Consider the following 115,343-nt stretch of genomic DNA (forward strand, 5'->3'; position numbering starts at 1 on the left):
CAAGGCCTGGCAGCAAGGCCGCACCGGTCTGCCAATCATCGACGCCGCCATGCGCCAGTTGCTGGAAACCGGTTGGATGCACAACCGCCTGCGCATGGTGGTAGCAATGTTCCTGACCAAGAACCTGCTGATCGACTGGCGTGAAGGTGAGCGTTTCTTCATGCGGCATCTGATTGATGGCGACCTGGCGGCGAACAATGGTGGCTGGCAATGGAGTTCGTCCACCGGCACCGACTCAGCGCCCTACTTCCGGATTTTCAACCCACTGAGCCAGTCGGAAAAATTCGATGCCGAAGGGGTGTTCATCAAGCACTGGTTGCCGGAGCTCAGCGGGCTGCACAAAAAAGACCTGCACAACCCGGCAAGTCTCGACGGCCTGTTCGGCGTGAGGGATTATCCATCCCCCATCGTCAACCTGAACGCCTCCCGCGAGCGGGCCTTGGCCGCGTTCAAGAACCTGCCATCGCAACAGGGTTTATCGCCACCGTAATTAAATTGATGCCGCGGCGTTGCATTATGAACACGCAATTGAGCCAGGAAAATATTGGGTCAAAAAGGGAATCGGGATGAGTCGTACACCTCCAAGGCGATATTGGTTGACCGGCGCGAGCAATGGTATCGGCGCTGCGCTAGCCGAAGAAATACTGAAAACCGGTGCCCATCTGGCGGTCAGCTCGCGCTCGGCGGAGTCATTGACATCCCTGTCTGAGCGCTATCCTGGTCAAGTGCTGGTAGTCGCGGGCGATTTGACCAACGGGCAAAGAGTGCGCGAAATCGGTGGGCAGATTGCGCAGCAATGGGGCTCTCTGGACACCATGATCCTTAACGCCGGCACTTGCGAATACGTCGACGCCAATCAGTTCGACTCGTCGATCATCGAGCACATCGTGCGCACCAACTTGCTTGCCAGCAGCTTTTGCATCGCAGCAGCCCGGCCCCTGCTACAGGCCGGCACGGCACCGCATCTGGTGGGCATGGCCAGTTCGGTGACCTGGCTCCCCCTGCCATGGGCCGAATCCTATAGCGATTCAAAGGCCGGGTTGCGTCATCTATTCGAGTCCTTACGCATCGACATGACACCGGAAAACATCGAAATGACCGTGGTCAGCCCAGGACTTATCGATACGCCTCTGAACGACGGCGTCCCGATACATCTCAACTGGTCGGCAGGCCAAGCCGCGCGATACCTCCTCGACATGATCAAGCATCGGCCACTGGAATTCTCCTTGCCGGAGCTGCTCATGCCTGTTCTTTGGCCCCTGCCGCAACAACCCGACCGGACGGGACTGGCAATCGACGAACAAGCGCGAAACAAGCCACCGATCGAGGATTTGCCGTGAAGCCTGAGCGTCTGTCAGGCCTTTTACACAGCGTGGGCCCACTGCCTTACACTGCGCGCCATGAAAATCATTCCCCACACGCAAGTCGCCGAGCCTGCGGTCACCTGCTCGACCTGCGCAGCCTGCTGCTGCCAGCTTGAAGTGATGCTGATCACTGACACCGGCGTGCCCGAACGTTTTATCGATACCGATGATTGGGGTGGCGAAGTCATGCTGCGACTGGATGACGGCTGGTGCGCCGCGCTGGATCGCAACAGCATGATGTGCACCATCTATGAAAAGCGTCCGCTGATCTGCCGGGAGTTCGAAATGGGCGCACCGGAATGCATCACCGAACGCCAGGGGATTGCGACGGCGTATCGGTGAGATCGAAGTCACCCGATGCCATGTGAGAGCCCCCGCCACAGGTAGCTCCCACATCCAAACATTGCAGGCTTACAACGGCATTGTGTAATGCAATGCGTAACTTTCTACACCGTCATTCGGGTTGCTGAGCCCGGCATTGGAGTAGTGGGTGGCGCGAATCCCGACTTCATGTCCACCGGCAAAACGCAGACCAAAGCCGAAACGGTCTTCGAACTGAAAGGCACTGCCGAGCTTGTTATCTTCGTATTCGGTGTTGGCAAACACCGCGATACCGATGCCCGCTTCGACGTAGGGTTTGATGGTCTGACCGGCAAACTCGTACACCAGTACCGGCGAGAACGACAAACTTTGATTGCTGGCTGTTTTGTCGCCCTCCCAGTAGGTGTAAGCGCCGCTCCAGTAGCCGGTCAAGCGACCAATATCACTCTGCAACCAGCTCTTGTCCCAATCGAACTGCATACCCAGTCGGTAGGTCATGGTCGAATCGCTGGTCTGGCCGACCCCGAACTCCACCCCTGCCGCCTGCGCGGTAAAACTGTGCCCCATCAATGCGGTCGCAATCGCGGCCAAACAGAATAGTCGCTTCATTAGAAACATCCTTTTCCGAACAATTTGGTTTGGTTTTTATACTGCTCAACAAACAAAGCTATAAAGGTCCCCGTTTAATCAGAAGCTCACCCCAATTATTCGTTTGCTACGCATCTCTACCCTTCGAAGCTTCGCACAACCCCAGACATATTCCACAGTATCGGCAAGATATTTCTGAAGTGCACAGGATCGGCGCTTGACCAGAACTGTGCAGCACGAGGAGGCCCCTCAGCCAGTAAATCACGCTCGGCCAACAGACGCTGAAGTTGCCGCGCCACGGCAGCACCGGTATCGATCAGAGTGATGCTCCGCGGGAGCATCTGCTTAAGCAGTGGCTTTAAAAAGGGATAATGCGTGCAGCCCAGAATGATTGTATCTGCACCTGCTGCCAGCAGCGGCTCGACATAACCTTGCAGCAACTGACGCAATGTCTCGCTGTGCAGATCGCCATTTTCAATCAGCTCCACCAGCCCGGGGCACGGCTGTGTAATCACCCGTACATCGGTGGCGAAACGATCGAGCAAGGCAGCAAACTTGGCACTCTGCAAAGTACCCGTGGTGGCGAGCACACCGACCACACCGCTGCGCGTCGCCGCAGCGGCTGGTTTGACCGCGGGCTCCATGCCGACGATGGGCCACTCGGGGAAATCGCGCCGCAAGTCCGCAACACCAGCCACCGTCGCGGTGTTGCAAGCCAGCACCAGAGCCTTGGCGCCCTGCTGCTGAAAGAATTGCGCCATGACACTGCAGCGCTGGCGGATGAATGCCGGGGTTTTCTCGCCGTAGGGAATATTCCCGCAATCGCCGAAGTACAACAGAGACTCGTTGGGCAGCAGGCGCTGGATCTCGGCCAGCACCGACAGCCCGCCGACACCGGAGTCGAATACGCCAATCGGCGCTTCACGCATGGCGCGCCCCGCAGACACTGCAGCCCGGATCACGCTTGACCCGCAATTCACGGAAGCGTGAGCCCAAGGCATCGATCAATAACAGGCGTCCCACCAGCGGCTCGCCGAACCCCACCAGCAGTTTCAGCGCTTCCAGTGCCTGGAGGCTGCCGACCAACCCGACCAAAGGACCGACGACGCCTGCTTCGCTGCAGGTCAACTCGGCTTCGCTGCCGTGCCCGTATAAACAGCGGTAGCACGGGCTCTCTGGACGACGCGGGTCGAATACCGACAATTGCCCTTCCAGCCGAATTGCCGCACCGCTGACCAGCGGCTTGCGCGCGGCCACACACGCGACATTGACCGCCTCGCGGGTGGAAAAATTGTCGGAACAGTCCAGCACCAGATCCACCGCAGCAACGGCGGCGGCCAGTGAATCCTCATCCAACGCGGTGCGATGGGCGATCAGTTGAATCTCTGGATTGATCGCGGTCAGGCGACGGATCGCCGAATCGACCTTGCTCAGGCCGACGCTGTCGGTGTCGTGAACGATCTGGCGTTGCAGATTGGTCAGGTCGACCGTGTCGAAGTCCGCCAGATGCAACTCACCGACCCCGGCCGCGGCCAGATACAGCGCAACCGGTGAGCCAAGGCCGCCGAGGCCGACAATCAATACCCGGCTTTCCTTGAGTCGCAACTGGCCGTCAATGTCGACGTGTTGCAGCAGAATCTGCCGGCTGTAACGCAGCAACTCCTGATCATTCAGCACGGCAAGCGCCCCAGACTGATGCGTTGGTGACCGCCCAGATCGGTGCGGCTGTGGACTTCTTCAAAGCCGCGGCTCAGCAGCAAATCGCGCACCGCACAGGCTTGATCGTAACCGTGTTCGAGCATCAACCAACCACCCGCTTCAAGATAATCCGGTGCCTGGGCGACGATCAGACGCAGATCGTCGAGCCCATCGACACCCGCCACCAGGGCACTGGCCGGCTCAAAGCGCACATCGCCCTCCACCAGATGCGGATCGGTCGAAGCGATGTAAGGCGGATTGCTGATGATCAGTTGAAAACGCTGGCCTTCCAGGGCGCTGAACCAATGGCTGCTCAACACCGTGGCATTGTCCAGGTTCAAGCGCTGACGATTGCGCTCGGCCAGGGCCACGGCTTCCAGCACGCGATCCACGGCGGTGACCTTCCAGGCCGGACGCTCGCTGGCCAGCGCCAGGGCGATGGCACCACTGCCGGTGCCCAGATCGAGCACCTTGGCCGGGGTGGCCGGCAACAGCTCCAACGCAGCTTCCACCAGCAATTCAGTGTCGGGACGTGGAATCAGCGTGTGGGGCGCGACTTCCAGGTCAAGCTTCCAGAAGCCTTGCTGCCCCAGAATATAGGCCACTGGCTCACCGCTGCGGCGGCGCTGCAAATACTCGGCAAATTTCAGTGCTGCTTCGCTCGGGACGATACGCTCAGGCCAGGTGTGCAGAAAGCTGCGGGACTTGCCCAAGGCCGCCGCCAGCAGCAATTCGGCATCCAGACGCGCAGTGGGCGAATCCGGCAAATCGGCGGCGCGCAGCAAACTGGCAATGATCGTCATTTACTCACCTATCGCTGCCAATTGATCGGCCTGGTACTCGGCCAGCAGCGGTTCGATCACCGCATCCACGCCGCCCGCGAGAATTTCGTCGAGCGAATACAGCGTCAGGTTGACCCGATGGTCGGTGACCCGGCCTTGGGCGAAGTTGTAGGTACGGATCCGCTCGGAGCGGTCACCGGAACCGACCAGCAATTTACGCTCGCTGGCGATGGCATTGGCCGCGGCGCTGGTCTGCTGGTCGTTGAGCTTGGCTGACAGCCAGGACATCGCCCGGGCGCGGTTCTTGTGTTGAGAACGTTCTTCCTGGCACTCGACGACAATACCGGACGGCAAGTGCGTGATACGGATCGCCGAATCGGTCTTGTTGACGTGTTGACCACCGGCACCGGAGGAGCGATAGGTGTCGACCCGCAGATCCGCCGGGTTGATCTCGATGGCTTCCTGTTCGTCCGGCTCGGGCAACACCGCCACGGTGCAGGCCGAAGTATGGATACGGCCTTGAGATTCAGTGGCCGGAACCCGCTGCACACGGTGCGCGCCGGATTCGAACTTCAGTTTGCCGTAGACGTTCTCGCCTTCGACACGGGCGATAACTTCTTTATAGCCACCATGTTCGCCTTCGTTCTCCGAGAGAATCTCTACCCGCCAGCCACGCCGCTCGGCGTAACGCGAATACATGCGGAACAGGTCGCCGGAGAAAATCGCCGCTTCGTCACCGCCGGTGCCCGCGCGGATTTCCAGGAACACGTTGCGACCGTCGTTCGGATCCTTGGGCAGCAGCATGCGCTGCAGGCTGGCTTCGAGCTCGATCAATCGCTCCTTGGCTTCGCGGACTTCTTCCACGGCCATTTCACGCATGTCCGGATCGCTGTCCTTGAGCAGTGCCTGCGCGCCCTCGAGGTCGCCCTGCACTTTGAGCAACTGTTTATAGGTGTCGACGATCGGCTCGACTTCCGCGTATTCCTTGGAATAGGTGCGAAATTTGTTCTGATCGGAAATGACTTCGCCATCGCCAAGCAGGGCGGTCAATTCCTCGAAACGGTCCTGGAGGATGTCCAGCTTATTGAGCAGTGACGCTTTCATTGCGGTTTCTTATCCGAAAAGCTATCCGATGAGCCCTCACCGAGGGCAAAGAGTTCCTGGGCCATGGCCAGCGCATCGAGGCGGCCTTCGGCAGAGAGCTTTTTCAATTGCACGCTTGGAGCATGCAAGAGTTTGTTGGTCAGGCCACGGGCCAGTTGCACCAGCACGTCCTCGGCACTGCTGCCGTTGGCGAGCATACGCTGGGCCTTCTGCAATTCTTCGTCGCGCAAGCGCTCGCTTTGTTGACGATAAGCCTTGAGCACATCCACCGCCGCCAGTTCGCGCAGGCGAACCATGAAATCTTCGGCACCGACCGATACCATCTCTTCGGCCGCCTGGGCGGCGCCCTGACGGCTTTTGAGGTTTTCGGCGACCACTTCGTGGAGATCGTCGACGCTATACAGGTAAACGTCATCCAACTCGCCGACTTCCGGCTCGATATCCCGAGGGACTGCGATATCCACCATGAAAATCGGCTTGTGCTTACGCAATTTCAAGGCGCTTTCCACCGCGCCTTTACCGAGAATAGGCAACTGGCTGGCGGTGGAACTGATGACGATGTCGCTGCGCACCAGTTCTGTCGGGATGTCCGAGAGCAACACCGCGTGGGCGCCAAACTGCTCGGCCAGGGTGCTTGCGCGCTCCAGGGTGCGGTTGGCGACCACGATTCGCTTCACGCCCAGCTCATGCAGATGGCGGGCGACCAGGGTGATGGTCTCGCCGGCGCCGATCAACAAGGCCTGGCTGCGTTGCAAATCACTGAAAATCTGTTTCGCCAGGCTGACCGCGGCAAACGCCACCGACACCGGGTTTTCACCGATAGCGGTGTCGGTTCGCACCTGTTTGGCCGCATTGAACGTAGCCTGGAACAAACGCCCGAGCAGCGGACCGATGGTGCCCGCCTCGCGAGCCACGGCGTAGGCCGATTTCATCTGGCCGAGAATCTGTGGTTCACCCAACACCAGCGAATCGAGCCCGGAGGCGACCCGCATCATGTGACGAACTGCCGCATCATCTTCGTGCACATAAGCGCTTGCGCGCAGCTCATCGAGACTCAAATGATGATAATCGGCCAGCCAGCGCAGCACGATGTCAGCCGAAAGGTGATCCTGTTCTATATACAGTTCACTGCGATTGCAGGTGGAGAGGATCGCAGCTTCGCGGCTGTCGGTGAGTCGGCAGAGCTGCTGCAAGGCCTCAACCAGCTGCTCAGGGGTAAAGGCCACGCGCTCGCGGACGTCTACTGAAGCAGTCTTGTGGTTAATACCGAGTGCAAGGAAGGCCATTCAAGGTCGCTGATGGTGACGTGAAGCCGACAATTGTCCTACTTCGACAGAGCCAGAACAACCACTCGATATCTATCGTCCCGGTTAACGCTGACGAAGATGCGATACGTTCTCGCTTACCTCGGCGCCGGGCTTGCCGGGATTGCGTGCGCGGGTAAATTGGCCGGGCGGTTATGTTTGGCCGAAGGCTTGTGTCATGATGATCCGACCGCAGGTTAGTCGTCCTCTTCCCTATATGAATAGATCTTCCGCGTTGCTCCTTGCTTTTGTCTTCCTCAGCGGCTGCCAGGCCTTGGCACCCGTTTCGTCGGACGGTACGCCGCCGGTCGAAGACAGCACTCCGGCGCCTGAAAAGCCCAAGGTTTACAGCTCGTTCAGTGAAGGAACCATCTTCAGCCTGTTGAGCGCAGAACTGGCTGGCCAGCGCAATCGTTACGACATTGCCCTGGACAACTACGTGACCCAGGCCATCAATACCCAGGATCCGGGCATCTCCGAGCGGGCATTTCGCATTGCCGAATACCTGGGCGCCGATCAAGCGGCCCTCGACACCTCGCTGATCTGGGCAAAAAACGCCCCGAACGATCTCGAGGCACAACGGGCGGCAGCCGTGCAACTCGCCCGCGCCGGGCGTTACGACGACTCCATGGTCTATATGGAGAAAGTCCTGCAAGGCAAAGGCGACACGCATTTTGACTTCCTCGCCCTGTCCGCGGCCGATACCGACCAGGAAACCCGCAACGGCCTGATGAAAGGTTTTGACCGTTTGTTGCAGCGCCACCCGCACAACAACCAGCTGATTTTCGGCAAGGCCTTGCTGTTGCAGCAGGATGGCGACGCCAAAGGTGCGCTGACCCTGCTCGAAGACAACCCGCCGGACGAAGGTGAAATAGCGCCGATTCTGCTGCGCGCGCGCCTGCTGCAAGGGCTCAGCCGTGGCGATGAAGCCTTGCCGTTGCTGCAAAAAAACATCAAGAAATACCCGGACGACAAACGCCTGCGCCTGACCTACGCGCGCATGCTGGTCGAACAGAACCGCATGGACGACGCCAAGGTCGAGTTCTCGAGCCTGGTGCAGCAATACCCGGAAGACGACGAACTGCGCTATTCGTTGGCCCTGGTCTGCCTGGAAGCCAAGGCCTGGAACGAGGCCAAGGGTTATCTGGAAGACTTGATCGCCCGGGAAAGCCATGTCGACTCGGCACACCTGAACCTTGGGCGTATCGCTGAAGAGCGCAACGATCCCCAGGGCGCGCTGATCGAGTACGCCCAGGTCGGGCCGGGCAACGATTACCTGCCAGCGCAATTGCGTCAGGCCGATATTCTGATGAACAACGGCAGGACCGCCGAAGCCCAAAACCGTCTGGCGGCCCAGCGCGACGAGCAACCCGATTACGCGATCCAGTTGTACCTGATCGAAGTCGAAACCTTGTCGGCCAACAAACAGGGCGACAAGGCCTGGAACGTCTTGCAGCAAGCCCTGCAGAAATCCCCGGATGATTTGAATCTGCTGTATACCCGAGCCATGCAGGCGGAAAAACGCAATGATCTGGCGCAGATGGAAAAAGACCTGCGACTGATCATCAAGCGCGACCCGGACAATGCGATGGCGTTGAACGCCCTCGGCTACACCCTGTCCGACCGCACCACGCGTTACGCCGAAGCCAAGGCCCTGATCGAACAGGCGCACCAACTGAACCCGGAAGACCCGGCCGTTCTCGACAGCCTCGGCTGGGTGAATTTCCGCCTGGGCAACCTCGACGAAGCCGAGCGTTATTTGCGCCAGGCGCTGGAACGCTTCCCCGATCAGGAAGTCGCCGCTCACCTGGGCGAAGTCCTGTGGGCCAATGGCAAACAACGCGAAGCCAAACAAGTCTGGAGCAAGTTCCTCAAGGAACAGCCCGACAGCCCTACCCTGCGCGGCACCATCAAGCGCCTGACCGGATCAGAGACTCTTTAAGATTATGTTTTTGCGCCACATCATCGTTTTCAGCTTCATCGCTCTGCTCGCCGGTTGCGCGGGCTTCGGCGCCCGTGAATCGGTCGGGGGGCACGGCAACCCAGCCCAATGGCGCGAGCACAAACAACAACTGAGCAGCCTCGACGGCTGGCAGATCAACGGCAAGATCGGCATTCGCGCACCGAAAGATTCGGGCAGCGGCACCTTGTTCTGGCTGCAGCGCCAGGATTACTACGACATCCGCCTCTCCGGCCCACTGGGTCGTGGCGCGGCCCGCTTGACCGGACGCCCCGGCAAAGTCTCGCTGGAAGTGGCCAATCAGGGCCGTTATGACGCGTCGACTCCGGAAGCCCTGGTCGAAGAACAACTGGGCTGGAAATTGCCGGTGTCCCATCTGGCGTGGTGGGTTCGCGGTCTCCCGGCCCCGGACAGCAAAAGTCGCCTGACCCTGGACGTCGACAGTCGCCTGGCCAATCTCGAACAGGATGGCTGGCAGGTCGAGTACCTCAGTTATGCCGAGCAAAATGGCTATTGGCTGCCCGAGCGGATCAAACTGCACGGCACCGACCTTGATGTCACACTGGTGATCAAGGACTGGCAACCGCGCAAACTGGGGCAATGAAGATGACTGCCCCGCGCCTGACATTGCCCTCGCCCGCCAAACTCAACCTGATGCTGCACATCCTCGGTCGCCGTGAAGACGGTTACCACGAGTTGCAGACGATTTTTCAGTTTCTCGATTACGGCGATGAAATCACTTTCGCCGTTCGCGACGATGGCGTGATTCGGTTGCACACCGAATTCGCCGACGTCCCTCACGACAGCAACCTGATTGTCAAAGCCGCGAAAAAACTCCAGGAGCAATCCGGTTGTTCGCTGGGCATCGACATCTGGATCGAAAAAATCCTGCCCATGGGCGGCGGAATCGGTGGCGGCAGTTCGAATGCGGCAACCACATTGCTGGGTCTCAATCATCTTTGGCGACTGGGTTGGGATGACGACAGGCTGGCCGCGCTGGGCCTGACGCTTGGTGCCGACGTCCCGGTTTTCGTGCGTGGCCACGCAGCTTTCGCCGAGGGCGTGGGGGAGAAACTCACGCCTGTAGAACCCGAGGAACCGTGGTATCTGGTGCTGGTGCCGCAAGTATCTGTAAGTACAGCAGAAATTTTTTCAGATCCGCTGTTGACACGTAACTCTCCGCCCATTAAAGTGCGCCCCGTTCCCAAGGGAAACAGTCGAAATGACTGCTTACCGGTGGTGGCAAGGCGTTATCCAGAGGTACGTAACGCATTGAATTTGTTAGGTAATTTTACCGAGGCAAAACTCACCGGAACTGGAAGTTGTGTGTTTGGGGGCTTCCCAAGCAAAGCTGAAGCTGATAAAGTCTCGGCCCTTCTTACAGAGACCCTTACAGGGTTTGTGGCAAAAGGAAGCAACGTTTCGATGTTGCATCGCAAGCTGCAAAGTCTGCTCTAAAAGGAATCGGGTACTGGGTACTCGTTGCAACAGATACAGGGGCGTCGCCAAGCGGTAAGGCAGCAGGTTTTGATCCTGCCATGCGTTGGTTCGAATCCAGCCGCCCCTGCCATTTTCCTATACTCATCCAGGTTACCCTCAGCCTTCAGGTACTGCGCGTGTCCAAGATGATGGTCTTTACGGGGAACGCTAACCCCGATCTGGCTCGGCGTGTCGTACGTCAGCTGCATATCCCTCTCGGTGACATCTCTGTCGGTAAGTTCTCCGACGGCGAAATTACTGCAGAGATCAATGAAAACGTCCGCGGTAAAGATGTTTTCATTATTCAGCCGACTTGCGCTCCGACCAACGATAACCTGATGGAACTGGTAGTGATGGCTGATGCCTTCCGCCGCTCCTCGGCTACTCGTATCACTGCTGTTATTCCTTACTTTGGTTATGCCCGTCAGGATCGCCGTCCGCGTTCCGCACGTGTGGCTATCAGCGCGAAAGTCGTTGCTGACATGCTTACCGTAGTCGGCATCGACCGTGTTCTCACGGTTGATTTGCATGCTGACCAAATCCAGGGTTTCTTCGATATTCCGGTAGATAACATCTACGGCTCCCCGGTACTGGTGGATGACATTGAAGATCAGCGCTTCGAAAACCTGATGATCGTGTCCCCGGACATTGGCGGCGTCGTGCGTGCACGGGCTGTTGCCAAATCCCTGGGCGTGGATCTCGGGATCATCGACAAACGCCGTGAGAAAGCCAATCACTCTGAAGTGATGCATATCATCGGTGATGTCGAAGGGCGTACCTGTATTCTGGTCGATGACATGGTCGATACCGCCGGCACTCTGTGCCACGCGGCCAAGGCCTTGAAAGAGCATGGCGCTGCCAAGGTTTTCGCCTACTGCACGCACCCTGTGCTGTCGGGTCGGGCGATCGAAAACATTGAAAATTCCGTGCTGGACGAGCTGGTGGTGACGAACACCATTCCGCTGTCCGCTGCAGCACAAGCCTGTGCGCGTATCCGCCAACTGGATATCGCACCGGTAGTTGCCGAGGCGGTCCGCCGCATCAGCAATGAAGAATCGATCAGCGCGATGTTCCGTTAAGGGCCCTGCCCTTTTCATTACATCCTGTTGACGAAAAGCGCCCCGCCCCGGCATTCCTGTCGGGGCGGGGCTTTTTTGCCCATATCGCCTTTAGCGCTGGTCGCAAACGCTGGGGCGAATGTGGTTATTTTGGAGATACAACATGAACGATTTTACTCTGAATGCTGAAGTGCGTTCCGACCTGGGGAAAGGTGCGAGCCGCCGCCTGCGTCGTCTCGCAAGCCTGGTTCCAGCTGTAGTTTACGGTGGCGAAAAAGCCCCTGAATCCATCAGCATGCTGGCTAAAGAAGTTGCCAAACTGCTCGAAAACGAAGCGGCTTACAGCCACATCATCGAGCTGAACGTTGGTGGCACCAAGCAAAACGTAATCATCAAGGCTCTGCAGCGTCACCCGGCCAAAGGCCACGTGATGCACGCTGACTTCGTACGCGTAGTTGCTGGCCAAAAGCTGACCGCTATCGTTCCTGTGCACTTCATCAACGAAGCTGCTCCGGTGAAGAAAGGCGGCGAGATTTCGCACGTTGTTGCTGAAATCGAAGTGTCCTGCCTGCCAAAAGACCTGCCTGAATTCATCGAAGTTGACCTGGCTAACGCCGAAGTCGGCTCGATCATTCACCTGTCCGACATCAGCGCTCCTAAAGGCGTTGAATTTGTTGCTCTGGCTCACGGTAACGACCTGGCTGTTGCCAACGTTCACGCTCCACGTGTTGCTCCAGAAGCTGCAGAAGGCGCTGCAGAGTAATTTCACTCTGTACGCCGGAGTGAACGGAAACATCGCGGACTAGAGCGTAGCGAGAAAGCGGGCGAGAACGCGGAGTTTACATAATGGTAAATGAGCACTTGTCGTCCACTTTCGCCGCACTCCCTGATGGCGGCGATGTTATCCACCACTTCAAGGAAGGGCCCCTATCGTGACTGCCATCAAACTGATCGTTGGCCTGGGAAATCCAGGCGCTGAATACGAACAGACCCGGCATAACGCAGGGGCCCTTTTTGTTGAGCGCATCGCGCAAGCACAGGGTGTCAACCTTGTGGCCGATCGCAAATATTTCGGCCTGACCGGGCGCTTTTCGCATCAGGGTCAGGATGTTCGTCTACTGATTCCCACCACCTACATGAACCGCAGCGGCCAGGCCGTAGCGGCACTTGCCGGCTTCTTTCGCATAACGCCGGAAGAGATTCTGGTGGCGCATGACGAACTCGACCTGCCTCCGGGCGTTGCCAAGCTCAAACAGGGCGGCGGCCATGGCGGTCATAACGGGTTGCGCGACATCATTGCGCAACTGGGCAATCAGAATACCTTTCACCGCCTGCGGCTTGGCATCGGCCACCCGGGCGTTGCCAGTATGGTTTCAAACTTCGTCCTGGGTCGTGCGCCACGCGCCGAACAGGAAAAACTCGATGCCAGCATCGACTTTGCCCTCGGCGTGCTGCCGGATATCCTCGCCGGGGAATGGAACCGCGCGATGAAAAACCTGCACAGCCAGAAGGCCTGACTCTTACCCGAGGGGAAACACCATGGGATTCAATTGCGGCATCGTCGGCCTGCCTAACGTCGGCAAGTCCACCCTGTTCAACGCCCTGACCAAGTCCGGGATCGCGGCCGAGAACTTCCCCTTCTGCACCATCGAGCCCAACAGCGGTATCGTGCCAATGCCGGATCCGCGTCTGGAAGCCCTGGCGGCCATCGTCAAGCCCAAGCGTATCCTGCCGACCACCATGGAATTCGTCGACATCGCAGGCCTGGTGGCCGGCGCCTCGAAAGGTGAAGGCCTGGGCAACAAGTTCCTCGCCAACATCCGCGAGACTGATGCCATCGCCCACGTGGTCCGCTGCTTCGAAGACGAGAACGTGATTCACGTCTCCAACAGCGTCGACCCGAAACGCGACATCGAAATCATCGACCTGGAACTGATCTTCGCCGACCTCGACAGCTGCGAGAAGCAACTGCAGAAAGTCGCTCGTAACGCCAAAGGCGGTGACAAGGACGCAGTGGTCCAGAAAGGCCTGCTGGAGCAGTTGATCGCTCACTTCACCCTGGGCAAGCCTGCGCGTAGCCTGATGAAAAACATGAGCACCGATGAGAAGCAGGTGATTCGCGGTTTCCACCTGCTGACCACCAAGCCAGTCATGTACATCGCCAACGTCGCTGAAGACGGTTTCGAGAACAACCCGCTGCTGGATGTGGTCAAGGCCATCGCCGAAGAAGAAGGCGCCATGGTGGTTCCGGTCTGCAACAAGATCGAAGCCGAAATCGCCGAACTGGAAGACGGTGAAGAGAAAGACATGTTCCTCGAAGCCCTGGGCCTCGAAGAGCCCGGCCTGAACCGCGTAATCCGCGCCGGCTACGAAATGCTGCACCTGCAGACCTACTTCACCGCCGGTGTCGAAGAAGTCCGCGCCTGGACCGTCCGCGTCGGCGCTACCGCACCGCAAGCCGCCGGCGTGATCCACACCGACTTCGAAAAAGGCTTCATCCGCGCCGAAGTCATCGCCTATGACGACTTCATCCAGTACAAGGGCGAAGCCGGCACCAAAGAAGCCGGTAAATGGCGCCTGGAAGGCAAGGACTACATCGTTAAAGACGGCGACGTGATGCACTTCCGTTTCAACGTGTAGCGTTGTTGGCATCGAAGAAGCCGCGTTGATTCGCGGCTTTTTTTTGGGCGTTATATCGACCTGCTATGCGCGACTAGAACAGATAGCCCATGTAGATCGCGGCGCCTCCACCGGCCTGCACACCAGCGTTCATGCCGGCCATGACCACCGCCCCCTTGGCCGACTGCAGCAACTGCCGGTTGACCGTGGAGGAGGCAATGAGCGAGGTCGCCGGGTTGGAGCTCAGAACCGCCGCCAACGCCAGCAGCTTGGGATCAAGCCCGAACAACAGGGCCGTGGCCGAACCGCCGACCACCAGCCCCGCCCCCACTTCGGTATACAGACAAGGCCCGGTGATGTCGTCACTGGTCAGGTCACGACTGACCAGGGCGTCGCTGACAAACACCTTGCCAGTGCTGGGAAAAGCCTCCGCCGCACCGGCTGCCCCTACGCTCTTACCCTTGAGCTGGATATTGATCTTGCCGAAACGCGGCAGGCGCGCGCCAAATCCGACCCCCAACCCGACGCCGCCGTAGCGGTAGCTGACGTTCTCGCCCTGGGGCGAACGCAGAATGATTGAACCGCCACTGCCCGCCACCAGGGCTACGGTCAGACCGCCACCGCTGGCGGTCTGATACTGCCAGCGACTCTCATTGAGCGGGATCGGGATGTTGTAGCTCATCGTTCAAAGTCCTTTATGTGAATGAACTGCGCCGCGACCGCACTGGCGGATAACCCTTAACAGGCCGGCAAGGGTGAACAGCAGACCAATACAACCCAGAACCCCGGGAGTGGCCCACAGTGCGGCAGGGGTATCGACCACGGCGCTACTGGCCGGCTGCTCGGGCAGGTAATACACCCGCACCGGCTGATCCTGCCGATAGCCAAAAATAAAGCCGCCCTGGGGGTATGAAATCTTTTCACCACTGCTGGTGGTGAAGGCGATCTCGGGATGCGAACCACCGGCATTCAAGTGGCTGACGATGCCATCGGCGGTCTGTGCGTGGGCGAGGAATTCGCGTCGTTCAAGCGTGAGATTGACGGCAATGCCCAACAAGCCGATACCAATCAGGGCAAAGAGCAGCCCCTGAAGCATCTTCCCGAGGCGTGACGGGGTGAAGTTAGCCATGGCTTGTCTCGGTATTCGTCCATGAAAGAAGGCGGTCAGGATAACAAGAAACCACCTATTTGAATGCCTTGAGGAAGCGCGGTTCACCGTTCCTGAAGAACCTCGATTTAGGTTGACTGACTTCCTCGGGGCGTGAATCTGCCGGTCGCGATGGTTCTGAATCAGGTTCGCAAGTCACCCGCCCTGATGAATTCGATGAACGCTTTCAAGGCGGGTGGCACATGGTGCCGACTGGAGTAATAAAGAAAGAAAATTCGGCCGTTTCTGCCGTCGAGCATGGGAACAAATGTCCCTGGCGCCGCCTGACACCCTGCTGAACTATTACGGAGTCCCGTTTCTTCCATGCAGGAGGTAGCCAGGTCGACGACTCAACCGTTCGTAATAGGCACTTACAGCAGGAAAGTCTGGATGATCGAGCGGTGTTTCAAACCACCGGTTAACCGACAGGCCTATCGGTATGTCTGCGAGAGAAAACCCGTCTTCACTGACGTAGGCTCCTGTTGATTCGAGTTGTCGATTCAGGATCTCCATGTGCCTTGACCACAGGCTGCAAGCGGCTGCCAAGGCTCTGCTGTCCTGATGGTCAGGCGAATGCCTGACCAACGACATGAAGGCATACGTCCACGATTTGTTGAGGTCCGACGCTTGCCAGTCTATCCATTGGTCCACCCGCGCTCTTGCTCTCGGTTGGACCGGGTAAAAATGACCTCCGTTATAGCGAGACGCCAAATACCGAATGATCGAGTTTGACTCCCAGAGCACGAAGTCATCGTCCAGGATCACCGGCACCGTTGCGTTGGGGTTCAGCGAAATGAATTTGGGCGTGCGCGTCGACTTGAAGCCAGACCCCCAATCCTCTCGCTCAAAGGGGATTTCGATCTCGGCGCATGCCCAAAGTACCTTTCGTACATTGATCGACGATGCCTTACCCAATATGCGCAACATTTCATGTCCTTATCGTTCAGGGTGGTTGGTCAGGGGCTTTCGATAACCCGCTCGGATCTTTTTCTAGTGCGCCTGGCGCGATGCACAGGGGCCGCTCTCAAATCCGGATGACGCAGGTTTACCGCGCCGCGCCAACCGCAAACAGCCCGGTTCAGCGCCGCCCTTCTACGGCCATGCGCACGGCCAGCCCGCGAGGACCGTCCCCATCAGCCAGCGTTGCACGATCTGCCACACGAGCCTGCTGGCGAGAAATGTCGCGATGGGGCCAGCCATGACGGCAATCAGCGCGTTGACGCTCACGCTAATGACGATCTGCGTAAAACCAAGCACGATGGATTGCGCCAGCATGCTGCCGTGGTCGGCGTGTTGGACTCGACCGCTTGCCAGGCAAGGTAGAGCAGATAGCGCGCGCAGCCGAGTCGCAGCGCGTCATACGCATAGGGAACCGCCAAGACCAAGGCTGCGATAGTAGGGTGGTCAAAGGGGGAACGTTAGATACAGATTGACTGACAAAACGTCATACAGCGGTCGCAGCACTGGGTATCCGCTCCCTGGGAATACGTTCGACTTCAACGTGAGCAATGGCTTGCCCCAATAGCGCATCCAAACACTCTGACGCAGTCAGCCGCGTGCATTATGGATGAGGGCTTTCGGTCAGGAACCCCCTGTTGTGACAGGCCGGAATCGACCGACTCTGTTGAAAACAGTTGGTCATGGTTTCGCATCAAAAAAGTACGCGTCCGGGATTGAAATCTTTACTTTTGGCAGAGGCTTCTCCGGAGTCGGATTTTACGTAGCAGCGTGCAAAAAAGGCGTTTTCACCAGTCAATGATCGGGCAGTTTGGGCAGATCGACTTTTTCAACAGAATCGGCCAAAAGCAGACTCTCCAGCTCGAGGTATTAAGCAGGCTCGTTTATTGGTTAAGCCGAAATCTTTTTCTGGGATTGGGTTCAGCCTGGGTCAGCCAGAATCGGCCACCCGGGTCAAAATTTAGTCGGCGTCTACAACCACGCCCAACAACACCCTGTCGCGGCAGCGGGGGGCTTGGGCCTTGTCGCGCTACAGTTCTGCTGCGAAGGTCTTGGCTTTCTTCGGCGTGACACCGTACCGTTGCTTGTAGACCTTGATGAAGTGGGAGGTATTTTCATATCCCACCTCCGCAGCCGCGTCGGTGACGGAATAATTTTTAGCCGTCAACAGCTGATGCGCGATGTCGACTTTTTTTTCGATGATCCAGCGGTTCGGGGTGGTGTTGTAGCTGCGCCTGAAGTCGCGGATAAAGGTCGACACGCTGCGTCCCGTCAGCAGGGCATAATCTTCAATCTTCAGCTTGTGCGAATAGTACTGCTCCATGAAGTCGGTGATGAGGCGGCGTTTGCGGCTGCCGCCGCAGGACAGCTCGCGCAGGAAACGGAAGGACTTGTCCTGGATGGCGATCAGGTGCAGTAGTTCGAGCAGTTTCAATTCCAGCAGCGCGTCGGAGCCCTCCGCGCCCTTGTAGACATAATTCAGCGAATCGATATAGCGCTGAATCTGTTCATTGGCGTGCAGGGTATAAGTGCCGTGCATGTTTTTCTGCAGGCCGTCCGTATGCGAATTACCTGTGCCGGCCGCGCGCGACAGGTATTTGGCGATCAGCTTGTCGTCGAAAAACAGCAGCACCGCCTCGAAGATATCGCTGCCAGTGACGTAGTCCGATACCGTGTAAACGCCTTTGGAGAGGAAAATCAAATGATTCTCGTCGACGACATTGGCCATGGCGTCATAGTCGCGAATAATCTGCTTGCCCTGCTTGATGTAGACGATCAACGGCGTGGCGATATAGATCGCCTTGTTTTCCAGGTTCGTTTCAAGCGTTTTATGGAGGATGGACGAGCTACCGTCAGCGAGGATAGGCTTTACGTTGCGCATCGAATAAAGCGCCGCCGGTACTACTTCGAGTGTCATTGCTATGGCTTCTCAACAAATTGGCCGCCCCATTTGGACAGGACGGTATCCAGCAGCGCGACATGCTACTGCCCAAGCGTGTAGGACGTTCGGGACGGAAGAGGGTATCCAGGAAAATAGCAGAAAATACATAACAGCAAATAGCGCGTGTATGCCCGAGATGGCGCCGGAGGCGCGGCCGGACTCGCCGCACGCGCCCTGCCGCTGACGTTACGGCATCAAACTTCGCTGAAGTAGCCGCTGACCGGCGCACTGCTCAGATGCTCGACGATGACGCTCCACTGACCGCTCGAGATCATCTGGTCGACGTGGGTGCCGTGCATTTCACGCGAATTCCAGGCTTCCACTAGCGTGAACGCGAGAGGATCCTCCAAGTGGTTGAGGATCTTGACCGTTTGGCAACCGTCCACCTTCGGCAGATTGATCTTCACGTCGTTCATGATGTCCTTGAACGATTGCAGCTTTTCTTCTTTTACATTAAAGCTGATGACGAGATTGACGGACATATTACTTCTCCAGTTGGATTTGACTACAAAAAACATCGTCGATTGCAGGAACCGTAATTTGACGAGGCGGCCAAACAAAATGCGCAGAATACGAAAAGAATGTTCAGGCTTTCATTTGCTGTTCCGCTCCCGTATCTAACATGGCCAAGCCGAGCAGCGAAACCACTAAGTTCTTGATCCATTGTTTGACCTGGACTGCATCAATAAAATCTTTTCCTTTCACATGACGCGCAGCGCTAGCCCAAAACCCTCTTTCGTTAGAGATCATTATGTAAATTCCTTTTTGGTGTAGATTCGATATGGCGCAAAGAATTCGCTATGGAAGCAACTACTATATATATAGTTAAAAAATGAAAATGATTAAAAATGATTAAAAATGCACGATTCCAGTCACTCTTGCGTTTTTCTTGCGCGACGGCCGATGGCATGCGCCGCCTGCGGGAACGGGTCCGTGATTCACTCTCTGGATGACTTATCTACAGGAAGCGGGACAAACTGCGCATCAAGACCTGAAAAAAGAGTAGCCAACATTAAAGTGTATACGGGGGTGACTATATTTCTGATTCCAGCGCAAACATCCCTTCAGCCACGGCCCCTGCAGCCTCGACTTCCGGTTTAACGTGTAAGTTGTAGCTGGCATGCAGGTGATTGCTTAGGGTTGCGAGACAGTCCTTTAAGCATCCCGAAAGCCCCCATACATGGGGGCTTTCGCGTTTCTATGGCATGCATGAGTGAGGGTCAGCCTCTCGACACACTGCTCGGAGCCACGCATGAAAGCGGATAAAACCCCTAGTGACAGGGCCTTTATCCGCGGATGAATTCACCCGAATGTGTCCGCTTTGGTTCGTGGACTCAACCGATAGATGAAGGGGGTTCGAACAGAATATTAATAAGAACACGTGCCTTTCGCTCTTCTCGATTTAATACAACCTTACGCTTTCAGGAATGCCGCTCTCATGCTGAGTGAGGTGTCCATATCCTGCCGCTCGGGTGAAGTCGGCCAAATGCCAAACATCACCATTCGCCCCCCACGTTCCATCAATAACATCCTGAATCTGTATTGAGCTCAACAACTGGCGCAGATCGTCCGTTGCAAGGCTCGATTTTATTGCAGCATGCAATTCACGTACGTAGCGCTGACGCATCGGTGCATCAAGTACACCGGCAGGCACCTTGACGATGACAATGCATGGGACAACCCGCGCATGGGGATCCTGGCCTCCGCACAACCATTCAGCGGCCTGAACTTCCTCGATGAGCACCCAGCACAAAGCACGCTGCTGAGGGGCATCGCCCAGATGTTCATTAGCCATCGCTACGTCGCTCACGCTTCGAAGTAGTTGTTGGCGCTGGGTCTGATTGAAAGCTCCGGTAGGCACCTTGATCAGGATATTAGGCATGACGAAACCTCGTTGTTAACTGGAGGTACCATTTGGCCAGTTATCACGCCCCTCGAAAAGCGACCGATCCACCCTCTTTCGGGCATAATCGGACAATGCATGACTTCACTGTTCTAGTCGTTCCCGGAGCGTTCGCCTCAAGTGTCGCGGCCACTCTGGATATCCTCTCCACCGCTGCAACACTTGCGCAGCGGCGAGGCCTTGCCGTGCCACGCTGGCGAGTGTGTGGACCACAGTCAGGACTGATTGCGCTTGGGCAAGGCATGCTACTGCAGGTCGACGAACTGACGACAGACGCAGAGGACCACTCCTGCTGGGTGATTCCGGGACTTGGTATCAGCGATGTCGAGTCGCTGCTCAATCGTCTTGAGGAAGACTGGGTACTTCAGACGCTGCCAGCGCTGACGGCACATGTGAGCCAAGGCAAGGACATTGCAGCCTCATGCTCGGCGGTCTTTCTTCTACATGCCGCTGGATTGCTGGATGGTCGACAGGTTACGACCTCCTGGTGGCTCGCACCTCAGTTGTCAAGCATTGCACCTAAATGCCTTGTCGATCCAAATGTCATGGTTCTCTGCGACCCACCCTTTACGACTGCTGGCGCAGCCTTCGCGCAAACCGACCTGATGCTTCATCTGCTGCGCAGGCGCCTATCACCTGAACTTGCCGATTATGTGGGCAAGGCCCTTCTACTCGATGGCCGACAGTTGCAGTCCCCGTTCATCAACCCCGCGATCATGGCCCAAGGCAATACGCTGGTAGCCAACCTCACCGCATATATAGAAGCACGGCTGCCCCATCCACCCAGCGTCCCGAGTCTTGCGGCGTACGTCGGCATGTCCGAGCGAACGTTGTCCCGACATGTTCGAAAAGCGACCGGCCTTCCAACCCGACATTTGATCCAACGCGTACAGTTGAACAGGGCCCGCGTCCTACTGGAAACCAGCAGGTTCTCCGTCGAATCTATCGCCGAGCAGGTGGGATACCAGGACGCCACGGCCCTACGGCGACTTATGCGCCGCCTGATGAATACATCCCCAAAACAGCTGCGTCAGTAAGTTCTATTCCTGAAGATCTCGCCCGCAGACAGCTCGTAGTAGAAGGATCACCATCGCCAAGGCGCTGAACCCGTGCTTATTCTCGTGTGCCTGTCGACGCCATGAACGATGGCGATTCATAGGCTTGTAGCCCCTACAGCTGGGCGCCTGTTCAGCCAAGCACACTGCATTGAAATCCCGTATCGGAGCGACTGTTCGACTCAATCAGGTCCCAAGGCGCGTTACGCCATCGCTCAACAAGAAAATCGCTGAATACCGTCAGTCGCCGAGGCACCGGGTCGCGGCGTGCCCGGATCATGCTGATCTTCAAGGGTTGCGCCTCCCAATCCGGCAAAACCCGCAGCAACCGCCCATCGCGTAGTTCCTCGTGAATATCCCAAGTCTCGCGCAGCGAAATACCTGACCCAGCTAAGCACCACTCATGCAGCGCATCGCCACTGTCGCTGCAAAGGGTGCCACTGACCACAGTTGCTGCTTCTTGCTGCCCGTTGCGCAGCGGCCAAGTATTTTGCAACAACCCCGGATAGGCGAACACCAGGCAGTTGTGTTGCTCAAGATCAGCCGGCTGGTGCAAGATCTATACAGCGGTGATCTGGATTTAGCGATCCGCATGGGCGAACTGGCCGATTCACGATTGGTAGCGCGGCGAGTGGCTGATAACCGACGTCAAGCGAATGGTGCCGCTGAGTTCCTGGCTGCCCCCGGTTGCCAGTTCCTGTATTTCTTCTAACACCGTCAGGGCGACCCGTGCCCGCTCAGCGATGGCACAGCCTTCGTCCGTAATCCGGAAATTGCGGGTGTTACGCTCGAACAAGGTGGTACCCAACGCGTGTTCAAGACGGGCGATCTGCTTGCTCACCGTCTTGGGCGCGAGGTGCAGATCACGTGCGGCGGCGGAGAAGCTCACACGGTCTACTACCTGCATTCGTTCGTACCGGAAAAATGGGAAAAAATGTCCATTGCAGCATTGCTATGCAGCAATGGTGCGTGAAGTCCGGCTCGTGCGAAACTTCACCGACTTACGAATCACGTACGGTGTTGAAATGGTGCGTTTGCTTGCTATCTCGGGAAGTCTGCGTCAGGCCTCCTCCAACTCAATTTTGCTACGAGCAACTGAGCGTCTATGCCCCGAAGGGATATCGGTCGCGCATTACGAGGGCATCGGTGAATTGCCTCACTTCAACCCGGACCTACTCGAGGATCCCCCCGAGGCAGTCATAGAGTTATGCTCAATTATCGGGCAGGCGGATGGGCTGTTGTTTTCATGCCCCGAGTACGCTCGAGGTATTCCCGGCTCATTCAAAAACATGCTCGATTGGCTCGTGAGCAATGAAGAGTTCCCAGGCAAGCCTGTCGCGCTTTTCAACGCTTCCCCCAGAGCCAGTCACGCACAAGCCGCATTGCGGCTGGTCTTAGAGACGATGTCAGCTCGCATCATCGAGGAAGCGTCAATTACTGTTAACCTCCTGTCCAACCGATCGAGCGCCGAGAGTATTGCCACCGACCCGGTGATGGGCCCACTGATTGGTACTGCGCTCGGCGCTTTTAAACGACGCCTCGAAAATCAAAGCCTTTGATGCTCCAACACGGGTTTAACCCGATGGGTTGACTGAGTAAAACGACGCGATAAGCACTTGCCGAGCTTACTGGCTTATACATAGTCACTACCCTTTCCATTTCATAAACTCCGACTAAGAGGTCCGAATCGTCAGTGCCAGACAAAGCAGAGCTTATGCATCGGTTTCTCGGTGCCAATCCCTAAAGCAGTGCATGCACTGACGTGCTAGGCAGAGTCGCAACGGCCCAGTGGTTCCATAGCTGCGCTGCTGGATGCTCGGAAGATTAACTAAACTGGCTCGCAAGCATTTCCCGTACGGCACCGACCAAGTGAGACTCGCCAGGACGAGGGGGCAACAGACTGAACTCAACATCCGGCAATACCGGTAAATGTTGCGCCGACCGGCAGACCTCCGCCCCCATCGGTACAGCGGATGCATTCAGACAAGCGACACCCAACCCTGCCAATAACGCTGATTGCAGCCCCGCGACTCCGGACGCCGAATGCGCAACCACATAAGGCACCTCATGGGCCTCCAAGGTCTCTCTGGCAAGGCGCTGTAGACTGCATCCCTGCGGCAGAACCAAAAGTGGCAACGGAGTATTTTCCTCTAGCTCAGCCTCGAACCCCTCGACCGACACCCAACGCAACGCCTCTCGTCGAACCGGCAAGCCCTCAGGAAGGCTGCGCCCGTCGAGAATTCGCATTGAAAGGCCGATATCGAATTCACCCGAATCCGCCCCGCTCTCGATTTGCATGCTCTTGCGTACCGACACATGCAGGCGAAGGTGCGGATAGCGTACTCGCAGTTTCTTCAGTAGGTCGGCGATCGAGCTGGGCAGAAAGTAATCGGTGATGGCGAGCCGCAACTCGCCGACAAAAGTCACACCACGCACGCTTTCAAGGGCACGATCACTCAAGGCAAGCATGTCTCGTGTATGTACCAATAAACGTTCGCCAGCCGGTGTCGGCCTTACGCCTTTTTTACCCCGCTCCAGCAACGTAACCCCGGTGAAGGCCTCGAGCTTGCGCAATTGCTCGCTTAACGCCGATTGCGACCGACACAACTTAGGCGCGGCCTCCGAGAGGCTGCCTGACTCCATCGCAACCGCGAAGGCTCGCAAAAGTTCTAGGTCAAAGGGGCGCATGCTCATCCTGCTGTTTTTCCGAAGGATATGATCATATCTTCCGGCTTTTCAGCACTCAACTCACTCCTTACTCTGAGCCAGACATTAGCTTCCTACGAGGACTCCAACATGCCCGGCATCACACTCAAAATCTCTGGCCAACCTGACCTTGCACTAGTCCAGGGGATCGTCTCCCAGCTCACCGCGCTAACCTGTGATGTGCTGGAGAAACGCCCGGAGCAGACACTTGTGATCGTGCATTTCGTGCCTCATGAGCAGTGGTTCATCAACAGTTGCTCGCTGGCCGAACTTGGATACAACTCATTCCGCCTGGAGGTCACTATCACGGATGAGACGAACACCAAAGCGCAGAAAGCGCGCTTTCAACATGAGGCTTACGCGCTATTGGCCGGGGAAATCGGCAACCTGCACCCACACTCCAATATCCATGTCATCGATTGCAGGGCCAGTGCGTATGGATATGGCGGCCTGAGCCAAGAATATAAGCATCACCACCCCTGATACCAAAGCCACCAACACAGGGAATGACGCGTGACCGAAGGGTAGCCGGCATCGTCGAGGGTCTTGAACAGCCAGCACAGCATCTAAATTTGTAGCTGGCATTGCAGGTGATTGCTTAGGGTTGCGAGACAGTCCTTTAATCATCCCGAAAGCCCCATATATGGGTGCTTTCGCGTTTCTATGGCATGCATGAGATTGCAGCAGCATGCAGAAAAAACGACTACACCGGTGTATACGGTTCTTGGACAGCCCTCGATTAGGTGGATACGATGGCAATTTTCCGGAAGGAGACAGTGCCTGGATGCTTACGGACGCTCACTGCCGGGCTGCCAAGCCCAAAGCCAAGCTGTACCGCATCAACAATGCTAGAGGGCTTTACCTAGAGGTAATAGGAACCGTGGATTTCCACGGACCTCGATAGACACAAAATCCCCGTAATCACTCGCTGATACGGGGATTTTGCATATTGGGACCACCCCCCTCCTCCCTCCGCAGCCTGTCCGGCAACGCGGGAACGCTGCCCAGTTATGCAAGAATAGTTTTATTGGCAATCACTACAGGGATGAAGAGCATGCCATTTCCTTTCGAACGTCGTCTGGTTTTGCTTGATGTTATTGCCATCAGATCCCAGATCATCGCTGGACTTGAACACCTGGAAAAACATACCTCAGGCTTGCCGCTCCAGGTCGCCAGCGTTTTCGTGCAGTGGGCACACAGGAATTTCAGCAAGTGAGCCTGCTTACAATCAAAGACGCCTCTTTCGCCTATCAGGCGGTGTACCGCTATCTGGTCGAGCTGATCGAAACCGCCAATTCGGAACGTGAACAGAAATTGCCGTCCTTGCGGCAACTGGCCCGGCGCCTGAATGTGTCGGTGTCGACGACCAAGTACGCCTATTCGCTTCTCGAAGACGAGGGACGGATCTATGCCAAACCCAAGTTCGGTTATTTCACCAAGGCGATGCCGGCCCCCTTATTGAACGAGGGCTCGCCCAATCTGCTGGACAACGTATTCTCCAACGCGCGCCAGCCGGGGATGCTGGCCCTTAGCAGTGACGCGCCGGCGATGTTGTTGTCGCTGGAAAACCCGTTGTTGATGATGGAGCGCGAATTGGCCCGGCAATACCCGCGTTCCCATGCGCCACTCTATCAGCCGTTCGGCGAGCCTGAGTTACGCGGCGCCCTGGCCGACCGCTACACCCGTTCCACCCACAGCTACTGGCAGGCCGAGCACGTGTTTATCGGCTCGGACCTGCGCAGTGTGCTGGAGTTGTCCCTCAGTGCCTTGAATCTGGGTGGCACTGTGGCGCTGGTGGAGTCGCCTTGCTCATGGGCGATCCTGCGTCAGTTGCAGGCAGCCAAGATTCGCGTGATCGAAGTCCCGCTCGGCGAGGATGGACGCTTCGATCTGTCCACGCTCAGTGAGTTGCTCAGGCGTGAGCCCATCCGGCTGGCGGTGCTGTCGTCGACCGTGAATATTCCCCAAGGCAAGCTGATGCCGGCGCAGGATAAACAGCAAATCTGTCGCTGGCTGGCGGAGCGGGATGTCTGGCTGTTCGAAAACGACAGCTACGGCGAGTTCTATTTCTCTCCCAAACCCGCGCGCTATCGCGATTTTGCCGATCCGGAAAAGCTGCTGGTGTTCTCAACCTTCGACAAGATCATCGGCTCGGAAGCGCCCTATGGTTATGTACTGTGTCGCCGACACGGGCCTCAGTTGCATCGGCTATTTCTGGAACGGGCATTTCGTCTGTCGCCGATCCGTCAGAAAGCGATCGCCAAACTCTTCAGCTCCAAGCGCATCGACCAGCATCTAATGGTGCTGCGGGCCATGCTGCTGGACCGGATGAAACGGATGGAGGCCTTGCTGGAGGCGCACGGCGATGGCCAGCTACGGGTTGTCGCCCCGCAAGGCGGAGCGACCTTCTGGCTCGAGGCCAGGCACTCGGTGGACATGCGGCGGGTGTTCGAGCGCTTGCTGGCCCAGCGCATCGTTATCGCCCCCGGGGAAATATTCAGCCAGCAGGGGGCCTGGCGGCATCACGTGCGCCTGAGCTACACCCTCGACTGGAGCAAGGATATTCCCCAGGCCCTGAAGAAACTGGCCCAGGCTATCAGCGAAGAGTCATAGCCATGCCTAGAGCCCATAGCAATGCCGCGATTCAGGGAAGCGGCCATCGCGCACCTCTTCGGCAAAACGCTCACAAGCGCCGCGAATCACCGCGCCGACATCAGCGTACTGCTTGACGAAGCGCGGCACCTGTTCACCGCCCAGACCCAGCACGTCCTCGGTCACCAGCACCTGGCCGTCGCAGGCCGGTGAGGCGCCAATGCCGATGGTGGGCATTTTCGAATCCAGGGTAATTTGCCGGGCCACGCCTTCAGCCACCCCCTCGAGCAGCAGACTGAAGGCCCCGGCTTCGAGGTTGGCCCGAGCGTCCTCGGCAATCATCGCACCGGCTTCGGCGGTCAGGCCCTGGGCCTTGAACCCTCCCATGACATTGACGAACTGCGGCATCAGCCCGACGTGGGCCATGACCGGAATGCCGCGTGCCACCAGAAACTCGACGGTACCCGCCAGGGCCTTGTTGGCTTCCAGTTTGACGGCATCGCAACCGGTGCGCGCCAGGACCTGCGCGCAATTGCGAAAGGCCTGTTCGTTAGATTCCTGATAGCTGCCGAAAGGCATGTCGGCGATGACGCAAGACAGGCGCGTGCTGTCGACCACGGCCCGGGTGTGTCCGATGATTTCTTCGAGCTGCATACTCAGCGTCGAGGCCCGACCGTAGCCGACCATAGCAGTAGAGTCACCGACCAGAATGAAATCGACGATTGGGTCTATCAACCTGGCAATAGAGCTGGAGTACGCCGTCAGGGATACGATTTTCTGTTGGCCCTTCATCGCGACCAGTTGCGGAACCGTCAATCGTTTAGTACGGGTATGAGCGCTCATAAGTGTCTTCCTGTGATGATTGAAAACCCCGGGGAGGGGGCGTCTGTCACTACAACCAGTCTTTCTCCCATTCACGCCAGGTTTCATGGTCCTGGCGGATTCTGTCGGCGCTCGGGTGCACCAGAAATACGGCACCCGGCGAGCTGTTGAGGTCGATGGTCGGCGTTTTTGGGCGACCGTCGGTGAAACGAAAGCGCGCGTTATAAAAGCTCGGCAGAGCCTCCAGGCGCTTGCGTACATCGAGTTGGGCGAAGACGCCGCTATGGCGGGCGATCAGGTTTAGTCCGCGGGCGTGCTGCTGCAAGCGATAGCGCTTGGGAAACGATGCCAGTCGGGCCGGCTCCAGATAGCTGGTGCAAGTCAGCGCGACCTGGTCGTTGCCGGTAGCCGCTTGCAGCGCCGGTGGGTTGGCCAGCCCGGAAAGACGGGCACCGGTTTCCAGCAGGCGCGGGCCGCAAGCCGTGAGGATCACTTCGGTATGGGCCGGACCGTGGGTGATGGCCAAGGCATCGAGCACGCCTTCGACGTAATCGATCAGCCCATCAAGCTCCGGCGCATCGGCGGGCAGCAGGTCTTCACGGTCATAGATCTTGCGACCGTCGACGCTCAGCGTCTTGGTGCATTTCCAGACATCAGTGATCCAGTGCTCACCCTGATGGCTGACACTGTTGATAACGTACTCGTCGCCTTCCAGGTATTCCTGCAACAACAGCGCCCGGTTGCTGCGCATCATCAGGTTAGTAGCGCCGAGAATGCAGTCGATGGCCGCGTGCAGTTGCCCGGCATCGTGGCAGATGAACACATTATCGGAGCCCGCACTGTCCAGTGGCTTGACCACCACCGTCGATTCGCCACGAGCCTGGAACCAGGCCAAAGCCTCTGCGCTGGAGGCGGTGCGCAGTTGCGCAGCCACCGGTAATCCGGCAGCAGCGACCTGTTCGGCCATCAGCGATTTGTCACGACGGGCGGCAGAGTATTCGGGATCATTACCGGGCAGGCCGAGACGGGCGGCCAGCAAATCCGCCAATTCGACACCGAATTCGCTGCCGGTCAACACCGCTGCTGGCGCCTGGGCCGCGAGCTTTTCCAGCAACGGTTCAAGGCCTTCCTCATGCACGCCGTAGTGCGCGCGGAACAGGGTCTGCGGGCAACTCGCGGCAAAGGCCGGTGGCATGTCGTTGCGTGAACGCACATGCAGCAGTGGGCGATGCTCCGCCAAAGCCTGGGCCAGCAGAGCGCCGGTGGAATAGGCGTCGACCAGAATCAGCGGCGCCAAAGTGTAGTCAGTGCAAGGGTTGGTCATAACGGTTCACCGTGTAATGCAACATCTGGAACAATTCGGACGAGGTAATACCCGGTCCGATCGAAGAAAGACCGCAACTCTGGGGCAGCGGCAGGCCACCGACATTGCCCCAACGCAAGGCACCGTGGTCGTCAATGCGGGTCGTGGCGCAGCCAGGGTTATCGGGGTGCAGGCAGTAGGGAATGTCGAGCCGCCCACGGGCGAAAGCCTGGAGTAACGCGACGCCAATATCGGTGTGCAGGTCCAGCGTGCTTTCCACCAGTTGCCGCGCCTCGAACAACACTTCCTGGCGATAGCCTTCACTGACCGGATCGATCTCCAGTGCGTCGCCCGCGGCGGCTTCGGCCGCCATCGCCAGGGCTTCGAGGTTGTCCGCAACCGATGGAATCTGCCGGGATTCGGCAACGGTCTTGACGATCAATCGCTCGCAGCCGGCAGCCTGGGTCAGGCGCGCACTGTCATAGATCAGGCGGCGAGCACCATGACCGGTGGTGGGAAAGACCCCCATGTAGGAATACACCACGACATGCCAATGGACGCCGTCCAGATAGTCGGCGGCCAGTTCGCGCAGGGCCTGCAAAGCTCCGAAATCCTGGGCCATGGACGTGCCCTGGGCGTAGCTTAACGAGACGCTGCGAATGCCTTGCTGGCGAAAGAACAAAGCCTCAAGCAAGGTCATCGCGATCAGCATTGACGGCGGGCACAGCTGACCCAGCAAACAACCGCCGAAGCTCTCTATATGACCATGCGCAGTGGCATCGGCCAGCAACTGACAACTTTGCGCCCAAGCCTCGATTGCCCGCGCCAGAGGCAAACGGCTGTAAGGCATGCAGTAGGACACCGGGCCGCCTTCGGTGGCGTCGAGCCCGAGGGCCGCCAATCGCTTGAAAACATTCTGCGGTTGGGCGGTGCCATGGCGGACCTGGATCGGGAACGACGGGCCGTAGAGCCCATCGAGCATGCCACGCACCGCTTCCAGCGGATGGCTGATGATCGGGAAACCGTTCAGCGGGCTGTCGCTGTTCAGGCACTGCAGCGCGCTCTGGTAGTCACCGACCCGGGTGTAGCTGTCCAGGGTGATGGTTCCGATGGTGGCGCAGGGTAACCCGGCCACCGCGGCCAACCCGGCGCGCATCGGCGCCAATCCGCCGAAGCCCATGCGCGGTTGCACCACCAGTTCGCGCCGTTCCCGAGCCTGCTCGATGAAACGCTGGAAATGACCTCCTGTCATGTCCATCACTCAGCGCCCCGACACCAGTTCAACCACGTTTTCACCCGTGGCCGGGTCGAAACGGGTTATCCGGCCCTTATGCGGATCACCGGCGCGAACCCGGGCAATCAGGCTGCTGTCGCTATCAAAATCGATCTGCTGATGGGCGTACAGACTGCGTAGCGCTGGCAACGGCAAGCCGCTGACCTGGTTCAGCCACAGGCTCAGAGCGCTGTCCTGGCGACTACCGGCCAGGACACCGTGAAGGTCCTCCAGATCTGCCAGACGCTCAGGGTGACAGGTCGTGATGAAGCTCGACAGCTCGCGGCCACGCTCGACGAAGGGCGCGAACTGCAGACAAGTCAGTTGTATCTCGTCGAGCCCGAACGCCTCGTTGGCGAAACGATTCGCCAGCGCCCGACGAGCGTCCTTGCCTTCGGCCCCGGCGTAGGCCGACAGTGCCAGGTCGATCAGGCGCTGGGGCATTTCCTTTTTGCGCATCAAGCCCTGGGCCAGCTCCAGGTATTCGCTGATACCGTCATGGTAGTGACGACCCTGTACGTACTGCGCCTTGAGCCCGCGAAAGTGCGCCATCAGCATTGGGTTGGCGCAGTCTGATTCGGTGAAACTGAACGCCAGTTCTTCGAAGCGGAAATCGAGAAACTCGGTAATCAACTCCCAGTGGTCTTCCACCCGGTAGCTCACCAGGTCGTAGATGCTGATGAAGTCCGGGTCGGCGCTTTCGCTGCCGCTGGCCACCCTACGTTCAGCCCGCTGTTCGTCGAAGCCCTCACCGAACAGTTCGACGAAATACACCTGGGCCACCCCATCAAGGGCCTGGAGCAGGCCGCGAAATCCCTGGCGCCGACACTCGTCGACGTTCAGCCCCAAACGTTGGGCCAGGCGCATGATCCAAGTGAAGTAATGCTTCTGTTCCTTGCGCGAATCACCAGTGACCACCGCGTCGACACCGCCTTGCCACCAGGCCGCACGCCCGTAGAAGTCGGCGACCGCCAGGTTGCAACTGTTACAGAACGTCGGGCGGCCGTCGCCAGCGGTACGATGGCCGTTCATCAGCACATCGAAGCGGTTCATCGCGCGCACCTGCCCGGGGAATGGCAAGTGACGTTCGAACGGGCGAATCTGCTGGTGATCGACCACCAGCATCTCGACCCGAGGATCGTCATACAAGTGCAGGGCCCGATAGACCCGGTCGATGTTCGCCATGACCGCATCCGGGACCCCGGCGTGACGCATGTTGGCAATGCGCAGGAAGAAGGTACGGCCATGCAGTACGTTCAGGTGCAGTTGCACGGCGCGGATCAGCGACACGGTGTAGGAACTGTCCTTGCCGCCGCCATAGGCCACCATCAGCTTGTAGTCCGCGAGCCCGTCAACACCGCCGGCGGCATCGATCAACCGTTCCCCCAAGGTGGCGACGGCACGTCGGTCCACCGCACTGAGGTAGCGATTCAACTCGCCGAGCAAGGGGGCGTCGGCCATTTCAGAGGTAATGGCAATGTTCATATCGGTTCGGCCTGGAAGTGAAAGTTCTTGATCGCGTGGTGGATGTCGCTCTCGATATCCATTTCGCTCGCGTCGGTGAAAATGAAGCGACCGCTGTGCAGGGCGTCGTAGCTGCCGCCGGCTTCAAGTATCTGTCCGGGCCGGGGCAGCAGTTCTCGCCAGAGCGAGTTCAGGTGCGGGCGCAGCGTTTGCGCCTCGATTACCCGGCATGGCAGTTGTGCCGGTTTGGGGACGACCAGCCAGCCACCGCTGGGATCCGCCTGGATCGTCGGCAAGGGCACGCGCTCACCGGCCAGGCCTTTGAGCCAATGCTCATAGAGGTTCACACCGAAGACTTTGTTGATCAGATGTGGCACTTCGCTGCCGCCCACCCGGGCTCCCACTTCAAGGAACACAAGCGATTCATCCGCCTCGACGAATATCTCCAGGTGAAAGGCGCTGTTGCGCAGGTCCAATGCCCGCAGGCAGGACTCGCTGAAGACTTCGATCCGGGTGCGCAACTCCGAAGACTGGAGGATCACTGAACCCAGCGGTTTGGCGTTGGTGAAATCCAGGCAGCTGTTGATGTAGCGCGACACCACCTGGAAAGGCACCCCGGCGCTGTCATCGGTGAAACCGTCGATGTGATAAGTCTGGCCCTGGATGAAGGCCTCGACCTCATAGCGCCTCAGGTCCACTTCGCTGAGTATCACGCGCAGGGCCTGGGCGTCCTCGACCTTGGCGACGCCGATGCTGGCGGCGCCATCCACCGGTTTGACGATCACCGGATAGCCGACGGCATCGGCGAACTCCAGCGCCTGTTCCACGTCACTGCAGCGAATGAACGGTGGCACCGCCAGGCCGTGTTCCCGGAGGACTTCTTTCATTCGTGCCTTGTCGCGGTAAACCGCCACCTGCTCCAGGCCGTGACCAGGAATGTTCAGGGTCTGTCGTACCCACGCCGCGATCTCCAGAGTGAACTCCGACAGCGCGATCAATTGGTCCACGGGACCGACGCGATCGATGATTTCCTGAACGCCTGCCAACAACTGAGGGTACTGATTGACGTCATCGACCTGTACCAGATGGGCGATGTGCTCCCGGGGGGCCAGTACGCCCTCGGCGCCAAGGCCGTCGACCACATAGCTGATCCGATGTCGCTGATGATCGAAGAACTCTTCGTAGCGGGTCAGTTCATTGTCCCAGCGACTTGAGTCCTGGAAACGCGGCCAGCGATTGACGATAACGATATGCATCGATTCGATCCTGTGAAAAAAAAGAAGGCTGGACTCAGGTCCAGCACGGCGCCGTGCCGGTACCCAGGACGAGTGCAGGTTTCGAGCGCTCAAGGGTGTTCAGGTAGTTTTCGAAGTCCTCGATGGCGTCGGGACCGATGAACACCTCGTTGAAACCGGCGGCCAGCAGCTCCTGGCGAACCGCCCGCGTCTGGTCTTCCGAGGTGGTCAACTTGCCACCGATGACACAATGCAGATCCGGGTGGTGTTGACGCACCTGACGAATCAGCTCCAGCCCCTGGAAATGTCCATGCCCGTTGACGCTGCTGACCACCAACAATTGCGTGCGCCGCAGCTCAAGGGTGGCGAGAACCACCTCCACCGGGGTGCAACTGCCGAGGTTCTTGACGTTGAAACCGTGCTCCGCCAACCACAGCTGCAGATAAACCAGATTCCACATGTGCGAATCCGATTCGACGGTTGCAATCAGGCAGTCTTGCGATCCTTTCATTGCGTTGCCTCCATGGCTGAGGGGGAAAAGTCCAGGGCGGTGCGAAAGCGCCGGGTGGTCAGGTTGAACAGCAAGGCGCCGGGGATGATGAGCAGCAGCGCGAGGGCCAGGATCAATGTCTGGACCCCGTACTCATGGCCGATACTGGCGGTCAGCAGGCCGCCCAATGGGTAGGACAGCAGGTTGACCAGGTAGAACGGGCCCATCACCTTGCCCAAGTGGTCGGCGGCAATCGCCTTGATACGCTGAGTCCGATTGAACACGTTGAACAAGGCACAGCCGGCCATCGCCAGGAGAAAACTGATGGCATAGAGCGCTACACCGCTGGCCGCTCCCATACAGATCAGGCCCAGGCAGAGCAAGGCAAAACCCAATGTACCGAGGCGGTAGATCGACATCCGCGCCAGCAGCCGCGGCACCAGAATGAAATTGAGCAAGCCCAGTGCACCGGCACCGGCGTTCATCAGGCCGAACACCCCGTCGGCGGCACCGAACACGCCACTGATGACAAAGGCATTGGCACTCAGAACGCAGGCAAAGGCCAGGTTGATGGTGAAATTGAGCAGCGCCAGGGATAAGACCGGCGGATTGTTCGATAACAGACTCCAGCCCAGGACCAGGTCCTTGCGGATGCTCTTCGGCGGGCTGGCCGACTGGGTATTGGGCAGGCCTTTCCAACACACACCCGCCACGGCGAATGCCAGCGCCGCCAGCCCCAGAAGCAGGCGCTTGTCGGCGTACATCGCCAGCAGTGCCGCCAGCGCCGGGCCCAGCGCCATGGCCAGCAGCTCCATGTTCTGCACCAGGGATTGGCAGTGGGCCAGGCGTTCGGGACCGGCGATCAGCGGTACGCTCTTTTCCACCGCCATACGCACCGGCGCCATCAGCAGCGAGAGCACGATGCCGTTGCCGATCAGGGCCCAGACCGTAAGCATTGGCGCATACCAGCAGACCCCGGCAGTCAACCCCAGGCTCACCGCTCGCGCGGTATTGGCGTGGCGAAACAGCAGACGCCCGCCGAAGCGGTCCGCCAGCAGTCCGGCAAACGGATAGGCCAGCAGTGCCGGTAGCCACTCCAGAGCGAACGCCACTCCGGAGTAACGGACATTGCCGGTGAGCTGGAAGATCATCAACGGCACTGCGAACAGCACCGTTTGTTCCGCCAACAGAGCGAACAGCAGGCCGGCACCGAAACGCCGCAGCCGGGCTGTGTCATGCATGCTGGCTTTCCAGTTCGGCCTCGAGCTTGCGCAGGCGTGGCAACACATGGCGACAGAAACCGCGCATTTCGTCACGGGTCGGCCAGCCGGAAAAGATGAACTCGCTGACCCCTACTTTCTTGTATTCCAGCAGATATTCAGCCACTTCCTGATAGCTGCCGACCACGCACAGCGCCGGGCCGCCACGGTAGGCCACGGCTCCGGACCAGAGCATTGGCGACAGCCAGTCATGCTCAGCCTTGTCGGCCAGACGGAACGAAGTCTTGACGGCCTCGGAGTCGCAACGCCCGACGAACTGACGTACCCATTCGCGATGCTGCTCATCCGGGTTTTCCATCATGCTTTCAACGGCCGACAGGGCTTGCGCACGGGTTTCCCGAGCCAGCACATGCATGCGAATCCCCACCGAACAACCCGCCTCGAGCACTGCCCGGCTGGCCTCGGCGATACCCTGCGGCGTGTCGCCGTAGCGTAACCAGCAATCGCTGTGTTTCACGGCGATCTGCTGGGCGATTTCCGAAGCGCCGCTCAGATAGATGTGTGGACGTTCGTTGTCCTTGAAAGGCAGTCCCAATTGCGCTTGCTCGATACGGTAATGAGCGCCGTGATGGGTCAGGGGCGTTTCGCCTTTCCAGAAACGATGCAAGATCTCGAGGAATTCGCTGGTGCGTTCATAACGTCCGTCGTGGGCCACGAAGTCGCCATAAAAGGCTTGTTCATCGGGGGAAATACCGGCGACCAGGTTCAATGCAATACGCTTGTCGGACATCCACGACACGGTATTGACGATCTGCGTGAACAGCGTCGGCGGCAGCAGGCCGGGGCGATACGCCAGGATGAATTTGACTCGGCTGGTCTCTCGGACCAGGGCGCCGATCATTGGCAGCGGGTCAGGCATGTGGTAGCTGATACCCATCAGCAACGAGTCGATCCCCAACTCATCGGCTTCCTGAGCGAAGTCGACAATACCGGCAAAGTCCAGGGCACCAGTGTTGTATTTCTCGGAAGCCTTTTGTTGACCGCTGTCGAGCGGTGAGCACCAGTGGATACGCAACGCGGGCATGGTTTTTCTCCAGAGCAGCGCCTGCCGCCGCCTGAAAGCGGGGCAGCGCAAAAGTGACGGTGGGTCAGAACAGGAAGCTGGTACCGACGGTGCGGTCGAACAGCGCAACATCGCGGATGCGACGTTTGCCGCAGATAAACTTCAGCAGTCGCTCGATCCCCAGCCCGCCGCCGGCGCTCGGATGAAGCAGGCCGCGCTTGGCGACTTGGAGATAATTGGCGAAGGGCGCAAGGTCCATCGACAACTCTTCCATGCGGTAGATGATCTGTTCGTACTCGAACTCTCGTTCGGCACCCGACAGGGCTTCGCCATAGCTGTCGGGATAGATCAGGTCGTAGTTGTTGTACTGGCCGCGCTTGCCGGGTGTTTCGCGATCATAGAATTCCCGGCGGTAGTTGGTGACGAAGAACGGCGTGTGGGCCTTGGCCGACATGATCTTCTCGAAGTCGTCGCCATACTCGGCGCGCAACTCGTCCGAGCTGTACATCGGAAAGTGCGTCTCGTAGTGCGGCAGCTGGCGATTGAGGTGGGCCAGCTGGGCCGAGCAGTGTTGCCTGACCTCGGCGAAGGTGTGCTTGATCAAGCCTTCGATCAGCGCCATGACCTGGTGCATGTTGCCGCCACGTATTTCGAAGTCGAACTGGGAGAATTCCAGCAAGTGGTTTTCCGAATCCTTGATCTCGGCTTTTTCCAGACGAATGTTCGGCGCCACGATAAAGATCTTGTCATGACCTCGGGCAGTCAATGCCAGCTGTTTATGGAAGATCATGCTGGCGGTCAGTTTCAGGCGCCGCGTTTCATACTGGAGTTCAGCGGGGTAGACCGCATGGTTCAAGGGGTCAGTGATGGGCGACATGAGAATGGGCATCAGCTGCTTGAAGTCGCGCTCCAGCAAATATTGTTGCAATGCCTGCAGCACGCGACCGCGGATAATCGCGATCGCTTCAACGTCCGGGTGATTAAAATCGTCGAAATTACGCTGAATTTCTTCCATGTTGCGCTCAATATCCAGGGTTAGGAAGTGCCCGATTATTGGTTAAACACGCAAAAACTCAATGTACAGATTTGCCCTAAAAAGCAACCCAGATGCATTGTCTGGTTGTCCCGCCCGGTAATTGGATGGACCATTACCGGCTATGTACCTGATGGCTTCATTCGAACGGCACTGCCTGTTCAAGGGCGTGGTTTCGAATGCTGTTTCAGTCGCGAGTTTTCATGAGTTCCTGTTTAGAGTCCCTTTATGACGGCCCACATTGATCCACAACCCGGTCGCTTTTCCCGGTCTGACTACAAGACCCTGGGCCTGGCGGCGCTGGGTGGTGCGCTGGAAATCTACGACTTCATCATCTTTGTGTTCTTCGCCCTGACCCTCAGCCAGTTGTTCTTTCCGCCAGAGATGCCTGAGTGGCTGCGCTTGCTGCAAAGTTTCGGAATTTTCGTCACCGGCTATCTGGCACGTCCGCTGGGCGGCATCCTGATGGCGCATTTCGCAGACCGGGTGGGGCGCAAGCGGGTGTTCAGCCTGAGCATCCTGATGATGGCTTTGCCCTGCCTGTTGATCGGAATCATGCCGACCTACGAACAGATCGGTTACTGGGCACCCTTGACGCTGCTGCTGTTGCGGGTGCTGCAAGGTGCCGCGGTGGGCGGCGAAGTGCCTAGCGCCTGGGTGTTCGTGGCCGAGCATGCCCCGGTCGGGCATCGTGGCTATGCCCTGGGTGTGCTGCAGGCCGGATTAACGTTTGGCTATCTGCTGGGGGCACTGACCGCAACCCTCCTGGCGCGGCTCTATAGCCCCGCCGAGATCCTCGACTTCGCCTGGCGCCTCCCCTTCCTGCTGGGTGGTGTATTCGGGGTGATCGGGGTCTGGCTGCGGCGCTGGCTGAGTGAAACCCCGGTGTTCATGGCCTTGCAGGCGCGACGTAAATTGGATGCGGAGTTGCCATTACGGACAGTATTGCGCGATCACCGCAAATCCATCCTGCCGGCGATGCTTTTGACCTGTGTGCTGACATCGGCGGTGGTGGTGCTGGTGGTGATCACCCCGACTGTCATGCAGAAAAGCTTCGGCATGAGTGCCAGCCATACGTTCGCGCTGAGCAGCCTGGGCATTGTGTTCCTGAATATCGGCTGTGTACTGGCTGGATTACTGGTGGACCGGATCGGCGCCTGGCGCGCGGTACTGGTTTATAGCCTGCTGCTGCCGGTGGGGACCGCGGTGCTTTACGCCAGCCTGATCAGTGGTGGCTACTTGATCAGCGTGGCCTATGCGCTGGCCGGCCTGACCTGCGGCGTAGTGGGTGCGGTGCCCTCGGTAATGGTGGGGTTGTTTCCGACCCGGATCCGGGTGTCCGGTATCTCCTTTACCTACAATATTGCCTACGCACTCTGGGCCAGTACCACGCCGCTTCTGCTGATCGGACTGATGCCGTGGAGCCCTTGGGTCTGCGTAGGCTATTGCGTGGTCATGGGGGCCGTCGGGGCACTCATGGCGTTGTTCTTCGGCTTTCGCTCCTCGTCGGTGGCTGACGTTTCGGTGGTTCCAGGCGCCTGAGCCTGACCTTTTCGCGCCGCCGGTCGCGGCGCTTGCCCCTGAATACCAAAGGACGGCAATCGGCATGAGCTGCGTCAACGATTTGCATGATCTATCGGCGGTGCAACTGTTGGTGTTGTTCGCCAGCAAGGAGCTGTCACCGCTGGAGTACTACGACCATTTGCTGGCCCACATCGAGCACTGGGAACCCCATCTTAATGCCTTGTACGCCTTTGACCCGCAACGGGTCCGGGAACAGGCGGCCGCCGCCAGCGAGCGCTGGAGCCGGGGCCAACCCCGTGGTCTGCTCGATGGTTTACCCGTGACGCTCAAGGAGTTGATAGCGACGCAAGGCGACTGCATTCCCCTGGGCTGCGCCGCGACCGAGTTGATCCCGGCCACAGCCGACGCACCACCGGCGGCGCGGATGCGTGAGGCCGGAGCGATAGTCCTGGGCAAGACAACGGTTCCGGACTACGGGATGTTGTCGTCGGGGCTGTCGAGTTTCCACGGCGTGACACGCAATCCCTGGAACCTGGCGAACAATCCCGGTGGTTCCAGTGCCGGCGCGGCGGCGGCAGCAGCGGCCGGCTATGGGCCGCTGCATGTCGGCACCGACATCGGCGGGTCGGTCCGTTTGCCCGCAGCCTGGTGCGCCCTGGTGGGGTTCAAGCCGACACTCGGGCGCATCCCCATCGACCCGTATTACACCGGCCGTTGTGCCGGCCCCATGACCCGCAGCATGGATGACTGTGCACTGATGATGCGCTACCTGTCCCGCCCCGATGCGCGGGATGCCACCAGCCTGCTACCGGAACAAGGCGATTGGGCCCTGGAACAGTTGTCGATCCAAGGGCTGAAAATCGGTCTGATGCTCGATCCCGGCTGTGGCATTCAACCAGACGAACAGGTGTGCTCGGCGGTTCGGGAAGCGGCTCGCCTATTCGAAAGCCAGGGCGCCCAGGTACGTCAGATCAAGCCACTGATGGACCGAGCCGTGCTCCAGGGCCTGGATCAATTCTGGCAGGCGCGACAGTGGAGTCAGTTGCAGGCCCTGAGCCCCGAGCGGTTCGATCAGGTCTTGCCCTACATTCGCGACTGGGCGGCAGCGGCCGAGAACCTGAGCGCCGTGCAGGCGGTTGAGGGGTTCAACCAGACGTTCGAAATCCGGCGCCGGGCAGCCGAGGTCTTTCATGATGTCGACCTGGTGTTGTCGCCGACCAACCAGGTCAGTGCCTTTGCGGCTGAATGGGCCTCGCCCACCAATGACCCGCGCCTGCCGTTCGAGCACATCGTCTTCACTGTGCCGTGGAACATGGGCGAGCAGCCAGCCCTGTCAATCAACTGCGGCTTTACCGACCAAGGCATGCCAATCGGCCTGCAGATGATCGCTCCGCGCTTCGCAGACCAGTGGTTGCTTCGGCTCGGCAAGGCCTATGAAAACTGGCGCGGCACGATTCGGCACTGGCCCAGCCCGCCGTCTCGCCAAAGCATTTTATAGCCCTGTGGGATCGCCGCACCGCACGCTCCCACAGGATTTTCGTTGCTCAAATTTCTTAACTGACAGGCATTAGCAGCGTGTGCCTGTTTTTTTGTCTAGAGACTTATCGAAATGGATTTTCGTGTACTTCTGATGGCCGGTATTGCCGTCGGCAGCCCTTTGATTGTGACTGCGGATGAAACGCCGACCACTCAAGCCCAGGCCCCGGGTTTTGTCGACGGCAGCCATTTGGGGCTGAACTTGCGCCATTACTATGCCAACCAACACACCCGACATTCTACCTACCTGGGGATCAAGAAAGAAGATGGCCTGGAGCGGACCCGCATCCGTGAAACCTGGGTGCAAACCGCGATGCTCAACTACAGCTCCGGATATACCCAAGGGGCGGTCGGCTTCGGGCTGGACGCTTCATTGTTCAGCGCCATCAACCTGGAGCGTGGACATGGGCGTGTCGCCAATGGTGGCGATCGGGTGCTGGTGGACAGCGATGGCGATGCGCTACCGACCTGGAGCCGTTTGGGTGTCGGTGATCTGCGGCTGCGTTTTTCCAGCACAGAAATCAAGGCCGGTCGCTTGCTCACCGACAACCCGATTCTGCGTTACAAGGACAATCGCGCCCTGCCCTCGAGCTTTCAGGGCGTAGGCCTGTTCAGCAACGAACTCGATTGGCTGTCATTGCAGGCCGGCAGCTTCGAACGGGCGATTCCACGTACCGGTACCGGCAGCGAAAAACTCACCACCACCTTCGGTAACCGGGCGTATTCGGGGTCGCGTATTTCCTACCTCGGAGGAATGGCCAAAACCCCTTACGGTCTGGACGTCAGCCTCTACGCCTCACGCTTCGAGGACATGTGGCAGCAGACCTATCTGGGATTGACCCAGTTGATCGGGGATCGACGCGAGATTGCGCTCAAGACTGCACTGAATTACTACCACACCGAGGATCAGGGCGAGCAGCGCCTGGGCTACATCGACAATGACGCCTTCAGCCTGGCGTTCACCGCATCGCACCGGGCCCACAGCCTGACTCTGGCCTGGCAGCAGGTGTTTGGCGACGAGTATTTTGATTACGTCTGGGAGTCCACGGGCAATTACATGGCCAACTCGTTGTACTCGGACTACAACGGCCCGAACGAGAAGTCCTGGCAACTGCGCTACGACCTGGATCTGGCGTCTTTAGGGGTACCGGGCCTGACGACCAGTCTGTGGCACGCAAAGGGTTGGGACATCGATGGCACCCATTACAGCGGCGACCGTAACGGGCGCAATACCGGTTACAACGTGCGGGGGCTGGACAATGCCAAACACGATGAAAACGGTTTAATGGTGGCGTACGTGGTGCAATCCGGCACACTGAAAAACGCGGTGTTTCGCACCATCGTCTACAACCATCGGGCCACGGGCGGGCAGATCGACGGAAGCTACGACGAGGTCCGCCTGGTGGCGAATCTGCCGATGTGGATTTTTTGAGGCGGACTTTTTGGGCCGAACAGAATCAGCGGCCCCACTTGCGTAACACTGTGGGAGCTTAGCGAGCTCGCCGGCTCCCACAGTCGAGGGGTGTTGGTTCAGACTTTTTTGGTTCTTGGCAGAAAGATCGCCAACACCCCAAACAGCGGTAAGAACGAACACAGGAAGTACACATACTCGATGCCGCGAATATCCGCCAAATGCCCGAGCAACGCCGCGCCAATTCCGCCGAAACCGAACATCAGGCCGAAGAACACCCCGGCAATCATCCCGACATTTCCCGGCACCAGTTCTTGCGCATACACCACGATGGCGGAGAACGCCGAGGCCAGAATGAAACCGATCACCACGCTCAACACACTGGTCCAGAACAGGTCCACATGGGGCAGCAGCAGCGTGAACGGCGCCACGCCGAGGATCGAGAACCAGATCACCGCCTTGCGCCCGATCCTGTCGCCGATCGGCCCGCCGAAGAAGGTCCCCGCCGCTACCGCACCGAGAAACAGGAACAGATGCAGCTGAGAGCTGGCCACCGACAGGTCAAATTTCTCGATCAGGTAGAACGTGAAGTAACTGGTGAGACTGGCCATGTAGAAATACTTGGAGAACACCAGCAACCCCAGTACCACCAATGCACTGATCACCCGGCCTTTTGATAAGCCATGCGTCGCTGCCTGACCTTGTTTGAGTTTGAACAGGTTCAAGTGATTGGCGTACCAGCGGCTGATCCGGTACAGCACGAACAACGCAAACAGTGCGAACACGCCGAACCAGGCCACATTGCCCTGACCGTACGGAATGATGATTGCCGCCGCCAGCAACGGCCCGAAGGCCGAGCCCGCATTACCACCGACCTGAAACGTCGACTGTGCCAACCCGAAGCGCCCACCCGAGGCCAGTCGTGCGACGCGAGAAGCTTCCGGGTGAAAGGTCGACGAGCCGATACCGATCAACCCCGCCGCCAGCAGAATCATCGGAAAACTGCCGACCACCGACATCATCAGAATGCCGATCAATGTGCAGACAGTGCCGGCCGGCAACAGCCAGGGCTTGGGATGGCGATCCGTGTGGTAACCCACCCACGGCTGCAACAACGAGGCCGTCAATTGAAAGGTCAGGGTAATCAGGCCGACTTGGGTGAAGGTCAGGCCATAGTTGGCCTTGAGCATCGGATAGATCGACGGCAGCACCGCCTGAATCAGGTCGTTGATCAAGTGCGCCAGCGCCACCGCGCCGAGGATGCGCATGACCAGCGGACTGCTTTGTGAAGGAGCGGGCGTCGATGTCGCGGCGGACTGAGCGTTGCTGATGGCCATGAGAGTTTCCGTACTGCGGATGGGTGCGCACAGGCAGGTCGGTCAATGTGCCATTTTTCGCTGCAGTCACGCCATCCCCTTAGCCTGCTAACGACCTCAAAAAGCTGATAGCGCAAAGCCATGGTCTGAATCTTGCCTTGCTTATCTGCTTCAACGCGGCCCCTTACAAAGGGGACCGAGAATGGGAAGTTTCGCTACAGAGTCGGCCTACAGAGCGGACCAAGGTGAACTTTCGAGGCCTTTTAGAAGGACATCAGTCGCGGTCGCAACGGCCTCGACGCACGCCGATGGTGCGTGATGTCCAGAGGAGTCATGGGGCATGCAGGCTTTTTTATCACCGGGGATCGGGCTGCTGGGGCGTTTCGGCTTCGCGCGCAAATTTCAGCTGCTGTTTCTGTTGTTTATCCTGCCGCTGGCGGGCAGCTTGTGGATGATCGGCCAGGACTATCGTGACAAGTTGAACCTGATCTCCGGCGAACGCGCCGGGGTCCGGCAATTGATTGCCCTGGATGCGCTCGACAACTTGCTCGCCGCCCAGCGTGACCGCGCCGCTCGCTGGCGCGCCACCGAAACCAATCGCCAGCCGACACCCGCAACCATCGCGGCGATGGCAGCGTTCGACACGGTTCAGCCGGCCGTGGCCCAAGCCACCACGGATTTGGGCAATGCCCTGAAAACCGAAGGTGCCGAGGGCGAGACCCTCGCCCGCTATCAAGCCCTGCAAAGCGCCCTCAGCGGCCTGGATTCGAAAAGCCTGAGCAGCGTCGGTTGGTGGCCGGACGGCTACGATCGCTTCACCAATGCCTTGAGCGCCCTGCAAGCCTTGCGCGAACAAATCGCCATGGACAATCGCCTGACCCTCGCGTCATGGCTGGAAACTTATCTGCTGACGCAGATCTCCACTCAACACGCACCGGACCTGATCGAACGGGTTGGTCGCCTCGCCGCGGTTGGTCAGGCGTCGGTGGTGTCCGGGCAGTTCACCCTGCAAAGCCGCCTGCAATTGCGGGACTTGCGCAGCCGCATCGGTGACGCTCGGGAACAGCTGGTGAAAACTGGCAGCCTGCTGGAAGCGCGCCTGCCCAGCGCCTTGGAAACCTGGGCAGGGCAATACCACGACAGCCTCAAGCAGCTGGATGCCGTTTTGAAAGTGCTGGACGACGGCGTCTTCGGTGGCAGCATCAACCTAAAACCCGAAGACTTCGAACGCAGTCTCGACGCCCTCCTCGGTAACCTTGCCTCGCTGCGCCAGCAATCGTTGGTTTCGCTGGATCAACGGCTGGATTATTACCACGGCTCAGCCATCCGCCAGTTCATCCTGGTGGCGACAGTTTTTGGCGGCCTGCTGCTGGCCGCGCTGTACCTGTTCATCTGTCTACAGGCCTCGATCCGTCGCAGCACCAGCGGTATCACTCTGTTGGCCGAAGCACTGCGTGACGGCAATCTGAGCCTGCAAGTCCCGGTGCAGGGCCGCGACGAACTGGCGGCGATCAGCACCTCGCTTAACGTCGCGGTGGTACAACTGCGCAACAGTTTGCTGGGGGTCGATCACGAAACCCTGCAGTTGAGCAACGCGGTGCGCACGCTCAACGATCACTCCAGCGGTGCCCTTGGCGAAGTCGAAGCCCAGCAGTTGCAGATCAGCCAGATTGCCGCAGCCGCCACGCAATTGGCCGCCACCTCCCAAGGGGTCGCTCAGAGTTGCGAACAGGCGTCTGGCAGCGCTCAGCACACCCAGCGCATCGCCGCCGACAGCAGCCGCGACAGCCAACGCACGACAGCAAGTATTCAGCAGCTCAATCAACGGTTGAACGACACCGCGGCGGCACTGGGTCGGGTCAGCGAGCAAGGGCAGCAGATTCAATTGGTGGTCGATACCATTCGCGGCGTGGCCGAGCAGACCAACCTGCTGGCCCTCAACGCCGCCATCGAGGCCGCACGGGCCGGCGAGCAAGGTCGCGGCTTTGCGGTGGTGGCCGATGAAGTGCGCAGCCTGTCGCAACGCACCCAGTCCTCCACCGCGCAGATCGCCGGCACCGTCGACAGCCTGCGCAGCACCGTGAACGAAGCGGTCAGCCTGATGGAAGCCGCCTGCGACCAGGCGCAATCGGATGCGCAAGCCGTCACCGGTCTCGGCGAACGCCTGGGGGAAATCGCCAGCGCGGTGCAAAGCGTCACCGACACCCTGGCGCAAATCGCCACCGCCGTCGAAGAGCAAGCGAGCACCGCCGATGAAGTCAGCGGCAACATCCAGCAAGTCGATCAGGCGGCGGTACGCTTGCTCGAAGGCGCGCGGGCGGTGAACCTCGCCGCAGACACCTTGAGCCAGGGCAGCATGGCCTTGAGTGCGAATACCGGGAGATTTCAGCTCAGTTGATGCCCTCCGCTGAGCCGATTTTTCGGGTCAGCGGGATAAGCGGTTGAAAGTGTGGAGAAATATTTTAGATTTACGCTTGACGCATCGTCGTTCCAGGTGAATAATGCGCGCCACTTGGCTACATAGCTCAGTTGGTTAGAGCATAGCATTCATAATGCTGGGGTCCGGGGTTCAAGTCCCTGTGTAGCCACCAAGTACCTGTTTACAGATGTCTCCATGAGTCTATAAACAACCTCAAGAAGCCCGCCTAGTGCGGGCTTTCTTGTGTCTGGGGCATTCGTTTCATTTCTCCGAATGCCCTGACAGTCTTCTCCACCCTGTATGCCAGAAAAAATTGAATCTGGCATACAGAATAAAATGCAGCGCACACTGGATTCGAGCAGTCTCACAGGAGGCTGAAGACCATGAGCGCAAGAGATTGATCTTAGTACAATCGATAGCGAACAGATTCCAAGGAGGGTGAGACGATCTGCCTTGCACAGAACGCTTCAGAAATATCGTTTGCTGCCGAACACAAATGATCATTACAACAGGACGTAATTAGGAATGAGTGCCAAAATTAATATTCGTGACTTGGACGAGTGTCGCAATATTCATAAAGGTGCTGTCTTTATCGTCGCCTCGGGAGGGTCTGCCAAAGACTTTCATCCTGAGGAGTTCGCTGACGTCCCTATGATTACAATGAATGGGGCAATCTCAAAGTTTATCGGGACCGGCGTGAAGCCTTTTTTCTATGCCTGTACCGATAAAGATTTTCCCGAGCAGCAACCTGAATTGTTCTCCCAAGCCATGCGTCTTAGTGAGCGAGTCGCCTTATGGGAGGACCATGTTCAGAATCTATCGATTGCGCCCAAGGGGAAGGTGTTTTTGCTGAACAAGGCGCCAAAGCTTTCCTGGGGCGCGCTTGTTGGTGCAGATAAAGAGCTGATAAGAAATCGTAATTTTCTCAAGCGTCGCAATCGGCGCATCGGTTTCAGTAAAAACCTGAAACGAGGCTTCTTCGATGCGCGCACTGTTGCCTATTTAGCTCTGCAAATCGCCTATCATGCGGGCTTCAACAAAGTGGTGATGGTGGGGGTTGATCTTAATCAAGCTGCCAGCCGATTTTATGAAGAGAAAAGCACCGTAGTTTCTCCTTGTGGGCTGGATCAGCATTTTCACACCAGGATTTTGCCGTCGTTCGAGATAGTAGCGAGGAAAATAATCAGTGATCGATTCCACGTCTACAATCTTTCCAATTCCTCAAGAATTCCCGCCGACATTATCCCCCGGATACATCCGGATGAGCTTGATGCCTGTGTGCATGGCTTGGGATTCTTCGATTCCATGAAACATCTTGTAAATTATTAGATTAACCGTCGATCTAAAATGACTACGTACCACCAAGTACTAAAAACGGCTTACCGAAAGGTAGGCCGCTTTTTTATGCCTCAAGAAAAGTGACGGGCGAACCCTGATTTGCGTACCACTCCTTCGGCCGATAAAGTCCCCAGACCTTTTATCCCATGGACGGAGTGCCCCACGTGTTCTCAGCCTTCCACTTGAGTCGCTATCGCCTGTCAGCCCTTTCGCTGATCGCCACCGCTTTAACCCTCGCCGCGTGTAACGCCCCACCCTCTTCGCCTTCGGTCTCGACTTTACCGGTCGCGCCGGAAATCGCCTCTGCTTATCGCACCGACCTGCAGACGCGGCACGCCTCCAGACACATGGCCGCAGCCGCCAATCCGCTGGCAGCCGACGCCGGGCGGGAGATGCTGCGCGAGGGCGGCTCGGCGATTGATGCAGCCATTGCCATGCAAGCGGTGTTGACGCTGGTCGAGCCGCAATCGTCGGGTATCGGCGGTGGCGCGTTGATTGTGCTGTGGGATGGCAAGGCTGCGCGCACCTACGACGGTCGCGAAACCGCCCCGGCCGGTGCCACCGAGAAACTGTTCCTGCAAGCCGATGGCAAACCGATGCCGTTCACCCAGGCGCAGATCGGCGGGCGGTCGGTGGGTACGCCAGGTGTGTTGCGGGCGCTGGAGCTGGCCCATCAAAAGCACGGTCGCCTGCCGTGGGCGAGGCTGTTCGAACCCGCCATCAAACTTGCCGAGCAAGGTTTCGCCATCTCGCCACGACTGCATCAGTTGATCGCGGCAGACGCGTTTATCCAGCGCTCACCAGACATGGCCGCCTACTTTCTGAATGCCGATGGCAGCCCGAAAGCCGTCGGTACGCAACTGAAAAACCCGGCACTCGCCGCAGTATTCAAGCGCATCGCCAAGGAAGGTCCGGACGCACTGTACAAAGGCCCGATCGCAAAAGAGATCGTCGCCAAGGTTCAGAGCCATACCAACCCCGGCAGCCTGTCGCTGAACGATCTCCAGGGTTACAAGGCCAAGGAACGCGCGCCACTGTGCACCGACTACAAACGCTGGCAGGTCTGCGGCATGCCGCCACCGTCGTCGGGCGGGATCGCCGTGGCGCAAATCCTCGGCACCTTGCAGGCCCTGGAAACCCGCGATCCGCGTTTTGCCCTGGCACCACTCAAACCGGTCAAGACCAGCACACCGGCGGGCATTGAGCCAGCCCCTGAAGCCGTGCACCTGATCGCCGAAGCCGAGCGTCTGGCTTATGCCGATCGCGCGCAATATGTCGCTGACACCGACTTCGTACCCGTGCCGGTCAAAGGGTTGGTCGACCCGACTTATCTGGCGACCCGCGCGACCTTGATTGGCGACCGCAGCATGGGCCAGGCCAAACCCGGCACCCCGCCGGGCATTCAGGTCGCCTACGCGCCGGACCGCTCGCCGCTGCGCATCTCTACCTCGCAGGTGGTGGCGGTCGATGACGAGGGCGGCGCCGTGTCCATGACCACCACCGTGGAAGCAGCATTCGGCTCGCACTTGATGGTCCAGGGTTTTGTGCTCAATAACCAGATGACCGACTTCTCATTCATCCCCGAAGAGCACGGGCAAAAGGTCGCCAACCGCGTCGAACCCGGCAAACGCCCCCGCTCGTCCATGGCGCCGACGCTGATCTTCGACCGTCGGAGCGGCGAATTCCTGGCCACTGTCGGCTCTCCCGGTGGCTCGCAGATCATCGAGTACGTGGCCAAATCCACCATCGGCCTGCTCGACTGGAACCTCGACCCGCAAGCCGCCATCAACCTGCCCAACTTTGGCAGCCGCAACGGCCCGACCGAACTGGAACAGGGTCAGTTCAGCCCGGCACTGATTCAGGCGCTGAAGGACAAAGGGCACAGCGTGAGCGAGATCGACATGACCAGCGGGACTCAGGCGATTGTTCGAATTAAGGATGCGCAAGGGAAAGCGACGTTGGCTGGCGGGGCTGATCCACGGCGTGAGGGGGAAGCGCTGGGGGATTGAGTCGTACGCAGGAACGAGAAAAGGCTTACCGGGCAGGGTAGGCCTTTTTGAGGACTACCCGTGCGGAATAGATAGCATCAAGTCGATAGTTGATTGGCAAACTGCCCGACCGCGTTCACCACTTTCTGCGCACCGTCCTGGATCTCGACGATCACCGTGCCCGCCTCCGCCGCCAGCGCCAGACCTTGTTCAGCCTGCAGTTTGCCGTCGGTCATCAGGGCCACGGCGTTGCGCGCCATGTCCTGGTTCTGACGCACGACGCCGACAATTTCATCGGTCGCCTGGCTGGTGCGTGAGGCCAATTGCCGGACTTCGTCCGCCACCACGGCAAACCCGCGACCCTGTTCACCGGCGCGAGCCGCTTCGATGGCCGCATTGAGCGCCAGCAGGTTGGTCTGTTCGGCGATGCCGCTGATGGTTTTGACGATGGTGCCGATCACCAACGATTGCTCGTTCAGTGCTTCGATGCCTTCGCCGGCGGTTTGCATGTGTTTGGCCAGGTCACGCATCACGTCCACAGCTTGGGTCACCACGGCAGTACCGCGCTGTGCACTCTGGTCGGTTTGCTGAGAAGTGCTGTAGGCAATGTTGGCCGCCTCGGCGACAGCCTGCTCCTGATGCACCTGATCGGTAACCACCGTGGCGAACTTCACCACTTTGTAGAGCTTGTTGTTGGCGTCGACCACCGGGTTGTAGGAAGCCTCCAGCCAGACCACGCGACCGTGGCTGTCGATGCGTTTGAAACGCTCGGCCACGAACTCGCCGGCGTTCAGGCGACGCCAGAAGTTCTGATACTCGGCACTGTTGTATTCCTCTGGCTCGCAGAAGGTACGGTGATGTTTACCCTGGATCTGCGCCAGGCTGTAACCCATGCCGCTGAGGAAGCGGTCGTTGGCCGTCAGCACGTTACCATTGAGGTCGAACTCGATGACCGCCGTCGAGCGCACCAGCGCGCCGATCAGGTTCTCATGCTCACGGGACGCCTCGATGGTACGGGTCAGGTCGCTGGAGTAAATCGAGAAGTTCTTGATCCGGCCGTCCGAGGACCGCACCGGCTGCATGATTGAACGCAACCAGGCTTCGACACCGTTGCCGCGCAGCAAACGGACCGCGCCGGCAAAGTGTTCGCCACGGGTCAGGGCGGCCTTGAAGCGGTGATGGAATTCATCCGACCTCACGTGGACCGGGAAAAGGTCTTCGACGTGCCGGCCGATCAGGTCGTTGCTTTTGTAGAGCATCTCGCCGATGAAGTTTTGGTTGACCGATTGAATCCGCCCATCGGGGTCGAGGGTCAGAACCAGCATCTCGCTTTCCAGACTCTCCTTGACTTGCAGAAGGCTGGAGAGTTCTTCGCGAAGAGCCGACAGCTCCTGCTTCAAGCGTTTATTGAACATGGGAAAGCACCGATGGACAGAGATAAAAAGCGGCTTACAGCCTAACCATCGGCTTTGCGGGTATTTTCTGAAGAGTTTTTCAGGGTTGTCCTACAAAAATAGTGGCCGCACAAACCGCCTCATGCCGCACCCGCCACCGCACAGCGTCCGACTTGCGGCATTCGCACGCCGAAATACGCCGCGCTACTGATGGCAGGTAAACAATCGCGCTAGTGGACACCCCGCTAGACCATAATCCCAATCGCCCAAAACAGCGCCCCCGCAATAGACCGATTGATTTACTGTTGGCACCGACTGGAGGGGCCGCCTTGCGCCCTGTACACCACAATAAACATAAAAACGAGGTACTCCCGTGGCCGCTGATATCGAAGATAGCCGCTATGCGCGCTTTGCCCTGCATTGTTCAAACTTTGCCGAACGCTGGTTTCCCGACTCCTGGGTATTCGCCGCGCTGGCAGTGATCATCGTCGCTGTGGCGACCATGGTCATGGGCGCTAAACCCACCGACGCCGCCATGGCCTTCGGTGACGGTTTCTGGAGCCTGATTCCGTTCACCATGCAGATGGCATTCGTGGTGATCGGCGGTTACGTGGTCGCCAGTTCGCCACCGGCGGTGAAGCTGATCGATCGCCTGGCACGGGTCCCGAAAAACGGCCGTTCCGCCGTGGCCTGGGTGGCGCTGATTTCCATGGTCGCGTCGTTGCTGAACTGGGGGCTGTCACTGGTATTCGGCGGGCTGCTGGTACGCGCCCTCGCCCGCCGTACCGATCTGAAAATGGATTACCGTGCCGCCGGTGCCGCCGCCTATCTTGGTCTGGGCGCGGTCTGGGCCTTGGGTCTGTCGTCGTCTGCGGCACAATTGCAGGCCAACCCCGCCAGCCTGCCGCCGTCGATTCTGTCGATCACGGGCGTCATTCCCTTTACCCAAACGATCTTTCTCTGGCAGTCGGGCGTGTTGTTGCTGGCGCTCACCGTGGTCTCGCTGATCGTTGCCTACGCCACCGCACCCGGCCCCGCGACAGCTCGCGACGCCAAAGCCTGCGGTATCGATCCGGGTTTCAGTCTGCCGGCGCCAGCACCACGTACCCGCCCTGGTGAATGGCTGGAATACAGCCCGCTGCTGACGATTATGCTGGCATTGCTGGCGGCTGGATGGCTGTTCCATGAGTTTGCGACCAAACCGGCGATCAGCGCGATTTCCGGACTGAACACCTACAACTTCCTGTTCCTGATGCTCGGCGCGCTGCTGCACTGGCGCCCGCGCAGTTTCCTTGATGCGGTGGCCCGTGCGGTGCCGACCACCACCGGCGTGCTGATCCAGTTCCCGCTGTACGGCTCGATCGCCGCCCTGATGACGGTGGTCAAGGGCACTGACGGACAATCATTGGCCCACCACATTTCGACCTTTTTCGTACAAGTTGCGTCCCACGACACCTACGCCCTGCTGATGGGCGTGTACTCGGCTATCCTCGGTTTCTTCATCCCGTCCGGTGGCGGCAAATGGATCATCGAAGCGCCGTATGTCATGCAAGTGGCCAACGACCTGAACTACCACCTGGGCTGGGCCGTGCAGATCTACAACGCCGCCGAAGCCCTGCCGAACCTGATCAACCCGTTCTACATGCTGCCACTACTGGGCGTGCTCGGGTTGAAGGCCCGGGATCTGATCGGGTTTTCGTTCGTGCAATTGCTGGTGCACGCGCCGCTGGTGCTATTTCTGCTGTGGGCGCTAGGGACAACGCTTGCGTATATGGCGCCGGTGATGCCTTGACGCCCGATCGTCAATCCACCATTGATCCAGTGTGGGAGCGGGCTGCTCCTACACTGGCGACTCATTGTTTTTACAATCGTAACCCCTCTGTCACACCTCGCTGCTAGCGTCCCGCCGAAACATATTGAAACAACTAAGCAAGACGGAACTCGCCATGAACGACGAAAAAGACCGCAACGACGCCCCCTCCCCGCAAACAGATACGCCCACTGACACCAGTCGCCGCCGCTTCTTGGGTGGCGTGGCGGTACTCGGTGTCGGCGCGACCCTCAGCGCTTGTGGCAGTCATGGCGATGAGTCGGGTAAACCGGTCGAACGCCCCCTTTCACCTGTCGAACTGGACAAAGCCCTACGCGACCAAGTGAAAACCGTGGTGGTGATCTACGCCGAGAACCGTAGTTTCAATAACCTGTTCGGCGACTTCCCTGGCGTCGAGAAACCGCTCTCGGGCCTCAAGCCCGTCGAATATCAGCAGCGCGATCGCGATGGCAGCCTGTTGCAGACCCTGCCGCCAGTCTGGGGCGGCGTGCTGCAGATCGGCCCGCAAACCCTCGATGGCGTGACTTACCCCAGCGCAACCCAGTTTCAGGAACATCTGCCTAACGCGCCTTTTGCCCTCAAAGGTCCGAACGCAGAAGACTTGCCGTTCGGCCTGGTGACGCGCGACCTGTGGCATGCGTTCTATCAGAACCAAATGCAGATCAATGGCGGCAAAAATGACGGCTTTGTCGCCTGGGGCGACTCCGGTGGCCTGCCCATGGGGCATTACGCCCAGAGTCGATATTCCCTGCGGTTGTGGGACGTTGCCCAAGAGTTTGTGCTCTGCGATAACTTTTTCCAGGGGGCTTTCGGCGGCTCGTTTCTCAACCACCAATACTTGATCAGCGCCACCGCGCCGTTCTATCCGGACGCCGTGAACTCGGTGGCCAAGACACAGATCGCCACGCTGCAAAGCGATGATCCGGCCGACCCACGCCTCAAGCCTCTGGAACAATCCCCGGCCAGTGCCATGACCGGCCCGCCCCAATTCGGCCCCAGTGCGCTGACGCCGGACGGCTATGGGGTCAACACGCTGGCTCCTCCGTACTGGCCGACCTGGATTCGCGACCCCGAGCGCCCGGCGTACGCCAAACCAGACCTGCCGAACGTCATTGTTCCCCAGACTCACGAGCACATAGGCGACAAGCTCTCGAAGAAAAACATCGACTGGGCCTGGTACGCCGGAGGTTGGCAGGCGACGCTGGATCAGTACAAGGACTCCGGCGGCATTCCGAAAATCCCGAACTTCCAGTATCACCACCAGCCGTTCAACTACTTCAAGCAGCAGGGGCCGGAAAACTCGCTGGAACGCGGTAAACGTCTACGGGATGCGGGGTTGGGCGATGAGTCGTATACCAACAAGTTCTTTGCCGATGCCGAGGCGGGCAGGCTGCCGGCGGTGAGCTTCTACAAACCCCAGGGCAACCTGAACATGCACGCAGGTTACGCCGATGTAGCGTCCGGCGACCGGCACATCGTCCGCGCCCTGAAAGTGCTGCGGGAAAGCCCGCAGTGGAAAAACATGGTGGTCGTGGTCACGGTCGATGAGAACGGCGGTTGGTGGGATCACGTCGCACCGCCCAAGGGCGACCGCTGGGGGCCGGGCTCGCGGGTACCGACGCTGGTGGTTTCGCCGTTTGCGCGCAAGGGCATGGTGGATCACACGGTCTATGACACTGGCTCGATTCTGCGGTTGATCACCCGGGTATTTCAGCTTGAAAAGCTCGATGGGCTCAGGCAGCGCGACGATGCGATGATTGCCCGTGGCCAGAAACCCATGGGCGACTTGAGCAATGCATTGCACTTTACCGGATGAAGGAGGTGCTCTGACTGGCGATCTTTTCACTTGGGTACTAGACCGTTCGACACAACTAGTTTCAGTATGTACCCGCCCCACCTCCGAGGGCTCACGCTGAAAAGGATCTGAGCATGTTCAAACTCGCAGGATTCACCCTCGCCGCACTCACCCTGAGTGCCGCCGCCCACGCCGATGTCGATCTGAATCTGGGCAGTACCGAACGCGTCACCCGGCTGTTCGCCTACCCCAACAACTGTAATGTCATCTGCTTCCGCAACTGGACACTGGAGCAGACCGTCGAGCATTACCTGACCCAAAGCGTACAGCGCGATGGCTACAAGACCGCAAAAGTGCTGGTTAAAACCGACAACAACCAGCTCCACGCCCATATCAGCGGTGTGCCCAAAGGCTATGACAAGCCACTGACCGCGCTGCTCAATGCTGGGGATTTGGCCTACAACGGCGCCAACAAGCTGAGTGCCGATGGCAAATGGACCTATAACTGGTACCTGTTCCTGCCGCTGGGCATGGCGCTGGAAAACCGCAAAAGCGTCGAACTGCTGCACTTCCCGCCAGATTATTCCCTGACCCAGGCCCAGGACTATCTGGAGTCCAAGACCACCGACCGCTGGGCCGCGCTGCTGACCGCCAACAACATTCCCGCCGACCAGACACCGGCCTATCAGACGATCATCGACATCGCGCCGATTGCCGCGCCGTCCACCGCTGGCAAGGACCTGGAAGGCGTCTACAACTACTTCACGGACTACCAGACCACCATGGTCAAGGAAGTCAGCCAGAACGCCAAAGGCGCTGCATTGCCCATGGTCGCCTTTGGTTCACCGGTGCGTAACTGGATCAAGCAACAATACGGGCAGACCGTGGACGTGCTGGGCCTGGCAACCATCATCCCGAGCAAGGGTGTGGCGGTCCCCGTACTGGGTTCCAACCACCCGAGCTACATCTGGTACGCCGCCGACCCCGAAGCCTATAGCGGCGACGATGCACAGGCCAAGGCCGACGCCGCGGGGCTGAAAGTCATGGGGCAGGATTTGAGTGCCGCGTGCTGGCAAGCCGGGATGGGCAGTAAACCGGACAGCGACCCTGCCGATCAGCTGAAACGTTGCACTAAAACCTGGCAAGTGACCCAGAAAGAAAAAACCTGCGAACTGTTCTACACCTCGATTCGCAACCTGACACCTGAGCAGGCGGTGGCCAAGTGCGCGACAGCGCCGGTCATATCTGAGCTGAAACAGCTCCAGGCCCCGGCCCTTGTGACCTCCGCATCTGCCCCACACTTGTAAAACGATGAAAGTCTTTCCCGCGTGAGCCATGGCTGACGCGGGAAAGAGCTTTTTACGCCTGTCATATCTGACAGTAGACCAGTTGTGTCATTTGCGAGAGGCTTGGGGGCGTACCCATGTGCTGCAGAGCTGACAGGAGGTCAGCTGAAGGACGTCGTAGCACCCAGCCGACAAGGATTGTTATGAGAGCCCGTGCCGAACAAGAAATAACCCCACCGCCATCCAATGGCATCTATCCCTTTGTAGAGCTGCCCCTTCGCCTTGGATTCCCCTCCAAAGACGACTTTGAAATCATCCATAACGCTCAGGGCTCGGCAATGGCGGTCGCGGCACTGCGCGAGTTCCCCCGCATCAGCCGAATCTGCCGGGTTTCCGGACATCTATTGCCCTATCGCTGCCGACACACCCGGCAGTTGGCGCCCGGAATCCATGTCTACGATCCGTGCTTCAGTGGTCTGCTGAGTCACTCCTGCGACCCCAACGTCTTTCTCGATATGAGCGAGCTGTGGTTATGGGCGCTCAAAGACATCAAAAAGGGTGACCGACTGACGATGGATTTCGCCGCGACAGAAGACAAGCTGCTGCGGCAGTTCGCCTGCCGCTGCGGTTGTCCCTGCTGCCGTGGCTGGATCATCGGCTACGATGAGTCACCGAATGCCAATGGTGAACAGTTCTTTCAACACTGGCGTCGGCGAAGTCTCGGCTGAAAGGCTTTTACAACGCCTCGACCGGGCGCAAACGGTACTGCGGCGGCAACTGCTCAAAACCACTGATGGTGGCGTTCAGGCTCTTCCAGCGACCGTCCTTGATGCCATAGATGCAGCCGTGGATCGACAGGCTCTGCCCGCGGTGCCAGGCGTTTTGCACAATGCTGGTGTGACCGACGTTGGCCACCTGCTGGATCACATTGAGCTCACAGAGGCGGTCGACCCGCTCTTCTTCGGTGGGCAACTTGGCCAGTTCGTCGCGTTTTTCATAGTAGAGATCACGAATCGAGCGCAGCCAGCCGTCGATCAGGCCCAACTGACGATCCTGCATCGAGGCGCGTACACCGCCGCAGCCATAGTGGCCGGTCACCAGGATGTGTTTGACCTTGAGTACATCCACCGCGTACTGAATCACCGACAGACAGTTGAGGTCGGTGTGCAGTACCACGTTGGCCACGTTGCGGTGCACGAACAGATCACCCGGCAGCATGCCGACGATCTCGTTGGCTGGCACGCGCGCATCGGAACAGCCGATCCACAGGTATTCCGGGGTTTGCTGACGGGCTAGCTTGGCAAAAAAGTCAGGATCTTCGCGGGTGATCGCATCAGCCCAGCGCTCGTTGTTATCAATCAGATCTTGTAAGTCGTTCATGCAATGAAGCCTCGAGAATGATGCACTGCTTTGACAGACAACCGCCCGTCGGGGTCACGCACGAGATGCAGATCCCCCTGATGCCCTGATGTATGTAACGGCTAGCTGGCGCTCCATGCCCGCGGGAATTCTCGGCAGTCCAGTGGGTCAATTGTAGTAGGGCCTACAGTATGAGGAATAGCCATGACTGATTCACGACGTCCGTTCGATAAGGAGCAACCCGAGCCCATCGACGACGATGAAGACCGCATGGGCTCGGTGCATGAGCTGGATTTCGACGAGGAAGAACCCGGCACCAGAATCGGCGACCTGACACCTGAACACGAGCATGCACAGCAGATGCCCGACGCGCGCGTCCGTAAACCCCGCATGACTGGGGGCTCGACCAATGACAATGACGCCACCGACGATGACTTGACCCCGGAAACCCTGATCCGTGAAGACGGCGCACGGGATGCCCACGAAGCGGGTGAAGGTGGCCAGGCGGATTGGGATCTGAGCATTGTCGATGAAGACGACATCGGCGGCGGCGACGGGCTGGATGAGGCGGAATTGGCCCAGCGCGATCCGTTGGACGGCAAGCCTTGATTGTTGGCGTCAGTGAAGACGCCTTCGCGGGCAAGCCTCGCCCGCGAAGGCTTTAGAAACGATCAATCAACCAAGGTGCAGGCCATCACCACTGCATCTTCTCGCCCGCCAACCGCCGGGTAGTAATCCCGCCGACGCCCGATCTCGTTAAAACCATACCGTTCATACAACCGAAACGCCGCCCGGTTGCTGTCGCGCACTTCCAGAAAACATTCCCGCGCCTCAGCCTTGTAGGCAATCGACATCAAATGCTCCAACAGCGTCAAACCCAGGCCGCGACCCTGATTTTCCGGTTTGACGGTGATGTTCAGCAGATGCGCCTCATCAAGGATGATCTGCACTACGCCATGACCGACCTGCTGCTGCCCTTCGAACATCAGCCAGATCTGGTACTTGCCCAGGCCATCGAGAAAAATCCCGCGGGTCCAGGGATGGCTGTAGGCCGCGTATTCGATTTTCAGTACAGCTTCCAGGTCCGCCTCGGTCATCGGGCGGAACGATACAGCGTCACTCATTCGATTCTTTCCAACGCGCCATCAGCCGACGCATGGCTTGCCAGACATCAGCCTTACGCTGTGGCTCTTCCATTAATAACTCCAGGCCTGGCAAGGCCCAGACCGAACCCAGGCCTTCGACCTGAAGTTCACGGTTGAAGGATTCGGCGTTGGCCTCACCGGCAAAACGCACCGCCGGCAGGCCGATCAGCCACAGGCAGACGCACGGTGCGTCTTCCAGGCGGGCCGACAGAAAACCTTGTACGAAATCCCGAGCCGCTTCCGGCCCTTGGTCCATTGTGCCGCGCGCCAGCAGCGGCCAGCGCACCGGCTCGCCGACGATCTGCGGGCTGTCCGGCAGACCGGCGGCGCGCAGCATGTCTTTGAGCAACAGATAAGCGGGATCGCGGGTCTGGAAGGTTTCACCTGTGGGTAACTCCACCAGCAGCAGGCAACGACCGGCGCGCAGCAATTGCAGGGCGAAGCGCGGTGGAGGCACAACCGGCGCCTTGACCGCGACCGGGGCCTCCTCTTCTTCGACCTTGGCGTTCGTACGCGTGCTGGCCAACGACGGACGTGGCACCTCGATTTTCACCCGCTCGGCCGGTTTGGCCGCAGGCTCCGCAGGCGCCTGCGCCACCGGAACAGGCGTAACCGGGGTGACGACCAACGGCTCAGGCGTCTCCAGCAGCTCGGGCCGCGATGGCGCGGCAAAGGGCAATTCGGTGCGCGGCAGCCAGTTGACCACCTGCATGGCGGTCAAATAAGCGCGGCGACGGGACTCGATAAGCAAAGGTCGGCCACTTGTGGATAACTAAAGTGCGGTGATTCTACCGCCCTTCGCTCAAGATCGCCCACGCTTGATCGATAGAAAACCGACAGCCCATCCCCAGAGTGAATCGACACGGCTGTGATGAAGTACAATCGCGGCTTTTAATCGCCAACCAGCCGGCCATTCCGATGATCGAACCCAAGCGCGTCTTGCGCGCCCTCGCTGAACACTGGGCACTTCTGGAGCCACTGTGCGAGCACTTCGACCAAGGCACCCTGAGCCTCAACGAACTGCGTTCACAGTTGGCCGCCCAGCAACTGGACAGCACACCGCAGGACATCACCAGCCTGCTGGACGTGTGGATCCGCCTCGACATTCTGGTTCCCGTGGCGAAAAGCCCGAACCGTTTCGAGCTCAACGCGCAGATTCACGATTTCCTCGCTTACCTGCGCCGTGAGCACCGTCTGGGCCTGTGCCTGGAAATCGAAGCCTATCTGCGCCACCTCGAGCGCCTGGCCGGTTACATCCAGGACGCCTTCGACATTCGCGACGGCAACGATCTGGCGCGCCAGTTGCGCCTGCTCGACATGCGTGTGCGGGACGTGCTGAAGAAACTCGCCAACGACGAACAGGCCCTGGTGGCCGTCGCCGAACGGGCCAAGACCAGCGACCGGCAGATTCCGCTGCGTCAGCGTTATGCTGAAGTGCTGGCGACCTGGGACGAATACGTCGAACCGATGATCCAGCTGGTGAATGCCGACGGCGCCTTCGAACAAGGCGTGCGCAAGGTCGAGAACGTGCTGTTGCGCATGCTCACCGAACAGCAGCGCCTCGGCCATCTGGTCGATGACGACATGCTGCTGCGCACCCACGCGCGCATCCTCGAAATGCAGACCAGCGCCCAGCTGACCTTGCGTCACGCCCGCGAACTGCTGCTGCCGCTGCGCGAAGAAGCCCGCCGGCACAACGCCGTGACCCGTGGCGCAGCCCTGGCGCTGTCGGCCATTCGTCGTAAAGGTATCGATGCGGTGCCGCAAGCCGCGATGCCGCTGTTCACCCGCCCGCAAAGCACCTTCCTCGGCAGTGCCAGCCAGGTCGAAGCCTATGTCTACGCCCTGGCCCGTTTCGAGCCGAAACCGGCGCGTTTCCCCAAGGCCCACAAGACCCAGAAAGGCGAAGCCCCGCGTGCGCCACGCACGGTTCGGGAAATGCTCGAACGCTGCGAAGACGCCCTGCCGATGCCAGACCTGATGAGCTGGCTGCTGGAGCAGGAGCCGGACGGCGCCACCGACGAATTGCTCTATTGGTTCTCGCGCCTGTCGCGGGAAAAACGCTTCAAGCGCGAGCGTCTGGAACGCCGCGATTACCACACTCATGAGCACCAGGTCAGCCTGCGCTCCTTCGCCCTGCTCTCGGCCCGCGATGACGCGCCCGAGAATTCCGCGAGCACTCCTCATGCATCTTGATCTATCCGAACTGTCTCAGCTGGCGCCGATCTTTCGCGAGCTGTTCAAGGGCTACCACGTCAGCCGCCGCGACCCCGAGCTGTACGCCCAACTGTCGAACTTCCAGGACCAGTACCGCACCCTGTTCAAGGCGCTGGGTTTTGAACTGGTGTGCGACACCCGTGGTTTCTATTACTTCGTCCCAGACCTGGCCGCCGCCGCCGTGAACAAGACTGCCCAGCGTCTGGCGCTGTTCACCTTCATCCTCGTCGAACACCTGGCCGACCAGGGCCGCGACCCGATCGCCGTGCTCGACGGTGGCAGCCTCGGTCGCGATGAATTGCCATCGTTGCTGGAGAAGTACCGCGACCTGTTCATCCAGGCCGAAGTGCAGACCGTCGAAGAACTCGAAGAAAAGATCATGCGCCGCATGACCCAACTCGGTTTCGCCGGCGAAGAAAACGGTGTCTACCGTTTCCTGCCGCCGATGCACCGTTTCCTCGACGTGTGCCTGTCGGTCCAGCAAGACCGTGACCTGGCCGCCAGCCTGCACAGCGTGCTGCCGTTGCCGGCGCCGGTGCTGATCGACGAAGACAGCGACGAAAAACTGCTGCAGACCGACGACCCGCTGGACCTCAGTGAATTCGAAGGTGAAAGCGAAGAAGACGCCCTGGCCCGCGCCATTGCCGAAGAACAGGAGACCGACGCATGAGCAAGGAACGCTACGGCATTCGCCGCTTTGCCCTTTTGAACACCGCCGGCTACAGCCTCGGCCTGTTCCCGCTGGAAGAACCGCTGTCGGTCTACGGCGCGAACAACCTTGGTAAGTCCGCCTCGATCAACGCCTTGCAGTTCCCGATTCTGGCGCGCATGTCGGACATGAGTTTCGGCAAGTACAGCCTGGAGCAGTCGCGGCGGTTCTACTTCGCCTCGGACACCAGTTACATCCTGGTCGAAGTCTCCCTGCCCCACGGCCCACATGTGATCGGCGTGGTCGGTCGCGGCCCGGGCGGCGGTTTCGGCCATCAGTTCTTTGCCTACGCCGGCAAACTCGACCTGGCCCATTACCAGAAAGACGACACCTGCCTGCGGCAGAAAGAGCTGTTCACCAATCTTGAGCGCGAAGGCCTGAAAGCCTACGAACTCAAGCCGGATGAACTGCGTCGTTTGCTGGTGGGCGGCCACACCTCGATTCCGCTCGACCTGACGCTGATCCCGCTGCGCTCCACCAGCGAGCAGAGCCTGAAGACCTTCCGTGCCCTGTTCATCAATTTGCTGCACATGCGCGAAATCACTGCAGCCAAGCTCAAGCAGTTGTTCCTCGATGCCTTCGAACACAGCCTGCGCTCCGGCAGTGTCGATTACATCGCCGCGTGCGAAGAAGCGTTCCGCGATGTACGCCGCATGGAGCAGGACTACAACTCGCTGGTCGCGGCCGGTCCCTTGGTTGAAGCCTTGGCCAACGGCGTGAAACAGCGCGATATCCTGCGTGGCAAACTGCATCGCCTGTCGCCCCTGCTCGACTCCCTGCTCGGCACTTGGTCGGATTACGCCAGCGCGCGCAAGGAAGAACTGACGATTCAGGCCGAGCATTACCGCAACGAGCAGGACGCCCTGCAAAACGATCAACGCGGCGGCACTCAGGAGCTGATGCGCCTGGAGCGGGAAATCACCGGCATCCAGCGCTGGCTCGGCGAGTTGTCGGTGCTCAAGCATCGCTTCGCCCTGGTCGATGACGTCAAAGTCCTTGAGCAACAACTGCTCGCGGCCAAGGATGCGCATGACGAACTGGCCGGTGCGCTGGCCCAGTCGCGGCAGTTCTCGGCCGAAGACCTGGAAGAGCGTCTGCGGGATCTGGAAAAACGCCTCAAATCGGTGAAGCAACAACTCGATCACGCCGACAACAACAGCTACGCTCGTCTGCGCGAAGAGTTCTCGCAGCAGGACGTCGAACGCCTGATGCGGCTGTTCAACAGCGCGCTGTTCAGCCTGCCGCTGGGCGAACACGGCATTACGCTGGACGAGGAAGGTCAGTGGGTCAAATCCATGGAACTGATCCTGGATGGCTTCAAAGGTGAGCGTTTCGAAGTGCCGGGCCTGTCCATCGACATCTCGCACATCGAGCCCCCAGCCCTGCAAGCCTTGGCCGACCGCGCCGCGCTACGCGATCAGAAAGAGCGTCTGGACAAAGAACTCAAGCAACTGAAAACCCAACAAGCCGTGGCGGCCGACCGCGCGGCCAGCAAGACCCAGACCGAAGCCCTGTATCAGCAAGTGCTGGATGCGCAGAAAGCCCTGGAAGATTTCCGTCGCGCGCAAACCCTGAGCGCCGAAGAAGGCGACAAGCTTGAGCAATTGGCGCAGATGGAAGCCGCTCAAGACGAGTTGAAACGCTCCAGCGATGCCTTCACCGAACGCGTCCAGCAACTGTCGGCCAAGCTGCAACTGGTCGGCCGGCAGATCGGCGACATGGAAGCCAAACAACGCACCCTCGACGACGCCCTGCGCCGCCGTCAGCTGTTGCCGGCCGACCTGCCGTTCGGCACGCCGTTCATGGACCCGGTCGACGATTCCATGGACAACCTGCTGCCATTGCTAAATGACTATCAGGACAGCTGGCAAGGCCTGCTGCGCGCCGACGGGCAGATCGACGCGCTCTACGCGCAGGTTCGCCTGAAGGGCGTGGCCAAGTTCGACAGCGAAGACGATATGGAACGTCGCCTGCAACTGCTGATCAACGCGTACGCACACCGCACCGATGAAGCCCTGACCCTCGGCAAGGCGCGCCGCGCGGCAGTCACCGATATCGCTCGGACCCTGCGCAACATCCGTAGCGACTACGACAGCCTCGAGCATCAACTGGCGCTGTTCAACCGCGAGATCAACAAACGTCAGGTCTCCAACCTGCAGAGCTTCCGTATCGTGCTCGCACCGAACAAGGAAGCGCTCAAGCACATTGACCAGATCATCCACAGCGCCGGTCAGTACGAAGAAGGCGAAACCCTCTCCGTCTTCGACCTGAGCCAAAGCGCCGAGCAGGACAACAAGAACGAAGAAGCCAAGGAATACCTGGCGCGGCTGGTGGCAGCCAACCACAACCAGCTCGGTCTCAAGGATCTGTTCGAGCTGGCGTTCGAGATCACCAAGGTCAATGGCCAACCGGTGATCCACACCGACATCGACGGCGCGGCCTCCAACGGCACCACCATGACCATCAAGGCGCTGACCAACATGTACTTGTTGCTGCACTTGATGGACCGCGACCAGGCCGGTCGCGTGCGCCTGCCGTACTACCTCGACGAGGCAGCGGACATCGACGAGAAGAACCAGGCAGCGCTGTTGGAAACCAGCCTGCAACTGGGCTTCGTGCCGATCCTGGCGAGTGTGAAGCCGCAAGTCTGCGCCAGTGTCGCCATCGACCTGGAAGGCGGCAGCGGCCCGAACGGCATCTACATCGACGAAGCGGACTGGAAGTACATCCGTCGCCACGATGAAGTGCGGGCAACCGTCAACGTGCAAGCGGACGAGCCGGAGCTGGATGCGGTCTGATTCGCGTTAGTCGATGCCAATAAAAAGGCCGCGATCCAACCTGGATCGCGGCCTTTTTATTTATGGGTACATTCTTGAAACCTTCGGTGAGTTCCATCGCCCCTTCGCGGGCAAGTCGAATCGTCGCACCGCCGCTCCCACAGTGATCTTCGGTGTTCGCACCATTTGGGCAACAACGAAGATCCCCTGTGGGGCTTGCCCCCGATGAACGATAACGCGGTCTTACGTGATCGGTGCCGGGTTGAACAAGGTGATGTCGTTATGCAGCTTGTGCTGCTCCGCCCACGTCTGTTTCTTGCCGCTGGCCACGTCCAGGTAGTAATGGAACAACTCCCAGCCGAGGTCTTCGATCGACGCCCGCCCGGTGGCAATCCGCCCGGCATCGATGTCGATCAGGTCCGGCCAGCGCTGCGCCAGTTCTGTGCGAGTCGACACCTTCACCACTGGCGCCATCGCCAACCCATAAGGCGTACCACGCCCGGTGGTAAACACATGCAGGTTCATCCCCGCCGCCAACTGCAACGTCCCGCAAACAAAATCACTGGCCGGGGTCGCACAGAAAATCAGCCCTTTGCGCTTGAACCGCTCGCCAGGGCCAAGCACGCCGTTGATCGCGCTGCTGCCGGATTTGACGATCGAGCCCAAGGACTTCTCGACAATGTTCGACAACCCGCCCTTCTTGTTCCCCGGCGTGGTGTTGGCGCTGCGATCCGCTTCGCCCTTGGCCAGGTAACGGTCGTACCAGTCCATTTCGCGCACCAGTTCCTCGGCGACTTCCTGGGTTTCGGCGCGGGACGTCAGCAGGTAAATCGCATCGCGCACTTCGGTGACTTCGGAAAACATCACCGTCGCACCGGCCCGCAGCAACAGGTCCGAGGCATAGCCCAGCGCCGGGTTGGCGGTGATTCCGGAGAACGCATCGCTGCCGCCGCACTGCATGCCGAGGATCAGCTCGGACGCCGGCACAGTTTCCCGGCGGCGTTGATCGAGCTTCTTCAAACGGGTTTCGGCCAGCGCCATGATCTGCTCGATCATCTCGGTAAAACCGTGACTCGAATCCTGCAAGCGGTACAACCACGGCTCGCTCAAATCCACCGAGCTGTCGTTCTCGTGCATCACCTGCCCGGCCTGCAATTTCTCGCAGCCCAGGCTGATCACCAGTGCCTCGCCCCCCAGGTTTGGGTTACGTGCCAGATTACGCACAGTGCGGATCGGGATGTACGCGTCGGTGGCGGTGATCGCCACGCCACAGCCGTAACTGTGGGTCAGCGCCACCACGTCATCGACGTTCGGGTACTTGGGCAGTAACTCGTCCTTGATGCGTTTTACTGCGTGATCCAGCACGCCAGTGACGCACTGCACGGTGGTGGTGATGCCGAGAATGTTGCGCGTACCCACGGTGCCGTCGACGTTGCGATACCCCTCGAAGGTGAAGCCTTCCAACGGTGCCTGCGCGGCCGGCACTTCGGTGGACAGCGGCAAGCTGTCCAGCGGTGGCGCGGTGGGCATGCGCAGTTGATCTTCCTTGACCCAGCTGCCGCGCGGGATCGGCTGCAACGCGTAGCCGATCGTCTGGCCGTAACGAATCACCTGACCGCCCTCGGGAATGTCCTCGAGGGTGACCTTGTGGCTCTGCGGCACGAAATCCACGGTGACCAGGCCATCGGGGAACTCGGTGCCGGCCGGCACGCCCTGATCGTTGACCACGATCACCACATTGTCCCGCTCGTGCAGGCGGATGTAGCGCGGCGAGTCGGAATGTTCAATCAACTGCATGACGCCGCTCCTCAGGAATGCGCTTCCGATAACTTATTGTTCGTTTCAGGACCGCTGACCGGCGGCTCTTTGAGTACCACACGTTTGATCGGGCCAACGATCACCAGGTAGCTGAATACCGCGACCAGCGCGTTGCAACCGACGAACACCAGCGCCCACTTGAACGAGCCGGTGGAGCTGATGATGTAACCAATGACAATCGGCGTGGTGATCGACGCGATGTTGCCGAACATGTTGAACAGGCCACCACTCAAACCGGCGATCTGTTTCGGCGAGGTATCGGACACCACCGCCCAGCCCAATGCGCCCACGCCTTTGCCGAAGAAGGCCAGGGCCATGAAGCCGACTACCATCCATTCAATATCGACATAGTTGCAAGCCACGATGCTGCTGGAAACCAGCAGACCGGCGATGATCGGCGCTTTGCGAGCGAAGGTCAGCGAGTGGCCCTTGCGCAGCAGATAGTCAGAAATGACCCCGCCGAGCACCCCACCGATAAACCCGCAGATCGCCGGCAACGAGGCAATGAAACCGGCCTTGAGAATGGTCATGCCGCGCTCCTGCACCAGGTACACCGGGAACCAGGTCAGGAAGAAGTAGGTGATGCCGTTGATGCAGTACTGGCCCAGGTACACGCCGAGCATCATGCGGTTGGTCAGCAGCTGGCGGATGTAGTCCCACTTCGGGCCGTCGACCTTTTTACCTTTGCCCTTGTCCTGGTCCATGTCGACCATGCCGCCGTTGTCGGCGATGTGCTTGAACTCGGCGTCATTGATCATCGGGTGTTGGCGCGGGCTGTGGATAACCTTGAGCCAGATCCCCGAGAAGATGATGCCGATCACGCCCATGACGATGAACACGTGCTGCCAGCCGAAGGAGTAAACAATCCAGCCCATCAGCGGAGCGAACAATACGGTGGCGAAGTATTGCGCCGAGTTGAAGATCGCCGAGGCAGTGCCGCGTTCAGCGGTCGGAAACCACGCTGCCACAATGCGTGCGTTACCGGGGAAGGATGGCGCTTCGGCCAGGCCTACCAGAAAGCGCAGCATGAACAGCGCGACAACGGCGGTGGAAAGCCCGAACTCACCGACATAGCCTTGCAACACGGTGAACAGCGACCAGGTGAAGATGCTCAGGGCATAGACTTTTTTCGAACCGAACCGGTCCAGCAGCCAGCCACCGGGAATTTGCCCGGCCACGTAGGCCCAACCGAATGCGGAGAAGATGTAACCGAGGGTGACCGCGTCGATGCCGAGGTCTTTTTGCAGGCTGGAACCGGCGATTGCAATGGTCGCCCGGTCGGCGTAGTTGATCGTGGTCACCAGAAACAGCATGAGCAGGATCAAATAGCGGACGTGAGTCGGCTTGGTCGATTGCATTGTAGATGTACTCCCACTGATTATTTTTATGCGGGTAATAACGATTTTTTTGTAGGCGCCGGCTTTTGTGGGAGCCGGCGCCTACAGGTATTGCGGTGTATCAGGAACCGACGTAGGCCGTTTTTACGACCGTGTAAAACTCTTGCGCATAGCGACCTTGCTCACGTGAGCCATAGGATGAACCTTTACGCCCACCGAACGGAACGTGGTAATCCACACCGGCGGTCGGCAGGTTGACCATCACCATCCCGGCCTGGGAGTGGCGCTTGAAGTGGTTGGCGTACTTCAGCGACGTGGTGGCGATGCCCGCCGACAGGCCGAACTCGGTGTCATTGGCCATGGCCAGCGCTGCCTCGTAATCCGCTACGCGAACGATGTTGGCCACCGGGCCGAAGATCTCTTCACGGCTGATGCGCATCGCAGCTGTGCTGTCGGCAAACAGCGTCGGGGCGAGGTAATAGCCCTCGGTGTCGCACGTCACCAGACCACCGCCGCTGACCAGACGAGCCCCTTCGGACTGGCCGATGTCGATGTACTTCAAGTCCTGTTCAAGCTGCGCTTGCGACACTACCGGGCCGATATCGGTGTCGGACCTTAAGGCGTGGCCGACCTTGATCGACTTCATGCGCTCGGCCATGGCTTCGACGAATTTGTCGTGAATCCCGGCGGTGACGATGAGACGGCTCGACGCGGTACAACGCTGACCGGTGGAGTAGAACGCGCTCTGTACCGACAGTTCGACCGCTTGCTTGAGGTCGGCGTCATCGAGAATGATCTGCGGGTTCTTGCCGCCCATTTCCAGCTGCACCTTGGCCTGACGCGATACACAGCTGACAGCGATCTGCCGGCCCACGCCCACGGAGCCAGTGAAGCTGATGCCGTCGACTTTCGGGCTCTGCACCAGCGCATCGCCAACCACGCGACCGCTGCCCATCACCAGGTTGAACACCCCGGCCGGGAAACCCGCGCGGGAGATTATTTCTGCCAGCGCCCATGCACAACCCGGCACCAGATCGGCAGGCTTCAGAACCACGCAGTTGCCATAGGCCAGCGCCGGAGCGATTTTCCATGCTGGGATCGCGATCGGGAAGTTCCATGGAGTGATCAGACCGACCACGCCCAGCGCTTCGCGAGTGACTTCGACATTGACTCCCGGACGCACCGACGGCACGTAGTCACCGGACAGGCGCAGACATTCACCGGCGAAGAACTTGAAGATGTTGCCGGCGCGGGTCACTTCGCCGATGGCTTCGGGCAGGGTCTTGCCCTCTTCTCGGGCCAGCAACGTGCCGAGCTCTTCGCGACGGGCGAGGATTTCAGTGCCGACTTTATCCAGGGAATCGTGACGTGCCTGAATGCCGGAAGTGGACCAGGCCGGGAACGCGGCGCGAGCGGCGTCGATGGCGGCATGGACCTGCGCCAGGTCAGCCTTGGCATAGTCGCCGAGGGTATCGCTCAGTTCGGACGGGTTGATGTTGGCGCAGTAATCACTGCCCGTCACCCATTCACCATTGATGTAGTTATCAAAACGCTTTGCATCTGCCACAACAAATCTCCTCACGCAAAAAGCCGCTGATCGCTCAGCGGCCCTGGTTTTATCGAGTGTTACTGCGCGCCCTGCTTGTCGATCAGCGCGGCGAGCATTTCGTACTCTTCGCCCGTCAGATCGGTCAGCGGTGCACGCACCGGGCCTGCGTCATAGCCGGCAATTTTTGCCCCGGCCTTGACGATGCTTACCGCGTAACCGGCCTTGCGGTTGCGGATGTCCAGGTACGGCAGGAAGAAGTCATCAATGATCTTGCCGACGGTGGCGTGATCTTCGCGAGCAATGGCGTGGTAGAAATCCATCGCGGTTTTCGGGATGAAGTTGAACACCGCCGAGGAGTAAACCGGTACGCCCAAAGCCTTGTAGGCCGCGGCGTAGACTTCAGCGGTCGGCAAGCCGCCCAGATAGCTGAAACGATCGCCGAGGCGACGACGGATCGACACCATCAACTCGATATCGCCCAGGCCATCCTTGTAGCCAATCAAGTTCGGGCAGCGTTCGGCCAGACGTTCCAGCAGCGGCGCGGTCAGGCGGCAGACATTGCGGTTGTAGACCACCACGCCGATTTTTACCGATTTGCACACGGCTTCAACGTGGGCGGCAACGCCGTCCTGGCTGGCTTCCGTCAGGTAGTGCGGCAGCAGCAACAGGCCTTTGGCGCCCAGGCGCTCGGCTTCCTGAGCGTACTCGATAGCCTGGCGGGTCGAACCGCCGACGCCGGCGAGGATTGGCACGCTGCTGGCGCAGGTGTCGACCGCTGTCTTGATGATTTCCGAATATTCGCTGGCCGCCAGAGAGAAGAACTCACCGGTGCCGCCCGCGGCGAACAATGCCGAGGCGCCGTATGGGGCCAGCCATTCGAGACGCTTGATGTAGCCCGCGCGATGGAAGTCGCCCTGAGCATTGAAGTCGGTGACCGGGAACGACAGCAAGCCGGAAGAGAGGATGGACTTCAGTTCTTGTGGATTCATTATTCGAACACCCTGGGTAGCAACGTTGTGTGAGAAAACCGTTCAGCCTTCGCCGAAGTTGTAGGTCATCGTACAACTTAAAATACAACCGTCAACTGCATTTCATCGCTGCCCTCGAAATTTGAACGAAGGCGCTACCCCCGCAGATCGAATCCAGCGCTTCAACAACGCCTTCAACTCCCTGGCAGTACTGCCCCCTCAAACGCCGAGGCGAAGCTGATTCTTGGGGTGATGCAAAAGGAAATCGCTGCGGTCAATCAGGTGATCGAGGACGGTCAACAGCCTCACGAGGTTTATGAGGCCCTCGGACATACGTTGTCGGAAGAGTGGAAATGAAAAGTGGTTGGATCTGGCCTACGCGATGGCCGTTTCATGCACGACGAAGACAGTAAGTTCGGCCTCAATGTGCGCAATGGCAATGACGATCAGTGGCGAGGGTGGCGAGGGTGGCGAGGGTGGCGAGGGTGGCAAGGTGCTGCGGCGCAAGGACGTCAACAACTTGAACGATACCGCCACCGTGGATGATTGGTGGGGTGGAGCGCTTATCTGGCATTTTGAAGACAATCTGAAAGATTAATTGAAGGCTACTGCCCCATCGCGGGCAAGCCCGGCTCCCACAGGTTGTGTGTGTTCACACTGTTGTAATCGACATAAAACCTGTGGGAGCCGGGCTTGCCCGCGATGGCGTCCTTTCTGGCGACGCTCAGCCCCTCTGCGCCTGCGCCTCTTCATGCGCCTGGCGCAGCCGCTCACGGCTATTGGTCAGATGCAACCGCATAGCCGCCCGCGCCGCATCGGAATCCTGTCGCGCGATCGCGTCGTAAATCTCTTCGTGTTCACGGCTCAGGCGATTCATGTAGTGCTGCTGATCGTCGTGGGCCAGGCGCGCAGAGTTGAGGCGTGTGCGCGGAATGATGCTGGTGCCTAGGTGAGTCATGATGTCAGTGAAGTAGCGGTTGCCGGTGGCCAGGGCGATTTGAAGGTGGAACTGGAAGTCCGAAGCCACCGCGTCGCTGGCGTGGGAGACACTTTCATTCAACGCGTCCAGCGCCGCTCGCATCAACGCCAACTGCTCAGGGCTGCGACGTTGTGCGGCAAGGCCCGCGGATTCCACTTCCAGGCTGATGCGCAGTTCCAGAATCGCCAATACGTCGCGCAAGGTCACCACGGTCGCCGGGTCGATACGAAAGCCGCTCGGGCTCGGGGTGTCGAGCACGAAGGTGCCGATACCATGACGGGTTTCCACTTGCCCTGCGGCCTGCAAACGGGAGATCGCTTCGCGCACCACGGTACGGCTGACGCCATGGGCATCCATGATCGCCGACTCGGTGGGCAACTTGTCGCCACGCTTGAGCTGACCGTCGCGGATCTGCTCGGACAGCACCGTAACCAGTTCCTGTGCGAGGCTGCGGCGCTTGCGAGGGAGGCGAGGTACGTCGATCGGGTTTTCCATGGTGAACGTCTGTCTCGAAAAAAGCGGCTGAACCCGCATCATAGCGCATGCGGGTTGTACGATCACCGTTGACCTGTGGGAGCGTGGCTTGCCCGCGATGAACGATAACGCGGTTGGTCAAAAAACGCGTCAAGGCCATCGCGGGCAAGCCACGCTCCCACAGGTTCAGGCGGTGACGGCCTGGTCCACCAGATGGCCATTCTCGATGCGCACATGCCGTGGATGGAAACGTTTCAGGCTGCTGCGATGGCCGACGCTGACAATGCTCAAGCCCGGCAACTCATCGATCAACGCCTGATACAGCGACGCTTCATCTTCTTCGTCCATCGCCGAAGTGGCTTCGTCCATGTACAGCCATTGCGGCGCATACAGCAGCGCACGGGCGAAGGCCAGACGTTGCTGCTCACCCGGCGAAAGCATGCGCTGCCAGTGATTGGCTTCATCCAGACGCGAAACCAGGTGCGGCAAGCGGCTGGTTTCCAGCACGTGAACATAGCGCTCGTGCGGGTAGGTGTCGCCCGGTTGTGGATAACTCAACGCCTCACGCAGGCTGCCAATCGGCAGATAGGGCTTTTGCGGCAGGAACAGATAACGCGCCGTCGGCAGGCGAATGCTGCCGTGGCCGGCTGGCCAAAGGTGCCCCATCGCTCGCAGCAAGGTCGACTTGCCGCTGCCGGAACGACCGCTGAGCATGACGCGCTCGCCCTCCTCCACGGTCATGTCGGCGTTGGTCAGCAGGTGACGACCATCCGCCAGGTCGAGGCCAAGGTTATGCACCCGTAGCGCCGAGCCCTGATTCTGCACGTCGATAGCCGGCGCGCGCTCTTCGTTGTCGGTCATGGCCTGACGGAAACTCAGCAGACGATCACAGGTGGCGCGCCACTCGGCGAGGTCCTGGTACGCGCTGATGAACCAGCTGAAGTTCTCCTGCACATTGCCGAACGCGGAGTTGATTTGCATCAGCTCACCGAGCTCGATCTTGCCGGCGAAGTAACGCGGCGCAGCGACCATGAATGGAAAGATGATTGCAATCTGGGCATAGCCGGAGGTGAAGAAGGTCAGGCGCTTGGACACTTTCATGATGTCCCAGAAGTTGTGCCAGACCAGGCCGAAGCGACTGCTCAAACGACGGTTCTCGTTGGGTTCGCCGTTGTACAGCGCAATGCTCTCGGCATTCTCGCGAACCCGCACCATGGAGAAACGCAAGTCGGCTTCGAAACGTTGCTGGTTGTTGTTGAGGCCGATCAAGCGACGACCGATCACATGCGTCAGCCAGCTGCCGACGGCGGCGTAAACCAGTGCGCACCAGAACATGTAGCCAGGGATCGTGAAGCCCAACACTTCGATGCTGCCCGACACGCCCCACAAAATGATCGAAAACGACACCAGGCTGACGATGTTCCGTATCAGCCCAAGGCCCAGGCCCAAGGTGTTGGTGGTGAACTTATTGAGGTCTTCGGAAATCCGCTGGTCCGGGTTATCGGTGTAACCGCCCTGCTCCAGCTGATAGTAATTCTTGCTGCCTAGCCAGCGGGCGAAGTGCTTTTCGGTGAGCCAGGCTCGCCAGCGAATGGTCAGCATCTGGGTCAGATAAAGCCGGTAAACCGCGCCAAGAATCGCCACGGCGGCGATGCCGCAGAAATACAGAATCAGCTGCCAGAACGCTGCTTCGTCCTTCTTTTGCAGGGCGTTATAGAAGTCTTTGTACCAACTGTTGATCCACACCGAAATCGCCACGCTGAACAGCGACAGCGCAATCACGGCGATCAGCAACGTCCAGGCCTTGCCCTTCTCTTCGCTGCGCCAGTAAGGCGTGGTCATCGCCCACACTTTGCGAAAAAACTGCCCGCGCACAGCATCGTTGACCGCGGAATATTCAGCGTTCTGATTCATGGAAAAGGCTCAATAAAGAAAAGAACACACACGAACCGATCATAGATGATCGGCTCGTGTGTTCGCGAGGGCTGGCGATAACCGTTCAGCCCTCGTTCAGCGACGGACCGGGCGCTTCTGCAGTTTGCGCTGCAGCGTGCGGCGGTGCATGCCCAGGGCGCGGGCGGTGGCGGAGATGTTGCCTTCGTGCTCGGTCAGGACGCGCTGGATGTGCTCCCACTGGAGGCGGTCCACGGACATCGGGTTTTCCGGCACCAGGCTGTCGAGGTCGGCGTGCTCGGAAAGCAACGCGGCCAGCACGTCATCGGCGTCCGCCGGTTTGCACAGGTAATTGCAGGCGCCGCGCTTGATTGCCTCGACGGCGGTGGCAATGCTCGAGTAACCGGTGAGGATCACCACGCGCATGTCCGGGTCGAGTTCGAGCAGCTTGGGCAGCAACACCAGGCCCGAATCGCCGTCCATTTTCAGGTCCAGCGCGGCGTAATCAGGGATATCGGCCTGAGCGATGGTCAGGCCCTCTTCGGCGGAACCTGCGGTGCTGACGCGAAAACCACGGCGGGCCATGGCACGGGCCATCACGCGGGTGAAGGTTGCATCGTCGTCTACCAGCAGCAAATGCGGCAGTTCTTCGCCTTCGACTTGGATCTCGTCACTCATGTTCGTCTCCTCGGGCGACACGGGGCAGGCGCAGCTCGGTGAGCGTGCCGCCTTCCTCATGACTATAGAGTTTCACTGAGCCGCCGGCGCGTGTCACGCTGGCCTTGCTCAAAAACAGGCCCAGGCCGAAACCTTTGCCCTTGGTGGTAAAAAACGGTTTGCCGATCTGCTCGGCGATGGCCAGTGGCACACCGGCGCCATGGTCGCGAATGCTGATGGTCAAGTCTTCGACGGTCCAGTCCAGGGTCACCTGAAGGTTTTCCGGGCAGGCATCGGCGGCGTTGTTCAGCAGGTTCAACAGCGCCTGGGTCAAATCCGGTGGTGGCGCCATGCGCGGCACCGTGCCCTGGCCCAGACGCTGGAAGCGATAACTGGCCTCAGGACGCATCAGGTGCCAGCGGTTGAGCGCTTCGTCGAGCCAGTCAGTGACATCTTGCATATCCACCGCCATACGACGATTGGCCTCGGCGGCGCGCACCAGTTGCTGCAAGGTTTCCTTGCACAACTTGACCTGATCCTGCAGAACCTTCAAATCATCCTGCAACATCGGGTCGGGGTGATCCTGCTGCATCTCTTTGAGCAACACGCTCATGGTCGCCAGCGGCGTGCCCAGTTCATGGGCGGCACCGGCAGCCTGAGTCGCGACGGCCAGCAATTGCTGATCGCGCAGGCCCTCTTCGCGGCGGATCGCACGCAACTCTTCCTGACGACGCAGCTCTTCCGCCATGCGTGCAGCAAAGAAGGTGATGACGGCGGCGGCCAAGGCAAAACTCAACCACATGCCGTAGATCTGCAGGTTTTCCCGGGCGATGGGGAAGGTTTCCAGCGGATAGAACCGCGCCAGCAGCAACGTATACAGTGCCAGGGCAATACCCGACAGAATCACCGAATAGCGCCACGGCAGCGTCACCGCCGCGATGGTCAGCGGCACCAGGTAATAAGAGACGAACGGGTTGGTCGAACCACCCGAGAAATATAACAAGGCGCTGTGGATAAACAGGTCGCAGGCCAGTTGCAGGGCGTATTCAAGCTCGGTGACCGGCCACGAAGTGCGCAGGCGCACGGCGGTGAACACACACAACAGCGTCGAACAGCCCAGGGTCATCGCCAGTGGCACCCACGGCAACGGCAGCAGTTGGAGCCAGTAGGCCAGGCCTACGGAGCCGGCCTGGGCGGCGAGCACCAGAATCCGGATGAAAGTCAGCCGCCAGAGGTTCTGGCGAGTGGCGGAAGTCAGTTGTACGGGGGCGAGCATGAGCTCTCCTGATGAGCGCTCCAGGCGGATCGCACGGAGTATAACCAAGCCGCGGGCCTGAGAGGCGAAAGTGCGGCAAACGACCACAGGCTCTTTTGTGACGAATTACCCTGTGGCGAGGGGGCTTCCCCCCGTTGGACTGCGAAGCAGTCCCAAAACCTGCCACCGTGTTTTATCAGACAAACCGCGTCAGCCGATCTGCGACTGCTGCGCAGCCGAACGGGGGCAAGCTCCCTCGCCACAGGTCAGCAGCATTCCATCTGTATAGAAGTTGTAACTGGGCGAACCGCATCGTTGAAGCTAGAGTCTGATGGTTTCACGCAGGTTCGGACCCTAACCCCTGCGCATCGTCCAAGGAGCTTTTCATGCACACATTGCGCCGCAGCGCCGCCCTTCTTGCCTTAAGCGTTGGCATCGCCGCCAGCCTCCCGGCTCTGGCCGTCGACGAGTTGCATTACAACCAGATCTCCCTGCGCGCCGAAGTCAGTCAGGAAGTGGCCCGCGACCTGATGATCGTGACCCTCTACACCGAAGAACAGAACACCGACCCGGCCAAACTCGCCGCCGACGTCAGCACCACCATGAACAAGGCGCTGGCCCAGGCCAAGCAGGTCAAGGACATCACCCTGCGTCAGGGCAGCCGCAACAGCTACCCGATCTACGACACCAAAGGCCAGAAAATCACCGGCTGGCGTGAACGCGCCGAACTGCGCCTGGAAAGCTCGGACTTCGCCGCCCTGTCCAAACTCACCGGCGAACTGCTCACCGACCTGAAAATGGGCGGCATGGACTTCGCCATCGCCACGCCAACCCGCAAAGCCAGCGAAGACGCCCTGCTCAAAGAAGCCGTGACCGCCTTCAAGGCCCGCGCCCAACTGGCAACCGACGCACTGGGCGGCAAGAGTTACAAAATCGTCAACCTGAACCTCAACAGCAACGGTTACCCACAACCGTACCTGCGCGGGCCGATGATGATGAAAGCCGCCGGCATGGACTCCGCGCCAGTGACGCCAGAAGTTGAAGCCGGCACCAGCCAGGTCAGCATGACGGCGGATGGGGCGATTGAAGTGTTGATGCAGTGATTCGATAATCTGTACAAAAAACGGCGATCACCGAAGTGATCGCCGTTTTTTTTATTGCCCGTCGTAGGCCAGTCAGCTTTTTTGGCGAACAATCTGCCGCCATCGCGAGCAGGCTCGCTCCCACATTTGATCTGTGTCGTACACAAAGTCCATGTACACCCTCAATCCCTGTGGGAGCGAGCCTGCTCGCGATGAACGATAACGCGGTCTACGCCGGATCGACGTTATCCAACGCCCGGTTCACCGCCAGCTCTGCCAGCATGATGACCTGTTGGATCGCCAACGCCGTATGGCGCTGCGGGCCGATCAGATTGTTGGCGAAATCGCTGGCCAGGACACTCGCTGAGGCCAACGATTCGTAGGCGTGGGCCAGCAGGCTTTCGGTGTCGGCACCCGGGGCGACCATGAACATCGTACTGGGACGACGGGGCTTTTCGGTGTATTGCGCCGGGGGATCGAGGTAGTAGTCGAGGGCGCGCTTTATGGCTTCGCGGTCGTTGAGTAATTCTTCGGCGCGCGAAGCTTCGGCGTTTGGGTTGGTTTTGTTGAAGTTCGAATCGGAATCATCGTTGTCCATCTACAGCTCCTAATCTCGATTGGAGCCATCACTTGCCATTATGGTCGTGAGGGCTTTCGCCCTACTCATTTCAGGTTTCCACACCTGCTCGCTGGTTTCGCAGCGACAGCCAAAGACTAAAGAGCCCGCTTCCGACGGACAACCTGAAAGATGCGTGGGAAAGTTCTATGGCCAAGACTAATTTCTTAAACATCCATTAACAGATTGGCCGGTTGTCAGGTAGCCTTCGCGAGCCAGCCCGCACACAGCAGGGCGGTGTACACGCGAGTAAACAGGCCGCTTCAGCTGCTTTTGATTTTGCATTTGCGAAAGCCCAGGAGCTAAGAGAAACTCCCTGCCTTTCCAGACTCGTTAAGGATGCGAGCATTGAAGTTTGAAAGGGATCAGTTTTCCGGCAACCATGGAATTGTCTTCAACGTATCGCGCTTCACCCTGTCAGCCAGTGAACGGGGTAGCCTCAGAACACTGCATTTTGGTGAAGCGAAAGCCGCCCACTATGAAGTGAGCAATCTGGTGGTGGAGCTCTACGACAAAATGCTCGCCAAGGATTTGCCTTGCCAAATGATGGTCGGGATCTCCAAACCCCTGACCCGGCAACAGGGGGATTTACTCAATGCCCAACGAACAAGTATCGCCAACCTCACCAGTGGTGTTTTCGGCGCGGCGGCAGGTAAATTCATGCCCGCTGCGGCCATCCCGGTGGGATGGGCAGTCCGCGAGTTCACGCTGAGCACATTGCCGACTTATCACGCCGGCGATGTCATCGTCAGCCTGGATGCACAGGTCAGCGGCGGCATAGGCCCTCAGCACTCAGGATCGTCCATGATCATCAAGACTCAAGGCGGGTGAGACCATGAACGAATATGGCCTGTACGCCGTGGCTTATGCAGTGTTCCTGCTGTTGTTCTTCTATCTGAAATCCTATGGCCTCAGAAAGTGGTTGGGCATTGCCCTGGTCGCTCTGGGGTTTTCGAGTATTTTTATGCTGCCGCCTTTCATCGCCGGCTTCGATCTGGGCATCGTTTCAACCAATGCTATCGCCCTCGGGGCTGCGCTGTTTTTTAGTCGGACCCGGTATGCGGCGTGAGCCATGCGCTCATTCAAGCAACGTGAAACGGAATTCACTTCACCCACAACACCCGCCTGACACCGCTTTGCGTAGGAGCTGCCGAAGGCTGCGATCTTTTGACGTTGATTTTCAAGATCAAAAGATCACAGCCTTCGGCAGCTCCTACAGTCCGCCATCAACGCAAAGACCGGCAGACTATGCCCGGATAGAGGGGTCCCCCTCAAAAAACGATATTTCCGCCCTCCCCGCCAACAACGCTACTCTCAGGAAAATATCGCTGCTCAAATCCCGGGGACTCCATGGAAAGAACCACCGTCAAACCACTTCTGCTTGCTCTCGCCCTCGCCACAACCGCACCACTCGCACAAGCCGCCCAAGCCGCCACCACCCTGGTCTACTGCTCCGAAGCCAGCCCCGCCGGCTTCGACCCCAGCCAATACACCAGCGGCACCGACTTCGACGCCTCGGCCGAAACCGTCTTCAACCGCCTCACCCAATTCAAACGCGGCGGCACCGAAGTCGAACCCGGTCTGGCAACAAAATGGGAGGTATCCACGGACGGCCTCACCTACACCTTCCACCTGCGCGACGGCGTGAAATTCCACACCACCGACTACTTCACCCCGACCCGCGACTTCAACGCCGACGACGTGTTGTTCACCTTCCAGCGCCTGCTCGACCCGGACAACGCCTTCCGCAAAGCCTACCCCGCCGAGTCGCCGTACTTCACCGACATGGGCCTGAACACCACGATCAAAAGCGTCGACAAAATCGACGACCACACCGTGCGCTTCAGCCTGAACAACATCGACGCCGCCTTCATCCAAAACCTGGCCATGAGCTTCGCCTCGGTGCAGTCCGCCGAGTACGGCGCGCAGTTGTTAAAAGAAGGAAAAGCCGCGGATATCAACCAGAAACCCGTCGGCACCGGCCCGTTCGTATTCAAGCGCTATCAAAAGGACTCGCAGATCCGCTACGCCGCCAACAAGGCCTACTGGAAACCCGAGGACGTGAAACTCGATAACCTGATTTTCTCGATCACCCCGGACGCCGCGGTGCGCTTGCAGAAGCTCAAGGCCGGCGAGTGCCAGGTCAGCGGCTACCCGCGCCCGGCAGACATCGAAGTGATGGAGCAAGACCCGAATCTGAGGGTGCTCAAGCAAGCCGGTTTCAACCTCGGCTTCCTCGCCTACAACGTGACCCACCCGCCGCTGGATCAGCTCAAGGTGCGCCAGGCGCTGGACATGGCCATCGACAAGCCGGCGATCATCAAGGCCGTCTACCAGAGTGCCGGGCAACTGGCGCAAAACGCCTTGCCACCGGCCCAATGGTCGTACGACCCAACCATCAAGGACGCGCCCCACGACCCGACCAAAGCCCGCGTGCTACTGAAAGAAGCAGGGGTTGCCCCCGGTACCACCATCAATTTGTGGGCCATGACCGTGCAGCGCGCCTCCAACCCCAATGCGCGAATGTCGGCACAGATGATCCAGCAGGATTGGGAGAAAGTCGGGATCAAGGCCAACATCGTCAGCTATGAATGGGGCGAGTACATCAAGCGCGCCAAGAATGGCGAGCATGACGCGATGATCTACGGCTGGACCGGAGACAACGGTGACCCGGACAACTGGCTCGGCGTGCTCTACAGCTGCGCTGCGGTGAAAGGTAGCAACTACGCCAAATGGTGTGACCCGGCCTACGACAAACTGGTGCAGCAAGCCAAGGTGTCCACGGACAAACAACAGCGGGTCAAACTGTACCAACAGGCACAGCAAATCCTTAAACAACAAGTACCTATCACACCGATTGCCAACTCGACGGTGTTTCAGCCACTGCGCAAGGAAGTCAGCGACTTCAAGATCAGCCCGTTCGGCCTCACACCGTTCTATGGCGTGGGTATAAATAAGTAACACCAGGCTCCAACCGGGTGCATCACACGCCCCGGCTGCTCCTTCTCGGTGCACGTTTTGCACCGTAAAAAACCTGCGCAAACGGTCAAATGCGTCAGCTTTTACACATATGCGACATTAAGGTACGTTCGTGCCACTCTTTAGGACTTGTGGCCATTCAGGATCTTGCATTGGGTACGGCCCCTGCATAAGTATCCGCAGGTCGACTCACGAGGTCGTCCTCTAATTCCAAAAATGACAACAAATCATGAGGCCACCATGCTTAAACACGCGGTCATTCCGTTTTTAGTCGGCGCAAGCCTGTTAGCCAGCGCACCTTTCGCCTTCGCTGCGTCTAACCTGGTGTTCTGCTCCGAAGGAAGCCCGGCCGGTTTCGACCCAGGTCAGTACACCACCGGAACCGACTTCGACGCCTCTGCAGAAACCATGTTCAACCGCCTGACCCAGTTCGAGCGCGGCGGCACCGCCGTGATTCCTGGCCTGGCGACCAAGTGGGACATCTCCGATGACGGCCTGACTTACACCTTCCACCTGCGTGAAGGCGTCAAGTTCCACACCACCCCGTATTTCAAGCCGACGCGTGAGTTCAACGCCGATGACGTGCTGTTCACCTTCAATCGCATGATTAACAAGGATGACCCGTTCCGTAAGGCGTACCCGACCGAATTTCCGTACTTCACCGACATGGGGATGGACACCAACATCACCAAGATCGATAAAATCGACGACCACACCGTCAAGTTCACCCTCAAAGATGTAGACGCCGCGTTCATCCAGAACATGGCCATGAGCTTCGCCTCGATCCAGTCCGCCGAGTACGCTGCCCAGCTGCTCAAGGAAGGCAAGGCTGCCGACATCAACCAGAAACCGATCGGCACCGGCCCATTCGTATTCAAGAGCTACCAGAAAGATTCCAACATCCGTTACACCGGGAACAAGGACTACTGGAAGCCTGACGACGTGAAGATCGACAACCTGATCTTCGCCATCACCACCGACCCGTCGGTACGTATCCAGAAGCTGAAGAAGAACGAGTGCCAGATCACCCTGTTCCCGCGTCCAGCCGACCTGAAAGCGCTGAAAGAAGACAAGGATCTGAAGCTGCCTGACCAGGCCGGTTTCAACCTGGGTTACATCGCCTACAACGTGATGGACAAGGTCAAGGGCAGCAACGAGCCGAACCCGCTGGCCGACCTGCGCGTTCGTCAGGCGCTGGACATGGCCGTCAACAAGCCGCAGATCATCGACTCGGTTTATCAGGGCGCAGGCCAACTGGCCGTCAATGCCATGCCGCCGACCCAATGGTCCTACGACACCACCATCAAGGATGCCAAGTACGATCCTGAGAAGGCCAAGCAGCTGCTCAAGGAAGCCGGCGTCAAGGAAGGCACCGAAATCGTTCTGTGGGCGATGCCGGTACAGCGTCCGTATAACCCGAACGCCAAACTGATGGCTGAAATGCTGCAGTCCGACTGGAAGAAGATCGGCCTGAACGTGAAGATCACCAGCTACGAATGGGGCGAGTACATCAAGCGCTCCAAAGGCGGCGAGAACCAGGCGATGCTCATCGGCTGGAGCGGCGACAATGGTGACCCGGACAACTGGCTCAACGTGCTGTTCGGCTGCGACTCGCTGAGTGGCAACAACTTCTCCAAATGGTGCGACAAGAAATTCGACGGCCTCGTCAAGGAAGCCAAACGCACCACCGATCAGGCCAAGCGCACCGAACTGTACAAACAGGCGCAACACGTCCTCAAAGATGCTGTTCCAATGACACCTATCGCTCACTCGACGGTGTTCCAACCCATGCGCGCCAACGTGCAGGACTTCAAGATCAGCCCATTTGGCTTGAACTCCTTCTACGGCGTCAGCGTCAGCAAATAAGAAAAGGCAGCGGCGACGTATTCAGCGTCACCGCTGCCTTTTTCTGCCGAGAAGCTAGGAATCTGCCTACATCCAAATCCGCTGTCTGACGCAGCCACGGGTTAGGACGCGTTGCCTTTTCCTACGAGTCTTTAGGACTCAGCGCATTTACTGCCAGACCCACGGCACCTACCGTCGGGTTCTGACCAGTGACTGTGTGGGCTATCGGTTTGCTGCCCGTATTGGTTTGAGCTCAATGCCGCCACAACGTCCCCGGACGGAATCGCGGCGCATTGAATAACACGACAAAAAGAGGGAGCGTCATGCGCCATTCCTTGGTTTTATCCGCATTGCTGGGCACCGGCCTGCTGGCCGCCACTTCCTTCAGCCAGGCTGCCAATAACAGCCTGGTGTTCTGCTCCGAAGGCAGCCCCGCCGGTTTCGACACCGCGCAGTACACCACTGCGACCGATAACGACGCCGCCGAGCCGCTGTACAACCGTTTGGCAGAGTTTGAAAAAGGCGCCACCAACGTTGTACCAGGCCTGGCAACCCGCTGGGATATTTCCGAGGACGGCCTCAAGTACACGTTCCATCTGCGCGAGGGGGTGAAATTTCACACGACCAAATACTTCACGCCGACCCGCGATTTCAACGCCGACGACGTGCTGTTCACGTTTAATCGCATGCTCGATCCGCAGCACCCCTTCCGTAAGGCTTATCCGACCGAGTTCCCGTATTTCAACGGAATGAGCCTGAACAAGAACATCGCCAAGGTCGAGAAGACCGGGCCGCTGACCGTGGTGATGACGCTCAACAATGTCGACGCCGCGTTCATCCAGAACATCGCAATGAGCTTCGCCGCCATCCTTTCGGCCGAATACGCCGATCAGTTGCTGGCGGCCGGCAAGCCGAGCGAGATCAACCAGAAGCCGATCGGCACCGGGCCGTTCGTGTTCAAGAGCTACCAGAAAGACTCCAACATCCGTTACAGCGGTAACAAGCAGTACTGGGACCCAAGCCGGGTCAAGCTCGACAACCTGATTTTTGCCATCAACACCGACGCCTCGGTGCGCGTGCAGAAGCTCAAGGCCAATGAGTGCCAGATCACTCTGCACCCGCGCCCCGCCGACGTGACCGCGCTGAAGAATGATCCAAAACTACAACTGATCGAGAAACCCGGATTCAACCTCGGTTACATCGCCTATAACGTCCGGCACAAGCCTTTCGACCAGCTCGAAGTGCGCCAGGCGCTGGACATGGCGGTGAACAAGCAAGGCATTCTCAACGCCGTCTATCAAGGCGCCGGTCAACTGGCGGTCAATGCGATGCCGCCGACCCAATGGTCCTACGACGACACTATCAAAGATGCCGCCTACAACCCGGAAAAAGCCAAGGAACTGCTCAAGGCTGCCGGCGTGAAGGAAGGCACCGAAATCACCCTCTGGGCCATGCCGGTCCAGCGTCCGTACAACCCCAACGCCAAGCTGATGGCCGAAATGCTCCAGGCGGATTGGGCGAAGATCGGCCTCAAGGTCAAGATCGTCAGCTACGAATGGGGCGAGTACATCAAGCGCACCAAGAACGGCGAGCACGACATCAGCCTGATCGGCTGGACCGGTGACAACGGTGACCCGGACAACTGGCTCGGCACGCTCTACAGCTGCGATGCCATTGGTGGCAACAACTACTCCATGTGGTGTGATCCGGCCTACGACAAGCTGATCAAGCAGGCCAAGGTCGTCACCGACCGCGACCAGCGCACCGTGCTTTACAAACAGGCGCAGCAGTACCTCAAGCAGCAGGTACCGATCACGCCGGTCGCCCACTCGACGGTCAACCAGCCGTTGAGCGCCAAAGTCGAAGGGTTCAAGGTCAGCCCCTTCGGTCGCAACGTGTTCTCGGGCGTCAGTATCGACCAATAACCGATTAGCCAGAAACGCTGGGGGCGGATTCCGCCCTCACGCAAGCGTATTGCCGTAATTCGTCAATTCGGCCAACAGCAAACGTTTGCGATGCCTGAATGAGTTCTAAACCAAATAGCCGGATCACCAAAAAAGACCGGCATTAAAAAAAGAAAGAAAGGAGCTTCACACATGAAACTGAGCAGCACCGCGTTATTGGCCTTGGCCATCAGCAGCGTGACCGCCACGGCTTACGCAGAATCCCAGAGTCAGGCGTTCACCCCGGTTACCGTGAATGAGAAAAGCGCCCAAAGCGAAGCCACTGGCTTTGTCGAAGGCCAATCGATCACCGGCAGCACGCGTAACTGGTACGCCAACGAGCACTTCAAGCGGGGCGCGACACTCAGCTACCATCAGAATGGTGAAACTCGCCAGACTGACCGTCGCATCAACTGGCTGCAAGGCACGATCATCAAGTACAACTCGGGCTTCACTGAAGGCACCGTCGGCTTCAGCACCGAAGTTGCGGCTTACAACGCCATAGCCCTGGATCGCGATCGCAAAGACCTGGCCTCCAATAACGGCGGTGCGCCGACCACGCGTCCTGGCGCGGGCAACAACCGTACGCTGACCAAGGAAGGCGGCGACGCCGTCGGCCAGTGGAGCAAACTGGGCCTGGCCAACGTCAAGGCCCGTATCTCCAATACCACGCTGACCGCCGGTCGCCAGAACTTCAGCAGCCCGCAGGTAGACGTTATCGGTAACCGTGCCCTGCCTTCGAGCTTCGAGGGTGTGACCCTGCACAGTGAGGAGCTGAAAAACCTGACCTTCGACCTCGGCACTTTCGACCGCAACTCTCCGCGTACCGAACAAAGCCAGCGCAAGTTCCGCTCCGAATACGGCGACACCCATGCCGAAGCCGATCACGTCAATACTGCCGGTATCACCTACCAGCCGTTCGCCAGCCTGACCACCAGCCTCTGGGGCACCCAGGCCGAAGACCTGTGGAATCAGTACTACTTCGGCGCCACCCATATACTGGGCGACAGCCAGGTCCTGAGCCTGACCACTGGCCTGAACTACTACAAAACCGTGGACGAAGGTAAAGCCAAGCTCGGCGAAATCGACAACGACACCTACTCCCTGTCATTCGGACTGACCCACCAGGCCCACAGCCTGACCTTCTCGTACCAGGAAGTGAACGGTAACGAGTACTTCGACTACCTGCACGAAACCAACGGCATCTATCTGGCCAACTCCCTGCTGTCGGACTTCAACGGCCCGAACGAGAAGTCCTTCCAGATCGCCTATGGTCTGAACATGGCCGAATACGGCGTACCCGGCCTGAAGTTCAACATCTACCAGGCTCGCGGCTGGGGTATCGACGGTACTCACTACAACAGCACCGGATACACCGATGTGAAGGCGATGGACGGCGAGCACCACTACGAATACGGCATCGGCGCTTCGTACGCGGTACAGAGCGGCCCACTCAAGGCCACGGCTATCCGCGCGACCTACACCGCGCACCGTGCCAGCGAAAACCAGGCCGATGGCAGCCTCAACGAGTTCCGTCTCGTGACCACCATCCCGTTCAACATTTTGTAAAACGCACGCCGGCGGCTGACTCATGACGAGTCGGCCGTTCGGTTTTTTCCTGTTCAACCGATTGCAGAGGGTTCTTGATGAAAATGCTTCCCCTACGAGCAGCCATCGCTGCCGCGTTGCTGAGTGTCGCTGTTGGCGTCTCGGCCAAACCCTTGGTGGTCTGTACCGAAGCCAGTCCGGAAGGCTTCGATATGGCCCAGTACACGACTGCAGTCACAGCCGACGCAGTGGCCGAAACCATCTTCAATCGCCTGGCGGACTTCAAGCCCGGCACCACTGAAGTGATTCCGGCGCTGGCCGAATCCTGGGACATCAGCGAAGACGGCCTGACCTACACGTTCCACCTGCGCAAAGGCGTCAAGTTTCACACCACCGAATACTTCAAGCCGACCCGCGACATGAACGCCGACGACGTGGTCTGGAGCTTCCAGCGTCAGCTGGACCCGAATCACCCATGGCACAAGCTGTCGAGCGTGGGCTTCCCGTACTTTGAGAGCATGGGCTTCAAGGAACTGCTCAAACGCGTAGAGAAAGTCGACGACAACACGGTCAAGTTCACCCTGACCCGCCGCGAAGCGCCGTTCCTGGCCGACATCGCCATGGCCTTCTCCTCGATCTACTCCGCCGAGTACGCCGATCAACTGCTCAAGGCCAACAAGACCGGCGACCTGAACAACAAACCGGTCGGCACCGGCCCCTTCATCTTCCAGCGTTACGCCAAGGACGCCCAGGTGCGTTTCAAGGCCAACCCGGACTACTTCCGTGGCAAGCCACCGGCTGATGCGCTGGTCCTGGCGATTGCCACCGACAACAACGTGCGCCTGCAAAAGCTCAAGGCCAACGAGTGCCAGATCGCGCTGTATCCAAAACCGGATGACATCCCGAGCATCAAGAAAGACACCAACCTGAAGGTTGATGAGCTGAACGCGATGACCGTCTCCTATGTCGCCATGAACACCTCCCGCAAGTACATGAGCGACGTGCGGGTGCGCAAAGCCATCGACATCGCGTTCGACAAAGAGGCCTATGTCAACGCGCTGTTCGGCAAGGGCAATGCGACGGTGGCGGTCAACCCGTACCCGGACACCCTGCTGGGCTACAACCATAAACTGACCAACCCGCCTCGCGACCTCGACAAGGCTCGTGCCCTGCTCAAGGAAGCCGGGGTGCCGGAGGGCACCGTGTTCACCCTGTTCACCCGTAACGGCGGCGGCCCGACCAACCCTAATCCGATGCTCGGCGCACAAATGATGCAGGCAGATCTGGCCAAGGTCGGCATCAAGGTCGATATTCGTGTCATGGAATGGGGCGAAATGCTCAAGCGCGCGAAGAACGGCGAGCACGATATGGTGTCCGCCGGTTGGGCAGGCGATAACGGCGACCCGGATAACTTCCTGACGCCTATGCTCAGTTGTGAAGCGGCCAAGAACGGCGAAAACTACGCTCGCTGGTGCAATGAAAAGTTCCAGACGCTGATCGACGAAGCACGGGCGAAAGTGAACCCGGCCGAACGCACGGCGCTCTACGAACAGGCCCAGGACATTTTCAATCAGGATCAGCCATGGATCAGCATGGCGCACACCCGCATGTTCACTGCAATGCGCACCAACGTAGAGGGTTATCACATTAGCCCCCTCACCACTAATAACTTCGCCACCACCCAGGTGAAGTAGATAAGAAGCTCTCGGCATCGCTGACCCCAGCGATGCCGGGCACGCCTAACCGGCTGATGAGGTACCACACAAGATGTTTAGTTTTATTGCCCGCCGATTGGGGTTACTGATCCCCACGTTCTTCGGCATCACCTTGCTGACGTTCGCGTTGATCCGCATGATTCCTGGCGACCCCGTGGAAGTGATGATGGGCGAACGTCGGGTCGACCCCGAAATGCATGCTCAGGCAATGGAACGCCTAGGTCTGAACAAACCGCTGTATGCCCAATACCTGGATTACATTGGCAAACTGGCCCACGGCGATCTCGGCGAATCCTTGCGTACCCGTGAAAGCGTCTGGACCGAGTTCAGCTCTCTATTCCCCGCGACCCTGGAACTGGCCTCGGCCGCCCTGTTGTTCGCCGGCATCCTGGGCCTTCTGGCCGGGGTGATCGCGGCACTCAAGCGAGGGTCCCTGTTCGATCATGGAGTGATGGGTATCTCCCTGGCGGGATACTCGATGCCGATCTTCTGGTGGGGCCTGATCCTGATCATGTTCTTCTCGGTGAGCCTGGGCTGGACTCCGGTGTCCGGGCGGATCGACCTGCTCTACGACATCGAGCCGCGCACCGGCTTCATGCTCATCGATACGTTGCTGGCCGACGACGTCGGGGCGTTCTTCGATGCCCTGCATCACCTGATCCTGCCAGCCATCGTGCTCGGCACCATCCCGCTGGCGGTGATCGCGCGGATGACCCGTTCATCGATGCTCGAAGTGCTGCGTGAAGACTACATCCGTACCGCCCGCGCCAAAGGGCTGTCGCCGGCGCGCGTGGTGTTCGTGCACGGCCTGCGCAATGCGCTGATTCCGGTACTGACGGTGGTCGGCCTGCAAGTCGGCACGCTGCTGGCCGGCGCGGTCCTGACCGAAACCATCTTCTCCTGGCCCGGCATCGGCAAATGGCTGATCGAAGCCATTGGCGCACGGGACTATCCCGTGGTGCAGAACGGCATCCTGTTAATCGCCTGCCTGGTGATTCTGGTCAACTTCGTAGTGGACATCCTCTACGGCTTTGCCAACCCACGCATCCGTCATCAGCGCTGAGATCAAGACCATGACCACTCTCACTACACCGGTAGCAGTCGATCAAAGCCTGCTGTATCCGTCGCCCTACAAAGAATTCTGGCATGCGTTTTCCAGGAACAAAGGGGCCGTCGCCGGCCTGATGTTCATGCTGCTGGTGATTTTCTGCGCGATCTTCGCCCCATGGGTCGCACCGCATAACCCGAGCGAACAGTACCGCGACTTTCTGCTGACCCCGCCCTCCTGGCTGGAAAGCGGGCATATCCAGTTCCTGCTGGGTACCGATGAACTCGGTCGTGACCTGCTGTCGCGTTTGATTCACGGCTCGCGCCTGTCCCTGCTGATCGGCTTGTCATCGGTGGTGATGTCGCTGATTCCAGGCATCCTGATGGGACTGTTCGCCGGGTTCTTCCCGCGCGTGCTTGGCCCGACCATCATGCGTCTGATGGACATCATGCTGGCCCTGCCGTCCCTGCTGCTGGCCGTAGCGATCGTCGCCATCCTCGGCCCAGGCCTGATCAACACCATTATTGCCATCGCCGTGGTTTCGTTGCCGTCCTATGTTCGTCTGACCCGCGCCGCGGTGATGGGCGAATTGAACCGCGACTACGTGACCGCCGCGCGCCTGGCCGGTGCCGGTCTGCCTCGCCTGATGTTCGTCACCGTGCTGCCCAACTGCATGGCGCCGCTGATTGTTCAGGCCACCTTGAGTTTCTCCTCGGCGATTCTCGATGCCGCGGCACTGGGCTTCCTCGGCCTTGGCGTACAACCGCCAACCCCTGAGTGGGGCACCATGCTGGCTTCGGCTCGCGACTACATCGAACGCGCCTGGTGGGTGGTGAGCTTGCCTGGTTTGACCATTTTGCTCAGCGTGCTGGCAATCAACTTGATGGGCGACGGCCTGCGCGATGCGCTGGACCCGAAACTCAAGAACGCCGCCTGAGGAGATTCAAATGTCACTGTTAGAAATCAAGAATCTCAACGTTCGCTTCGGCGACAAGAACGCCGTTCCGGTGGTCGACGGTCTCGACATTACCGTGGAAAAAGGCGAAGTGCTGGCCATCGTCGGCGAATCGGGTTCAGGCAAGTCCGTGACCATGATGGCGCTGATGGGCCTGATCGAGCATCCGGGGATCGTCACCGCCGACGCCCTGAATTTCGATGGCAAGAACATGCTCAAGCTCAGCAACCGTCAACGTCGGCAAATCGTCGGCAAAGACCTGGCCATGGTCTTCCAGGACCCGATGACCGCGCTGAACCCGAGCTACACCGTGGGCTTCCAGATCGAAGAAGTGCTGCGCCTGCACCTGAAAATGTCCCGGAAGGACGCTCGCAAGCGCGCCATCGAACTGCTGGAAAAAGTGGAAATCCCCGGCGCCGCCAGCCGTATGGACGCCTACCCGCATCAACTCTCCGGCGGCATGAGCCAGCGTGTTGCAATCGCCATGGCGATTGCCGGCGAACCAAAACTGCTGATCGCCGACGAACCGACCACGGCACTGGACGTCACGATTCAGGCGCAAATCATGGACCTGCTACTGGCCCTGCAAAAAGAACAGAACATGGGCCTGGTGCTGATCACTCACGACCTCGCGGTCGTGGCCGAAACCGCCCAGCGCGTGTGCGTGATGTACGCCGGCCAAGCGGTTGAAGTCGGTCAGGTGCCACAACTGTTCGACATTCCGGCGCACCCGTACAGCGAAGCGCTGCTCAAGGCCATTCCAGAACACAGCCTGGGTGCTGCGCGCCTGTCAACGCTACCGGGCATCGTTCCCGGTCGTTACGACCGTCCGCAAGGTTGCCTGCTGTCGCCGCGCTGCCCGTACGTGCAAGACAATTGCCGCACCCAGCGTCCGGCCCTTGACCCGAAAAGCAACAGCCTCGCCCGCTGCTTCTACCCGTTGAACCAGGAGGTGGCGTAATGGCCGTCGTACTTACCGCCCGCAACCTGACCCGTCACTACGAAGTGTCCCGTGGCCTGTTCAAGGGCCATGCGACCGTGCGCGCCCTTAACGGTGTGTCGTTCGAACTGGAAGCCGGCAAGACCCTCGCTGTCGTGGGTGAGTCCGGTTGCGGCAAATCCACCCTGGCCCGTGCCCTGACGCTGATCGAAGAGCCTTCCTCCGGCTCGTTGAAAATCGCTGGGCAGGAAGTCGCCGGCGCCGACAAGGCTCAGCGCAAGCAACTGCGCAAAGATGTGCAGATGGTGTTCCAGAGCCCGTACGCGTCGTTGAATCCACGGCAGAAAGTCGGTGATCAGCTTGCAGAGCCATTATTGATCAACACCAACCTCAGTGCCGCAGAACGCCGCGAGAAGGTCCAGGCGATGATGAAGCAGGTGGGCTTGCGTCCCGAGCACTACCAGCGTTATCCGCATATGTTCTCCGGCGGTCAGCGCCAGCGCATCGCCCTGGCCCGCGCGATGATGCTGCAACCGAAAGTGCTGGTGGCGGACGAACCGACCTCGGCGCTGGACGTATCGATCCAGGCCCAGGTGCTGAACCTGTTCATGGATTTGCAGCAGGAATTCAACACCGCCTACGTGTTCATCTCCCATAACCTGGCGGTGGTGCGTCACGTCGCCGATCACGTGATGGTGATGTACCTCGGCCGCCCGGTGGAAATGGGCCCGAAAGAGGACATCTACACCCGTCCCCTGCACCCCTACACCCAGGCGCTGTTGTCGGCGACGCCGACCATTCACCCGGATCCGGACAAGCCGAAAATCAAGATCGTCGGCGAACTGCCGAACCCGCTGAACCCGCCGTCCGGCTGCGCTTTCCACAAGCGCTGCCCGTACGCGACCGAGCGCTGTGCCATCGAAGAGCCGGCCCTGCGCCTGCTCGACACACGCCAGGTGGCTTGCCACTACGCCGAGCAGTTCCTCGACGGCGCGGCATAAAAATGTGGGAGCAAGCCCCCCAGGCTCGCTCCCACAAGGATATTTGACCTGTTCACCAACCCCTTCTGCCTCGATTGCGCATCAGTCAGGCAGACGGGGTTTTCTTTTGCCTGTCATTCAGGCTCAAGTGTCGTCTTCTTTGCTGTCTGAGTCGTCGGAGGTCGAGTCGTCATCCTCCGAGCTGTCCGATTCCGATGCGGCGAGCATCAGCTCGCCGTGCACGCCTTGCCCGCTCCAGGCCTGCTCATCATGGTTCGTACACTCCGCCCACGCCGCTGACGTGCCGAGGGATAGCATCACCAAAACCTTCAGCAGCAATACTATGCGTTGAACAATGCTCATAGCCGATTCCATCCTTTCTTGGGTGAAGTATGGGTGCCGGAATGGCGCAGAGAGAAATTTAGCGCGATTCTCCAGATAGGACGCTAACGAAGGTCGGGAAATGCCATGAGAAAGAAGATTGGTTTCGAATAATGCCTATAGCCAGATCAACTAAGTGATGCGGGCTCGCTGCGCACGGAAGGAAGAACCCTGTTATACCCGGACAACCGAGTCGCTTCGGTGCGGCACACAGCCCGGACAAAAAAAGCCCCGAGGCTCGCGCATCGGGGCTTTGGGGTTTGCAACTCAGCGCTTAGTGATGCTCACGCGTTGCACGGAATTTCACGTCCGGCCAGCGTTCTTCCATCAGTGCCAGGTTGACCCGGGTCGGGGCCAGGTAGGTCAGGTGACCGCCGCCGTCGAGGGCGAGGTTTTCCACGGCCTTGTTGGTGAATTCCTCAAGCTTCTTCTTGTCGCCGGACTCGATCCAGCGCGCGGAATACACGGTGATCGGCTCGTAGGAGCACTCGACCTTGTATTCCTCTTTCAAACGGCTGGCGACCACATCGAACTGCAGCACACCGACGGCGCCGAGAATGATGTCGTTGCTGCGCTCGGGGAAGAACACCTGGGTGGCGCCTTCTTCGGCCAGTTGCTGCAAGCCTTGACGCAGTTGCTTGGATTTCAGCGGATCACGCAGGCGTACGCGGCGGAACAGTTCCGGGGCGAAGTGCGGGATGCCGGTGAAACCCAGGGCTTCGCCTTCGGTGAAGGTGTCGCCGATCTGGATGGTGCCGTGGTTGTGCAGGCCGATGATGTCGCCGGCGAACGCTTCTTCCAGTTGCTCACGCTCGGAGGAGAAGAAGGTCAGCGCGTCGCCGATCCGCACGTCCTTGCCGGTGCGCACATGGCGCATCTTCATGCCCTTTTCGTATTTGCCGGAGCAAATGCGCATGAAGGCAATGCGGTCGCGGTGTTTCGGGTCCATGTTCGCCTGGATCTTGAACACGAAACCGCTGAACTTCTCTTCCACTGGCTCGACGGTGCGCTCGTTGGCGACACGGGCCAGCGGTTTTGGTGCCCAATCGACCACAGCGTCGAGCACGTGATCGACACCGAAGTTACCCAACGCGGTACCGAAGAACACCGGTGTCAGTTGGCCGTCGAGGAATTCCTGTTGATTGAATTCATGGCAGGCGCCCTGCACCAATTCCAGCTGCTCGATGAAACGCTCGTACTCGTCACCCAAGTGCGCGCGCGCTTCATCGGAATCGAGCTTCTCGATGATTTTGGTTTCGGTGCGCTCATGACCGTGGCCGGCGGTGTAGACGATGATGTAGTCGTCGGCGAGGTGATAAACACCCTTGAAGTCGCGGTAGCAACCGATCGGCCAGGTGATCGGCGCGGCCTTGATCTTCAGGACTGCCTCGATTTCGTCGAGCAGTTCGATCGGGTCACGGATGTCACGGTCGAGTTTGTTGATGAAGCTGACGATCGGCGTGTCACGCAGACGGCAGACGTCCATCAGGGCGATGGTCCGTGGTTCTACACCCTTACCGCCGTCGAGGACCATCAATGCCGAGTCCACCGCCGTCAGGGTGCGGTAAGTATCTTCGGAGAAGTCTTCGTGGCCCGGGGTGTCGAGCAGGTTGATCATGTGGTCGCGATACGGGAACTGCATGACCGACGTGGTAATGGAAATACCCCGTTGTTTTTCCATTTCCATCCAGTCGGAGGTGGCATGGCGGTCGGACTTGCGAGATTTCACCGTGCCGGCTACCGCAATCGCCTTGCCCATCAGCAAGAGCTTCTCGGTGATGGTGGTCTTACCGGCATCGGGGTGGGAAATAATGGCGAAAGTGCGGCGTTTCGCGACTTCGGCGGCCTGTTTGGTCATGGGAAATCGCCTGGCGGTGATTCAAAAAAGGGCGGCGAGTATAGCTTAAAAAGTGATCTACGGACCACCGTTCACCCGTGTAGCAGCTGCCGAGCCCGCGAGGCTGCTACAGGGGCAAAACGGGATGCGGGGTGGCTAAATGCTGTTAATTATGGAACCTTTTAAAAGGTGGAGGCGTCCACTCCCCTGTTACGGCACTCGTACCAGGGGCTGAAAAATCAGCAAGTTAGCCTGACGAGGCTGCGCTTATGGCTCTATCTCATGCGGTTTCATCAGCATGAAGAGCTGCTTCTCGCGAACGTTATTTTCCCGGCAGCCAGGCATGGCATTGCCACTCGGGATTGCGTTTGCCGACAAAGAAAAAAGGAGTCCGCCTGTGGCTATTCGCTATGGCAAAGGGCTGACAGGAGGTGCGGTTGTCGTCGCCCTTCTGGCCCTGCTGGTCCACTGGATTGGCATCAACACGATCGAACAGTACCGCGACGATTTGTTGTTTTACCTGCAAGCTCATCTGATTCTCGTCCTCGTTTCCATGCTGGCCGCCCTTGTAGTGGGCATACCCGCCGGTATCTTCCTCAGCCGCCCGACCATGGTTGGACGCGCCGAACGCTTCATGCAGATCTTCAACATCGGCAATACCGTGCCGCCCCTTGCCGTACTGGCCATCGCCCTGGGCATCCTCGGCATTGGTAGCGGCCCGGCAATCTTCGCTTTGTTCCTGGCCTCGCTGCTACCGATCGTGCGCAACACCTATGAAGGGCTGAAAAACGTCCAGGGTTCGCTCAAGGAAGCCGCCGTCGGCATCGGCATGACCCCGACTCAGGTGCTGTGGCGGGTCGAATTGCCGAACGCCGTGCCGATCATCATTGGTGGTGTGCGTGTAGCGCTGGCGATCAACGTCGGGACTGCGCCGCTGGCGTTCCTGATCGGCGCCAACAGTCTGGGCAGCCTGATTTTCCCCGGCATCGCCCTGAACAATCAGCCGCAACTGCTGCTCGGCGCGGCCTGCACCGCCCTGCTGGCCTTGCTGCTCGACGGTCTGGTGACACTCGCCAGCCGCCTCTGGCTCGAACGCGGCCTACGCCCGTCTTAAGCCTCGGCAAAGGAATTAACATGAAAAAAGTCTGCTTATTTTTAGGCTGCGTTCTGCTGTTCGCAGGAATCGCCCAAGCCGCTGAAAAACCCGTGATCCGCATTGGCGCCCGGGTGTTCACCGAACAAACCCTGCTGGCGGAAATCACCTCCCAATACCTGCGCACCAAGGGTTACGACACTCAGGTGACCGGCGGTCTGGGCAGCAACCTGGCTCGCAGCGCCCACGAAAGTGGCCAGTTGGACCTGATGTGGGAATACACCGGTGTGTCGCTGGTGGCTTACAACCACGTCACCGAGAAGCTCGACAGCGCGCAGTCTTACGCCCGGGTGAAAGAACTCGACGCGAAAAAAGGCCTGATCTGGCTGACCCCGTCGAAGTTCAGCAACACCTACGCCCTCGCCCTGCCGGAAAACACCGCGAAGGCTTATCCGCAGATCAACACCATGAGCGAGCTGAACACGGTGTTGCAGGCTGAAGCGAAGACCAATCACCTCGTGGCACTGGACACCGAGTTCGCCAACCGTTCCGACGGTCTGGACGGCATGGTCGACCTCTACAACATGAACCTGACCCGCAACAACATCCGCCAGATGGATGCCGGGCTGGTCTACACCGCCCTGCGTAACGGCCAAGTGTTCGCCGGTCTGGTCTACACCACCGACGGTCGCTTGAACGCCTTCAAACTCAAGTTGCTCGAAGACGACAAGCATTACTTCCCGGATTACACCGCCGCGCCGGTGGTGCGCCAGGCCTACCTCGATGCCCACCCGAAACTCGCCGAAGAGCTCAAGCCACTGGCCGAACTGTTCGACGACGCCACCATGCGCCAGCTCAATGCGCGGGTCGATGTCGATCACGAAAGCCCTTCATCCGTTGCCGCCGATTTCCTGCGCCAACATCCACTGCTGTCTGTTCAATAAGGCAGAGGAGAAAAAGACATGGAATTTCTCAACGCCTTTTCCCATCTCGATTGGCCGCTAGTGCTGCACCTGACCTGGCAGCACATAACCTTGGTTGGCATCGCGGTAACGCTGGCGATCCTGGTCGGCGTGCCGCTGGGCATCCTGATGACGCGCTTCCCGACACTCGCCGGCCCGTTGCAAGCCAGCGCCACGGTGTTGCTGACCGTGCCGTCGATTGCGCTGTTCGGCCTGCTGCTGCCGTTCTACTCGAAATTCGGCCAGGGCCTGGGCCCGATGCCCGCGATCACCGCGGTGTTTCTGTACTCGCTGCTACCGATCATGCGTAACACCTACCTGGCGTTGACCGGCGTCGAACCGGGCATTCGCGAAGCCGCACGCGGCATCGGCATGACCTTCGGCCAGCGTCTGCGCATGGTCGAACTGCCGATTGCCGTGCCGGTGATCCTCGCCGGTGTCCGCACCGCCGTAGCGATGAACATCGGCGTGATGACTATCGCCGCGACCATCGGCGCCGGTGGCCTCGGTGTGCTCATCCTCGCTTCCATCAGCCGCAGCGACATGTCGATGCTGATCGTCGGCGCGGTGCTGGTCAGCCTTCTGGCCATCTTCGCCGACCTGCTTCTGCAATGGCTGCAACGCACGCTGACTCCAAAAGGACTCCTGAAATGATCGAACTTCAAAACCTCAGCAAAACCTTTCAAAGCAACGGCAAAGATGTGAAAGCCGTGGACTCGGTGAGCCTGACCGTCAATGAAGGCGAGATCTGTGTGTTCCTCGGGCCATCGGGCTGCGGCAAGAGCACCACGCTGAAAATGATCAACCGGTTGATCAAACCGACTTCGGGCAAGATCCTGATCAACGGCGAAGATACCACCGACCTCGACGCCGTGACCCTGCGTCGCAACATCGGTTATGTGATCCAGCAGATCGGTCTGTTCCCGAACATGACCATCGAGGAAAACATCACCATCGTTCCGCGCCTGCTGGGTTGGGACAAACAGAAATGCCATGACCGCGCCCGCGAGTTGATGAGCATGATCAAGCTGGAGCCCAAGCAGTATCTGACCCGCTACCCCCGTGAATTGTCCGGCGGCCAACAACAGCGGATCGGCGTGATTCGCGCGCTGGCGGCGGATGCGCCGCTGTTGTTGATGGATGAACCGTTCGGCGCGGTCGACCCGATCAACCGCGAAATGATCCAGAACGAGTTCTTCGAGATGCAACGGGCGCTGAACAAGACCGTGATCATGGTCAGCCACGACATCGACGAGGCCATCAAGCTCGGCGACAAGATCGCGATCTTCCGCGCCGGCAAACTGTTGCAAATCGACCACCCGGACACCCTGCTCGCGCACCCGGCGGACGACTTTGTCAGCAACTTCGTCGGCCAGGACAGCACGCTCAAGCGCCTGTTGCTGGTGAAGGCTGAAGATGCGGCGGACAACGCGCCGTCGGTGAGCCCGGAAACCCCGGTGGCCGAAGCCCTGGAATTGATGGACGAACTGGACCGGCGCTACGTGGTGGTGACCTGTGCCGAGAACAAGGCCTTGGGCTACGTGCGCCGTCGCGACCTGCATCGCCAGACAGGCACCTGCGCGCAATACCTGCGCGAGTTCAACGCCACCGCGGCGTACGACGAGCATTTGCGCATCCTGCTGTCGCGCATGTACGAGTTCAACCGCTCGTGGCTGCCGGTGATGGATGCGGAGCGGGTGTTCCTTGGCGAAGTGACCCAGGAATCGATTGCCGAATACCTGAGCTCCGGTAAGTCCCGTGGGGGCAAGACCAGCATTGTTTCGCCTGCCGAGGCTGCTGTCGCCTGATATGACCCTGTGGCGAGGGGGCTTGCCCCCGTTGGGCCGCGAAGCGGCCCTGAAACCAGAGAACGTAATTGTTCTGATATACCGAGTACTCTGGTTCTACGACTGCTGCGCAGCCGAACGGGGCGGTGCGGCGTTCACAAGCCCCCTCGCCACAAAGGCAGTGCAAATCCCTTCAAAATTCCTCATTCGGGGAACATCACACTGTCACGCAGGTCGGTTACATCAGTAGCTGTCAGGGACCGCACGACGGAAGCGTGCAAAAACGCGACATTTTTTGTTGATCTCAAGCCCCTCACGCCCTAAAGTTCGCGCCGAACGTCCATGCTGGAAACGATCCATCCGGCTCAAGTACTGACGACGAGACAGCAAGGCCAAGGGAAGCACCGCCTCCCATGGCCTTTTTGCTTTCGGCGACATGCCTTGGGAAGTAGGCGAACCAAAGTGGGGATACGGAGGGCGTTCATTTGCACCCATTGATAATTTCAGTTTGCCAGTAGGAGTTCCCAGCATGTCGATCAACGTCGAAGACTATTTCGCGCGCGAAACCTTCCAGAAAATGAAGGCCTTCGCCGACAAACAAGAAACCCCGTTCGTGGTGATCGACACCGCGATGATCGCCCAGGCCTATGACGACCTGCGTGCCGGTTTCGAATTCGCCAAGGTCTACTACGCGGTCAAGGCCAACCCGGCCGTGGAAATCATCGACCTGCTCAAAGCTAAAGGCTCGAGCTTCGACATCGCCTCGATCTATGAGCTGGACAAAGTGCTGAGCCGTGGCGTCAGCGCCGACCAGATCAGCTACGGCAACACCATCAAGAAATCGAAAGACATTCGTTACTTCTACGACAAAGGCGTTCGCCTGTACGCCACCGACTCCGAAGCCGACCTGCGCAACATCGCCAAGGCAGCTCCAGGCTCGAAAGTCTACGTACGTATCCTGACTGAAGGCTCGACCACGGCCGACTGGCCTTTGTCGCGCAAATTCGGCTGCCAGACCGACATGGCCATGGACCTGCTGATCCTCGCTCGCGACCTGGGCCTGGTGCCATACGGCATCTCGTTCCACGTCGGTTCGCAGCAGCGCGACATCAGTGTCTGGGACGCGGCAATCGCCAAGGTCAAAGTGATCTTCGAACGCCTGAAAGAAGAAGACGGCATCCACCTGAAGCTGATCAACATGGGTGGCGGCTTCCCGGCCAACTACATCACCCGCACCAACAGCCTGGAAACCTACGCTGAAGAAATCATCCGCTTCCTCAAGGAAGACTTCGGCGACGACCTGCCGGAAATCATCCTGGAGCCGGGCCGTTCGCTGATCGCCAACGCCGGTATTCTGGTCAGCGAAGTGGTACTCGTGGCGCGTAAATCCCGTACCGCTGTAGAGCGATGGGTGTACACGGATGTGGGCAAGTTCTCTGGCCTGATCGAAACCATGGACGAAGCCATCAAGTTCCCGATCTGGACCGAGAAGAAAGGTGAGATGGAAGAAGTGGTCATCGCCGGTCCAACGTGCGACAGCGCCGACATCATGTATGAAAACTACAAGTATGGTTTGCCGCTGAACCTGGCCATTGGTGATCGTTTGTACTGGTTGTCGACCGGTGCCTATACCACCAGTTACAGCGCGGTTGAATTCAATGGCTTTCCGCCGTTGAAGTCGTTTTACGTTTAACCAAACTCGCTTGCGCAAAAAGGCCCATGATTGCTCATGGGCCTTTTTTTATGCTTTTGACCAGATTTTAAGCTGCTCGGATAGCACATCTATCTCTGCGACAGAGAGGCTAATACCGCTCAACTTCAACACCAAACCACCTAAATTCATTTTCATATTACGCGCGATCAACTCTCGGCCAGCGGACTCCGAAAAATACCGAAGCCCAAACAAAAAATCATTCATGTTATTGATTGCCGAAGAAGCTTGACGGTAAATCTTCTCTAATTCTACCCACTGTGCCTTCGGTGTCATTTGTTTCATTCCCGGCAAAAACACCCCGCCACGGAAATTATAATTATCAAGCTTTGTCTGGCCTGTGTGGCATCGACACATATCCAATGCCAGCGTATCGATAAAATTGAAAAAGATAGTATGAATATCCAGGTGCAACTCTCGCACCTGATTCTTTACTTCTCCCACATCGGACCCAAGATAGATCAAACGGAGCGCCAACTCGTGCAATAGTCCGTCGACATTCGTCGGGGGCAGAGCGATAAACTTATCCGAGGCGAATAATGTAAATTTCCGATGATCAAGGCTATTAACGGGCATTCGCATACCCTTACCTGGTGCGTCTTTGATCGCCGTACGCAACTCTTCGAAAAAAACACTCACATCAGATATAACATTGTCACATTGACGATCAAGTTTCTGGACTTCACTGGCCAGTCTACTTAAATAGCCCACACTAAATGAAGACAACACCTTCAGCTTTGCGTCATCGGGTGGTGCGACCAATGTATGGCCCTGCTGTCTCCATGTCGCTGAAGCATTATTCATCAGGTCCAGTACAGGAGGCAGCAAAACAAGGAAATCCAAATAATTCTTGAGGTATACAAAATGGTGACGCTGAAGTAGAAAACCAAACATATCACCTCCTACAATCCAAGTTTCTATGCGTGCGGGGATCAGACAGTCGAACGACTCTAAACTGCCTGACCCATTGTGGCGGTCAGGTTTAAACACCGGACAGCACAGTTCAGCAATGCCTACGCTTACACAAGGCAATAACGTGCTCGTTATGACTTGGAGAGGGGGGACAAATAGTCGATAAAGATTGAAGCTTCTTTTTGGAAGGCTGCACTGTAGTCATCTTCATCGGAAAACTCATCGAACCCCATCGATGCTACAAATAGCTCAAATGACTGAACAGCTTTCAAATATTCAGCAACGTATACGCTGCGTTGATCTTCAATGAGATGAGCAGCTTGAATGAATTTGACCTTTTCATCAGCCGCTGTCTGTTTACTTTTTTCGGATTGGATGCGATTTAAAAGCTCATCGATTCTCGCTTGAACTGTGTCTGAGCCTCTGATCATGTCGATAAATCGTAATCCGGCGCCAATATCTTCAATGGCCTTTTTAACCGTTTCAATCGCGAATTTAACCAATTCAAGTTCTGTTGGTTTCATTCCTAACTCGAGTAGCTTATCGATAGTCAAGGCAACGTCTTTGCCGATCTTTTCAATGCCTGCTTTTTCTATCGCTTCGATAGCATCGGAAATAGTATTTTTTTCGCTTTGAGATTGACTTAACGCAACCTGAAGTTGCTCAATCATTTCCAGATGACTTTCTTTGTCTTTTTCCAACCCAGCGATGTATCCCGTCGTTGTGGTTTTGTCAAAAACCCTGCTGACTTCGCGCGCTTGTTTTCGGATATTTTTTGTTATTTCTTCCGTTTTAACAATGGCTTTTTTTAGCTGGCGATTTCGCTCCTGCAAAAACTCTTCGATGATTTCGATATCATTTTCGCCTCCAGCTTCATTCGCCAAGTTAGCTTCAATAGCCATCAACATATTTCGGTTGGTTTTTAGCTCATTCGAGGCCTGAAGGGCTGCAGCTGTCAATTTCTCCCCGCAGCTGTCTATATTTCGCACCAGCTGGACACAGCTATCTTTCAACGCGGGGAGGTATTGTTGACGCGTAAAAATCGCCTTCGCGGTTGTCAACTCAGTGTTCATCTTCGATAGACTGCTCTTCATTAAAACAAGGTCAGCCTCCGGATAAGTATTCCCAGTAAAAATCTCCATTACTCCTGCGCTCCTTGCAGTGATTCCGCCAATATATTCTTCATCCGCTTCCTTAAAAATTTCGTTCAACGAGCGTGCGTCATTTACAATTTCCTTCCATGGACTAACGACGTTTGCAAAATGCAAGTTAAACATCCGGAATCGCATCGCGTCGGTGATCTCCCCGGCTGCCTCATGCGAGTTGGAGACATACAAATGAAGAACATTCCACGTGTGCCTCAGGTTTTTGGTCGCCACGTCAGCATGCACAGCAGCAAAGTCCAGATCTTGTAACTTAAGCTCTACCACTTTCAACCTGGCGAGTGTTTGATTTTTATTATCCAACACTGCAAGCGCACGGCTTTGTGCCTCTTTCAAGGCGTCCCGTTCTTTACGTATGGCCTCGGCTTCGACACCATAGTAGATAGACATGCCTAAACCGAATATATTAAGCGTTGCTGCAGAACCGAGCGACTTTTCGACAAGCGCTTTGTATTGTGTATTCTTTTCAGCGATCTGTGCTGCGAGTTTTGAGGTCTCGGCATCAAGATCTTTGATATCCTGCGGGTAACGGTTAGTCGAGATCAACTCCAGACGGTACTTGATTTCGGGCAGAACCGTGAGCCGAAGTTCATTACCGAAACTGTCCAGGTCTACTTTTATTTGCTCAACGTTATCAAGATTCCCTGCGATATCTTTTTTTATTTCGTTCAACACGTACTTAAAATCAACAATCGTATCTTCACCCAGTGAAAGATCAGGAAAATCATCACCGAGGTCGCGCTTAAGCCTATCAAGGTCTTCGAGTGTTTTGATATTATGTTCTTTCAGGACGCCTGACGCTACCAACTCATCCTCAAACTTAACCATCTGAATACCATAGTTCCCCATTCTGGCACCAAACACTCTTAGATGTTCACTCGTCAACATAACTCTCGAACGAATATCAGACCATTTCATTGCATGTTTTCTGGTCGTAGAGAACGTTTGTAAAAAATCTTCCGCCTTTAATCCTTTACCGCCATCTTCGCCTGCACCAAAGCGTAAATAATCAATCACCGCCTGAAGGGTATAGGGAAGTTGCAACCCCAGCGCCTCATATTTCCTCAGGTTTACAATTTCCGTTTTAGTCAACAACAGCCCGGACTCTCGGGTCGCGACTTCCATCATACTGCCCAATCTTGCCAGCGGCTTACTGATCGAGGCATTCACCATGGTGACGGGCACTACAGCGGCAAGCTCAGCAATCTGTACAACACTCGCGTTCTTTAAAGCATCTTCCCACAATAAATTATCAGTCATAATTATTCCATTAATTACAAGAGCGAGGCTTAATATCTGCAAAATGCAGAAAGCTCATGACAGGCATCAAAATGTCTGCACATCGAAACTACCGAAAACAAACAAAGCCAGTCAAGACAGAACCAAAACACAACTAAAACCAAACACTACCAACAATCAGCTACATTAACCCTTCAACATTTTTGGCAATAACCAACACTTGCCATGCGACGCACGCTCACTCTATAAACCTACTTGGTTATTAATTTTACTGGTTCGGGTACAGGCACAGCCTCAGGATTTAGAAAATCCCGGCGGGGGTGTGGTTTTACTTTAGTTTTAATGGCACACCAGAATGTGCCTGGCGTGGTTGAGAGCGAGGGACAGTCAAGATTGAGCGTTAGTCAATTGTTCCGCTCGTTGCCGATAAGCGTGTGACAGTTGTCGAATCGCTGGATTTTGGGCATTAAGTAATGCCTCGCTGCTTACACGCAGGAAGCTCGAGTGTCCTTTGCTCATCGCTTTCCCTAACCAGGTAAGGGCTTCGTCGATGCGCCCCACCTCTGCCAGCACTGAGCCGTAACTGAACTGCCCGCGGAAATCGTCTCCTTCCGCTGAGCGTCGATACCAGTCAAATGCAGCCACAGGGTCAGCATCACAAAACCGCCCTTCTTCCAGATAACGACCGAGCAGGTTCATGGACTTGGCGTGCCCCAGTTCGGCCGCCTGTCGATACAGCCTCAGGGCTTGCGACTGATCGACCATCCCCCCTCGCCCCGTCGCCAGCAGGTTGGCGTAGTTGTACATCGCCCAATCGAGACAGGCTTCAGCAGCGATTCGATAATGCCGTGCGGCAATCGCAATATCAGCGGCACAACCCCAGCCATGTTCATGGCAACGGCCGAGCATGTTGCGCGCCATCAGATGCCCACGCCGGGCGGCGATTTCGAACCAGCGCACGGCCAGCGGTCGATCCAGCGCAATGCCCTGCCCATCCAGCAGAATCTGCCCCAGCAAGGCCTGGGCATCCAGCACACCTTCACGGGCGGCGATCAGAATCGCCTGGGCTGCGCGCGCCGGGCTTTCTTCCAGCATGGCCTTGAGGCGATCACCGTCGAGGACTTCCTCGCGGCGCAATTGATAACTCATACCTCGACCCAGCGACGCAACAAGTTGTGATAGGTGCCCGTCAGGCGGATCAGCGAAGGATGGTCGGGCATGTCCTGGGTCAGCTGTTGAATCGCCCCGTCCATCTCGAACAGCAAGGCACGCTGGCTGTCATCGCGGACCAGGCTTTGGGTCCAGAAAAACGACGCGTAGCGGGTTCCACGCGTGACGGCGTTGACCTTGTGCAGGCTGGTGCCGGGATACAGGACCATATCGCCGGCCGGCAACTTCACTCGCTGGGTGCCGAAGGTGTCCTGGATTTCCAGCTCGCCACCGTCGTAGTCCTCCGGTTCACTGAAGAACAGCGTCGCCGACAGGTCGGTGCGCACCCGCTCGACGCTGCCCTTGGGCTGACGCACGGCATTGTCGATGTGGAAGTCGAAACTGCCACCAGCCGTGTAACAGTTCAGCAACGGAGGGAAGACCTTGTGCGGTAATGCCGCTGACATGAACTGCGGTTTTTTCCACAGCCGTTCGAGCATCGCCGCACCGATTTCCTTGGTCAACGGATGTCCTTCAGGCAGTTGCAGATTGTGCTTGGCCTTTGCCGACTGATAACCGGCGGTAATTTTGCCATCGGCCCAATCCGCCTGCGCCAAGGCTTCGCGGATGCGCTGCACTTCTTCTTTCGCGAACACGCCGGGAATGTGCAGCAACATGGAAAGACACCTGAAGGCAAAGGGGAGCCAATGGTATTGATTCTTATTACCGATGTAAAACCCGAGAGACGAATGAAACCGCAAAAACCGTAAAGGTAAATTGTAAAGAATGTAAATTCATCTCGAATAGCAATGCTTCGCAATTGATACAGATACTTATTTACTCTACATTCCGCGGCCTCAAATCCTTGGGGAGGGGAATTCACATGTCACGCCAACAACCACAATCAACGGTCAGTTCACCACGCTTGCTCGTGTCTGCAATTGGCGTGGCGATCACCGCCGGCTCTGCGGGCCACATGGTTTTCGCGGCCGAGAAGACCGACGAAAAAGCACCCGGCAATGCGATATCCCTGGACGCCACCAGCGTTGTAGGCGAGCAGGATGACACCTCCTACCAGACCGATACCTCGGCCTCCAAGAAGTACACCGCGCCACTGCGCGAGACGCCGAAAAGCGTCACCGTGATCCCGCAACAAGTGATTCGCGACACCGGCGCCACCAGCCTGGTCGACGCCCTGCGCACCACCCCGGGCATCACCTTTGGTGCCGGCGAGGGTGGCAACCCGGCCGGTGATCGTCCGATCATTCGTGGTTTCAACGCCGAAAGCGACGTGTTCATCGACGGCATGCGCGACGTGGCGTCCCAGAGCCGCGAGATCTTCAACGTTGAATCGATCGAAGTCAGCAAGGGGCCGGGGTCGGCCTTCACCGGCGCCGGTTCCACCGGTGGCAGCCTGAACCTGGTGAGCAAGACCGCCAAGCTGGGCAACGCCTACAACGGCGGCTTTACCTGGGGCTCGGACCAGACCAAGCGCACCACCCTCGATCTGAACCAGCAGATGACCGACACCTCGGCGTTCCGGCTGAACCTGATGAAGCACGAAGCCAACGTCGCCGGGCGTGATGCCGTGGACGTCAGCCGCTGGGGCGTGGCCCCCTCCTTTGCCTTCGGCCTGGGCACCGATACCCGCTTGACCGTCGGCTACTACCACGTCGAAACCGATGACATGCCCGACTACGGCATCCCGTTGACCGTGAGCCCCAACCGCAGCAAGTACAACGTCGACAAGCCGGCCAACGTTAACCGCGACAACTTCTACGGCCTCACCAGTCGCGACTATCGCCAGACCAGCAACGACAGCGGCACGATCAAGATCGAACACGATCTGAACGATAGCCTGACCGTGTCGAACAGCTTCCGCATGTCCCGTTCGACCCTGGATTACATTGTCACCAACCCAGACGACAGTAAGGGCAACGTGGCCAACGGCAGTGTCTACCGTGGCGCGAAGAGCCGTAATTCAACGTCCAGCGGCTGGATCAACCAGACCGACCTGAGCGCCAAATTCAACACCGGCGCCATCGAGCACAGCCTGGTGAGCGGACTGGAGTTTTCCTATCAGGACACCCACAACCGCCCGTACCTCCTGACCTCCAGCGCCAGCGGCACCCGGTGCAACCGTGCCCTGTTCAACTCCGGCGACTGCACCAGCCTGTACAACCCGACGCCTGGGGATAACTGGATTGGCACGATCACCGACAGCAACGCCTTCACCGACACCGACACCAAGACCGCTGCGGCCTACGTGTTCGACACCTTGAAGTTCAACGAGCAATGGTCCCTGAACCTAGGCCTGCGTTATGACAACTATCAGGTCGAATCCAGCGGCTTCGCCAACGCCAGCAGCACGGCTCCCGCGGGCAGTTTCTCCCGGCAGAACACCAGCGACCTGCTGAACTACCAGATCGGCGTGGTCTACAACCCGCTGCCAAATGGCAGCCTCTACGCCGCCTACTCGACGTCCAGCAACCCGGCCGGCGAAACCAGCGGCAACGGTGGCCTGGAACTGGCCGCGAACAACAGCACTCTGGACCCGGAAAAGAACCGCAACTACGAGATCGGCACCAAGTGGGACTTCTTCGGTGACGACCTGTCGCTGACCGCCGCGCTGTTCCGCACCGAGAAAACCAACGCGCGTATCAACGATCCGGATGGCGGCACCACCCAAGTGCTGGACGGCGAACAGCAGGTCAACGGCCTGGAACTGACCTACACCGGCAAGCTGACCCGTAACTGGCGAGTCTTCGGCGGCTACACCTACATGGACAGCGAAGTGGTCAAAACCACCCTCGCCGCCGATGAAGGCAACCACATGCCAAGCACCCCACGGAACAACTTCACGTTCTGGTCGACCTACGACCTGGTACCAGACAAGTTGACCGTCGGTGCCGGTGCGACCTTCGTCGATTCCCAGTTCGGCAACGTCGCCAACTCGGTGGAGATCCCGTCCTACTGGCGTTACGACGCGATGGCCAGCTACCGCCTGACCAAGAACGTCGACCTGCAACTCAACGTACAAAACCTGGCCGACAAGCGTTACTTCGACCAGGTATTCCAGACGCACTACGCCCATGTGGCGCCGGGGCGCACTGCCCTGCTGAGTGCCAACTTCCACTTCTGATAACAGAAGCGTGAAGGCCAAAGCTCTCTGGCAAAAGCCCCGCTCATCAAAGTGAGCGGGGTTTTTGCGTGTAAAAAAGAATGCTTCTCGACAACTCACGGCATAATGCGCGCCGTGATGATGACTTTTGAACGAACAAGGCGAGCGACGTGTTGAAGAAATCCCTGTTCCAGTTGCACTGGTTTTTCGGCATCAGCGCCGGACTGGTCCTGGCCCTGATGGGCATTACCGGGGCGGCCGTATCGTTTCAGGATGAAATCCTGCGGGCGCTGAACCCCTCTGTGCTGCACGCCGAGAAGCAGATCGCCGGCGTGCTGCCACCGGCCGAACTGGTGGAAAAAATCGAAGGTGCTTCGGGCAAGACCGTCTCGATGCTCTGGGTCGAGACCGATAGCGGCAACGCCGCGCGGGTGATCTTCACGGCGCCGCCAGGTGAACGTCGCGGGCAGATGCGCTACTTCGACCCGTACACCGCCGAGTTCATGGGCGAGGTCACAGGTCAGGACTTCTTCGCCCTGATGCTGCAACTGCACCGCTTCCTCGCCATGGGCGATACCGGTCGGCAGATCACCGGTGCCTGTACGCTGATTCTGCTGTTCTTCTGCCTGTCCGGCCTGTACCTGCGCTGGCCGCGCCAGTGGAAAAGCTGGCGCGCCTGGCTGACGCTGGACTGGAAGAAAAAGGGCCGCAGCTTCAACTGGGACCTGCACTCAGTGGCCGGCACCTGGTGCCTGCTGTTCTACCTTTTGGCGGCGCTGACCGGGTTGTCCTGGTCGTACGAGTGGTACAACAAAGGCCTGACTAGGCTGCTTTCCGATTCGCCGCAAAACGAGCGGGTCCGCAATGGTCGCGGCCCCGCGCCCAGCGGCCCGGCCCCTACCGCCGATTACGCCGCCATGTGGAGCAGCATCTACAGCGCCGCCGGCCCTGGTCTTTCGTCCTACAACGTTCGGATGCCGCCAGTGGCCGGACAACCGGCAACCGTGTTCTACCTGCTGAAGGATTCGCCCCACGACCAGGCGCGGAACCAGATCACCCTCGATCCGGTGACCGGCGCCATCAGCCGTCATGACCGTTACAGCGACAAGAGCCTCAAGGCGCAGTTGCTGACCAGCATCTATGCACTGCACGTCGGCAGTTATTTCGGGATGGTCGGGCGAATCATCCTGACCATCGCCGCGCTGAGCATGCCGCTGTTTTTCGTCACGGGCTGGTTGCTGTACCTGGACCGTCGGCGCAAGAAACGTCAGATCAAGGATGCCCGTAAAGGCCTTGAGCAACCGGGTAGCGACGCACCGGCATGGCTGATCGGCTTCGCCAGCCAGAGCGGGTTTGCCGAGCAGCTCGCCTGGCAGACTGCCGGGCAATTACAGGCCGCCGGATTACCGGTGAAGGTTCAGCCGCTGGCCAATGTCAGCGAACAGGACCTGCGAGATTCCAGCAACGCACTGTTTGTGGTCAGCACCTTCGGCGACGGCGAAGCGCCGGACAGCGCCCGCGGTTTCGAACGCAAGGTGCTGGGTCGTATGCTGAGCCTCGAAAGCCTCAACTATGCCGTGCTCGGCCTCGGCGACCGCCAGTATCAACACTTCTGCGGCTTCGCCCGTCGCTTGCACACCTGGCTCGGCGAGCACGGCGGCAAGACCTTGTTCGCCCCGGTGGAAGTCGACAGCGGCGACCCCTACGCCCTGCGTCACTGGCAACAGCAACTCGGTCTGCTGACTGGCCAGGCGCCGGTCGACACCTGGCAAGCGCCCAGTTACGACAACTGGACCCTGACCCGTCGCGAGCTGATGAACCCGGACAGCAGCGGTTCGCCCGTATATTTGCTGGGCCTCACTGCCCCCACTACCAGCAGTTGGCTGGCCGGTGATCTGGTGGAGGTGCTGCCGCGCAATGGCGCCTGGGCGATCGAGCATTTCCTCGATGGCCTGGGGATTGACGGTCGGGCCACGGTTGAACTCGATGGCCTGTCGCAAACTCTGGAGCAAGCCCTGGCCAGCCGCCAACTGCCCGAGAACCGCGCTCATCTGGTCGGCCTGCACGCGCAAGCGCTGGTGAACGCGTTGGTGCCGCTGGCCATGCGCGAATACTCCATCGCCTCGATCGCCGCCGACGGCGTGCTGGAATTGATCGTGCGCCAGGAACTGCACCCCGATGGCAGCCTGGGCATCGGTTCCGGCTGGTTGACCGAACACGTCCCGGTAGGTGCTCACATCAGCCTGCGGGTGCGGCGCAACAGTGGTTTCCATCTGCCGAACGAGGCGGTACCGATGATCTTGCTGGGCAACGGCACCGGGTTGGCCGGGTTGCGCAGCTTGCTCAAGGCACGGATTGCCGACGGGCAACAGCGTCACTGGTTGCTGTTCGGCGAGCGTAATCGCGAACACGATTTTCTGTGCCGTGCCGAGCTGGAAGAGTGGTTGATCAACGGTGATCTGACGCGTCTGGACCTGGCGTTTTCCCGCGATCAGGCCGAGAAAATCTATGTGCAGGATCGCCTGCGCGAGGCTGCCGGCGAGCTGAAGAAATGGCTGGCCGATGGCGCCGTGATTTACATCTGCGGCAGTTTGCAGGGGATGGCATCGGGGGTGGATCAGGTGCTTAACGACGTGCTGGGTGCGGATGAAGTCGAGCGTCTGATCGAACAAGGCCGCTACCGCCGCGACGTCTACTGACACCGTTGATCCCTGTGGGAGCGGGCTTGCCCGCGATGAGGCCATCACATCCAGCATCGATGTTGCTGACAGTCCGCAATCGCGGGCAAGCCCGCTCCCACACTATTTGATCGATGTCTGCTCAAACGATTGTTGCCAGCCTCAACCCGGCTGCAACTTACGCTCAAACACCCCCACCCCATCCAGATCCCGCAGCACAACGCTCAACTCCCCGGTCTGCCCATCGATATTCACCTCGCCAAAAAACTGAAACCCGGCAAATGGCGAGGTGTTCTGCGCCGGTGGAGCCTTCTGGAACACCACTTCGGGCCCGAAGGTTTTATCCAGCGTATTCGGCCCGAAGCTCCCCGCATTCAATGGCCCCGCGACAAACTCCCAGAACGGTTCGAAGTCCTGGAACGCCGCGCGATCAGGATGATAATGATGCGCCGCACAGTAATGCACATCCGCCGTCAGCCAGACGAAATTGCGCACCTGCTGCGCCCGCAGAAAGCCGAGCAATTCAGCGATCTCCAGTTCACGGCCCTGAGCCGGGCCCGGATCACCGTTGGCCACCGCCTCCCAACGCGCCACACCAGGGCTGACTTCGCCGTCGGGTACGCCGAGGCCGATGGGCATGTCGGCGGCGATGACTTTCCATTGAGCCTGAGAGCCTTTCAATTCACGTTTGAGCCAGTCCAATTGTTCGCGACCGAGGAACGGCTTGGCAGCACCGAGGTTGTCATCGTTGGCACCGCGATAACTGCGCATGTCGAGCACGAACACATCGAGCATCGGCCCATAACTCAACTTGCGATAAATCCGCCCGCCACCGTCGGCGCTCTGTAAACGCATCGGTGCATATTCGAGCCAGGCCTGCCGCGCGCGGCCCACCAGGCTGTGGATATCTTTGCTCTTGTAGCGATCATCCAGTTGCTTGCCCGGCGACCAGTTGTTCACCACTTCGTGGTCGTCCCACTGCCAGATCTGCGGCACTTCGGCGTTGAAGCGGCGGATGTTGTCGTCCATCAGGTTGTAGCGGTAATTGCCGCGATACTCGTCGAGGGTTTCGGCGACTTTGCTCTTGGCTTCGCTGGTGATGTTGCGCCACACCCGCCCGCTTTCGGTGGTCAGTTGCGCCGGCACCGGGCCATCGGCGTAGATGGTGTCGCCGCTGTGGATAAAGAAGTCCGGCAGACGCAGACGCATGGCTTCATAGATGCGCATGCCGCCGATGTCCGGATTGATGCCGAAGCCCTGGCCGACGGTATCGCCACTCCAGACAAACCGAATATCCCGCCGAGCGCTTGGCACACTGCGCAGATGACCGAACCAGGGTTCACTGGCGACACCGCTCTGGGCGTCCTCGAACGTCACGCGGTAGAAAATCGCCTGATCGGCGGGCAGGCCAGTGAGTTCGACCCGTGCGGTGAAATCGGTGCGGGCATCGGCCAGCGGCGAGACGAATCGACGTGGGTTGCTGAACAGGCTGCGCGTGTCCCATTCCACCACCATCCGCGCCGCACGGTCACTACGGCTCCAGATCATCGCCCGGTCACCCAACAGATCGCCGGACTGCACACCGTCGGTGAGTTGCGGCCGATCATTGACCGAAGCAATCACCGCCGGAGCCAGGCCGGGCAGCAATAGCCCGGCCCCGACAGCTTGCATGACACGACGGCGGCCGAGGTCGAATTCGCTCATGGTGCTCTCCCTGAAAAAGGGAAACTAAAGCATGGCGGTGTGAATCAGGCATGACAAAAAAATCAGCCAACACCACAAATCCTTTGTGGGAGCGAGCGTGCTCGCGATGCGGTCTGACAGCCAGCATCAATGCTGAATGTAATGGCCTCATCGCGAGCAGGCTCGCTTCCACAGGGTTTGGCGTCGCTGTTAAGCGTTGGCCGGTTCCAGCGCCAGTTCCACTGTTTCCGGCCGCTTGAGCAGCGCATACGCCACCGCCGTCAGCAGACTCCCGGCGACAATCGCCAGTAGATACAACAGCGCATGGTTGATCGCATTCGGAATCAGCATCACGAACAATCCACCGTGCGGCGCCATCAGTTTGCAGCCGAAATACATCGACAACGCACCGGTCAGTGCACCGCCGGCGATGCTCGCCGGTATCACCCGCAACGGGTCTTTGGCCGCGAATGGAATCGCCCCTTCGGAGATAAAGCACAGCCCCAGCACCAGCGCCGCTTTACCGGCCTCGCGTTCCGTCTGGGCGAACTTGCGCCGGGCGATGAACGTGGCGATGCCCAGCCCGATCGGCGGCACCATGCCGGCGGCCATGGTCGCGGCCATCGGTGCATAACTCTGCGATGCCAGCAGCCCCACCGAAAACGCGTAAGCCGCCTTGTTGATCGGCCCGCCGAGGTCGACGCACATCATCCCGCCCAGCAGCACACCGAGCAGAATGGCGTTGGTGGTGCCCATGCTGTCGAGGAAGTGGGTGAGCCCGGCGAGCATCCCGGCCACCGGTTTGCCGACCACGTAGATCATCACCAGACCGGTAAACAGGCTCGCCAGCAACGGAATGATCAGAATCGGTTTCAGCGCCTCAAGACTTTGCGGCAAGCGCGCATAGCGATTGATCGCCTGGGCCGCATAGCCGGCAATGAAACCGGCAATGATCCCGCCGATGAAACCGGCGCCCAGGGTGCTCGCCAGCAAACCACCGATCATCCCCGGCGCCAGGCCCGGGCGGTCAGCGATCGAGTAGGCGATGTAACCCGCCAGCAGCGGCACCATCAGTTTGAATGCGCTCTCGCCGCCGATCTGCATCAGCGCCGCCGCGAGCGTGCCTTGCTCCTTGAACGCGGTGATGCCGAACACGAAGGACAAGGCGATCATCAGACCACCCGCCACCACCATCGGCAACATGTACGACACACCGGTCAGCAGGTGCTTGTAGATGCCGGTCTTCTCTTGCTTGGCCGGGCCTTTGGCGCCGGTCGCGGCGCTTTCCTGCTTGCCTTCGGCCAGGGCTTTGTTCAGCGTCGCTTCAGCCTGTTTCAGGGCGATGCCAGTGCCGCAGCGATAGATTTTCTTGCCGGCGAAACGCTCGGTGGCAACGTCGATATCGGCCGCCAGCAGCACCACGTCGGCATCGGCAATCGCCTCTGCGCTCAGCGGATTGCGCGCGCCAACCGAGCCTTGGGTTTCCACTTGCAGGTCGTAACCCAGACGCTTGGCCGCTTGCTGCAAGGCTTCGGCGGCCATGAAGGTGTGGGCGACACCGGTCGGGCACGCGGTGACAGCCACCAGCCGTGGCGCACTCTTAACCACGGATGCAGGCTCGGTGACGGCGGCGGCTGCAACGTAAACTTCAGCCTCTTCTACCCCGCGACACAGCACCGCTTCGACATCTTGCAGGGCTTGGGCCGGGGTGCTCTGGAACACACGTTTACCGACAAAGCGCGACATATCCACCGGCGCGCTGGTGACCAGCAACACCCACTCGGCAGCCTCGAGGGTCGCCGCCGACAGTTGGCGTTCCGGATGGGCTGCGTCAACCACTTCGACGCTGGTGCTCCAGCCCTGACGCTGGGCCGCTGCATCGAGCAGACGAGCGCACAGCACACTGGTGACCATGCCGTTCGGGCAGGCCGTAACAATGGCTAATTTCATTGCAAACCCTCTTATTGTTCTGTCAGGAGGCGCACGCGCACGCCCTGTTCGAGCTGCGCCAGTTGCGCGGCGTCGCCGATGCCAAACCCGATCTGAGTCACGGCCATGGCGGCAATCGCAGTGGCGGTGCGCAAGGTCTGTTCAGGCGTATCGGCACTGAGCAAGCCGTGCAGCATGCCCGCCAGCAACGAATCCCCCGCACCGACGGTGCTGACCACGCTGACCTTGGGCGGCGTGGCGTGCATGGCCGAGCCGACGCTGAACCAGTTCACCCCGTCCGCACCGTGGGAAATCACCACGTGCTCGATACCTTGAGCATGCAAACGGCTCGCTGCCTCGGCTTGGGCGCCCACGGAAACCACTTCGCAATCCAGTGCCTCAGCCAGCTCTTCGGTGTTGGGTTTGATCAGCCACGGGCCGGCCGACAGGCCAGCACGCAAGGCTTCACCGCTGGTGTCGAGCGCAACGTTCAAGCCACGTTTTTTCAAGCGCAGGATCAACTCCCGCAACCATTGGGCACTCACGCCACGGGGCAAACTGCCGGCCACCACGACGGCGTCATGCCCTGGGGCAATCTGATCGAGCCGATCGAGCAAAGCCTGCTGCGCCGCTTCACTGACCCGCGGCCCCGGGCCGTTGATGTCGGTGATGCGCCCATCGCTTTCCGCCAGTTTGATGTTGCTGCGAGTCTCGCCGGGGACGCGGATAAACGCGTCGGTAAAGCCGCGCTTGGCGAACAGGGCTTCGAACGCCTGAAGGTTGTCTTCCCCGAGAAATCCGCTGACAGTCAACTGATGCCCGAGGTCGGCCAATACCTGCGCCACATTCACCCCTTTGCCGGCGGCGTGGGTGTGCATTTCGTCGCTACGATTGACCTGACCGGGAACAAGTACCGGCAATTGAACGGTGAGGTCCAGTGCCGGATTAAGGGTCAGGGTTAAGATCTTGGCCATTACAGGGCCTCCACTAATGCGCGGACTTCGTTCGCGCTGCCCATGGCCAGGGCCTGTTGGGCAAGGGTTTGAGTCTGGGTCAGGCTGAGTTCACGAATGCGCGCCTTGACCTCGGCAATGCTGCGGCCCGACACGCTCAACTCATCCACACCCAGACCCACCAGCACCGGCACCGCCAGCGGATCGGCCGCCAGCTCACCGCATACGCCGACCCACTTGCCATGAGCATGAGCCGCACGCACGGTGATGTCGATCAGTTGCAGCACCGCCGGATGCAAGCCGTCAGCCTGGGCCGACAAAGTCGGATGACCACGGTCGATGGCCAGGGTGTACTGGGTCAGGTCGTTGGTGCCGACGCTGAAGAAGTCCACCTCTTTGGCCAGTACCGGCGCCAGCAAGGCAGCCGACGGCACTTCGATCATGATCCCCAGTTGCAGGTCCGCAACCGGGATTTCCAGGCGCAGACGCTCGGTCATATCCCGGGCCTGGCGCCACTCATCGACGCTGCCGACCATCGGGAACATGATCCGCAAGGGACGGTTATCCGCCGCACGCAGCAAGGCGCGCAATTGCGCTTCCATGACCTGCGGACGTTGCAGGGTCAGGCGAATGCCACGCACGCCGAGGAACGGGTTCTCTTCTTTGGCGATCGGCCAGTACGGCAGCGGTTTGTCGCCACCGACGTCGAGGGTGCGCACCACCAGCGGCCGCCCGGCAAGACCATCGAGTACGCGACGGTATTCGACTTCCTGGGTTGCTTCGTCCGGCACTTGCGAGTGAGCCATGAAAATCAGTTCGGTGCGCAACAGGCCAATGCCTTCGGCGCCCTGCTCCACCGCGCTGGTGACGCCGGCGCTTTCACCGATATTGGCGAACACCTCCACGGGGTGGCCGTCGGTGGTCAGCGCCGGTTGATGGCGTTGTTCAGCGGCGGCTTTCAGGCGCAGTTCGCGGGTGTCGCGCTCTTCGGTGGCGCGCTGCAGGGTCGCGGCATCGGCGTCCACGTGCAGGCGGCCGCGTTGGCCATCGATCAACAGCGGCGTGCCCGGCTTCAGCAGCAATACGGCGGCACCGGCACCTACCAATGCCGGAATACCGAGGGCTCGGGCGACGATCGCGCTGTGGGCGGTGGCACCACCACGAGCGGTGAGGATGCCGGCGACGCGGGTCGGATCAAGACGAGCCACGTCGGACGGGCCGACTTCATCCATCACCAGAATGTACGGTTGCTCAGGCTCGGCCTGGGTTTCGACGCCACACAAATGCGCCAGCACCCGACGGCCAATGTCGCGCAAGTCGGCGGCACGTTCGGCGAGCAACGCGTCCTGCAGCGCTTCCTGTTGTTTGGCGGCGGCTTCGATCACCGTCATCCACGCCGCTTCGGCACTTTCACCTTGCTTGAGGCGGGTTTCGACTTCGTCGGTCAATTCCGGATCGTCGAGCATTTCCTGATGGGTGATGAAAATCTCGCGAATCGCCTTGGCCTTGCTGCGTTCGATCAGGCCTTCGATGTCACGACGCACATCGGCCAGCGCTTGCTTGAGACGGTCACGCTCGATGGCGGCGGACTCACCGCGCAGCGGGTAATCGATGACTTGCAGCACTTGAATATGCGCCGGACCGATGGCGATCCCGGGTGCCGCGGCAATCGCCTGAATCAGGCTGCCGGACTTCGGCGCGATCAGCGCTTCGGCGACCTCCACCTCCACAAGCACTTCGCGTTGCTGGCTCACCACCGGTAGCGGCTCGACTTCTTCACCGAGGCCTTCTTCGATGGCCGCCAGCAAGGCCGGCAAGGCGTCGGCGGCGATGACCGGTTCGGCGATGAGCTCCAGCACCTGACCGCGACGGGCGCCAAGGCTGAGCAGTTTGCTCAAACTCTTCACCGACACCGCGCTGTCGTGGCCATCGACGATGCGTATACGGATCTCGCCTTCAAAACTTTTCGCCAGTTGCGCGAGGATCTTCGCCGGGCGCGCATGCAAACCGTGGGCGTTGGCCAGGGCAATGCGTGCGCTCGGCCAGTCCGCCGGCACTTCACCGCCAAGGACTTCCAGCACCGCGCGGCTGCTGGTGGCACGGCCCAATTCATGGCCGCGACCTTCAATCAGCAACGCGCAAAGACGTTCGAGCAGCGCCTGATGGGCTTCACCGAGGCTGGCCAGGCAGAACAGCCCGCTCAACGGCTGACCGAGGTAGCGGATGGGTTTGTCCGGGGTAACGAACGCCAGGCCCGGACGCTTCACTGTTTGCTCGCTGTGCAGCCACCACAGGCCATCGCCCAGCGGCAACGCTTCGACCTGCTGCAAGACGCCGGCAAAACCGTTGCTCACGCAATCGGCCTGACGCAGCAAACGGGCACCGCGCCAAACCAGCTCTTCGAAGTCATCGGCGGACACACCGAGGCCGATCATCTGTGCGTCCAGCGCCAGCTCTTGCGGTGCGCCTTGCAGCAGCTTCAGCAAGGCTTCGGCGGAACTGGCGCGGCGCAGGGCCTGGCCCAGGTCGGTTTCACCGAGGGCACGGGTCAGCAATTGCAGCAGGCGCAAATGTTCATCGGATTTGGCGGCGATACCGATGGCCAGATAAACGATCTGGCCATCGCCCCAGTCCACGCCATCTGGGAACTGCATCAGCCGAACGCCGGTGGCGAATACCTGATCGCGGGTTTCCGGAGTGCCGTGGGGGATGGCAATACCTTGGCCGAGAAAGGTCGAGCCCTGGGCTTCCCGGGCCTGCAAGCCTGCGAGGTAACCGTCAGCCACCAGGCCATCGGTCATGAGTCGGTCAGCGAGCAATTGCAGGGCGGTGGCTTTATCCACAGCCGACTGGCCCATGGATATCTGCTCTATGGTGAGCTCGAGCATGCTTTCTCCTTTTTGGCGCCGTGTGACGCCAGGTATTGTTTTGATTGATTCAGCTTAGGCGTTTGAGGACACCTTTTCAGACGCAGTTTTGGCGGTTTTGCGGCAGAACCGGCCAAAGCGACCTATAACGTAGAAAATACGCCTGCTGAAACGTTTAATCTAGAATCTTAGGCACGTTACTCGATAATGTCTCATCCTTGAAGTCCAATTATCGGATGTGCTGCGACAATGGTCGCCTGCCTCAATCGGGTAGGATTGGCGAAAATGTCGGGCAAACTCGAATAAAAAAGGAAAACCCGGGTTGAAACTCAGTGATATTGCACAATTGGCCGGCGTCTCCGTGACCACCGCCAGTTACGTCATCAATGGCAAGGCCGAACAGCAACGCATCAGCAGCGCCACCGTTGAGCGCGTGCGGGCAGTGGTCGAACAACATGGCTTCACGCCCAACCCGCAAGCTGCCGGACTGCGCAGTCGGCACACCCGCACCTTGGGCTTCATTCTGCCGGACCTGGAAAACCCCAGTTACGCGCGAATCGCCAAACTGCTGGAACAAGGCGCCCGGGCGCGCGGCTATCAGCTGCTGATCGCCAGCTCCGACGATGCGCCGGACAGCGAACGGCAATTGCTGCAACTGTTCCGCGCCCGCCGCTGCGATGCGCTGATCGTCGCCAGTTGCCTGCCGGCCGGCGACGACAGCTATCACCAGTTGCAGGCCAAAGGCATTCCGATCATCGCCATCGACCGGG

At 59.0% G+C, this 115,343-nt stretch carries 98 protein-coding genes, 2 tRNA genes and 2 pseudogenes (2 of these 102 running past the window's edge); 52 read left to right on the plus strand and 50 right to left on the minus strand.

From position 1 onward, the window contains the following. From phrB to J3D54_RS03770, 3 genes are all read left to right on the plus strand, one after another. Positions 1 to 490, plus strand: the 3' portion of a protein-coding gene (gene phrB / locus J3D54_RS03760) for a deoxyribodipyrimidine photo-lyase (RefSeq protein ID WP_253416749.1). It extends 950 nt beyond the left edge of the window; 490 of the gene's 1,440 nt are visible here — the last part of the coding sequence; its start codon lies beyond the left edge, outside the window; it ends in the stop codon at positions 488 to 490. A 76-nt stretch (positions 491 to 566) separates the two neighbouring features. Then, the gene (locus tag J3D54_RS03765) at positions 567 to 1,340 is read left to right on the plus strand and encodes an SDR family oxidoreductase (RefSeq protein WP_253416750.1); all 774 of its coding nucleotides are present in this window, start codon (positions 567 to 569) and stop codon (positions 1,338 to 1,340) included. Between the two features lie 60 nt (positions 1,341 to 1,400). Continuing rightward, positions 1,401 to 1,706: a YkgJ family cysteine cluster protein gene (locus J3D54_RS03770; RefSeq protein WP_253416751.1), complete on the plus strand. Its 306-nt coding sequence runs from the start codon at positions 1,401 to 1,403 to the stop codon at positions 1,704 to 1,706. Positions 1,707 to 1,775: 69 nt separating this feature from the next. On the opposite strand, the gene J3D54_RS03775 is transcribed toward J3D54_RS03770, so the two are convergent. From J3D54_RS03775 to hemA, 6 genes are all read right to left on the minus strand, one after another. Beyond that, positions 1,776 to 2,294, minus strand: a complete 519-nt coding sequence (locus tag J3D54_RS03775; RefSeq protein ID WP_253416752.1) for an acyloxyacyl hydrolase — start codon at positions 2,292 to 2,294, stop codon at positions 1,776 to 1,778. Between the two features lie 116 nt (positions 2,295 to 2,410). Continuing rightward, complete coding sequence (gene murI / locus J3D54_RS03780) at positions 2,411 to 3,202, minus strand: glutamate racemase (RefSeq protein WP_253416753.1); 792 nt, start codon at positions 3,200 to 3,202, stop codon at positions 2,411 to 2,413. Then, positions 3,195 to 3,950, minus strand: a complete 756-nt coding sequence (locus J3D54_RS03785) for a molybdopterin-synthase adenylyltransferase MoeB (protein WP_253416754.1) — start codon at positions 3,948 to 3,950, stop codon at positions 3,195 to 3,197. The genes murI and J3D54_RS03785 overlap by 8 nt, the downstream gene beginning before the upstream one ends. Further along, positions 3,944 to 4,774, minus strand: coding sequence for a peptide chain release factor N(5)-glutamine methyltransferase (gene prmC / locus J3D54_RS03790; RefSeq protein WP_253416755.1), 831 nt, complete (start codon positions 4,772 to 4,774; stop codon positions 3,944 to 3,946). Before prmC ends, J3D54_RS03785 begins: the two co-directional genes overlap by 7 nt. After that, complete coding sequence (gene prfA, locus J3D54_RS03795) at positions 4,775 to 5,857, minus strand: peptide chain release factor 1 (RefSeq protein WP_007939759.1); 1,083 nt, start codon at positions 5,855 to 5,857, stop codon at positions 4,775 to 4,777. Continuing rightward, positions 5,854 to 7,143, minus strand: coding sequence for a glutamyl-tRNA reductase (gene hemA / locus J3D54_RS03800; protein ID WP_007939757.1), 1,290 nt, complete (start codon positions 7,141 to 7,143; stop codon positions 5,854 to 5,856). Before hemA ends, prfA begins: the two co-directional genes overlap by 4 nt. A 235-nt stretch (positions 7,144 to 7,378) precedes the next feature. On the opposite strand from hemA, the gene J3D54_RS03805 reads away from it, so the two are divergent. The 8 genes from J3D54_RS03805 (at position 7,379) to ychF (ending at position 14,298) form a co-directional block, all read left to right on the plus strand. Further along, positions 7,379 to 9,103, plus strand: a complete 1,725-nt coding sequence (locus tag J3D54_RS03805; protein WP_253416756.1) for a tetratricopeptide repeat protein — start codon at positions 7,379 to 7,381, stop codon at positions 9,101 to 9,103. A 4-nt stretch (positions 9,104 to 9,107) separates the two neighbouring features. Next, entirely contained in the window at positions 9,108 to 9,725 is a 618-nt protein-coding gene (gene lolB, locus J3D54_RS03810) for a lipoprotein insertase outer membrane protein LolB (protein WP_007939752.1), read from the plus strand. Between the two features lie 2 nt (positions 9,726 to 9,727). After that, a complete protein-coding gene (ispE, locus tag J3D54_RS03815) occupies positions 9,728 to 10,579 on the plus strand; it encodes a 4-(cytidine 5'-diphospho)-2-C-methyl-D-erythritol kinase (RefSeq protein WP_253416757.1) in 852 nt (283 codons plus the stop codon). Between the two features lie 37 nt (positions 10,580 to 10,616). After that, positions 10,617 to 10,691, plus strand: a tRNA-Gln gene (locus J3D54_RS03820). Positions 10,692 to 10,737: 46 nt separating this feature from the next. Continuing rightward, on the plus strand, positions 10,738 to 11,679 hold the full coding sequence (locus J3D54_RS03825) for a ribose-phosphate pyrophosphokinase (RefSeq protein ID WP_003171603.1): 942 nt from the start codon (positions 10,738 to 10,740) through the stop codon (positions 11,677 to 11,679). 142 nt (positions 11,680 to 11,821) lie between these two features. Beyond that, positions 11,822 to 12,421, plus strand: a complete 600-nt coding sequence (locus J3D54_RS03830; RefSeq protein WP_018929567.1) for a 50S ribosomal protein L25/general stress protein Ctc — start codon at positions 11,822 to 11,824, stop codon at positions 12,419 to 12,421. Positions 12,422 to 12,590: 169 nt separating this feature from the next. Beyond that, on the plus strand, positions 12,591 to 13,175 hold the full coding sequence (gene pth, locus J3D54_RS03835; protein ID WP_253416758.1) for an aminoacyl-tRNA hydrolase: 585 nt from the start codon (positions 12,591 to 12,593) through the stop codon (positions 13,173 to 13,175). Positions 13,176 to 13,197: 22 nt separating this feature from the next. Then, the gene (gene ychF, locus J3D54_RS03840; protein WP_253416759.1) at positions 13,198 to 14,298 is read left to right on the plus strand and encodes a redox-regulated ATPase YchF; all 1,101 of its coding nucleotides are present in this window, start codon (positions 13,198 to 13,200) and stop codon (positions 14,296 to 14,298) included. A 73-nt stretch (positions 14,299 to 14,371) separates the two neighbouring features. On the opposite strand, the gene J3D54_RS03845 is transcribed toward ychF, so the two are convergent. The 8 genes and pseudogenes from J3D54_RS03845 to J3D54_RS03880 all read right to left on the minus strand — a co-directional run bounded on the left by J3D54_RS03845 (position 14,372) and on the right by J3D54_RS03880 (position 20,205). Next, a complete protein-coding gene (locus J3D54_RS03845) occupies positions 14,372 to 14,959 on the minus strand; it encodes a hypothetical protein (RefSeq protein ID WP_253416760.1) in 588 nt (195 codons plus the stop codon). A gap of 3 nt (positions 14,960 to 14,962) precedes the next feature. Next, positions 14,963 to 15,406: a DUF3592 domain-containing protein gene (locus J3D54_RS03850; RefSeq protein ID WP_253416761.1), complete on the minus strand. Its 444-nt coding sequence runs from the start codon at positions 15,404 to 15,406 to the stop codon at positions 14,963 to 14,965. Positions 15,407 to 15,727: 321 nt separating this feature from the next. Further along, a complete protein-coding gene (locus J3D54_RS03855) occupies positions 15,728 to 16,351 on the minus strand; it encodes a glutathione S-transferase family protein (protein WP_138866792.1) in 624 nt (207 codons plus the stop codon). A gap of 151 nt (positions 16,352 to 16,502) precedes the next feature. After that, positions 16,503 to 16,818, minus strand: a pseudogene (locus J3D54_RS03860) (LysE family translocator); the annotation flags it as partial. 593 nt (positions 16,819 to 17,411) lie between these two features. Next, positions 17,412 to 18,299, minus strand: a complete 888-nt coding sequence (locus J3D54_RS03865) for an AraC family transcriptional regulator (RefSeq protein ID WP_253416762.1) — start codon at positions 18,297 to 18,299, stop codon at positions 17,412 to 17,414. Between the two features lie 218 nt (positions 18,300 to 18,517). Further along, the gene (locus J3D54_RS03870) at positions 18,518 to 18,805 is read right to left on the minus strand and encodes a putative quinol monooxygenase (protein ID WP_253416763.1); all 288 of its coding nucleotides are present in this window, start codon (positions 18,803 to 18,805) and stop codon (positions 18,518 to 18,520) included. 103 nt (positions 18,806 to 18,908) lie between these two features. Continuing rightward, the gene (locus tag J3D54_RS03875) at positions 18,909 to 19,073 is read right to left on the minus strand and encodes a hypothetical protein (protein WP_253416764.1); all 165 of its coding nucleotides are present in this window, start codon (positions 19,071 to 19,073) and stop codon (positions 18,909 to 18,911) included. 652 nt (positions 19,074 to 19,725) lie between these two features. Further along, positions 19,726 to 20,205, minus strand: coding sequence for a tautomerase family protein (locus J3D54_RS03880; protein WP_253416765.1), 480 nt, complete (start codon positions 20,203 to 20,205; stop codon positions 19,726 to 19,728). Positions 20,206 to 20,300: 95 nt separating this feature from the next. Between J3D54_RS03880 and J3D54_RS03885 the strand changes: the two genes are divergently transcribed. Continuing rightward, positions 20,301 to 21,263, plus strand: a complete 963-nt coding sequence (locus J3D54_RS03885; protein ID WP_253416766.1) for a GlxA family transcriptional regulator — start codon at positions 20,301 to 20,303, stop codon at positions 21,261 to 21,263. Between the two features lie 151 nt (positions 21,264 to 21,414). Here J3D54_RS03885 and J3D54_RS03890 read toward each other — a convergent pair whose 3' ends face one another. Both J3D54_RS03890 and J3D54_RS03895 read right to left on the minus strand, forming a co-directional pair. Then, positions 21,415 to 21,837: a LysR substrate-binding domain-containing protein gene (locus J3D54_RS03890; RefSeq protein WP_301293314.1), complete on the minus strand. Its 423-nt coding sequence runs from the start codon at positions 21,835 to 21,837 to the stop codon at positions 21,415 to 21,417. 54 nt (positions 21,838 to 21,891) lie between these two features. Next, positions 21,892 to 22,188: a LysR family transcriptional regulator gene (locus J3D54_RS03895; protein WP_253416768.1), complete on the minus strand. Its 297-nt coding sequence runs from the start codon at positions 22,186 to 22,188 to the stop codon at positions 21,892 to 21,894. A 118-nt stretch (positions 22,189 to 22,306) separates the two neighbouring features. On the opposite strand from J3D54_RS03895, the gene J3D54_RS03900 reads away from it, so the two are divergent. Further along, the gene (locus J3D54_RS03900; protein WP_253416769.1) at positions 22,307 to 22,840 is read left to right on the plus strand and encodes an NADPH-dependent FMN reductase; all 534 of its coding nucleotides are present in this window, start codon (positions 22,307 to 22,309) and stop codon (positions 22,838 to 22,840) included. A 265-nt stretch (positions 22,841 to 23,105) separates the two neighbouring features. Here J3D54_RS03900 and J3D54_RS03905 read toward each other — a convergent pair whose 3' ends face one another. Further along, positions 23,106 to 23,969 carry a LysR family transcriptional regulator gene (locus J3D54_RS03905; protein ID WP_253416770.1) on the minus strand — a complete coding sequence of 288 codons (864 nt, stop codon included), beginning with the start codon at positions 23,967 to 23,969 and terminating at the stop codon, positions 23,106 to 23,108. 108 nt (positions 23,970 to 24,077) lie between these two features. Here J3D54_RS03905 and J3D54_RS03910 point away from each other — a divergent pair, with 108 nt between their 5' ends. The 3 genes from J3D54_RS03910 (at position 24,078) to J3D54_RS03925 (ending at position 26,600) form a co-directional block, all read left to right on the plus strand. After that, complete coding sequence (locus J3D54_RS03910; RefSeq protein WP_253416771.1) at positions 24,078 to 24,470, plus strand: 4-oxalocrotonate tautomerase; 393 nt, start codon at positions 24,078 to 24,080, stop codon at positions 24,468 to 24,470. Between the two features lie 571 nt (positions 24,471 to 25,041). Next, positions 25,042 to 25,203 (plus strand): hypothetical protein, encoded by a 162-nt coding sequence (locus J3D54_RS03920; RefSeq protein ID WP_253416772.1) that lies wholly within the window; start codon positions 25,042 to 25,044, stop codon positions 25,201 to 25,203. 2 nt (positions 25,204 to 25,205) lie between these two features. Next, complete coding sequence (locus J3D54_RS03925) at positions 25,206 to 26,600, plus strand: PLP-dependent aminotransferase family protein (protein ID WP_253426493.1); 1,395 nt, start codon at positions 25,206 to 25,208, stop codon at positions 26,598 to 26,600. Between the two features lie 6 nt (positions 26,601 to 26,606). Here J3D54_RS03925 and panB read toward each other — a convergent pair whose 3' ends face one another. From panB to J3D54_RS03970, 9 genes are all read right to left on the minus strand, one after another. After that, entirely contained in the window at positions 26,607 to 27,422 is an 816-nt protein-coding gene (gene panB / locus J3D54_RS03930; RefSeq protein ID WP_018929558.1) for a 3-methyl-2-oxobutanoate hydroxymethyltransferase, read from the minus strand. 49 nt (positions 27,423 to 27,471) lie between these two features. Further along, a complete protein-coding gene (locus J3D54_RS03935) occupies positions 27,472 to 28,725 on the minus strand; it encodes an ATP-grasp domain-containing protein (RefSeq protein ID WP_253416773.1) in 1,254 nt (417 codons plus the stop codon). Then, a complete protein-coding gene (locus J3D54_RS03940; protein ID WP_253416774.1) occupies positions 28,706 to 29,962 on the minus strand; it encodes a methylaspartate mutase in 1,257 nt (418 codons plus the stop codon). The genes J3D54_RS03935 and J3D54_RS03940 overlap by 20 nt, the downstream gene beginning before the upstream one ends. A gap of 3 nt (positions 29,963 to 29,965) precedes the next feature. Beyond that, positions 29,966 to 31,462, minus strand: coding sequence for a hypothetical protein (locus J3D54_RS03945; RefSeq protein WP_253416775.1), 1,497 nt, complete (start codon positions 31,460 to 31,462; stop codon positions 29,966 to 29,968). After that, positions 31,459 to 32,697: an acetyl-CoA carboxylase biotin carboxylase subunit family protein gene (locus J3D54_RS03950; protein ID WP_253416776.1), complete on the minus strand. Its 1,239-nt coding sequence runs from the start codon at positions 32,695 to 32,697 to the stop codon at positions 31,459 to 31,461. Before J3D54_RS03950 ends, J3D54_RS03945 begins: the two co-directional genes overlap by 4 nt. Positions 32,698 to 32,731: 34 nt before the next feature. Further along, positions 32,732 to 33,187, minus strand: coding sequence for a cobalamin B12-binding domain-containing protein (locus J3D54_RS03955; RefSeq protein ID WP_253416777.1), 456 nt, complete (start codon positions 33,185 to 33,187; stop codon positions 32,732 to 32,734). Further along, entirely contained in the window at positions 33,184 to 34,407 is a 1,224-nt protein-coding gene (locus J3D54_RS03960; RefSeq protein ID WP_253416778.1) for an MFS transporter, read from the minus strand. The genes J3D54_RS03955 and J3D54_RS03960 overlap by 4 nt, the downstream gene beginning before the upstream one ends. Next, positions 34,400 to 35,470: an LLM class flavin-dependent oxidoreductase gene (locus J3D54_RS03965; RefSeq protein WP_018929551.1), complete on the minus strand. Its 1,071-nt coding sequence runs from the start codon at positions 35,468 to 35,470 to the stop codon at positions 34,400 to 34,402. The genes J3D54_RS03960 and J3D54_RS03965 overlap by 8 nt, the downstream gene beginning before the upstream one ends. 64 nt (positions 35,471 to 35,534) lie before the next feature. Continuing rightward, positions 35,535 to 36,464: an asparagine synthetase A gene (locus J3D54_RS03970; RefSeq protein WP_253416779.1), complete on the minus strand. Its 930-nt coding sequence runs from the start codon at positions 36,462 to 36,464 to the stop codon at positions 35,535 to 35,537. Positions 36,465 to 36,710: 246 nt separating this feature from the next. Between J3D54_RS03970 and J3D54_RS03975 the strand changes: the two genes are divergently transcribed. The 3 genes from J3D54_RS03975 to J3D54_RS03985 all read left to right on the plus strand — a co-directional run bounded on the left by J3D54_RS03975 (position 36,711) and on the right by J3D54_RS03985 (position 40,974). Further along, complete coding sequence (locus J3D54_RS03975) at positions 36,711 to 38,024, plus strand: MFS transporter (RefSeq protein WP_253416780.1); 1,314 nt, start codon at positions 36,711 to 36,713, stop codon at positions 38,022 to 38,024. A 64-nt stretch (positions 38,025 to 38,088) separates the two neighbouring features. After that, the gene (locus J3D54_RS03980) at positions 38,089 to 39,504 is read left to right on the plus strand and encodes an amidase (protein WP_253416781.1); all 1,416 of its coding nucleotides are present in this window, start codon (positions 38,089 to 38,091) and stop codon (positions 39,502 to 39,504) included. Positions 39,505 to 39,615: 111 nt separating this feature from the next. Next, the gene (locus tag J3D54_RS03985) at positions 39,616 to 40,974 is read left to right on the plus strand and encodes an OprD family outer membrane porin (protein ID WP_253416782.1); all 1,359 of its coding nucleotides are present in this window, start codon (positions 39,616 to 39,618) and stop codon (positions 40,972 to 40,974) included. A gap of 98 nt (positions 40,975 to 41,072) precedes the next feature. Here the strand turns inward: J3D54_RS03985 and J3D54_RS03990 are convergent, their stop codons facing one another. After that, on the minus strand, positions 41,073 to 42,290 hold the full coding sequence (locus J3D54_RS03990) for an MFS transporter (protein ID WP_253416783.1): 1,218 nt from the start codon (positions 42,288 to 42,290) through the stop codon (positions 41,073 to 41,075). 319 nt (positions 42,291 to 42,609) lie between these two features. On the opposite strand from J3D54_RS03990, the gene J3D54_RS03995 reads away from it, so the two are divergent. The 4 genes from J3D54_RS03995 (at position 42,610) to ggt (ending at position 48,035) form a co-directional block, all read left to right on the plus strand. Continuing rightward, positions 42,610 to 44,667, plus strand: coding sequence for a methyl-accepting chemotaxis protein (locus tag J3D54_RS03995; RefSeq protein WP_253416784.1), 2,058 nt, complete (start codon positions 42,610 to 42,612; stop codon positions 44,665 to 44,667). Between the two features lie 116 nt (positions 44,668 to 44,783). Next, positions 44,784 to 44,860 (plus strand) — tRNA-Met (locus J3D54_RS04000). Between the two features lie 353 nt (positions 44,861 to 45,213). After that, the gene (locus tag J3D54_RS04005; RefSeq protein ID WP_253416785.1) at positions 45,214 to 46,017 is read left to right on the plus strand and encodes a lipopolysaccharide biosynthesis protein; all 804 of its coding nucleotides are present in this window, start codon (positions 45,214 to 45,216) and stop codon (positions 46,015 to 46,017) included. A gap of 173 nt (positions 46,018 to 46,190) precedes the next feature. After that, complete coding sequence (gene ggt, locus J3D54_RS04010; protein WP_253416786.1) at positions 46,191 to 48,035, plus strand: gamma-glutamyltransferase; 1,845 nt, start codon at positions 46,191 to 46,193, stop codon at positions 48,033 to 48,035. 77 nt (positions 48,036 to 48,112) lie between these two features. Here ggt and J3D54_RS04015 read toward each other — a convergent pair whose 3' ends face one another. Next, positions 48,113 to 49,429 carry a PAS domain-containing methyl-accepting chemotaxis protein gene (locus tag J3D54_RS04015; protein WP_253416787.1) on the minus strand — a complete coding sequence of 439 codons (1,317 nt, stop codon included), beginning with the start codon at positions 49,427 to 49,429 and terminating at the stop codon, positions 48,113 to 48,115. A gap of 352 nt (positions 49,430 to 49,781) precedes the next feature. On the opposite strand from J3D54_RS04015, the gene J3D54_RS04020 reads away from it, so the two are divergent. The 4 genes from J3D54_RS04020 (at position 49,782) to J3D54_RS04035 (ending at position 55,048) form a co-directional block, all read left to right on the plus strand. Continuing rightward, positions 49,782 to 51,200, plus strand: coding sequence for a TIGR00366 family protein (locus tag J3D54_RS04020; RefSeq protein WP_253416788.1), 1,419 nt, complete (start codon positions 49,782 to 49,784; stop codon positions 51,198 to 51,200). 154 nt (positions 51,201 to 51,354) lie between these two features. Continuing rightward, positions 51,355 to 53,055, plus strand: coding sequence for an acid phosphatase (locus J3D54_RS04025; RefSeq protein ID WP_253416789.1), 1,701 nt, complete (start codon positions 51,355 to 51,357; stop codon positions 53,053 to 53,055). Between the two features lie 113 nt (positions 53,056 to 53,168). Next, a complete protein-coding gene (locus J3D54_RS04030; protein WP_253416790.1) occupies positions 53,169 to 54,341 on the plus strand; it encodes a hypothetical protein in 1,173 nt (390 codons plus the stop codon). 182 nt (positions 54,342 to 54,523) lie between these two features. Continuing rightward, the gene (locus J3D54_RS04035) at positions 54,524 to 55,048 is read left to right on the plus strand and encodes an SET domain-containing protein-lysine N-methyltransferase (protein ID WP_253416791.1); all 525 of its coding nucleotides are present in this window, start codon (positions 54,524 to 54,526) and stop codon (positions 55,046 to 55,048) included. Positions 55,049 to 55,055: 7 nt separating this feature from the next. Here J3D54_RS04035 and can read toward each other — a convergent pair whose 3' ends face one another. Continuing rightward, positions 55,056 to 55,700, minus strand: a complete 645-nt coding sequence (can, locus tag J3D54_RS04040) for a carbonate dehydratase (RefSeq protein WP_007939732.1) — start codon at positions 55,698 to 55,700, stop codon at positions 55,056 to 55,058. Between the two features lie 183 nt (positions 55,701 to 55,883). Between can and J3D54_RS04045 the strand changes: the two genes are divergently transcribed. Next, complete coding sequence (locus J3D54_RS04045; RefSeq protein ID WP_253416792.1) at positions 55,884 to 56,288, plus strand: serine kinase/phosphatase; 405 nt, start codon at positions 55,884 to 55,886, stop codon at positions 56,286 to 56,288. A 62-nt stretch (positions 56,289 to 56,350) separates the two neighbouring features. On the opposite strand, the gene rimI is transcribed toward J3D54_RS04045, so the two are convergent. Together rimI and J3D54_RS04055 are read right to left on the minus strand one after the other, a co-directional pair. Further along, positions 56,351 to 56,803, minus strand: a complete 453-nt coding sequence (gene rimI / locus J3D54_RS04050) for a ribosomal protein S18-alanine N-acetyltransferase (RefSeq protein ID WP_253416793.1) — start codon at positions 56,801 to 56,803, stop codon at positions 56,351 to 56,353. Next, complete coding sequence (locus J3D54_RS04055; protein ID WP_253426494.1) at positions 56,796 to 57,536, minus strand: energy transducer TonB; 741 nt, start codon at positions 57,534 to 57,536, stop codon at positions 56,796 to 56,798. The genes rimI and J3D54_RS04055 overlap by 8 nt, the downstream gene beginning before the upstream one ends. Before the next feature lie 206 nt (positions 57,537 to 57,742). Here J3D54_RS04055 and mksB point away from each other — a divergent pair, with 206 nt between their 5' ends. Genes mksB through mksF form a run of 3 tightly spaced genes read left to right on the plus strand, consistent with a single transcriptional unit; the run spans position 57,743 to position 62,548 of the window. Further along, on the plus strand, positions 57,743 to 59,020 hold the full coding sequence (mksB, locus tag J3D54_RS04060; protein ID WP_253416794.1) for an Mks condensin complex protein MksB: 1,278 nt from the start codon (positions 57,743 to 57,745) through the stop codon (positions 59,018 to 59,020). Further along, positions 59,010 to 59,711: an Mks condensin complex protein MksE gene (gene mksE, locus J3D54_RS04065; RefSeq protein ID WP_205890934.1), complete on the plus strand. Its 702-nt coding sequence runs from the start codon at positions 59,010 to 59,012 to the stop codon at positions 59,709 to 59,711. Before mksB ends, mksE begins: the two co-directional genes overlap by 11 nt. After that, positions 59,708 to 62,548, plus strand: a complete 2,841-nt coding sequence (mksF, locus tag J3D54_RS04070; RefSeq protein WP_253416795.1) for an Mks condensin complex protein MksF — start codon at positions 59,708 to 59,710, stop codon at positions 62,546 to 62,548. Before mksE ends, mksF begins: the two co-directional genes overlap by 4 nt. A 222-nt stretch (positions 62,549 to 62,770) precedes the next feature. On the opposite strand, the gene garD is transcribed toward mksF, so the two are convergent. The 4 genes from garD to kdgD all read right to left on the minus strand — a co-directional run bounded on the left by garD (position 62,771) and on the right by kdgD (position 68,220). Then, positions 62,771 to 64,324, minus strand: coding sequence for a galactarate dehydratase (gene garD / locus J3D54_RS04075; RefSeq protein ID WP_253416796.1), 1,554 nt, complete (start codon positions 64,322 to 64,324; stop codon positions 62,771 to 62,773). Between the two features lie 11 nt (positions 64,325 to 64,335). Continuing rightward, positions 64,336 to 65,703 (minus strand): MFS transporter, encoded by a 1,368-nt coding sequence (locus tag J3D54_RS04080; RefSeq protein ID WP_018929531.1) that lies wholly within the window; start codon positions 65,701 to 65,703, stop codon positions 64,336 to 64,338. Positions 65,704 to 65,803: 100 nt separating this feature from the next. Then, positions 65,804 to 67,249 (minus strand): aldehyde dehydrogenase family protein, encoded by a 1,446-nt coding sequence (locus J3D54_RS04085; protein WP_253416797.1) that lies wholly within the window; start codon positions 67,247 to 67,249, stop codon positions 65,804 to 65,806. A 59-nt stretch (positions 67,250 to 67,308) separates the two neighbouring features. Then, on the minus strand, positions 67,309 to 68,220 hold the full coding sequence (kdgD, locus tag J3D54_RS04090) for a 5-dehydro-4-deoxyglucarate dehydratase (protein ID WP_007939720.1): 912 nt from the start codon (positions 68,218 to 68,220) through the stop codon (positions 67,309 to 67,311). A 115-nt stretch (positions 68,221 to 68,335) separates the two neighbouring features. Between kdgD and J3D54_RS04095 the strand changes: the two are divergent. Then, positions 68,336 to 68,797 (plus strand): annotated as a pseudogene (locus J3D54_RS04095) (hypothetical protein); the annotation flags it as partial. A 126-nt stretch (positions 68,798 to 68,923) separates the two neighbouring features. Here J3D54_RS04095 and J3D54_RS04100 read toward each other — a convergent pair. The 4 genes from J3D54_RS04100 to J3D54_RS04115 all read right to left on the minus strand — a co-directional run bounded on the left by J3D54_RS04100 (position 68,924) and on the right by J3D54_RS04115 (position 73,478). Continuing rightward, the gene (locus tag J3D54_RS04100; RefSeq protein WP_253416798.1) at positions 68,924 to 69,673 is read right to left on the minus strand and encodes a FadR/GntR family transcriptional regulator; all 750 of its coding nucleotides are present in this window, start codon (positions 69,671 to 69,673) and stop codon (positions 68,924 to 68,926) included. 165 nt (positions 69,674 to 69,838) lie between these two features. After that, a complete protein-coding gene (locus J3D54_RS04105) occupies positions 69,839 to 71,566 on the minus strand; it encodes an ABC transporter ATP-binding protein/permease (RefSeq protein ID WP_253416799.1) in 1,728 nt (575 codons plus the stop codon). Positions 71,567 to 71,662: 96 nt separating this feature from the next. Beyond that, positions 71,663 to 72,223, minus strand: a complete 561-nt coding sequence (locus J3D54_RS04110) for a response regulator transcription factor (protein ID WP_007939714.1) — start codon at positions 72,221 to 72,223, stop codon at positions 71,663 to 71,665. Beyond that, a complete protein-coding gene (locus J3D54_RS04115; protein ID WP_253416800.1) occupies positions 72,216 to 73,478 on the minus strand; it encodes an ATP-binding protein in 1,263 nt (420 codons plus the stop codon). Before J3D54_RS04115 ends, J3D54_RS04110 begins: the two co-directional genes overlap by 8 nt. 365 nt (positions 73,479 to 73,843) lie before the next feature. Between J3D54_RS04115 and J3D54_RS04120 the strand changes: the two genes are divergently transcribed. After that, a complete protein-coding gene (locus J3D54_RS04120) occupies positions 73,844 to 74,560 on the plus strand; it encodes an SIMPL domain-containing protein (RefSeq protein ID WP_253416801.1) in 717 nt (238 codons plus the stop codon). Between the two features lie 208 nt (positions 74,561 to 74,768). Here J3D54_RS04120 and J3D54_RS04125 read toward each other — a convergent pair whose 3' ends face one another. After that, a complete protein-coding gene (locus tag J3D54_RS04125; RefSeq protein ID WP_253416802.1) occupies positions 74,769 to 75,137 on the minus strand; it encodes a DUF6124 family protein in 369 nt (122 codons plus the stop codon). Between the two features lie 366 nt (positions 75,138 to 75,503). Between J3D54_RS04125 and J3D54_RS04130 the strand changes: the two genes are divergently transcribed. From J3D54_RS04130 to J3D54_RS04180, 11 genes are all read left to right on the plus strand, one after another. Further along, positions 75,504 to 75,986 carry a hypothetical protein gene (locus J3D54_RS04130; RefSeq protein WP_253416803.1) on the plus strand — a complete coding sequence of 161 codons (483 nt, stop codon included), beginning with the start codon at positions 75,504 to 75,506 and terminating at the stop codon, positions 75,984 to 75,986. A 4-nt stretch (positions 75,987 to 75,990) separates the two neighbouring features. After that, positions 75,991 to 76,224 (plus strand): hypothetical protein, encoded by a 234-nt coding sequence (locus J3D54_RS04135; RefSeq protein ID WP_253416804.1) that lies wholly within the window; start codon positions 75,991 to 75,993, stop codon positions 76,222 to 76,224. Between the two features lie 281 nt (positions 76,225 to 76,505). Then, positions 76,506 to 78,116, plus strand: a complete 1,611-nt coding sequence (locus J3D54_RS04140) for an ABC transporter substrate-binding protein (RefSeq protein WP_253416805.1) — start codon at positions 76,506 to 76,508, stop codon at positions 78,114 to 78,116. 258 nt (positions 78,117 to 78,374) lie between these two features. Further along, positions 78,375 to 80,000: an ABC transporter substrate-binding protein gene (locus tag J3D54_RS04145; RefSeq protein ID WP_253416806.1), complete on the plus strand. Its 1,626-nt coding sequence runs from the start codon at positions 78,375 to 78,377 to the stop codon at positions 79,998 to 80,000. A gap of 302 nt (positions 80,001 to 80,302) precedes the next feature. Next, positions 80,303 to 81,904, plus strand: a complete 1,602-nt coding sequence (locus tag J3D54_RS04150; protein WP_253416807.1) for an ABC transporter substrate-binding protein — start codon at positions 80,303 to 80,305, stop codon at positions 81,902 to 81,904. A 171-nt stretch (positions 81,905 to 82,075) separates the two neighbouring features. After that, complete coding sequence (locus tag J3D54_RS04155) at positions 82,076 to 83,491, plus strand: OprD family porin (protein ID WP_253416808.1); 1,416 nt, start codon at positions 82,076 to 82,078, stop codon at positions 83,489 to 83,491. A gap of 77 nt (positions 83,492 to 83,568) precedes the next feature. After that, on the plus strand, positions 83,569 to 85,164 hold the full coding sequence (locus tag J3D54_RS04160) for an ABC transporter substrate-binding protein (protein ID WP_253416809.1): 1,596 nt from the start codon (positions 83,569 to 83,571) through the stop codon (positions 85,162 to 85,164). A gap of 73 nt (positions 85,165 to 85,237) precedes the next feature. Continuing rightward, entirely contained in the window at positions 85,238 to 86,248 is a 1,011-nt protein-coding gene (locus J3D54_RS04165; protein WP_253416810.1) for an ABC transporter permease subunit, read from the plus strand. A gap of 10 nt (positions 86,249 to 86,258) precedes the next feature. Continuing rightward, a complete protein-coding gene (locus tag J3D54_RS04170) occupies positions 86,259 to 87,170 on the plus strand; it encodes an ABC transporter permease subunit (RefSeq protein WP_064621194.1) in 912 nt (303 codons plus the stop codon). A 10-nt stretch (positions 87,171 to 87,180) separates the two neighbouring features. Continuing rightward, entirely contained in the window at positions 87,181 to 88,149 is a 969-nt protein-coding gene (locus J3D54_RS04175) for an ABC transporter ATP-binding protein (protein WP_253416811.1), read from the plus strand. Then, positions 88,149 to 89,129, plus strand: a complete 981-nt coding sequence (locus tag J3D54_RS04180; RefSeq protein ID WP_253416812.1) for a peptide ABC transporter ATP-binding protein — start codon at positions 88,149 to 88,151, stop codon at positions 89,127 to 89,129. Before J3D54_RS04175 ends, J3D54_RS04180 begins: the two co-directional genes overlap by 1 nt. Positions 89,130 to 89,252: 123 nt before the next feature. On the opposite strand, the gene J3D54_RS04185 is transcribed toward J3D54_RS04180, so the two are convergent. Together J3D54_RS04185 and J3D54_RS04190 are read right to left on the minus strand one after the other, a co-directional pair. Next, entirely contained in the window at positions 89,253 to 89,471 is a 219-nt protein-coding gene (locus J3D54_RS04185) for a hypothetical protein (RefSeq protein WP_253416813.1), read from the minus strand. Positions 89,472 to 89,763: 292 nt separating this feature from the next. Then, entirely contained in the window at positions 89,764 to 91,347 is a 1,584-nt protein-coding gene (locus J3D54_RS04190; protein ID WP_253416814.1) for a peptide chain release factor 3, read from the minus strand. Positions 91,348 to 91,723: 376 nt separating this feature from the next. Between J3D54_RS04190 and J3D54_RS04195 the strand changes: the two genes are divergently transcribed. The 5 genes from J3D54_RS04195 (at position 91,724) to J3D54_RS04215 (ending at position 96,861) form a co-directional block, all read left to right on the plus strand. Continuing rightward, positions 91,724 to 92,440, plus strand: a complete 717-nt coding sequence (locus J3D54_RS04195) for an ABC transporter permease (RefSeq protein ID WP_192417399.1) — start codon at positions 91,724 to 91,726, stop codon at positions 92,438 to 92,440. Between the two features lie 20 nt (positions 92,441 to 92,460). Continuing rightward, positions 92,461 to 93,363 carry a glycine betaine ABC transporter substrate-binding protein gene (locus tag J3D54_RS04200; protein WP_253416815.1) on the plus strand — a complete coding sequence of 301 codons (903 nt, stop codon included), beginning with the start codon at positions 92,461 to 92,463 and terminating at the stop codon, positions 93,361 to 93,363. 18 nt (positions 93,364 to 93,381) lie between these two features. Next, complete coding sequence (locus J3D54_RS04205) at positions 93,382 to 94,035, plus strand: ABC transporter permease (RefSeq protein ID WP_253416816.1); 654 nt, start codon at positions 93,382 to 93,384, stop codon at positions 94,033 to 94,035. Continuing rightward, complete coding sequence (locus tag J3D54_RS04210; RefSeq protein ID WP_253416817.1) at positions 94,032 to 95,189, plus strand: betaine/proline/choline family ABC transporter ATP-binding protein; 1,158 nt, start codon at positions 94,032 to 94,034, stop codon at positions 95,187 to 95,189. Before J3D54_RS04205 ends, J3D54_RS04210 begins: the two co-directional genes overlap by 4 nt. A gap of 508 nt (positions 95,190 to 95,697) precedes the next feature. After that, positions 95,698 to 96,861 carry a type III PLP-dependent enzyme gene (locus tag J3D54_RS04215; protein ID WP_253416818.1) on the plus strand — a complete coding sequence of 388 codons (1,164 nt, stop codon included), beginning with the start codon at positions 95,698 to 95,700 and terminating at the stop codon, positions 96,859 to 96,861. A gap of 48 nt (positions 96,862 to 96,909) precedes the next feature. Here the strand turns inward: J3D54_RS04215 and J3D54_RS04220 are convergent, their stop codons facing one another. The 4 genes from J3D54_RS04220 to J3D54_RS04235 all read right to left on the minus strand — a co-directional run bounded on the left by J3D54_RS04220 (position 96,910) and on the right by J3D54_RS04235 (position 102,019). After that, complete coding sequence (locus tag J3D54_RS04220; RefSeq protein WP_253416819.1) at positions 96,910 to 97,773, minus strand: hypothetical protein; 864 nt, start codon at positions 97,771 to 97,773, stop codon at positions 96,910 to 96,912. A gap of 149 nt (positions 97,774 to 97,922) precedes the next feature. Continuing rightward, positions 97,923 to 100,214 (minus strand): alpha-xenorhabdolysin family binary toxin subunit A, encoded by a 2,292-nt coding sequence (locus J3D54_RS04225; protein ID WP_253416820.1) that lies wholly within the window; start codon positions 100,212 to 100,214, stop codon positions 97,923 to 97,925. Positions 100,215 to 100,580: 366 nt separating this feature from the next. Continuing rightward, entirely contained in the window at positions 100,581 to 101,342 is a 762-nt protein-coding gene (locus J3D54_RS04230) for a tetratricopeptide repeat protein (RefSeq protein ID WP_253416821.1), read from the minus strand. Further along, positions 101,339 to 102,019: a Fe2+-dependent dioxygenase gene (locus J3D54_RS04235; protein WP_253416822.1), complete on the minus strand. Its 681-nt coding sequence runs from the start codon at positions 102,017 to 102,019 to the stop codon at positions 101,339 to 101,341. Before J3D54_RS04235 ends, J3D54_RS04230 begins: the two co-directional genes overlap by 4 nt. 206 nt (positions 102,020 to 102,225) lie before the next feature. Between J3D54_RS04235 and J3D54_RS04240 the strand changes: the two genes are divergently transcribed. Both J3D54_RS04240 and J3D54_RS04245 read left to right on the plus strand, forming a co-directional pair. Further along, positions 102,226 to 104,484 (plus strand): TonB-dependent siderophore receptor, encoded by a 2,259-nt coding sequence (locus J3D54_RS04240; protein ID WP_253416823.1) that lies wholly within the window; start codon positions 102,226 to 102,228, stop codon positions 104,482 to 104,484. 149 nt (positions 104,485 to 104,633) lie between these two features. Beyond that, a complete protein-coding gene (locus tag J3D54_RS04245) occupies positions 104,634 to 107,162 on the plus strand; it encodes a sulfite reductase flavoprotein subunit alpha (RefSeq protein ID WP_253416824.1) in 2,529 nt (842 codons plus the stop codon). 141 nt (positions 107,163 to 107,303) lie between these two features. Here J3D54_RS04245 and J3D54_RS04250 read toward each other — a convergent pair whose 3' ends face one another. The 4 genes from J3D54_RS04250 to ptsP form a co-directional block, all read right to left on the minus strand. Continuing rightward, positions 107,304 to 108,845, minus strand: coding sequence for an alkaline phosphatase (locus J3D54_RS04250; RefSeq protein ID WP_253416825.1), 1,542 nt, complete (start codon positions 108,843 to 108,845; stop codon positions 107,304 to 107,306). A gap of 189 nt (positions 108,846 to 109,034) precedes the next feature. Next, the gene (locus J3D54_RS04255) at positions 109,035 to 110,774 is read right to left on the minus strand and encodes a PTS fructose-like transporter subunit IIB (RefSeq protein WP_253416826.1); all 1,740 of its coding nucleotides are present in this window, start codon (positions 110,772 to 110,774) and stop codon (positions 109,035 to 109,037) included. Between the two features lie 11 nt (positions 110,775 to 110,785). Next, entirely contained in the window at positions 110,786 to 111,727 is a 942-nt protein-coding gene (gene pfkB / locus J3D54_RS04260) for a 1-phosphofructokinase (protein ID WP_253416827.1), read from the minus strand. Continuing rightward, positions 111,727 to 114,594, minus strand: coding sequence for a phosphoenolpyruvate--protein phosphotransferase (ptsP, locus tag J3D54_RS04265; RefSeq protein WP_253416828.1), 2,868 nt, complete (start codon positions 114,592 to 114,594; stop codon positions 111,727 to 111,729). Before ptsP ends, pfkB begins: the two co-directional genes overlap by 1 nt. 301 nt (positions 114,595 to 114,895) lie before the next feature. On the opposite strand from ptsP, the gene cra reads away from it, so the two are divergent. Continuing rightward, on the plus strand, positions 114,896 to 115,343 hold the 5' portion of the coding sequence (gene cra, locus J3D54_RS04270) for a catabolite repressor/activator (RefSeq protein ID WP_253416829.1). It continues 548 nt past the right edge of the window; only the first 448 of its 996 coding nucleotides appear in the window; the start codon lies at positions 114,896 to 114,898; its stop codon lies off the right edge, out of view.

The organism is Pseudomonas sp. GGS8, from assembly GCF_024168645.1.
GTDB lineage: Bacteria > Pseudomonadota > Gammaproteobacteria > Pseudomonadales > Pseudomonadaceae > Aquipseudomonas.

Excerpts from the sequence above, each read along its gene's own strand:
- J3D54_RS03955 (WP_253416777.1), bottom strand. The coding sequence starts at position 33,187 with ATGAAAGGATCGCAAGACTGCCTGATTGCAACCGTCGAATCGGATTCG.
- J3D54_RS04035 (WP_253416791.1), top strand. The coding sequence starts at position 54,524 with ATGAGAGCCCGTGCCGAACAAGAAATAACCCCACCGCCATCCAATGGC.
- J3D54_RS03995 (WP_253416784.1), top strand. The coding sequence starts at position 42,610 with ATGCAGGCTTTTTTATCACCGGGGATCGGGCTGCTGGGGCGTTTCGGC.
- ispE (WP_253416757.1), top strand. The coding sequence starts at position 9,728 with ATGACTGCCCCGCGCCTGACATTGCCCTCGCCCGCCAAACTCAACCTG.
- murI (WP_253416753.1), bottom strand. The coding sequence starts at position 3,202 with ATGCGTGAAGCGCCGATTGGCGTATTCGACTCCGGTGTCGGCGGGCTG.
- J3D54_RS03770 (WP_253416751.1), top strand. The coding sequence starts at position 1,401 with ATGAAAATCATTCCCCACACGCAAGTCGCCGAGCCTGCGGTCACCTGC.
- J3D54_RS03960 (WP_253416778.1), bottom strand. The coding sequence starts at position 34,407 with ATGCATGACACAGCCCGGCTGCGGCGTTTCGGTGCCGGCCTGCTGTTC.
- J3D54_RS03970 (WP_253416779.1), bottom strand. The coding sequence starts at position 36,464 with ATGGAAGAAATTCAGCGTAATTTCGACGATTTTAATCACCCGGACGTT.
- J3D54_RS04255 (WP_253416826.1), bottom strand. The coding sequence starts at position 110,774 with ATGAAATTAGCCATTGTTACGGCCTGCCCGAACGGCATGGTCACCAGT.
- J3D54_RS04025 (WP_253416789.1), top strand. The coding sequence starts at position 51,355 with ATGAACGACGAAAAAGACCGCAACGACGCCCCCTCCCCGCAAACAGAT.
- J3D54_RS03980 (WP_253416781.1), top strand. The coding sequence starts at position 38,089 with ATGAGCTGCGTCAACGATTTGCATGATCTATCGGCGGTGCAACTGTTG.
- J3D54_RS04030 (WP_253416790.1), top strand. The coding sequence starts at position 53,169 with ATGTTCAAACTCGCAGGATTCACCCTCGCCGCACTCACCCTGAGTGCC.
- J3D54_RS04005 (WP_253416785.1), top strand. The coding sequence starts at position 45,214 with ATGAGTGCCAAAATTAATATTCGTGACTTGGACGAGTGTCGCAATATT.
- ychF (WP_253416759.1), top strand. The coding sequence starts at position 13,198 with ATGGGATTCAATTGCGGCATCGTCGGCCTGCCTAACGTCGGCAAGTCC.
- J3D54_RS03900 (WP_253416769.1), top strand. The coding sequence starts at position 22,307 with ATGGTGCGTTTGCTTGCTATCTCGGGAAGTCTGCGTCAGGCCTCCTCC.
- panB (WP_018929558.1), bottom strand. The coding sequence starts at position 27,422 with ATGAGCGCTCATACCCGTACTAAACGATTGACGGTTCCGCAACTGGTC.
- J3D54_RS03920 (WP_253416772.1), top strand. The coding sequence starts at position 25,042 with ATGCCATTTCCTTTCGAACGTCGTCTGGTTTTGCTTGATGTTATTGCC.
- J3D54_RS04110 (WP_007939714.1), bottom strand. The coding sequence starts at position 72,223 with ATGAGTGACGAGATCCAAGTCGAAGGCGAAGAACTGCCGCATTTGCTG.
- J3D54_RS03945 (WP_253416775.1), bottom strand. The coding sequence starts at position 31,462 with ATGAACATTGCCATTACCTCTGAAATGGCCGACGCCCCCTTGCTCGGC.
- J3D54_RS04135 (WP_253416804.1), top strand. The coding sequence starts at position 75,991 with ATGAACGAATATGGCCTGTACGCCGTGGCTTATGCAGTGTTCCTGCTG.
- J3D54_RS04185 (WP_253416813.1), bottom strand. The coding sequence starts at position 89,471 with ATGAGCATTGTTCAACGCATAGTATTGCTGCTGAAGGTTTTGGTGATG.
- pfkB (WP_253416827.1), bottom strand. The coding sequence starts at position 111,727 with ATGGCCAAGATCTTAACCCTGACCCTTAATCCGGCACTGGACCTCACC.
- kdgD (WP_007939720.1), bottom strand. The coding sequence starts at position 68,220 with ATGAATCCACAAGAACTGAAGTCCATCCTCTCTTCCGGCTTGCTGTCG.
- J3D54_RS03985 (WP_253416782.1), top strand. The coding sequence starts at position 39,616 with ATGGATTTTCGTGTACTTCTGATGGCCGGTATTGCCGTCGGCAGCCCT.
- J3D54_RS04145 (WP_253416806.1), top strand. The coding sequence starts at position 78,375 with ATGCTTAAACACGCGGTCATTCCGTTTTTAGTCGGCGCAAGCCTGTTA.
- J3D54_RS03940 (WP_253416774.1), bottom strand. The coding sequence starts at position 29,962 with ATGGACATGACAGGAGGTCATTTCCAGCGTTTCATCGAGCAGGCTCGG.
- J3D54_RS04175 (WP_253416811.1), top strand. The coding sequence starts at position 87,181 with ATGTCACTGTTAGAAATCAAGAATCTCAACGTTCGCTTCGGCGACAAG.
- J3D54_RS04225 (WP_253416820.1), bottom strand. The coding sequence starts at position 100,214 with ATGACTGATAATTTATTGTGGGAAGATGCTTTAAAGAACGCGAGTGTT.
- J3D54_RS03870 (WP_253416763.1), bottom strand. The coding sequence starts at position 18,805 with ATGTCCGTCAATCTCGTCATCAGCTTTAATGTAAAAGAAGAAAAGCTG.
- prmC (WP_253416755.1), bottom strand. The coding sequence starts at position 4,774 with ATGACGATCATTGCCAGTTTGCTGCGCGCCGCCGATTTGCCGGATTCG.
- ptsP (WP_253416828.1), bottom strand. The coding sequence starts at position 114,594 with ATGCTCGAGCTCACCATAGAGCAGATATCCATGGGCCAGTCGGCTGTG.
- mksF (WP_253416795.1), top strand. The coding sequence starts at position 59,708 with ATGAGCAAGGAACGCTACGGCATTCGCCGCTTTGCCCTTTTGAACACC.
- J3D54_RS03775 (WP_253416752.1), bottom strand. The coding sequence starts at position 2,294 with ATGAAGCGACTATTCTGTTTGGCCGCGATTGCGACCGCATTGATGGGG.
- J3D54_RS03880 (WP_253416765.1), bottom strand. The coding sequence starts at position 20,205 with ATGCCTAATATCCTGATCAAGGTGCCTACCGGAGCTTTCAATCAGACC.
- J3D54_RS04220 (WP_253416819.1), bottom strand. The coding sequence starts at position 97,773 with ATGTTTGGTTTTCTACTTCAGCGTCACCATTTTGTATACCTCAAGAAT.
- J3D54_RS03975 (WP_253416780.1), top strand. The coding sequence starts at position 36,711 with ATGACGGCCCACATTGATCCACAACCCGGTCGCTTTTCCCGGTCTGAC.
- J3D54_RS04215 (WP_253416818.1), top strand. The coding sequence starts at position 95,698 with ATGTCGATCAACGTCGAAGACTATTTCGCGCGCGAAACCTTCCAGAAA.
- J3D54_RS04055 (WP_253426494.1), bottom strand. The coding sequence starts at position 57,536 with ATGCAGGTGGTCAACTGGCTGCCGCGCACCGAATTGCCCTTTGCCGCG.
- J3D54_RS04115 (WP_253416800.1), bottom strand. The coding sequence starts at position 73,478 with ATGCTCGCCCCCGTACAACTGACTTCCGCCACTCGCCAGAACCTCTGG.
- J3D54_RS04015 (WP_253416787.1), bottom strand. The coding sequence starts at position 49,429 with ATGTTCAATAAACGCTTGAAGCAGGAGCTGTCGGCTCTTCGCGAAGAA.
- J3D54_RS04170 (WP_064621194.1), top strand. The coding sequence starts at position 86,259 with ATGACCACTCTCACTACACCGGTAGCAGTCGATCAAAGCCTGCTGTAT.
- mksE (WP_205890934.1), top strand. The coding sequence starts at position 59,010 with ATGCATCTTGATCTATCCGAACTGTCTCAGCTGGCGCCGATCTTTCGC.
- J3D54_RS03950 (WP_253416776.1), bottom strand. The coding sequence starts at position 32,697 with ATGCATATCGTTATCGTCAATCGCTGGCCGCGTTTCCAGGACTCAAGT.
- J3D54_RS03855 (WP_138866792.1), bottom strand. The coding sequence starts at position 16,351 with ATGTTGCGCATATTGGGTAAGGCATCGTCGATCAATGTACGAAAGGTA.
- rimI (WP_253416793.1), bottom strand. The coding sequence starts at position 56,803 with ATGAGTGACGCTGTATCGTTCCGCCCGATGACCGAGGCGGACCTGGAA.
- J3D54_RS03830 (WP_018929567.1), top strand. The coding sequence starts at position 11,822 with ATGAACGATTTTACTCTGAATGCTGAAGTGCGTTCCGACCTGGGGAAA.
- J3D54_RS04205 (WP_253416816.1), top strand. The coding sequence starts at position 93,382 with ATGGAATTTCTCAACGCCTTTTCCCATCTCGATTGGCCGCTAGTGCTG.
- J3D54_RS04200 (WP_253416815.1), top strand. The coding sequence starts at position 92,461 with ATGAAAAAAGTCTGCTTATTTTTAGGCTGCGTTCTGCTGTTCGCAGGA.
- J3D54_RS04150 (WP_253416807.1), top strand. The coding sequence starts at position 80,303 with ATGCGCCATTCCTTGGTTTTATCCGCATTGCTGGGCACCGGCCTGCTG.
- J3D54_RS04045 (WP_253416792.1), top strand. The coding sequence starts at position 55,884 with ATGACTGATTCACGACGTCCGTTCGATAAGGAGCAACCCGAGCCCATC.
- J3D54_RS04080 (WP_018929531.1), bottom strand. The coding sequence starts at position 65,703 with ATGCAATCGACCAAGCCGACTCACGTCCGCTATTTGATCCTGCTCATG.
- J3D54_RS03850 (WP_253416761.1), bottom strand. The coding sequence starts at position 15,406 with ATGGCTAACTTCACCCCGTCACGCCTCGGGAAGATGCTTCAGGGGCTG.
- garD (WP_253416796.1), bottom strand. The coding sequence starts at position 64,324 with ATGCAGTTGATTGAACATTCCGACTCGCCGCGCTACATCCGCCTGCAC.
- lolB (WP_007939752.1), top strand. The coding sequence starts at position 9,108 with ATGTTTTTGCGCCACATCATCGTTTTCAGCTTCATCGCTCTGCTCGCC.
- J3D54_RS04230 (WP_253416821.1), bottom strand. The coding sequence starts at position 101,342 with ATGAGTTATCAATTGCGCCGCGAGGAAGTCCTCGACGGTGATCGCCTC.
- can (WP_007939732.1), bottom strand. The coding sequence starts at position 55,700 with ATGAACGACTTACAAGATCTGATTGATAACAACGAGCGCTGGGCTGAT.
- J3D54_RS04100 (WP_253416798.1), bottom strand. The coding sequence starts at position 69,673 with ATGGAAAACCCGATCGACGTACCTCGCCTCCCTCGCAAGCGCCGCAGC.
- J3D54_RS04250 (WP_253416825.1), bottom strand. The coding sequence starts at position 108,845 with ATGAGCGAATTCGACCTCGGCCGCCGTCGTGTCATGCAAGCTGTCGGG.
- J3D54_RS03865 (WP_253416762.1), bottom strand. The coding sequence starts at position 18,299 with ATGACACTCGAAGTAGTACCGGCGGCGCTTTATTCGATGCGCAACGTA.
- J3D54_RS03765 (WP_253416750.1), top strand. The coding sequence starts at position 567 with ATGAGTCGTACACCTCCAAGGCGATATTGGTTGACCGGCGCGAGCAAT.
- J3D54_RS04155 (WP_253416808.1), top strand. The coding sequence starts at position 82,076 with ATGAAACTGAGCAGCACCGCGTTATTGGCCTTGGCCATCAGCAGCGTG.
- mksB (WP_253416794.1), top strand. The coding sequence starts at position 57,743 with ATGATCGAACCCAAGCGCGTCTTGCGCGCCCTCGCTGAACACTGGGCA.
- J3D54_RS04235 (WP_253416822.1), bottom strand. The coding sequence starts at position 102,019 with ATGTTGCTGCACATTCCCGGCGTGTTCGCGAAAGAAGAAGTGCAGCGC.
- J3D54_RS03875 (WP_253416764.1), bottom strand. The coding sequence starts at position 19,073 with ATGATCTCTAACGAAAGAGGGTTTTGGGCTAGCGCTGCGCGTCATGTG.
- J3D54_RS04105 (WP_253416799.1), bottom strand. The coding sequence starts at position 71,566 with ATGAATCAGAACGCTGAATATTCCGCGGTCAACGATGCTGTGCGCGGG.
- J3D54_RS04210 (WP_253416817.1), top strand. The coding sequence starts at position 94,032 with ATGATCGAACTTCAAAACCTCAGCAAAACCTTTCAAAGCAACGGCAAA.
- J3D54_RS04160 (WP_253416809.1), top strand. The coding sequence starts at position 83,569 with ATGAAAATGCTTCCCCTACGAGCAGCCATCGCTGCCGCGTTGCTGAGT.
- hemA (WP_007939757.1), bottom strand. The coding sequence starts at position 7,143 with ATGGCCTTCCTTGCACTCGGTATTAACCACAAGACTGCTTCAGTAGAC.
- J3D54_RS04165 (WP_253416810.1), top strand. The coding sequence starts at position 85,238 with ATGTTTAGTTTTATTGCCCGCCGATTGGGGTTACTGATCCCCACGTTC.
- prfA (WP_007939759.1), bottom strand. The coding sequence starts at position 5,857 with ATGAAAGCGTCACTGCTCAATAAGCTGGACATCCTCCAGGACCGTTTC.
- J3D54_RS03990 (WP_253416783.1), bottom strand. The coding sequence starts at position 42,290 with ATGGCCATCAGCAACGCTCAGTCCGCCGCGACATCGACGCCCGCTCCT.
- J3D54_RS03895 (WP_253416768.1), bottom strand. The coding sequence starts at position 22,188 with ATGCAGGTAGTAGACCGTGTGAGCTTCTCCGCCGCCGCACGTGATCTG.
- J3D54_RS03935 (WP_253416773.1), bottom strand. The coding sequence starts at position 28,725 with ATGACCAACCCTTGCACTGACTACACTTTGGCGCCGCTGATTCTGGTC.
- J3D54_RS04240 (WP_253416823.1), top strand. The coding sequence starts at position 102,226 with ATGTCACGCCAACAACCACAATCAACGGTCAGTTCACCACGCTTGCTC.
- J3D54_RS04190 (WP_253416814.1), bottom strand. The coding sequence starts at position 91,347 with ATGACCAAACAGGCCGCCGAAGTCGCGAAACGCCGCACTTTCGCCATT.
- J3D54_RS03905 (WP_253416770.1), bottom strand. The coding sequence starts at position 23,969 with ATGCGCCCCTTTGACCTAGAACTTTTGCGAGCCTTCGCGGTTGCGATG.
- J3D54_RS03805 (WP_253416756.1), top strand. The coding sequence starts at position 7,379 with ATGAATAGATCTTCCGCGTTGCTCCTTGCTTTTGTCTTCCTCAGCGGC.
- J3D54_RS03845 (WP_253416760.1), bottom strand. The coding sequence starts at position 14,959 with ATGAGCTACAACATCCCGATCCCGCTCAATGAGAGTCGCTGGCAGTAT.
- J3D54_RS03910 (WP_253416771.1), top strand. The coding sequence starts at position 24,078 with ATGCCCGGCATCACACTCAAAATCTCTGGCCAACCTGACCTTGCACTA.
- J3D54_RS04125 (WP_253416802.1), bottom strand. The coding sequence starts at position 75,137 with ATGGACAACGATGATTCCGATTCGAACTTCAACAAAACCAACCCAAAC.
- J3D54_RS04120 (WP_253416801.1), top strand. The coding sequence starts at position 73,844 with ATGCACACATTGCGCCGCAGCGCCGCCCTTCTTGCCTTAAGCGTTGGC.
- J3D54_RS03885 (WP_253416766.1), top strand. The coding sequence starts at position 20,301 with ATGCATGACTTCACTGTTCTAGTCGTTCCCGGAGCGTTCGCCTCAAGT.
- J3D54_RS04180 (WP_253416812.1), top strand. The coding sequence starts at position 88,149 with ATGGCCGTCGTACTTACCGCCCGCAACCTGACCCGTCACTACGAAGTG.
- J3D54_RS04140 (WP_253416805.1), top strand. The coding sequence starts at position 76,506 with ATGGAAAGAACCACCGTCAAACCACTTCTGCTTGCTCTCGCCCTCGCC.
- J3D54_RS03965 (WP_018929551.1), bottom strand. The coding sequence starts at position 35,470 with ATGCCCGCGTTGCGTATCCACTGGTGCTCACCGCTCGACAGCGGTCAA.